Below are 115,343 nucleotides of genomic sequence, written 5' to 3'. Positions count from 1 at the left end.
TCGCCAACTTCCAGTCACTGGCCGTCGCGTCGATCCTGCACGTGCACGTGAACCACGGTGAGAGCGACAAGGTCAGCATGGTCTCGAACCAGGCCAAGGCCTACGACCGGGTGTTCGTCGCGGGTGAGGCCGCCGAGCGCCGGCACGCCGCCGCCCTGATCAACTTCGACTACTCGAAGCTGGTGCGCACCGGCCGTCCGCAGCTGGACCTGAAGTTCGAGCCGGTGCTGGCGCCGTCGGAGCGCAGGACCGTCATCTACGCCCCCACCTGGGAGGGCGAGAACGACTTCAACAACTACACCTCGGTCGACCTGTACGGCGTCGAGATCGTGCGGCAGCTGCTGGCCACCGACGGCGTGCGGGTGGTCTACCGGCCGCACCCCCGGGTCGCGAGCAGCACCACGCTAGAGGTCGTCGGCGGGCACCGCGAGATCCTGTCGATGATCGAGAAGGCGGCCGACGCCGACCTGGAGGCGGGTCACGCCACCGCGATGGAGGGCTCGATCCTGGCGCTGTTCCAGGAGTGCGACGCCATGGTCACCGACGTCTCCAGCGTCGGTCTGGACTTCCTCTATCTGCGCAACGACGCCCCGCTGTTCATCACCGACCGCCGTGACAACCCGGCCCAGCTGGCCGTGGACGCGCCGATCAGCGGTGCCTCGGACGTGATCGACAGCTCGAGCATCGCCGACTTCGGCACCGTGGTGGCCGCGCGCCTGGCGTTCGACTCGCGTATGGACGACCGCATCGCCAAGCGCCGCTTCTACTTCGGCGACATCGCCCCGGGCGAGAGCACCCAGCGCTTCCTCGACGCGGTCACCGAGGTGGCCGCCCGGCGCGACGAGATGGTCGCCCTCCTGCCGCACCGTCAGACCCACGCCTCGGCGGCCGCGGCGGCCACCGGGGACGCGGTCGGCGACGTCTCGCAGGAAGAGGTCGAGGCGAACTACGAGCAGCGCTCCGAGGAGATGGAGAGCCAGCTCGAGAACCAGGAGCACGAGGCCGCCGAGGCCGCCGAGTCGGCCCGCCTGGCCGACGAGGAGCTGGTGGACGCGGTGGTGGACGAGGGTGCCCCGACGCCGGTGGGGGACGCGGCCGGCAGCAGGTGAGGCGATGATCGATCCCATGACGGAACAGAGCACCCCGGCGCCGTCGCCCCCGGGCCCCTTCGGGCCCGGGCTGGCGATCGCCTCGCACCGCGGTTTCGGTAAGAACGTCGAGGGCTGGCCGGAGAACTCGCTCCCGGCCTACCGCGAGGCCCTACGGCACGAGGTGCCGTGGCTCGAGGTCGACGTGCGCCGGACCCGCGACGGTGGGCTCTTCGTGCACCACTGGCCCAGTGTCGGGGTGGACGACGGCCGTTTCGTCTCGGACCTGAGCAGCGACGACGCCCGTCAGGCCGGTCTGCTCGCGCTGGGCGATCTGCTCGAGGTGGTGCCGGACGGCGTCGGGGTGATCTTCGACGTGAAGACCGCGCTCGAGGACGCCCTGCTGAAGCCCTCGGAAGACACCACGGCGCTGCTGCTGCCGGTGCTCGACGCCCAGCGCGGCAAGCGCCCGGTGGTCGTGACCTCGTTCGACCCGGCGTCCCTGCTGTTCGTCGGCGAGGAACTGCCGGGGGTGCCCCGGGGGCTGATCACCTGGATCTCGTTCCCGATGCGCAAGGCCGTGCCGGCCGCCGCGCACCTGGGCGTGGAGGTGCTGTCGGTGCACTGGAAGTCGCTGGGCCCGAACGGCACCGACTCGGCACCGCACCACCGCCCGGCCGGCTACGCGATCGACATCGCGCACCGGGCCGGGGTGCAGGTGCTGGCCTGGTCACCGCCCATGGGACCGGCCGCGGAACTGGCCGCGGCCGGGGTCGACGCGCTGGTCGTCGACGACGTGGTGGGCGGGCTAGCCCTGGCTCGTGGCCTGGGTGCTCGCGGCCTGGGTGCTCGCGGCCTCGGGGGGAGTGCCGGCCGGGGCTGAGCCCGGCCCGGCCGGGGCGCCAGCTGCGACAGCAGACCCGGCGGCCTCGGCCTCGGTGCGCTCCACCTGGTCGGCCATGAACTTCACCTTGCGCATGTGCTTGGTCATGCTGCGGATCAGCAGCACGGTGGCCACCGCGATGAAGAACACGGCCAGGAAGCCGGCGAAACCCGGCGAGACGGTGTCCGCGTCGGGGGTGCGAATCGCGTCGGGCTGGGTCGAACTCGCCAGACCCGAGACCGCCATCACGGCCGAAGAAAACACCGTCGCCACATCAGTTCCCTAGCTCGTCAGACCTTCGCCCGATCGCGAATGCCGGCGAACAGGTCGTCCTCCGGCAGTTCCGTGTCGACCAGACTACGCGCCAGCTCGAAGTCGTCCGTCGGCCACACGTTCGCCTGCACGTCGTTCGGGATGGCGAAGAACCAGCCGTCCGGGTCGATCTGCGTCGCGTGCGCCCGCAGGGCGGTGTCGCGGCGGTCCATCCAGCCGACGATGTTGACCTGGGTGGTGATCTTGCGCTCCGGCGGGCTGTCGGGGCTCTCGCGGCGCTTCATCCAGTCCAGGAACGGCGACTCCTTGCCCATCGCGATCAGCGCCTCGTGGAACGCCATCATCCGGGCGGTGGAGAATCCCACGTCGTAGTAGAGCTTCAGCGGGGTCCAGGGCTCGCCGCTGTCCTCGTAGCGGGTCGGGTCACCGGCCGCCTCGAAGGCCTCGACCGACACCTTGTGGGTCATGATGTGGTCGGGGTGCGGGTAGCCACCCAGCTCGTTGTACGTGGTGATCACGTGCGGGCGGAACTCGCGCACCAGGCGCACCAGCGGGGCCGAGGCCACCTCCAGCGGCTGCAACGCGAAGCAGCCCCCGGGCAGCGGCGGCAGCGGGTCGCCCTCGGGCAGGCCCGAGTCGACGAAGCCGAGCCAGTGGTGCTTCACGCCGAGCGCGGCCGCGGCGGTCGCCATCTCCTTGCGGCGCAGCTCCGGCAGATCACGCTCCACCTCGGGGCTGCCCTGAAGCTGGGGGTTGAGCACGTCGCCGCGTTCGCCACCGGTACAACTGACCACCAGGACGTCGACGCCCTCGTCCACGTAGCGGGCGAGTGTCGCCGCTCCCTTGCTGGACTCGTCGTCGGGATGCGCGTGCACCGCCATGAGCCTGAGCTGCTCGGCCATGCCGGGTCCTCCTGATGGTGAGTGTTTGGTCGGTGCTCGGTCGATGTCGATCTGGATGCGGGCGCGCGTCGGTCACTCCCCCGCCGACACGGGCAACCCGATCGACGAGCACAATCATGTCGGACGCCGGGGCATTCCCGGACCACGCCCCGAACCGGCCCCGAACCGACCCCGACCGGCCCCGACCGCCCTGCCTGCCCCTGACCGCCTTGACCCAGGCTCATGACGAACCAGAGGAAGACCGTGACACCACCGGCCACCGAACCCTCCCCCGACGACGCCCTGGCGGAGCGGTACGGGCGACGCCGCACCCCCCGCCGGGGACTGGCGTTCGGGCTGCTGGCGGCCGCCGCCGCGCTCGCGGTCGCCTTCGTCTTCTGGGCCACGGTGCTCGACCGCGACCAGGTGACCTGGCAGGACCACAGCTTCGCGGTGAAGTCGGCCTCCGAGGTGGTGATCACGTTCGACGTGCAACTGCACCGCGGCGCCGACCGGGCCGTCTGCACCCTGCACGCCCTGAACGCGCTGAAGTCCGAGGTCGGCCTGCGGGACGTCGAGGTGCAGGGTGACGACGACAACCGGGTCCGGATGACCGTGACGGTTCCCACCAGCGAGGAGGCTACGGCCGGCGAGGTCGTCAGCTGCCTGGCCGGATGACGGCCCGCCCCGGGTCGTGGATCCGGGGCGATCTCTGGGGATTCAGACCCTGTTCACCGCGGTATTCCGTGAGACGGTACCGGTGACGGCGCAACGGACGAGGAACCGGTGGTCACCCTGCGCCGTCACACCGTGCACTGATCGTCCGGGCTTTCTTGTTAAACTCAAGTGTTTCGTCCCGGACGCCGTCGCCGCAGAATGTGCGACCTCAATGCGACCAGATTTGGAGATGCCCCGTGAGCGAGACCGGTGCTGTTGTCGCATGGCTGACACAAGACGCCTATGACCGGTTGAAGAATGAGCTCGAATATCTTTCGGGCGAGGGACGGGTCGACATCGCGAAGACGATCGAAGCCGCCCGGGCCGAGGGCGATCTGAAGGAGAACGGCGGCTACCACGCGGCCAAGGACCAGCAGGGCAAGATGGAGGCCCGCATCCGCCAGCTGCGTCAGCTCCTCGAGACCGCGCAGGTCGGCGAGGCCAAGGCCGGCAACGGCTCGGTGGCCTCCGGCAGCGTGGTCACGGTCGACCTGGCCGGTGAGGAGATGACCTTCCTGCTCGGCAGCCGCGAGGTCGCCGGCGACACCGACCTCGACGTGTACAGCGAGAAGAGCCCGCTGGGGGCCGCGATCGCGGGTCACAAGGTCGGTGACACCGTCTCGTACAAGGCACCGAACGGCCGCGATGTCTCGGTGAAGATTCTCGAGGCGAAGCCTTTCACCGGCTGACCTCGATCCCCGATTTCGCCAGGTACAACGGACGGCCGGTCTTTCCAGGACCGGCCGTCCGGCATTGGGGCAGCAAAAGTCCCGCCGGGAAAACCCGCGGGTAGCCGAACGCGTTTATCCCGACGTGCGGTTGTCGGTGGGCGCCTCGTCCTCGTCGGTGTCGTTCCAGGTCTCCCGGTCGGCTGCCTCGTTGTCCTCGTTGTCCTCGTCAGCGTTCCTGGACCCGTCCGCCAGGGGCCCGACCTCGTCCTCAGTCGGATGCTCGTGCGGCTCATCCGGATCACGGCCCGCCAGGTACTCACCGATCACGTTCACCACGGCCACGAACGGCACGGCGAAGAGCGCGCCGATGATGCCCGCCAGGAGCACCCCGGCCGCGATCGCGATGATCACGGCCAGCGGATGCACCCGCACTGCCCGTCCGAGCAGGAACGGCTGCAGCACGTGCGCTTCCAGCTGCTGCACGGCGATGACGATCAGCAGCATGATCACGGCCTTCACGAAGCCGACCGCGACCAGGGCCACGAGCACCGCCGCCGCTCCCGACACCAGGGCACCGACGATCGGCACGAAGGCGCCGATGAAGACCACCATGCCCAGGGGGATCGCCAGCGGCACACCCAGGACGGCCGCGCCGATCCCCACACCGGCACCGTCGACGATCGCCACGATCACCGTCGCACGCACATAGGCCGTGAGCGTGGCCCAGGCCCGCACGCCCGAACCCCGTACCCGGTGGCGGGTGCGGGCGGGGAAGAGCCCCACCACCCAGGCCCACATGCGGTCGCCGCCGGAGAGGAAGAAGTAGGTGGCGAACAGCACGATGAAGATGCCGGTGAACACGTGGCCCGCGGTGTTCGTGACCTCCAGCGCCCCCGACACGATGTCGCTGCCACCGTTGCCCCGGATGCTCTGCTGCAACGACTTCACGTACTGGTCGAGCTGGTCGCTGGTCAGGTTCAGCGGGCTGGAGGCGAGCTGGTCCTGGAGTTCGGTCAGGCCGTCGGCGGCGTCGTCGCGCAGGTCGTCGAAACCGCTGACCGCCTGCTGGCCGATCAGCGCCATCAGGCCGGAGACGAACACGATGGTCAGGAGCACCGTCAGCAGGGCCGCCGCCGCGTTGGGCAGCCCGGCCTTGTCGTCGTCGCGAGACAGCGCCCGGTGGACCGGCTTGAGCAGCGCCGACAGCATCAGGGCCAGCAGCAGCGGTACGAAGATCACCTGGTACTGCGAGAAGATGCGCCAGAGCAGGTAGACCGTGCCGGCGATGAGCAACACGCGCCACGCCCAGGCGGCACTCACCCGCAGGCCGTGCGGGAGTTCGTCCGGGCGCACCCGGGTCGGGTCGTCCTGCTCCATACTCACCCGTCCAATAGTGCCCGGTGTGGGCGATTCGGCACCGTGACTTACCACGGACCGTCGATCGACGGATGCGCTCTGTCGATCAGGGCAGCTGTTCTAGCCCCGCCGCGGCCAGCCGGCGCACCGCCCCGGGATCCGCCCGCCCTTGCAGCAACCCGGCCGCGAAGAGCGCGTACCGCGCGTCGACGGCCAGTCCCGCCTTCTCGGGGACGGCCCACCCACCGGCGTGGTCGGCAACGATCGGTTTGAGGACGCCCGTCAGCTCCCCTTCGCGTGCGTGCCGCAGCACTCCCCCGCTGCCCACCACGAGCCCCACGTCCCGCAGGGGCCGTGGATCCCCGCCCGGCCGCGACGCCCGGCCGTGACGACGCACCGCCACCAGAACCGCGAGCCGGGCCAGCATCACGTCCAGCTCATGGGCGGGAGCCAATTCACCGGCCACAATCAGGCCCGACGCGTAATCGCGCAGCCGCTGGGCCTCTTCGTCGTCGATCAGTACTTCGGCCAGCGCCGCCCGGACCACGCCGAGCGCCCCCGACCTCACCCCCAGATCGCCCTCGACGGTGCGTGCGGACAGCCAGTCACCCGCGGCGGCCGCTCCGGAACCCGCCTTGTCCGCCGGGAGCACCGAGTAGACGTCGGTCGTGGCCCCGCCGACGTCCACCAGCAGCAGACCACGTCCTTCCGCGAGCGCCTCGACCCCGGTGAGTACAGCGTCGGGGGTCGGGGACCGCACCAACTGGCGAAAGGATCGTCCATTAATTCGGGAGCCTTTACGCGACAACCCTTTCCCTCCGATCACATGATCGAGGAAGGCCTCCCGGATCGCCTCGCGGGCCGGGCCGGGATCGAAGGTGCCGATGCTGGGCAGCACATTGGCCGTGACGGTCACCGAACGCCCCCGGCGACGCAGTTCTCCGGCCGCTTCCTCGGCGGCGTCGCGGTTGCAGGCCAGCACCACAGGCACCGGAATCCGCGCGATACCGATGCGACGGGCGTTGTGGAGGACCACGTCCGCGTTGCCACCGTCCGTGCCGCCGGTGAGCACGATCAGGTCGGGACGGGCCTCTCGCAACTCCCGCACTCCGTCGGGTGTGAGTCTGCCCGAGCTCAGGTGCACGACCCGGCCCCCGGCCGAGAGCGCCACCCGCTGACCGGCTTCCGCAGTGACCAGGCGCTCGTGCCCGACCACGGCCAGCCGCAGTCCGCCTCCGGCGCTGGAACAGGCCAGCAGGTCCGCGGCCCGCACCTCGTCGGCGCTCAGCGATCCGGGAGAGGGCTCCGCGTGCGCTGGACGCTGCGGGCCCGCCACGCCATCCGGGCCCGCCACGCCATCCGGGCCCGCCACGCCTTTCGGGTCCGCCACGTCATCCGGAACGCTTTTCCCGGAAGCACTTTGCGAAATCCACCCGGCATCCGTACCGGCTTCCACCGCAGCGGCGAGCTCGTCACGGGCCGCGGTGATGCCCGTCATCACGTCGGGCAGGGTGGTCGGGTGCTGGGCCGTACCCAGCAACCGCCCGGCGTCGACATCGACCAGTACCGCCTTGGTGAACGTCGATCCGACGTCCACACAGACCACCAGTTCCAGCATCGGCCTCCTGCCCGGTGCGGTGTCCACCAGCGACCGGCGCGGGTGGACGACCACTCTCGTCCGTGATCATGCAGAGTCTCGCTGGGGAGATCTTGCCTGATCACGGACGGGAACGGGGTCGATCCCGGTCATCCCCGCGCCAGGCGTGAATGACCGGCGGAACCTGCCTCAGCCCAGCGCCTGCTCCAGGTCGGCCACCAGGTCGGCCGCGTCTTCCAGGCCGACCGAGACGCGGATCAGGTCGTCCGGCACCTCGAGCGCGGACCCGGCCACCGAGGCGTGGGTCATCTGGCCGGGGTGCTCGATCAGCGACTCGACGCCGCCGAGCGACTCGGCCAGGGTGAACACCCCGGTCTTGCGGCAGACCTCGAGGGCGGCCTCCTTGCCGCCGGCGACCTGGAACGACACCATCCCGCCGTAGCGACGCATCTGCTCGGTCGCGGCCTTGTGACCGGGGTGGTCGTCGAGCGAGGGGTAGAGCACGCGGGTGACCTTCGGGTGCTGGCGCAGCATCTCGACGATCTTCTCGGCGTTGTCGCAGTGCCGCTCCATGCGCACGGCGAGGGTCTTGAGACCCCGCTGCACCAGCCAGGCGTCGAACGGGCCGGCCACGGCACCCATCGAGTTCTGGTTGAAACCGATGCGCTCGGCGGCGTTGTCACCCAGACCCGCGATGCCCGCCATCCACGGGGCGGACGCCCGCTCGGACACGATCGCGGCGCCCCCCACGACGTCGGAGTGCCCTCCGCAGTACTTGGTGGTGGAGTGCACCACGATGTCGGCGCCGAGGCTGAGTGGCTGCTGCAGGTACGGCGTGGCGAAGGTGTTGTCGACGACCAGCAAGGCCCCCGCCTCGTGCGCGACATCCGCCAGGGCGGCGATGTCGGCGACGGACAGCAGCGGGTTGGTCGGCGTCTCGACCCAGACCAGGCGGGTCTTGCCGGGCTCGATGGCCGCGCGGACGGCGTCGACGTCGACCAGGGAGGCGGGCGTGTGCCGCACCCCCCAGGGCTCGGCGACCCGGGCCACCAGGCGGTAGGTGCCGCCGTAGGCGTCGTCGGGGATCACCAGGTGGTCGCCCGGGCGCAGCAGCGAGCGCAGCACCGCGTCTTCCGCGGCGAGGCCGGAGGCGAAGGCGAAACCACGGGCCGAACCGTCCGGCGCCTCGAGTGCGGCCAGACAGTCTTCGAGGGCCGTGCGGGTGGGGTTACCGGATCGAGAGTACTCATACCCCTGGCCCAGGCCCTGCCGCAGGCCTCCGACGCCGTCCTGGGCGTAGGTGGAGGTCTGGTAGATCGGGGTGACCACCGCACCGGTGGCCGGATCCGCCTCGGAGCCCACGTGGATGGCACGGGTCGAGAACCCTGCCTCTGACCAGCGGGGACTTCCGGACGTCGGGTTCGGCTCGTTCACGGCGACCAAGCTACTACCGCGCGCCGACAGTTCTGTCCCCGAGCACGCCCGGCGCCGGGAACGGATCGGGGCCAGACTTGGTTGAGGCATGAGGGTGCGGGACCGATCGTTCCGCCCGGAGCAAGCAGGAGGAGTTCGGCGATGATTTTCGGCAGCAGGCTGAAGAGCACGATGGTCGAGCGGGACAAGGCGCTGCCGGGCCGTGAGAGCCGCCCGTTCACCGTGCCTACCGCCCACGCTGTGCTCGGTACCCCGCTCGAGGGCCCGTGGCCCGAGGGCACGCAGGTGGTCTACCTGGCCATGGGCTGTTTCTGGGGTGCGGAGAAGACGTTCTGGCAGACGCCGGGCGTCGTCACCACCGCCGTCGGATACCAGGGTGGTTACACCAAGAACCCGACCTACGAAGAGACCTGCAGCAGCCAGACCGGCCACACCGAGGCCGTGCTGGTCGCCTTCGACCCGGCCAAGGTGAGCCTGACGGACCTGCTCAAGACGTTCTGGGAGTCGCACGACCCGACCCAGGGCTTCCGTCAGGGCAACGATCTGGGCACGCAGTACCGCTCGGCGTTCTACTGGACCTCCGACGAGCAGCGTGAGGCCTTCGAGTCGACCCGGGCCACGTACCAGGCCGCCCTCGACAAGGCCGGTTTCGGCGCCATCACCACCGAGGGCCGCTCGGCGCAGGACGCCGGCACCTTCTGGTACGCCGAGGACTACCACCAGCAGTACCTCTACAAGAACCCGAACGGGTACTGCCCCGACCACGGCACCGGTGTGGCCTGCCCGATCGGCGTGGGCGTGCTGTACGGCACCGGCGTCAAGGCTGACTGAGTGGCCGCTGAACAGTGGTTCGCCCTGTCCGGGGTGGTCATCGGTGGTGGCCTGTCGTTCGCGGTGAGCCAGTGGGTTGAACGGGGTCGACGCCAGCATGAACAGTCGACGAGGTGGATGGAGACGAAGTTCAACGCTTACGCCACCTATACGACCGACGTGAAACGCGTTGCGCGCTATGCCCGCTGGCTAGCCACGACCGGCCCCGACGTCGAGGGCAGGATCCGCAGCGTGGAACAGGCCCGCGAAGACCTTCAGGCGGCTGAACAGGACCGCTCCTCAAGTTTCGAGCGAGTGGTCCTAATCGGCTCGGACGACGTGATCCAGGCCGGCAACCGTCTCAACGCTGCGGTGTGGGAACTGGAGGGCCCTGCCAGGCTTGGCGAGACGCCCGAAGCGGACGTCTGGCGATCACGAACTAATGCCTGGCTGGAAAGCCTCTCTCGTTTTCATTCCGCCGCACGCGAAGACATTGCTGTACCTCGCGCCAAACGGCGGGCGAGAACCTCAACGAGTGTCATCCGGGCCGACAGTTCGGAGTGAACTGCATCTGTCGGTGTGCGGCATTAAGCAGTACCTGGTCGAAGTGAAAGCAGTCGCCACCGTTCGTGGACCAGAAGTTCAGTGACGAGCGCATCCAGGCCGAGATTCCGGCCTCTGACGCACAAGACGGCCGTCCCTCCCCCGACGGGCAGGGACGGCCTCTCTGTGTCCGGCCCGGCCCGTGGGCATAGATTCCCCGGATGTCCGCCGAACGCTTCATGCGCATCCGCAGCGCGGAGTTCCAGGCCATGTCCGAGCGGGTTCTGCAGGTCACCGCGCTCACCTCGCGCCTGAACGGGCTGCCCTTCGACGACGAGGCGGGCAAGGCCGAGCTCTTCGAGCAGATCCTGGGCCGGCCGCTGCCCGGCAGGGTGACGATCTACCCGCCCTTCTTCACCGACCACGGCCTGCGCCTGGATCTGGCCGAACGCGTGTTCATCAACCAGAACTGCACGTTCCTGGACTACGCCGGTATCCGCCTGGCCGAGCGGGTGATGGTGGGACCGAAGGTCACGTTCATCACCGGCGGGCATCCGGTCGATCCGGTTGAGCGGCGCGAGTGGCTGACCGGTGCCCCCATCGACGTGGCGGAGAACGTGTGGATCGGGGCCGGGGCCACGATCCTGCCCGGCGTCAGCATCGGCCGCGACGCCGTGATCGCCGCCGGGGCGATCGTGGCCGACGACGTTCCGGCGGCGAGCCTGGTGGCCGGGCCCAAGGCCACCGAACGCCGCCGGTGGTGAGGTCCTCACCCGGGTAGCCTCCGGGTCATGTTCGCCCTGCGCCCCGACTTCGCCCGGACCCTCGCCGACGCCCAGACCTCGACCCCTGACGAGTCCGCCGGCTGGCTCGACCACCCGCCCACGACGGCGGACCGGGTGAGCCACAGCATCCGGCTCCCCGGCACCCTCGCGGACTACGGTCAGGCTCTTCTCGACTGGGAGGTCCACCGCGGCGCGGGTCTTCGGGTCACCGCGAGCGGCCCCGCGGCAGTCGGTGCGACCGTTGTGCTCGGCTACCGCATCGGCCCGGTGTGGGCCCTCATCCCCTGCCGGGTGACCGTCGTCGAGCAGAGCGAGCAGGTCGTCTCCTTCACCTACGCCACACTGCCCGGCCACCCCGAATCAGGAGCCGAGCGCTTCGCCTTCGTCGCGGACGACGACGGGGTCCGGTTTGAGGTGAGTGCGGTGAGCCGGCCCGCGTTCTGGGGCAGCCGCCTGGTTCCGGCCGTCTCCCGGCGGGTGCAGCGTCAGGTCACCGACCAGTACATCGAAGCCGCACGCGGTCTCGCCCGCCCTTGACCTCAACCCGGTTTCAGCCCTTCAGCACCCAGCCGGTAGCCCGGCGACCAAAACCCGTAGGGGCCGCCCGGCGCACCGGACGGCCCCTACGACGGCGAACCAGGATCAGGTCGCGGAGATCCAGCCCAGGCTCAGCGCACCGAGCAGGGCCAGGCCCAGCACGATGCGGTACCAGACGAAGACGTAGACGCTGTGGCGCTCCACGAACTTGAGCAGCCAGGCGATGATCGCGTAGCCGACCACGAAGGCGATCAGCGTGGCGATCGCCATCTGGGCCGTGCTCACGCCGCTGTCCCCGGCGGTCACATCTTTCAGGCTGAACAGGCCGGAGGCGACGACGGCGGGGATCGCCAGCAGGAACGAGTAGCGCACGGCGACGGACCGCTTGAGGCCGATGGCCAGACCGGCCGTGATCGTGCCGCCGGAGCGGGAGACACCCGGGATCAGGGCCATGGCCTGGGCGAAGCCCAGGATGATGCCGTCCTTGATGGTCAGGCTCTCCTCGTCACGCACCTGCGGGCCGAACTCCTCGGCCAGGCCGAGCACGATGCCGAAGATCACCAGCATGCTGGAGACCAGCCAGAGGTTGCGCGCGGGCTCCTTGATCGCGTCCTCGAACAGGAGACCGAGCACGCCGATCGGGATGGTGCCGAGGATGACCAGCCAGGCCATGCGGTAGTCGAAGGTCTGCCGCACCTGCGCATCCACGAAACCGCGACACCAGGTGATGAACAGGTTCCAGAGGTCCTTGGCGAAGTAGATGACGACAGCCGCCTCGGTACCCAGCTGGGTGACGGCAGTGAAGGCCGCACCGGCGTCCTTGTCGAAGAACACCTCGGCGACGATCCGCAGATGCCCCGAGGACGAGATCGGGAGGAACTCGGTCAGCCCCTGCACCAGACCGAGAACGATGACCTCAAGCCAGCTCACGGCGGTCAAAACCCCTTCGTTGCGGCGCCCGGCGGCCCGGCTCCGAGCCGGCTGCCACGGTCTGCCTACGCGAGACCCCCGGCGGCGGCGCCAGAGGACGATGTTTGCGCACCGCGTGACCGTCGGGGAACTACTCTCCGAGGGGCGGTGGCCAGGTGACCCTACACGGCTTGATACGCCGTTAGGCAATCTCGCCAATTCCCTGAAAACGCCCGTGAGACGGCGGGCATCGTGCAACGAATGCGACCTCTGAAGGGTTCCGGGACAGCCGGTACCGAACTGCACACGTCCTCAGCGCTGCGCCTGGCAAGGGGAATCGCCTACCGGGCCGGGCAAAACGGATGGGCCGCCCAGGCTGCCCCGGACGGCCCTCCGCCGAATCCGTTGCTCGGCCGAACAACTCCGCCCGGCGGCGTTATCCGATCGGTGCCGGATCGTCATCCGGCCCATCGGGCTCCGGGGCGCTTTTACATGATCACGAACGAGGTGGGGCTCTACGGGGCCCGCTCCCCCAGGATGCGCTGCACGTCCGCCTCGAGCTTCTCGATGGAGACCCCGAGCTGCCCGAGCAGGCCCTTTCCGTCCTCGTACTCGGCGAGCGCCAGCAGGATGTGCTCGGTGCCGACGTACTGGTGCCCGAGCCTCAGAGCCGTGCGCAGGGTCAGCTCGAGCACCTTCTTCGCGGCCGCGTCGTAGGGGATGAGCGCCGGCACGTCGGCCGCCGGTTCCGGCAGAGTGGCAGTGGCGGCCTCGATCAGCTGCGCGCCCGTGACGCCCTGCGCATCCAGAGCCCTGAGCGCCAGCGTGTCCGGAACGGCGGCCAGTCCCAGCACCAGATGAGTGATCCCGATGTGATCACTACCGGCGTCCCGGGCCGCGGTCTGGGCCTGCACCACGGCGTCACGGGCGCGCGGGGTGAACCTCTTGAACCCGGCGCTCATGTCCAGGGGCTCGACGTCGGCCTTGACCACGAAACGTTTCTGGACGGCTTGTTTGCTCACGCCCATGCTCGTGCCGATCTCGGTCCACGACGCCCCCGAGCGCCGGGCCTGGTCGACGAAGTGCCCGATCAGGTGATCGGCCACCTCACCGAGGTAGTCGCCCACGACCACGGCGCCGGACAGCTGCTCCAGCGGTTGGGTGTGGACGTTCTTGATGGCCCGGATCAGATCGTCCAGGCGCACGCTGTCGGTGGTCGTACTGGAATCCGTCATGCGTCAACCATAGGTTGACGATTCCGAATGCGTCAACCCATGGTTGACGTGTGTCACGCCGCCCGGGTGAAGTTCGGCCGACCGTCGCGCTCCAGCAGTTCGTCGAGCTCGGCGTCGATCGGGTCGCGCCCGTCGAGGCCCAGAAAATGAGGGACGAGGTGGATGCCCGGAGCGGGCACGGCCACCCGGCGACGGGGGATGGAGAGAGGCGGCACCGGCGCCGTCCGATCCGGTCCAGGAGCGGGTTCCGGCACCACGGCGGACGGCACCACGGCGGAGGGCACCACGGCCCCCGCCCCCTGGGGCCCGACCACAACGTCCACCCGTGGGCGTTCGGTGGTGACCGGCGTCCTCAAACCGTCGTTCGCCGTGGACCGCGACTGGTGGATCGTGCCGATGTAGATGCCGGCCAGCAGCGCCAGGCCGCCACCGATCTGGCCGGGCCCCGCGGGGTCACCCAGGATCGTGATGGCGATGACGGTCGCGACCAGGGTCTCCAGGTTGAGGAAGACGCCGGCGATCTCGGGCGCCACCCCGGTCTGGCCGTAGGCGAAGAGGGTGAAGGGCATGACCGTGCCGACCACCGCGAGCGCGACCGCGGCGAGCAGGGCGCCACCGCCGAGCCCGTTCTGCCCGGGCACCGGGAGGTCCTCGGTGAACAGGGCGAACGGCAGCACCGCGATCGCCGAGGCGAAGAACTGCGCGGTGGTGACGGCCAGAACGTCCTGCCCGGACAGCAGGCGGGCCTGGAGGATGGTGAACACCGCGCCGATGGCCACCGAACCCATCACGATGGCGTCACCGCCGAGCGAGGCCCCGCCGCCACCCGCGCCGGCCACCACGACGATGCCGGTCAGGGACAGCGCGAAGCCTCCCCAGGCGACCGCGCCGAGCTTGGCCCCGTTGAAGAGCACCGCGAGTACGGCGACCAGGATCGGCACCGAGCCGAGCAGCAGGGCCGCATGGGTGACGCTGGTGCGGTCGAGGCCCAGGTTCTGCAGCAGCACGCACGCGCCGTACCCGAAAGCACCGTAGAGCCACAGCAACGGGCGCACCTGACGCAGGCGGGGCCGGGCGATCACGACGATCAGCAGGCCGGCCAGCGCGAACCGGAACACAGTGAGCCAGGCCGGCCCGAAGCCGGTGAACGCCGCCTTGCTCAACGGAACACTCGTGCCCCAGGAGAGACCCGCAAGGGTCAGGGCTGCCAGCGCCGAGGTACGGCGGTCTAGGCGACTGAGGAGGTGGCTGAGGCGAGGCGGGCGTACGGCGAACATGGTGGCTATTCTGCAAAGGCGAAGTATATAAATCGGACATCAGCCGTAGTTACCAACTATTGTTTGGCGATATGGCCATCGAACTTGATGAAATTGACGTCAAACTGCTGACTCAGCTCCAGCAGGACGCCGATCGGACGAATCTCGAGCTGGCCGAGCTGGCGGGCCTGTCTCCCGCGGCCACCCTGCACCGGGTGCGGCGGCTCAAGGAGAGCGGGGCGATCCGCATCGTCAGCGCCTCGGTCGACGCCGCCGCAGTCGGCTTCCCGCTCACCGTGTTCATGGCCGTGACCACCGGGAACGCCCGCGCGACGGAACGATTCGAGCGGGAGGTGCAGCTGTTGCCACAGGTGATCGCGGCCGAGACGGTGGCCGGCGAGATGGACTACTGGCTCACGGTGGTGGCGCGCGACGTGGAAGACCTGGAACACACGCTGACCCGGATCGCGACGCACGGCGGCGGGCGGGTGGTGACCTACCTGCGCCTGAAGCAGCTCAAGCCCCCCACACCCCTGCCCCTCCTGCCGAGCGCGGCGGCCCGGCAGAAACGCCGCAGTTAGCTCGTCGCGCGGTGGGCGCCGGGATAGGTACCGAAGTACCAGGTGTTGCCCTCCGGATCGCGGGCCGCGAAATCCTTTGATCCGTAGTCGGTGACGTGCAGCTCGGTGGAGATGGTGGCCCCGGCGCCCCAGGCGCGCTCGGCCAGCGCCTCGATCTGTCCCTCGGGAACCACGACGTAGCAGCTGAAACCGCCCGTGGTGACGGCCTTGCCGTCGTCGCGGGCCGACCCGAGCATCACCCCGCCGCCGGGAGGCCAGGCCAGTTCGGCATGATGGACCACGCCGTCCTGCTCGTGGCAGACGGTCTCCTCGAAGCCGAACGCACTCACCAGGAAGGCCATCAGCCCCCGGGCGTCGCGGGCCCGGAAGGTGGGCCAGACGCTGGGTGACGGAGTGGTGGTCATGGATCCCCCCGGATCTGCGTGCGGCTGTCGTGACGCGCACCACTTTGCCTCACGAGTGGCGCCCGCGGGTCGTACCGGCAAAAAGAAGTCGCGGGCCCCGTAGGGCCCGCGACAGAGTGGACGGAACAGCTGGGAACCTCACCCGGCCTCAGCCGACGTTCATCCCACGATCACCGTGCAGCGGGTGGATGAGCTCGGCCCGGTTCGGGTCGAGCGGACGGGAGTCGGCGCCCAGCCAGGGGGCGAGAGCGACGGTGGCGAGCAGCAGGAAAACAATCAAGAAGGCCATGGCATGCACTGTGCTCTTTTTTGGCCTTGCAACCCATAGCCAATTCATGAACACTGGCCACATGCCTCCCCCAAAGAAGCAGCCAATCCAGCAGCGTGGACGCGTCAGTGCACGAGAACTGATGCCAATGCTGACCGATTGGCGGTCTTCGGGCGAGGGCATTCCGGGCTATCGGGCCCTGGCCGACCGGCTGCGTCTTCTGGTACTCGACGGCCGGCTGCCGGTCGACACCGTGCTGCCGTCTGAGCGCACGCTGGCCGAGGCCCTGGAGACGAGCCGCACCACCACCACCTCGGCCTACCGTCTGCTGCGCGAGTCCGGCTTCGCCGAGGGCAGCCAGGGCGCCGGCACCTGGACCACGCTGCCCCGCAGCGAGGGCCGCAGCGAATCACCCATCTGGCCCGAGCACCTCAGCGGCGAGCCCGACCCCTCGGGCGCGCGCGGCGACTTCTCCTCGGCCGCGCTGGAGGCCCCGCCCGAGCTGTACCCGGCCTACCAGGCCGCGATCAGCGAACTTCCGCGCTTCCTGCCCGGCAACGGCTACGTCACCAGCGGCCTGCCGGTGCTGCGCGACCGCATCGCGCAGCGGTACACCGAGGCAGGCCTGCCCACCACGCCGGAGCAGATCCTGGTGACCAACGGCGCTCTGCAGGCCCTGCACCTGGTGCTCGGCCTGGTGATGGAGCGCGGCGACCGGGTGCTGGTCGAGCACCCCACCTATCCGGCGGCCGCCCAGGCGATCCGCACCCACGGCGGGCGCTGCGTGCCGCTGCCGGTCGAGGCCGGGTGGGACATCGGGCGGATGGCCACGCTGATCCGGCAGACCGGTGCCCACCTGGCCTACCTGATGCCCGACTTCCACAACCCGACCGGGCTCCTGATGGACGAGGCCCAGCGCCGGGAGCTGGGCGCGATGATCGCCGACACGGGGTGCCGCATCATCGTCGACGAGACCATGCGCGAGCTCGACCTGCGCACCGCCGTCCCGGCCGCCCGCGCGGGTGTGCCCACCCCCGAGAACCTGCCGATGCCCCGTCCCCTGGCCGCCTTCGGGCCCGCCGAGCACGTGATCACACTGGGCTCGGCCTCCAAGACGTTCTGGGGCGGTCTGCGGATCGGCTGGGTGCGCGCCTCCCAGCCGCTGATCCGGAGGCTCGGCCTGGCCCGCGGCAACGAGGATCTGAGCGGGCCCCTGCTGGAACAGCTGGCCACGGCCAACCTGCTGGAGCACCTGCCCACGATCCGGCACCAGCGCCAGCGCCTGGTCGCCGAGCGCGCCGTCGCCCTGCGCGACGCGCTGGCCATGAACCTGCCGGGCTGGAGCGTCCCGATGCCGCAGGGCGGGATCTCGCTGTGGTGCCACCTGCCCGAGCCGCGCAGCTCCCACGTCGCCGCCTCCGCCCGGGCCATGGGCGTCTGGCTCACGCCCGGGCCGAGATTCGGTCTGGACGGCGCCTTCGAGGCCCGCATCCGCCTGCCCTTCGCCCGGCCCACCCACGACCTGGTCGCGATGACCGAGGTACTGGCCCGGGCCTGGCACTCCCAGGGGCGCGCGCACTCGCTGGACGACGACCTGACCACGGTCTGACCACGGTCCGAGCTCGGTCTGGCCTCGGTCTCTTGCGGTGATCACGAAGGTCGTACGGCTGTCTGACGCCCACAGAAGTGGGAGCCGACAGGTCTGCGTTGTGTACACCTGGTATATCCGGTACCGGATGTACCAGGTGTACACAACGCGCCAGTCCCGTCATGCCCCGGAACCGGAACGAACTCCCGGACGTACCCGTGACGCACGCCGCCGGGCGAGATCCGTTCATGATCATCCCGTCAGACGAGTCCCATCCCTTCACAGGAGATTCCGTGACAACCTCTCTTCCCGGCTTCACCCCCGCCACCGACAACCGGCCCGACGACACCCCCTGGCCCGCGATGACCTGGCCGATCCCGGTGGAGCTGTCGATCGAGTCGCACGCGGTGCGACTGACCCGGTTCACGGCCGACGACGCGGGCGAGCTGTTCGCCGCCCTCGACCACGACGCGGTCTGGGCGCACGTGGCGGGGCGTTTCGAGACTCCGGCGGCGCTGGCCGCGGCCCTCGACGCCCGGGCGGGCCGGGGTGACGTGGCCTGGGTGGTACGGCTGGCCGAGCCGATCAACGGGCTGGAGGCCGGCACCGTGGTGGGCACCACTTCCTACCTCGACATCGTCCCGGGCTCGGCGCGGCTGGAGATCGGCTGGACCACCTACACCCCCGCGGTCTGGGGCAGCCGGGTCAACCCGAGCACCAAGCTGGGTCTGCTGCGCTACGCGTTCGAGGAGCTGGGGGTGGGGCGGGTGCAGCTGAAGACCGATGCCCGTAACCACCGTTCCCAGCGCGCGATCTCCCGGATGGGCGCGCAGTTCGAGGGCGTGTTGCGTCGCTACCAGCCGCGCTCCGACGGCACGATGCGTGACACCGTGATGTTCTCGGTGGTCGCCGAGGAGTGGCCCGCGGTGAGTTCCGGGCTGGAGAATCGTCTGAACTCGTAAAAGCCTCGTCGAGCCGAGTCCCCGGGAGACCAGCATGTGCCGGAACATCCGAACCCTGGCCAACTTCGAACCGCCCGCCACGAACGACGAGATCGCCGCGGCGGCGCTGCAGTACGTGCGTAAGGTGGCCGGCACCACGCAGCCGTCGAAGGCGAACGAGGACGCGTTCGCCCGGGCCGTCGAGGCCATCACCCGGGTCACCCACGAATTACTGGACGAGCTGGTCACCACGGCGCCACCGAAAGACCGGGAGGTCGAGGCGGCCCGGGCCAGGGCGCGCAGCGAGGCCCGGTTCGGCCCTCGCTGAGGAAACCCGCTGACCCGGCCGGGGACGCCGCACAACCCGACCCGACCGCGAAAGCTGTACGGCGTCCTCAATCAGTGATCGCCAACCCCTATTCCCGATCACGCTCCCGGCGTAAATGTGGATCCACCACCCCCACAGGGTGCCGGGCGACCGTTCACCGACGTACCTTCGTCGCGTGACGACCTCACCGGAGACCACGACCTCCTGGCCCGACCACCTGCCCACCACGCTGGGTACGCTGCGCGCCTCCGGGCATGTGCACCGCACCGTCAAGCAGGAGATCTCGGTCAACCTGCTCGAGCTCATGCGCACGGGCAAACCGCGATTCCCCGGTGTGGTCGGTTTCGACGACACCGTGCTGCCCGACCTGGAGCGCGCCCTGCTGGCCGGCCACGACCTGGTGCTGCTGGGCGAGCGGGGTCAGGGCAAGACCCGGCTGATCCGCACGATCGTCGGGCTGCTCGACGAGTGGACGCCGGTCATCGAGGGTGCGGAACTGAACGAGCACCCCTACGACCCGATCACCCCGGCCTCGATCCGCCGCGCCGCCGAGTGCGGCGACGACCTGCCGGTGGCCTGGGTCAACCGGGAGGCGCGCTACGCCGAGAAGCTGGCCACTCCCGACACCAGCGTCGGCGACCTGATCGGTGACGTCGACCCGATGAAGGTCGCGCAGGGCCGCACCCTGGGCGACCCCGAGACCATCCACTTCGGCCTGGTGCCCCGCATGCACCGCGGCATCATGGCCGTCAACGAGCTGCCCGACCTGGCCGAGCGCATCCAGGTGGCGCTGCTGAACGTGCTCGAGGAGCGCGACGTGCAGGTGCGGGGCTACGTGCTGCGCCTCGACCTCGACCTGCTGCTGCTCGCCAGCGCCAACCCGGAGGACTACACCAACCGCGGGCGCATCATCACCCCGCTGAAAGACCGCTTCGGCGCGGAGATCCGCACGCACTACCCGGTCGATCTCGACCTCGAGATGACCCTGGTGCGGCAGGAGGCCCAGCTGGCCGCCGTGCTGCCCGACCACCTGGTCGAGGTGCTGGCCCGGTTCACCCGCGCGGTGCGCGAGTCCACCGCGGTCGACCAGAGATCCGGTGTCTCCGCCCGGTTCTCGATCGCGGCGGCCGAGACGGTGGCCGCCTCCGCGCTGCGCCGGGCCACCCTGAACGGGGAGGAGACCCCGGCCGTGGCGCGGGTGGGAGACACCGACGCGATCACCGGAACCCTGCGCGGCAAGGTGGAGTTCGAGGCCGACGGCGAGGGGCGCGAGATGGAGCTCCTGGAGCACCTGCTGCGCCGCTCGGTCGCCGAGACCTGGCGCAACCGGCTCGCCGGGATCGACCTCACCGGCTTCGTCGCGGCGGTCGCCGAGGGCGCGGGCGTCAGCACCGGTGAGGCCGTCGCCTCCGCCGACCTGCTGGCCCAGCTCGGCACCGTTCCGGGCCTGTCCACCGTGCTGGAACGCCTGGGCTTCGACGACGTGCCGGGCCCGGCCGAGGCCGCCAGCGCCATCGAGTTCACCCTGGAGGGGCTGCATCTCACGCGGCGCCTGGCAAAGGACTTCCTCGCCGACGGCCGCACGGTGTACGGCGGCGACGGCGCGTGAATTGAGGACGAAGAGGCGGGCATCCGGGGGATGCCCGCCTCTTTCTGTCTGCCCGTTGGGGCGACCGCCGGGCCAGGTCCACCCCATTCCCCCGCATTTCGTCGTACCCCAGGTCTACAGTCACGATCGTCAGGTGGCGTGGGGCCACTTCGAACCGGGGTGGGGTCGAGACGATGATGAAGAAGTCCGGTACGGCAGTGCTGACGGGGCTCGCGCTGGCCCTGCTCACGGCGGGTCCGGCCCTGGCCGCCCCGCCCGGCCGGTACAGCTTCGACCTGACCGTGGCCGGGGTCCCGACGCGCACCATCTCCGGCGCGAAGCAGGCCGGGGCGCTCGACGTGCACTTCCCCGACGGCCGCACGCAGCGCCTGACCCAGAACAACCTGGGCTTCGGCCTGGGCTCCTACCAGCGCTTCGGTGAGGCGGTGTCGGTCCGCGACCTGAACGGCGACGGGCTCTCCGACCTGGTCGTGGGGGCGCCCGGCGTGGCCTCGAAAGGCCGCACCGGGCATGCCTATCTGCTGTTCCAGAGCGCGACCGGGTTCACCGCCGCGAACGCGAGGGAGCTCGACTCCAACGCCCTGCCGGGCGACCGGCTCGGTGCCGCGGTCGCGATCAGCGGGCGGGCGAGCAGCGCCACCGTGCTCGACGTCTGGGTCGGTGCCCCCGGTCGCGACGTCAACGGCGCGAAAGATGCCGGGGCGATCTACCGCTACTACCTCGACACGGCCACCGGCACGGCCTCGTTCAACGACGTGATCTCGCAGGACACCGCGGAGCTGAGCCAGCAGGCCGAGGCCGGCGACCAGTTCGGCGAGGTGCTGGCCGAGCAGTACAACGGCGTGGTGGCCGGGGTGCCGCACGAAGACGCCGGCTCGGCGAAAGATGCCGGCGAGGTGGTGTTCGTGCGCACCGACATCACGACCGACCTGCTCACCCCGGCCTCCACCTTCACCCAGAACACCGGCGGCGTGGGCGGTTCGGCGCGGGCCGGGAACCGGTTCGGTGCAGCGGTCTCACCGTTCGGTGTACTGGTCGGGGCACCCGGCGAAGACGTCGGCACGGCGAAAGACGCCGGCCGGGTCCAGGCCTTCGAGCCCGGTGGGGCCTCCGGCAGCAAGCCCGCCCCGTCGGCGTCGTTCACCCAGAACTCCCGGGGCATCATCGGCACGGCGAAGGCGGGCAACCAGTACGGCGCCTCCGTGGCCTACGGAATCTTCCGCTGCACGAGCACTTACCAGGCTGCGATCGGGGCGCCGGGCCTCGACGTGGGCACGGCGAAAGACGCCGGCGGGGTCTTCGTGCAGACGCTGCCCACCGTCTTCGGCGGCAACGGCTGTGCCTCGAAGCTCCTCACCCAGGGCCGGGGCCGGGCGCTCGGCGGCACCGCGCGGTCGGGCGATCACCTGGGCCGGTTCATCAGCACGCTGACCGGCAATCCGGCCGGGGGCAGCAAGCGGCTCGACAACCTGGCCGTCGGGGCCCCGGGCAAAGACGCCGCCCGGGCCGCGAACACCGGGGTGGCCGTGGTCTGGAACGGCAAGGGGAAGGGCGTGCTGAAAACCTTCGGGTATTCGGGTGGCAACGCGAAGAACCAGGCCTACGGCAGCGTGTTCGGAGCCCTCACGGTGGTGCCCCGGGTGCTGTCGTAGCTTCAGCTCGTCATCGGGGAATCAAGAGCCGGAATTCCGGAGTCCGTGAGTGCCAGCGGTGGGTGGGCCCGTTTTATTCCCGGAAAGCGGGTGATCAGCCCAGAGCGATCAGGGGTGACCATTGGGCCGGGGAAGCACGTACGGTCGTACCGTGACTTCTCGGCGACGTGACCCCCGTTACCGGTACGGGCCGTGGCGGGGTGGGCCCGACCCGCTGGCCGCACCCTACGACGTGCGCAAGGCCCTGGACGCGGTCGGCGACCGGGTACTGAACGGCGAGAACGTCCGCGAGGCCCTGCGCGACCTGCTGCGGCGCGGTCTGCCCGACGAGAACGGGCGCCGCACCGGGCTGGACGACCTGCGGGCGCGGGCCGAGCGCCGGCGCCGGGAGACCTCCCGGCGGGGGCGCCTCGACGGCGCCGTGACCCGCGCCCGGGCCCAGCTCGACCAGGCCCTGGCCGCGGAGAAGGAAGAGCTGTCGCTGCGCGACGGCGACGACGCGCGGTTCGCCGAGGCCCAGCTGGATGCTCTGCCCCGGTCGACGGCCGCTGCGGTGCAAGAGCTCTCGGAGTACCGCTGGGCATCCGAGGAGGCCGGGCAGATCTACCGGCAGATCCTCGACGGCCTGCGCACCGACGTGATCGACCAGCAGTTCAACGGCCTGCGCAACGCCCTGCAGGGGCTGGGGCCGGACGCCGACCCGCAGCAGCGGGCGGCGGCCATGGCCGCGATGAACGAGATGCTCGACGACCTGAACGGCCTGCTGGACAAGCACACTCGCGGCGAGGACACGCAGGAGGACTTCGAGCAGTTCATGGCCAAGCACGGCCAGATGTTCCCCGACGAACCGCAGAACGTCCAGGAGCTGATCGACTCGCTGGCGCGGCAGGCCGCGGCGGCCGAGCGCCTGATGAACGCGCTCAGCCCACAGCAGCGCGAAGAGCTCCAGGGCCTCATGCAGCAGGCGCTGGGCGACGCGGGCCTACAGGACAAGATGGGCCAACTGACCGACAGCCTGCGTGCGCTACGTCCCGGCGAGGGCTGGGGCGAGGGCCGCGGCGAGGGCCGGCGCATGCGGGGGCAGGGCGAGATGGGCTACGGCGAGGCGGCGGGCGCGCTGCAGGAGCTCGCCGACCTGGACGACCTGATCGACCAGCTGGGGCAGGACCACCCCGGCGCCACGCTGGACGACATCGACGTGGAGACCGTGGAACGCTCGCTCGGCGCCGGGGCGGCGGCCGACGTTCAGGCCCTCCAGGAGCTCGAGCGGGAGCTGGAACGACAGGGCTGGCTGACCCGGGCCGACGGCGCGCTCACGCTCTCGCCCAAGGCCCTGCGCCGCCTCGGGCAGACCGCGCTGCGTCAGGTGTTCGCGCACCTGGGCTCCGGCCGCCGGGGCGAGCACGACCTGCGCGACGCGGGGGCGGCCGGCGACGCCACCGGCGCCTCCCGGCGCTGGGAGTTCGGCGACGAGCAGCCCCTCGACGTGGTGCGCTCGCTGACCAACGCGGTGCACCGCAGCACCTCCCGGGGGTCGTCCGGGATCTCCCTGCAGGCCGAGGACTTCGAGGTGGTCGAGACCGAGCGCCGGGCCGGCGCGGCCGTGGCGCTGTGCGTGGACCTGTCCTACTCGATGATCTCCGAGGGCCGCTGGGGTCCGATGAAAGAGACCGCGCTGGCCCTGGCCCACCTGGTGGCCACCCGCTTCCCGCAAGACGCCCTGCAGATCGTCGGTTTCGGTCGTTACGCCGCGAAACTGACGGTGGAGCAGCTGGCCGGTATCGAGCCCGACTACGTACAGGGCACCAACCTCCAGCACGCCCTGTCCATCGCCGGCCGGCACCTGCGCCGTCATCCCGACGCCGAGCCGGTGGTGCTGGTGGTCACCGACGGCGAGCCGACGGCCCACCTCGAAGACGGCGTCGCCCACTTCGACTACCCGCCCACCCAGACCACCATCAACCTGACCGTGGCCGAGGTCGACGCCCTGACCCGCTACGGCGCGGCCATCAACATGTTCATGCTGGGCGAGAACCCCGGCCTGCGCCGCTTCGTCGACGCCATCGCCCGTCGCAACGGCGGCCGGGTCTTCAGCCCCGGCCTCGACAATCTGGGCGAGTACGTGGTCAGCGACTACCTGAAGGCCCGCAAGGGACGCCGGTAGGGCACCAAAAGGCTTCCCCTGGTTGCTCAAGGTCCGGTCCAGGCGTGCCGACGACTCACCGAAGTCCGCACACCATGACCCGACAGGGGATGCCCATGGCCGAGATCCTTGTCATCGACGACGACCCCGACATCCGCGACCTGCTCTTCACCGCCCTGAGCGGGGCCGGGCACGCCGTGCGGGTCGCCGCCGACGGATACGCCGGGATGGCGGCCGCGACCGGCCTGACGCCCGACCTGGTGGTGCTCGACTGGATGCTGCCCGAGCACAGCGGCCTGGAGATCTGCAAGGCCCTGCGCGCCGACCAGGCTCTCTCCGACGTAAGAGTTCTCATGCTCTCGGCCCGGGGCACGGAGTCGGACATCAAGTTCGGGCACGAGGCCGGGGCCGACAGCTACATCGTCAAGCCCTTCAGCCCCCGCGCCCTGGTCTGGCGGGTGGAGTCGATGCTCGCCCAGGAGCACCAGGTCGTCGACGCGACCCCCGAGGAGTAGGCGAGCACCCGCGTCCGCAAGCACCCCCCAAACCGTTCGTGATCATGCAAAGTGTTCCCGGAAGCCTAGAACTCTCGAGCGGAGAGTTCTAGAACGCCGGGGACATTTTGCATGATCACGGAGGGTTTTGCGGGCTACTGGCGGAGCAGGGCCGCCGGGCGCAGCGCGGGCAGACTGACCGTGAAGGTCGCGCCCTCGTCGGCCGCGCTCTTCACCCCGATCGTGCCCTGGTGCCCCTCGACAATCTGCCGCACCACCGCCAGCCCCAGACCGGTGCCCTGAATCGCCTGGAGCCGGGCCTGTTCGGTGCGGAAGAAGCGGGTGAAGAGCTGGTCCTGCTCTTCCACCGGGATCCCGATGCCGGTGTCGGACACGCTGATCTCCACGGTCGGACGGGCGGGGTCGGGTATCGAGGCCGTGACGGTCACCGTGCCGCCGGCCGAGGAGAACTTCACCGCATTCGAGATCAGGTTCAGCAGAACGCGTTCCAGCTGCGACCGGTTACCGAGCAGGCAGGGCAGGCCGGGGGCGACCTGCACCTCGAGCGCGACCCCCTGCGACTCCATCGCCGGCCCGAGCACGCCCTCGGCCTGGGCGACCAGCTCGGCCACGTCGACCTCCTCGTCCATCCGGGCGGCGATACCGGAGTCCACGCGCGACAGCGTCAGCAGATCCTCGACCAGGGTGAGCAGGCGGCGGGAGTTGCGGTCGATCACCTGGATCATGCGCCGGTGCACCTCGTCGGCGTCACCGGCCAGCAGCATCTCCGCGTAGCCGGTGATGCTGGTCAGCGGTGTGCGCAGCTCGTGGCTCACGGTGGCGACGAATTCGCCCTTCAGCCGGTCGAGTTCGCGCAGTTCCTCCTCGACCTGCTTCTGCCGGGAGATGTCGACGTAGATCGCGCCGATCGCGAACCGCCGCCCGGTCCCGTCGACCACCGGGTAGCGGACGACCAGGTAGGTGCGGTCCTCCCCGTCCACCGCCCAGGTCTCCTCGCCCTCCACCTTGTCGGCGCCGTCCAGGCAGGCCTGTTCCACGGAGGTCAGTTTGCGCCGGTCGTGGGAGATGGGGCGGCCGGTGCCCCCGGTGGGGCGGAGCCGATCGAACTCGGCGTTGGTGAGCAGAGTACGACCGGTCGCGTCGCGCACACAGATCGCCGCCGGAGCGTGATCAACCACCCCGCGCAGGATCTCGGCGGTCTCGCGGCGCTCCTGCTCGATCGTGCGGGCCTGGGTGGCCAGGCGGCGCCCGGCCAGGGCGTGCTCGATGGCCGGGGCCAGGCGCACCAGGCGATCCTTCAGCAGGTAGTCGGTGGCCCCCTGCCGCAGGGAATTGACGCAGGTGTCCTCGTCCATCACCCCGCTGACCACGATCAGGGGGATGTCGATCTGGAGTTCCTGCAACATGCGCAGGGCGTCCGGGGCCGTCATGGACGGCAGGGAATAGTCGCAGAGCACGATGTCCGGCTGCTCGCCGAGACCGGCGATGAACTCCTCCGGCGTCTCGGCACGCATCCAGGTCGGTTCGTATCCGGCTCGTTTCAGCTCGAGCAGGAGAAGCTCGGCGTCGTCGGGACGATCCTCGACGATCAGAAGCCGCAGGGGCGATGGCATGGGTGTCTCCCGTGATGTGTTACCGATACTGCGCTTTCGTGCTCAGTGACCGCCACCGACGAGCACGACCCTCCGATCGCGGGGTGGATGGTTGTAAACCAGCCAGTACCGGCCGATGTCGAGCACCGTCGCGAAATAGGGCTCGATCTCCACCGGCTTCACAATGTAGCTGTTGGCACCCAGGGCGTAGCAGATCTCCAGGTCGCCGTCCTCCGCCGATGACGTCATCATCACCACCGGCACCTCTGCGAGCACCGGGTTCGCGCGGATCTCCCGCAGCACGTCGATCCCGGACAACATCGGCATCTTGATGTCGCACAGCACCGCCCGGGGCAGGTCGTGCGGATCCCGCCCGGCCCAGGGACCTCGGCACAGCAGCAGGTCCAGCGCCTCGACGCCGTCCTTCGCCGCCTCCACCCGTCCCGGGAAACGCCCCTTGCGCAACGCGTGCAGCGCCAGCTCCCGGTCGTGCGGACTGTCTTCCACCAGCAGCAGCCAGCCGTTCACCGCAGCTCACCCCCCGGCGCGGGAAGGGTGAAGCCCATCGTCGCGCCCACGCCCGGCTTCCCCACGGCGGACAGCTGCCCCCCGTGCCGTTGCACGATGCGCTGCGAGAGGGCCAGGCCGATGCCGGTCCCGATGAACTCGTCGTTGTGGTGCAGCCGCTGGAACACCTGACCGAGCTTGGCCGCATACCGCATGTCGAACCCCGCGCCGTTGTCCTTCACCAGATACATCACGGTGTCCGGAATCGCCAGCGGATCCGGACCCCCGCTGGGCTTCTCGTCCTCCTCGGCAACCTCGGCCCGGACCTCGACCCGGGCCGCGTCCTTCTTCCCCGTGTACTTGATGGCGTTGTCCAGCAGGTTCACCCACACCTGCTGGATCAGCCGGCGGTCCCCGTACGCCGGCGGCAGCGGGGCCAGCACGAACTCGATCGTCCGGCCCTCCCGGGCCGGTTCCAGCGAGTTCCAGCACTCCTGGGCCAGCATCCCCATGTCGATCGGCTGCGACTGCATCTGCTGGCGCTGCATGCGCGAGAACGACAGCAGGGCGTCGATGAGACTGCCCATGTGCTCGGCATTGTCGGTGATCTTGGTGAGGTATTTCAGGGCCTCGGGCGACATCTGGTCGCCGTACTCCTCCGACATGATCCGGGCGAACCCGCTCATCGCCCGCAGCGGTGCCCGCAGGTCGTGGGAGACGCTGTAGGAGAATGCCTCCAGTTCAGAGTTGACCGCGGCCAGGTCGGCGTTCTTCTGCTCCAGCTGCACGGTGCGCTCGGCCACGCGCTCCTCCAGCAGTTCGGTCAGCTCCTGGCTGGCCTGCTGGGACGCCCGCTGCTCGGAGACGTCGTGGGTGACCTTGACGTACCCCTGGAGCCGGCCGTGCTCGTCGCGCATGGCCGAGATCGACGCGTGCGCCCAGAACACCGAGCCGTTCTGCCGTACCCGCTTGCCCTCGACGTGGATCTTCCCCATCACCGCGGTGTCGGCCAGGATCTGCGCCGGCACCCCGTGGGCCTGGTCGGCCGCGTCGAAGAACGAGGCGTAGGGCAGACCGATCGCCTCGTCGCTGCGGTACCCCTGCATCCGCTCGGCCGCGGCGCTCCAGCTGTGCACCCGGCCGCAGCTGTCGAGCATGATGATCGCGTAGTCCGAGGCACCCTCGAGCAGCCGGGCGAGCCGGTCCAGCTCGTTGCGGCTGCGCTCGGCGAACTGCCAGCTGTCGGTGATGTCGGTCCAGATCATCAGCGCGCCCGGAGTGCCGTCGTCCAGCTCGATCGGCTGGCCCGACAGCATCATCCGGCGGGGTTCGCCCTCCCGCAGCAGGCGCGCGCTCACGAGCTCCCGCGACAGCGTGGCGCCCTCCAGAACTCTGGCCAGGGGCGCCAGTTCAACCGTTTCGTCCACCAGAAGACGCCCGTCCGGCCCGTTGCGCACGGGGCGCACCTGCTGCGCGAACCGTTCGACCCGGTCGCCGACCGCGACCCCCAGGGCATCCAGCAGGGGGGTCGCGGCCGGGTTGGCGAGCCGCACCACCCGGCTGGAGTCCACGACCATCATCGAGGCCTCGGAGTCGCGCCACAGCAGATCGATCAGCGAGCGCCCACCGTTCCCGGGTGGAACGAAAGTCGTTGCGGCCGAAGAGCCCAGGGGCAGAACCGGGTCGTCCGCGATCCCGCCCCCGGCCGTCTTCTGGCTCATCAACCCAACGGTCTGATGCCCCGTGTCACCAGCCATCTCCGTGGGTCACCAGGCGTGTTCGGTGACCGAGGGGATGGGACGCCCGGTGATCGCCTCGTCCACCGCATCCAGCAGGGCGTGGGCGGCGAACGGCTTGGTCAGGTACGCGGCCCCGAGCTCGTGCCCCCGCAGGATGTCCCGTTCCCGCGCGGAGGCCGAGACGAAGATCGCCGGGATGTCCTCGTGCCCCCGGCGCAGCCGGGTGAGCAGGTCGAAGCCGTCCATCCCGGGCAGGCCGACGTCCAGGACGTAGGCGTCCGGCGCGCCGAACTGGTCCACGGAGTCGAGCGCCAGGTCGGCATCGGGCATCGCGATGACGCGGTGCCCGACCATGACCAGTCGCATGGAGATCAGGTCACGCACATCCGGGTCGTCCTCGACCACCAGCAGTCGGGCCACGGTGCCTCCTCGTTCGCGGGGATGTTCCGGGGAAGTCGCTTGCCCTGATCCATCGGCGCGAAGGGGGTACTTCCTTCAGTTCCAGGCCTGGTGACACTCGGATGCCCTATCCGGGTGAGCGCCCGGACGACACCGTGGCACGGCTCGCGGTTACGGTCACCACCTGCACAAACGCGTGTGGCGGCCCGCTCGGCGGGCCGCCACACAACTCCACCCGTTCGGCGGAACGACCTACTCAGCCGGCGTAGACGCCCAGCAGGTCCAGACGGGTGAGCACACCGGTCGGCTTGCCGTCAGCGACCACCATCACGGCATCGACCTGTTCCAGCGACTTCCTGACCACTTCGACGGGTTCTCCTGCTCCGACCAGGGGAAGCGGCGCGGACATGTGCTTCTCGACCGGGTCGGCGAGGTTGGCCCGGCCGGTGAACACGGCCTCGAGCAGATCCCGCTCGCTGACCGACCCGGCGACCTCGCCCGCCATCACCGGCGGCTCGGCCTTCACCACGGGCATCTGCGAGACGCTGTACTCACGCAGGATCTCGATGGCGTCGCGCACTGTCTCGGTGGGATGGGTGTGCACCAGGTCGGGCAGGTCACCGGCCTTGGCGCGGAGCACGTCGCCGACGGTCAGGCCGCCGTCCTGGCTGAGGAAGCCGTAGGAGGCCATCCACTGGTCGTTGAAGATCTTGCCGAGGTAACCGCGTCCACCATCGGGGAGCAGCACCACCATCACGTCGTCCTTCGTCAGCTTCTCGGCCGCGCGCAGCGCGGCCACCACGGCCATGCCGCAGGAGCCACCGACCAGCAGCCCCTCCTCCTTGGCCAGACGGCGGGTCATGGCGAACGAGTCGGCGTCGGAGACCGCGATGATCTCGTCGGGGATCGACGGGTCGTAGGCGCTGGGCCAGAAGTCCTCTCCCACACCTTCGACCAGGTAGGGACGCCCGGTGCCCCCGGAGTAGACGGATCCCTCGGGATCCGCACCGATCACCTTCACGCGTCCTTCGGACGCCTGCTTGAGGAACCGGCCGGTGCCGGTGATCGTGCCACCGGTGCCGACGCCGGCGACGAAGTGCGTCACCTTGCCCTCGGTGTCGTTCCAGATCTCCGGGCCGGTGGTGGCGAAGTGGCTCGCCGGTCCCTCCGGGTTGGCGTACTGGTTCGGTTTCCAGGCGCCCTCGATCTCCTTCACCAGCCGGTCGGAGACCGAGTAGTAGGAGTCCGGGTGGTCGGGTTCCACCGCGGTCGGGCAGACCACCACCTCGGCGCCGTAGGCGGCCAGCACGTCGCGCTTGTCCTTGCTGACCTTGTCGGGACAGACGAACACACACTTGTAGCCCCTGCGCTGGGCCACGAGCGCCAGGCCGACCCCGGTGTTTCCGGAGGTGGGCTCGACGATCGTGCCGCCCGGACGGAGTAGTCCGTCCCTCTCGGCGGCCTCGATCATCCTCAACGCGATGCGGTCCTTCACGGATCCGCCCGGGTTCAGGTACTCCACCTTGGCCAGCACGAGGGGTGCCACGTGCTCGGCGATCCGGCCCAGCCGGACCAGTGGGGTGTTGCCCATCAGCTCAACGATCGATTCTGCGTACTTCACGGGCCCATCCAACCCCACCCGGCCTCGGGCGGCGAGGCACTACGGGTTTTGTGATGCCTCTCCGGTCGCGGCCACCACGGACCCGTCACCCGTCCGGGGTGCACGGCGCCGCCGGAACGCCGCCCAGCGACCCCGGGGGCCACGCTCGGCGCCGGAGACCTCGATGCCGGACACCTCGGTACCGGCGGTGTCGACGGCCCGGACCGCGGCGTGCGCGATGTCGTCGATGCCCTCACCCCGGCGGTAGTCGGGCACCCGGTCCCGCTCGCCGGGCAGGTAGCCCAGGGCGGCCGCGACGCTCGGGAGGATCACGTCGGCCACCCGGGCGTAGCCGGTGGGCGAGGGGTGGAAGCGGTCGCTCGCGAACATGTCGACGCGGTGGTTGCGGAACTCACCGGCCAGCAGGTCGGCCAGCGACACCGTGGCCCCGCCCGCCTCGACCGTGGCGATGGTCTGCGCGGCCGCCAGCTGACGACTCAGCCGCTGCGCGATATAGCGCAAGGGACGCGGAATTTCCTGGATCGTGCCGAGATCGGGACAGGTGCCCACGACGACCTGGACCCCGGCGTCGCGCAGCCGGCGCACGGACGCCTCGAGGGCGCGCACCGCCACCTGCGGCTTCACCCGGTGGGTCACGTCGTTCGCGCCGACCATGATCACCACGACGTCGGGCCTGGCTCCCTCGCCCAGGGCACGTACGGTCTGTTCCTCCAGCTCCCAGGACTGACCGCCGACCCGCCCGAACATCCGCATCTCGACCGGGCGCCGGGCGATCTGCGCCAGTCCGGCCGAGATCACCGCGCCGGGCGTCTGGTGGCCGTGGTCGGCGCCCAGGCCCACGGAGGTCGAGTCACCGAGCATGACGAGCTGGACGGGTTCCCCGGGGAAGTCGCCGTAGCGCCCCTCACCACCGGGACCGGCACTGCCGAAGGGCTGGCCGATCACCTTGCGCGCGATCTGCACCTCGGTCAGCAGCAGCCCGTAGGCCGCCGCGCCCACCGCGCCGATGCCCCCTCCGCCGAAGGCCGCCGCGGCTGCGATCCTCCGTGCCCTGTCGGCTCGACTCACATACGCTCCCGTCGCCAGTGGGTAACCAGTACCCCATTCCGCAGTTGAACAGCGCAGGCATGTCCAGGCAACACCGTAACCACGGCCCGGGAACCAGTTCTGATCGCCACCCCACCTTCTTCGCCGGGACCCTCTTCGAGACACACCTCGCCCATGTATTGCAGCAAGCGGACTTTGGGTTTTGATTCCCGAAACAGGTCACGAATCGGCCTGGTCCGAACGAAATTCGGTCAGCGACTCACGTGACGAAGATCTAGTGACCAGGCCTAGACCAGGGCGTGGACGGCGACGATCGCCTCGACCGCGCGGACCCGGAAGAGATCGCTGCGATCGCCCCCGCGCAGCAGGTCGTTGCCCAGCACCAGAGCCTGGTCGGCCAGGGCGTGGGCCTTCAGCACGGGCAGCTCGCGCCGCGGCTCACCGTCGGCCTCGGCGGTCAGGTCGGCCATCCGCTGCAGCCCGGCGCGGACCTGCGCGACCAACTGCGCGGCCTCCACGCCCTGCCGGGCGGCCAGGCGCGGGCCGACCACCCGCAGCCGGTCGGCCAGGCGGTCGAGCCGCTGGGCGGCCTCGTCATGGGTAGGGCTCAGCACCTCAGGCATGGTAGACGGCCCTGACCGCAGCTCTCACTGCAGCTCTCACTGCAGCTCTCACTGCAGCTCTCACTGCAGCTCTCACTGCAGCTCTCACTGCAGCTCGAAGCCTCGCTGCCGCTCCCAGTCCGTCACCACCGCGCCGAACGCGGCGAGCTCGGCGTCGGCCGCGCGCAGGCACATGGCCACGACGTCCTCACCGAAGGCGTTGCGGGCGAGGTCGGATCCGGCGAAGGCCTGACGGGCGGCCGTCAGGGTGGCCGGCGGCCGGGCCAGGCCGGGGGCGCGGGGGTCACCGATCAGCGGCTGCTCCAGCGGCAGGCCGGCGCGGATGCCGTACAGGCCCCCGGCGAGCATGCCGGCCAGGGCCAGGTAGGGGTTCACATCGGCCCCGGGCACCCGGTTCTGCACCCGCAGGCTCTCGCCCCGGCCGGTCACCCGCAGCGCGCCCGCGGTGGTGTTCTCACCCCAGGTGATCGTGCTGTTCCCGGGCTGGAACCGCTTGTACGAGTTCACCGTCGGCGCGTAGAGCAGGGTGAAGTCGCGCAGGGTGGCCAGCACCCCGGCGACGAAGCTGCGCAGGACCGCGCTGCGCCCGTCGGAGAAGTCCTGGTTGGCGGAGTCGGCGAAGACGAACGCACCGTCGAGGCCGCGCAGGCTCATCGAGATCCGGGCCCCGTTACCGGGCCCCTCGTCGTAACGCGCCATGAAGGTCAGGGCCTTGTCGTGACGCCCGGCCAGCTCGGTGGCGGCGGTGCGGAACGCGACGTGGTTGTCGGCCGTGCGGATCAGGCCGTCGTGCCGGAAGGCGACGTCGTACTGCCCGGGTACGCCGGTGCCGTGCGACGTCTGCACCGTCAGCCCCGAGTTGTAGGCGGTCTGGCGCAGGTCGCGCAGCAGTTCCTCGTCCACATTGGTACCGCCCAGGGCGTTCCCGCCGGCGGCGCGGGGAAGGCCGGCCCAGTTCCGCCCGGCCGCCTCGCCGTAGCTCGTGCCGAACACCCCGAACTGCAGGGAGATCGCGCCGGTGGGCACCACCCCGAGGTCGGCGGCCTCCTTCACCTGGGCCGCGAGCACCTGCCGGGGAGCCGTGCGCACCGGCAGACCGTCGGCGCGGAACAGGTCGCCCTGCACCATGACCGACCCGGCCAGCCAGGGCGCGGGCCGCAACGTCGACGGGTCGGGCCGCAGCACCAGGGCGCCGGGCGACACCGCCAGGCCCGCCGACCCCAGGTTCAGGCCCTCGGCCAGGACCGATCCGGAGAAGTGCCGGGCGTGTACCCGCTCACCCTGCAGCCGTCCGGCCGGGTCGGTCCAGGTCACCACCACGGTGTCGACGTGCCCTGAGCTCACCAGACGCTCGAACTCGTCCAGCTCCAACGGTGCGGTCATCGCGGGAGTCCCTTCCCCGGGTCGTGGAACGACGATGAGCTCTCGTGATCATGGTGCCGTCAGGTAGCCACGCTCGGTCAGCAACGACCAGACCTGGTCGACCGCGTCCTGGACGGTGATGCCGGTGGTGTCGATGCGCAGCTCGGGGTCGACCGGGAGCTCGTAGGGCGAGGAGATGCCGGTGAAGTCCGGGATCTCGCCCCGCCGGGCCCTGGCGTACAGGCCCTTGCGGTCGCGGCGCTCGCACTCCTCGAGCGGGGTGGCGATGTGCACGAGCACGAAGTCACCGGCCTGCTGGACCTCGGCCCGCACCTGCTCCCGCACCGCCTCGAACGGCGCGATCGGCGCGCAGACCGCCAGGCCGCCGTGCCGGGTGATCTCGGCGGCGACGTAGCCGATGCGCCGGATGTTCAGCTCGCGGTCGGCCCGGCTGAAGGTGAGCCCGGCCGAGAGCATGCGGCGCACCTCGTCCCCGTCGAGCAGCGACACGGTGCGCGTGGTGTGGTCGAGCAGCCGCTCGGCGAGGGCCTTGGCCACCGTCGACTTGCCCGAGCCGGACAGGCCGGTGAAGAACAGGGTCAGGCCCCGGCGGTGAGGCGGGGGCACCGCGCGGGCGTACTCACGGGCAAAGGCCGGGTGCAGTTCGCCCTCTTGCGGTTCCGGGGTCAGGACCTCCGTGGCCCCGTAGCCCCGGGCGACCGCGGTGAGCAGCGCCGCGTCGTCGGTGTGCGTCAGCCGGGGCACCGCGACCGGCACGGCCGGATCGCCCGACCCGGCGGCCACGTCGCGCACGGCCCGCCAGAGACCGTCGGCCGGCAGCGGGAGTTTGCGGCCGGCCCCGGCCACGGCGATCCAGAGCAGGTGATGCCCGGCCTTCCGGGCCCGATCGCGCACCTCTTCCACCACCGCCGCGGTGAGCAGGCCGGTGACCGGCACGGCCAGGACCGCGGCGCCCTCCGGGACAGCGGCCCGCACCTGGGCGGGCGTCTGCCGGGCCGCCCGCGCCGGGCCGTGGGTGAACGGCTTGAGCGGCGTGAACTCCGGAAGGGACACGGTCTCGGTGCCCACCGGGCCGCCAGAACCCCTGCGCGTCAAGGTCGCCACCGGCGTCCCCTCGGCGTCCTCGAGCGTGACCGCCGCACCGGCGTCCAGGCGCTCCCCCAGGTCCGAGGGCACCTCCACGATGCCCGGCGCGACCGGCAGGGCACCGGTCAGCACGAGCTCGGCGATCTCCAGCAACGACTGCGGCGGGTGCCAGCTGAGGGCAGGGCTGTTGTCTTCGGGCACGGTCGTCAGCCTACGTCGTGGCGACCACGCAGACCCGGACAAAGATCGCCCCCGCCAGGAGGAGCCTGGCGGGGGCGATCTGCTTCGAAGCGCTGGTGATCAGTCGTCGCCGCGCAGGATCGCGAGAAGACGCAGGATCTCGACGTAGAGCCAGACCAGCGTCACCAGGAGACCGAAAGCGGCCGTCCAGGCGAACTCCTGGGGCAGTCCGTTGCGGATGCCCTGCTCGACGAAGTCGAAGTCGAGGATCAGGAAGAACGAGGCGAGCGCCACGCCGAAGGCGGCGATCAGCCAGCCCAGCGGGCTGTTGTACGCGTTGTTGCCGGTGATCACGCTGACCAGCAGGTTGATCACGGCGAACGCCATGTACCCGACGCCGGCGATCATCAGCACGCGGGTGAACTTGGGGGTGGCGCGCACGACATTGAACTTGTACAGCGCCAGCATCGAGACGAAGGCGCCCAGGGTGCCCAGCACGGCCTGCATGACGATGCCGTCGTAGACCGAGTTGAAGACCAGGCTGATGCCACCGACGAAGAGGCCCTCGGCCGCCGCGTAGACGAACATCAGGGCCGGGCGGATCTTCTTGCTGAACGAGATGACCAGGCTCAGCACGAGCCCCACGATCGCGCCGCCGAAGGTCACCGGCATCAGGATCGGGTCGTTCGGCTCGATCAGTGCGAACACGGCAGCGGCCGCCACGAGCAGCACGGCGAACAGCGATGCGGTGCGCACCACGACGTCGTCGATGGTCATGCGGTCGGTGTTACGCGACCTCGCCGCCGGGCTGTCGTACATCCCCTGCAGGTCATCGGCGGTCGGCGTGCGCGTGTCGAACGTCGCGTAACCCCCACGGGCAAATTGCTCACTGCGCCCGAAGACAGGGTTTCTGCTTTCCATCGGTCCTCCGACCGTTTGTTCGCGTCTCCTTCTGCCCGTAGTTCCCACGTCCGGGCCCGGTCGACCTTGTGCGACCGTTGTGAATCTAATGTTCGCCCGGCCGGGGAAGTTCCCGGCCCGAAGATCTTTGTGTGAAGTTTTACCCCACACCCGCCGCGGAGCCGCCGCCCCGCGCCGACCTGCCCGGATGTGCGGAAGATCAGGCCCGCAGGTGCCCGGATGATCACGGTGCGCCCTCCTGGTCCGACCTGTCAGTGACAACGGTGACACTTGATGCCCCAGTTACGCCTGTGATGGTTGTGTCAAGACCGGCCTGTCCCCGATACCCTTCTCGTCCAGGCGATTGCACCGCGGGATGTCGGGGTTCTGACCTCACGGTGAGCGATCCTCCCGGAGCGATCAAGGCAGGAGCCAGGTGCAGTCCTTCGTGCTGAGCGACAGCCAACGCGAGGAGAACGAACAGGCCGGGCACACCTGGGTCTCGTCGCCGGTCCTGTTCGGCGTCCTGGCCCTGCTCGCGCTGCTGGTGCCGGTCCAGGCGCTGGTGTCCGGCGTGGCCACCGGGATCCTCCACGTGATCGTCGGTGCCGGCGCGATCGCGACCGGGCTGGCGGGCGTCCTCAAATTCGCACCCACGCGCCGCCGCGGCTGGTACCTGCTACTCGCCGGAGCCGCGCTCTGGTTGCTCGGTGACCTGGTCGCGCTCTTCGACGGCGGCACGACGACGGGCAGCCTCCCGGCTCTCTCCGACCTGATCTCGCTGTGCGCCTACCCCCTGCTGGCCAGCGGCACGCTGGACTTCTCCCGGGCCCGGGGCGACAACCGCGACCACGGCGCCGTGATCGACGCGCTGGTGCTGACCACCAGCCTGGGCGTGGTGATCGGGGTCTTCCTGATCGCCCCGCTGGCCGAGAGCTCGTCGCTCCCCCTGGCCACCAAGGCGATCGGCACCGCGTACCTGCTCGGCGACCTGTTCCTGCTCGGCGTGCTGGCCCGGATGTACTCGGTGCCCAGCGCCCGCTCGCTCTCCTACCTCTCGCTGGCCGCGGGCATCGCGCTGATGCTGGCCTCCGACACCGGCTACCAGGTGTCGTCGCTGATCTTCTCCACCAGCCGCTCCAGCGGCCTGGTCGAGGCCGGCTGGCTGGTCGGCTACCTGCTGATCGGCGCGGCCGCCTGCGCCGCCTCGATGCGTGGACTGGCCGACCCGGAACCGGCCGAGCCCGGCAACACCCTCAGCCGCCGTCGCCAGGCCGCGCTGGTGCTGGCGCTGATCCTGCCCGGCATGGTGCTGCTGGCCGACGGCTTCGCCAGCCAGGCCCGGCACTGGCCGATCATCACCGCCGGCATGCTGCTGGTCTGCCTGCTCATGCTGGTTCGCATCCTCTGGCTGATCTCGACGGTGCAGGACCAGTCGGTGCGCCTGGAAGGACTGGTGCGCACCGACGGCCTGACCGGCGCCCCGAACCGGCGCACCTGGGACTACGAGGTGAACCGCGCCACCGAGATGGCCCGGGAGCACGGCACCTCGCTGTGCATCGCGATGATCGACCTGGACAAGTTCAAGCTGTTCAACGACTCCAAGGGTCACCAGGCCGGCGACATGCTGCTGCGTGACTCGGTGGCCGCGTGGACCGCCCAGCTACGCCCGCCGGCCCTGCTCGCACGCTACGGCGGTGAGGAGTTCGCCCTGCTGGCACCCGGTTTCACCCCCTTGCAGCTGGCCACCGTGCTGGAGCGGCTGCGCCAGGTGACGCCGCACGGCCAGACCTTCTCGGCCGGGGTGGCGCAGTGGGACCCGTCGACCGACCCGGGCCGCGCCGTGGCCGCCGCCGACGAGGCGCTGTACGCGGCCAAGCGAGCCGGTCGCGACCGGGTGGTGATCGCCGGTGACGAACCCCCGGCCGGGCCGCCGACCGGGCCGATCTCGTTCACCTCGATCACCGTCAAGGCCGACCCGATCAAGCCGTTCGACGAGTCCGGCCCGCCCGTGACCTCCCGCCGGGGCCGGCGCCGGGTGCACCGCATGCCGAGCTTCGAGATGGTCACCCAGCCGATCGTCGACCTGCGGGTGCACCAGGTCTGCGCGCACGAGGCGCTGGCCCGTTTCGACGCCCTGGGTACCTCCCTGCCGACCAGTGAGGTCTTCCGGCAGGCCTACCGCGAGGGGTTCGGCGACCTGCTGGAGCTGGCCGCGATCCAGGCCGCGCTCGACCTGCCCGGCCGGCCGCCGGGCCACGACCTGTACGTAAACGCCTCGGCCCGGGCACTGATGACTGCCCGGATGCGAACCGGCCTGCCCGACAACCTCTCCGGGATCACGATCGAGCTCAGCGAGGACCCGGGCGACATCGACATGAACGACCTGGTGCGCGTCATCAACGACCTGCGCGACCGGGGCGCCGGCATCGCCCTGGACGACGTCGGCGCCGGGGCCCAGGAGTTCGCCCGGCTGGCCATGCTCCAGCCCGACATGGTGAAGATCGACCGGACGCTCGTGGTGGGCTGCGCGGTCGACCCGGGACGCACCGCGGTGGTGCGGGGCCTGGTCGTCTACGCCGAGATGATGGGCTCGCTGATCTGCGCCGAGGGCGCGGAGACCGCCGCCGACCTGGACCATCTCGCCGCCCTCGGGGTGACGCACGCCCAGGGCAACCTGCTGGCCGAGCCCAAGAAGGGCTGGCAGACCCTGACTCCCCCGCCGGCCTTCGACTTCGCCCCCGACCCGCCGATCTCCTTCGCCCCGGCGACCAGCTTCGAACCCGGCACCACCTTCGGCCCGTCCAACACCTTCAGCCCGTCCAACACCTTCGGGTCGTCCACACCCTACGAACCGGCCTCCACCCTGGATCCGTCCGACCCCCTGGACCCCTCCACACCCTTGGAACCGGAGACCAGCTGGACCTTCCGGCCGCCCGGCTACGACGACCCGGACGCGACCAGCCCGATGGTGATCCGGAGAGATCCCGAGGAGTAGAGGCTCAACCCGGTCGTCCCCCGGCCGACTGACTCCTCGACGGCCGTTCACCGAACGGCTCCCACATCGATGGAGGACGTCTGGTGCAGGCGCGGCGCTCGTGCTGAGTCGCCTGGTGCCGTGGGATGTCGCGGCCGCCCGGCGCTGGGCGATGGTGCTGCTCCTGGGCAGCGGGGGCGCGCAGGCCTTCGAGTCCCTGGTCTTCGGCGATCCCTACCCCTTCGGGGCCCGGCTGCTGAACTGGGCGGTGACGGCCCTCGCCCTGGCGCTGGGCGTACTGCTCGCCCTCATCGGCCGCTCGCTGACCGGGCTCGCCTATCTCGGCGTCGCCCTGTTCGGCACGGCCGGCGTCGCCGCGGTGGCCATGGCGACGCAGGACGCCACCTCGGCCCCCGCCCTCTTCCTGTCCGTGCCGCTGCTGTTCGCCGTCCAGCAGCTCCGCCCGGCCGCGGCGTACCTGGTCATCGGCGCGACCGTCGCGGCCTACGGCGCGATCGTCGGCACGCAGCTCCCGGCCTCCCAGTTCCCGGACACGTTCGCCTACGGCTCACTCGCGTACGTGATGCTGGGCATCCTGCTCAGCCGCGGCGCGGCGAGCCAGCGCCGCCTGACCGCCCTGCTCGAGCAGCAGGCCAACGTCGACACCGTGACCGGTCTGGTCACCCGGCGGTTCATGGACGAGTCCACCCGCCGGGCCATCGCCGACACCGACCCGGACTCCGGCGTCGCGCTGATCGTGATCGACATCGACCACTTCAAGACCATCAACGACTCGCACGGCCATCCCATCGGTGACGAGGCCCTGCGCCACGTCGCCCACACGATCCGCGCCAACACCCGGGCCGACGCGGTGCTCGGCCGTCTCGGTGGGGACGAACTCGCCGTGCTGCTCCCCGGCTGCAGCCTCGAAAGTGCCTCCCGGCGGGCCGAGCAGATCGTCGCGGCCGTCGCCCAGACTCCCCTGGAACTCGCCGACGGCCGCACCGTTCCCCTGTCCATCAGCGCCGGCATCGCCCAGGTCCCCGACACCGCCGCCAGCCAGGCCACGCTCTACGCCGCCGCCGACTCCAGCCTGTACAACGCCAAGGAGAACGGCCGCGCCCGGGTCGGGCGGGCCGTCCCCATCTCCTAGCTCTTCACGAAGACCGGCATGGTGTCCAGACCGGTGGTGATCTGCGCGGTGCTGCCCCCCTTGTACTTCTTCCCGGTGAACCAGTCCTTCCAGGTACTGCCCGGCGGGAACCAGACGGTGGTGGTGGCGCTGGTGCCGGCGGTGGTCACCGGGGCGACGAGAAGATCCGGTCCGTAGAGGTACTCGGACCCGGCCGAGGCGTACGCCTCCTGCTCACCGGGGTAGGCCAGGTAGAGCGGACGGACGATCGGTGTACCGGTGCGGGTCGCCTCCTGCGCGGCCGCGTAGGTGTAGGGCTGAAGTTTCTTGCGCAGTTTCAGGAACTTCTCGGCCGAGGCCTGCGCGGCCGGTCCGTACTGCCACGGGAGCCGGTCGCTGTGGTTGGAGTGCAGCCGGTCGATCGGCTGGAAGGTACCGAGCTGCACCCAGCGGGCGTACAGGTCGTCGGGCAGCTTCGTGCTGCCCGGTTCCGAACCCGGCTCCTGCAGACCACCGGTGTGCCCGCCGATGTCGTGGCTGATCGCCGCCAGCCCGGTCGCCACCGACTCACCCGGCGTGTAACCGACCTGCGCCTGGAGGGTTTCCCAGGTCGAGAGGGTGTCACCGGTGAAGTGCAGCGTGGTGCGCTTGTCGGCCCACGGCCCGGTCGCCACCGACGCCGGGTTCGAGTAACCGCCCGCCGACAACGAACCGTAGGCCCGGCTGAACGCGAAACCGTTGCGCTCGGCGTACTGCTGGTTGATCCAGGCATCCGGCGTCACCCCGGGCAGCGACGAGCTGGAGGCGTCGCAGCACCAGTCGAGCCACCAGAAGTCCACGCCCTGCTTCTCGATGTCGTCGTGCAGGTCGAGATAGGCCGCCAGCTGGTCGGGGTCGCCCCAGTCGAAGCTGTAGCAGTCCGCGCCGCCGTTGCAGCCGGTGCGCTTGAGTCTGCCCTTCGCCCTCGCCTGGGCGGCGGCGAACTTCGGGTCACTGCCGAGAATGCTCGGGTGGATGTTCCAGGTGGTGTGCAGCCCCTGGGCGTGGAGCCAGTCGTTGAAGCCCTTCGGGTCGGGGAACCGGGTCTCGTCGATCGACCACCCGTTCCACCGGTCGGGCTTCTTGAAGTCGGTGTCCACCACGAGCACGTCGAGCGGGACCTTCTCCTTCTGGAAACGCTTGACGATGTCCTGGAACTCGCTCGCCGTGCGGTCGTAGTACTCCGCGTACCAGACGCCGTAGGCCCATTTCGGCAGCGTCAGGGTCGGCCCGGTCAGCCTCGACAGGTCACTCAGGCCGGTCGCATAGTCCCGCCCGTACCCGAACACGTAGCCGTCCTGGTAGCCACCGGTATGAGATGCGCGTTGCGTCACCTTTTTCGCGGCCGGGTTCCACAGGGCGGACGCGGTGTCGTCGAGCAGCGACCAGCCGTCCTGGTAAAGGATGCCCGGGGTGGACTTGGCGTCGCCGTTCACCCCGTCGAGCCCGCGCCGGTAGCCGCCCAGCGGGGCGTGGGGCATGAGAAGAGTTTCCCCGACCCGGGTCAGGGCCACCGTGTCGATGTTCACGTGGCAGCTGTCCGCCGCCGGGCAGCCCAGTTCCACCGTGTTGGTGCCGGCAGCGAGGGTGACCGGGGCAGTCACGGTGCGCCAGTGGTCCCAGCCGCTGGTCGCCTTCAGGTCGATGGTGGACGCGGTTGCGCCCCCGACCCGGACGGCGACAGTTCGCGTCTGCACCGGCTGAGAACCTGCCTTGGCGTTGGCGTACCGCAGCTGGAGCCGGTACTTCCCGGCCTTCGGTACCCCGGTCACGGTGATCGTGTCCGACGACTCGACCCGTTCCATCCCGGCAACGAAGCCCTTGCCGGAGTAGCCGTTGTGATCGTCCGCAATTTTTGCCCCACCGGCGAGCACCCCGGTGTCCGCCTCACAGACCGTGCCGAAGGCACAGGGCTCCGGAGCCGGGACCGAAGGTGACGGATAGGCCGCCCCGGTCTCGGTGACGGCCAGACTGTCCACGTTGACCTGGCCCGACTCGGCCGGTCCGCGCACAATCGTCACCTCGTGGCGCCCCGCCGACAGGGTCACCGGCACGTCCACCACGGCCCAGGTGTCCCAGGAACCGGTGGGCGCCAGGGTGAACTGCTGCCCGGCGTCCCCGTCCACCACCACCCGCAGCGTGCGGTCGGCCACCTGGCCGTCGCCACCCCGGTCGTTCGCGTACCGCACCGCCAGCCGGAAGGTTCCGCTGCCCGGGGCATTCACCGAGAAGCGCAGCGAACTGCCGGGGGCCTCGTAGCCGGCGGCGAAACCACCACCGGTGTAGCCACTGTGGTCGGTGGCCCGGGCCAGCCCGTCGAGGGAGAGCGCCTCGGCCTCGCAGAGAGAGCCGAAAGCACAGGCCACGGCCCCCTGCCCGGCCCAGGGCGCCCCCTGTACCGACTGCCGTCCGGCGGTCAGTTCCACCCGGAGGTTGTCGGCGGTGAAGGCCCCCGACCCGGTGCGATAACGCAAGGTCATCTCGCCGGTGTCGATGGTCAGCCAGCCGTTGCCCGTGCGGGTGGTGAAGCGGGGCGGCGTGAACTTCGAGCGGCCGACGACGTTGAAAGTGCCTGCGTCGACGAACTTCGCGTCCCCCGCGAACTCGGTGCGGATCAGCGTGGGCGACAGCACCTGGAACCGGGCCGGCCCGGAGGTCACCACGGACCGGTCGGGGGCGCGCTCAGCCGCTTGCGCAGCCTGAGCCGCTTGAGCTGATGGGACGGGCGCGAGCAGCACCACTGTCAGGCCGAGAGCCAGCAGCAGCCGTGATCTTCCTTGACCGGGCATCTCGTCATTCTGCATGAATCATCCCCATTCGGACAGGCCTCCGTCCGGCATCACGGATCTCGCCCGGTCACGATGATCCCGACCCGCCGACGCCGGTCCTCGGCTACCGTCGTACCGGCAAAAGATCCCGTAACCACCGAAAGGGAGCTACCCGTAGTGAGGGACACTGACCCGTGGAGTGCCGTGCGCACGTCGTACGACAGTACGGCCGGCCACTACTCGACGCTGGTTCTCGACGACCTGGACCGGCAGCCGGTCGAGCGCGGTCTGCTGTCGATCTTCGCCGAGCTGGCCTCCGGCGGCCGCGTCGCCGACGTGGGCTGCGGGCCGGGCCAGATCACCCATCACCTGCACAGGCTGGGGCTGGACGTGTTCGGCGTGGACCTCTCGCCGGGCATGATCGAGCAGGCCCGGAAGAACTTCCCCGAGCTGGATCTCGAGGTCGGCTCGATGGCCGAGCTCTCCGCGCCCGGCGGCAGCCTGTCGGGGGTCGTCGCCTGGCTCTCGACCATTCACTTCCCCGACGACCAGTTACCCGGTGTGCTGGAGGAATTCCACCGGGTCCTGGCCGTCGGCGCCCCGGTGCTGATGACCTTCCAGGTGGGTGACGGCCCGAAGCACTTCGAGCAGTTGTGGGGTGGCGAGGTCGATCTGACGGTTTACCGGCGGCGGCCCGAGGTGCTCGCGGACCAGTTGCGGTCCGCCGGTTTCCACGTGTTGATGTCCACCGTGTTCGAGCCGGTCGGCCGCCCCGGGGCCCAGGCGGGCTGCATGATAGGACTGCGGACGTGAACATCAGACCCGCCCGGTTCTCCTCGGACCTCGATGCGATCGTCGGCCTGAACCGCGAGTACCTGACCTGGGCCACCGGCCGCCTGCTGGAAGAGTTCCAGCAGGTCATGCCGGTTCCGGACGACGCCGAAGCGGCCGGGCAGCTGGGTAAGTTCAACGGTCCGGACGCTGCCCTCCTGGTGATCGAGCACGAGGACGAGCTGATCGGCATGGGCGGGTTGCGCACACTGACACCCGGTGTCGTGGAGGTGAAGCGGATGTACGTGCGGCCGGAGTACCAGGGGCAGCGGGTGGGCTCGGCCCTTTTCGACGCCCTGCTCGGGACCGCTGTCGACGACCTCGGTGCCACCACGCTCCGCCTGGACTCGTGCCGGTTCATGGCCGCGGCCCAGCGCCTCTACGAACGTCGTGGTTTCGTCGAGCGGAACCCCTACGAGGGCACCGAGATCCCCGGCGACCTGCAGAAGTACTGGCGATTCTACGAGCGGGCCGCAGCCGGCCGCTGATCCGGTTCAGGCGATGAAGGGGAGATGCTGCTGCTCGACCTGCCCGAGCAGCGGCACTCCCCGCACGAAACGTTCCACCTCGGAGACCGCGAATTCGCCGAGCCGGCTCACCTCGCGCCCTTCGGCACCGGCCAGATGGGGCGTGACGTAGACGTTCTCCAGGTCGAAGAGGGGATGACCGGCGGGCAGCGGCTCCGGTTCGGTCACGTCCAGCACCGCCGACATCCGGCCGGTGGCGCAGTGCCGCACCAGGGCCCCGGTGTCGATCAGGGAACCACGGGCGGTGTTGATCAGCAGAACGCCGTCGCGCATGAGTGAGAGACGGCGATCGTCGATCAGGCCCCGGGTCTGCGACAGGGCCGGCGCGTGGACGCTGACGATGTCGCTGCGCGCGCAGAGAGTATCGAGATCGACCAGTTCAGCCCCGAGACCGGCTGCCTCCGGGGAACTCACGTACGGGTCGGCGAGCAGCACGGTGACGTCGAGCCCACGCAGGCGCTCAAGCACGAGCCGCCCGATCCGGGAGGCGCCGATGACACCGACGGTCGAGGTGGACAGACCGGTGGCGGCGGGTACCGGCCGGGCGATGCTGCTGGCGTCCGCGGCGTACCGACGGCTTCGTGAGAACACCCGCTTGGCACCGAGAACCATGGTGGCAATGGTAAATTCGGCGACCGGGAGCGCGTTCGCCGCAGCCGCCGACGACACCACGACGCCGCGGTCGTAGACGACCGGGTCGATGTGCCCCTTCACCGTGCCGGCCGCATGCATCACGGCCCGCAGGCGCGGTGCGGCAACCAGCACGTCCCGGTCGATGCGGGGACACCCCCAGCCGCTGACGAGGATCTCCACGGTCGCCAGCCGGTCGAGCGCCGCGGGTGTTCCGAAATCGGTGATGACGTGTCCCGGGTCGATCGTCACGATCGAGGCGAGCCGGTCGAGAAGAGGTTCGGGAAAGGCTTGGCGGTGCGCTCGGGGCCCGAGCGCGAAGGCTGCCACCGGCCGGGAGACCATGGGCGGACCTCTCCTTCAGACGTTTTCTTTCCGGGTCCGCTCCGTGAGCGAAACCCTAACTCATGCGGATTCGGGAGAGCTTTCAGCGGCGAGAACCCTCCGGCGCTCCCGGGTCCGGCCCGTGACCGGAGAACCCTCAGGGCCGATTCACAGGCAACCCCGGGGCACCCCGGCGCGACTCCCTTCGTCAGCAACGAGTCGATCGAGGGGAACCTGAACCCAGATGAAGACCGGAAACCACAGGCTGCGGCGCATCGCGGTCGGCAGTGTGGTGGCGATCGCCGTCGCCGCGGGAGGCGCGACCGTCGCCGCCGTGGCCGCCAACCCGTCCACCACGACCGCCACCACCACGCCGGTCAAGGGCGACGTCGTCACCCTGATCAACAAGAACACCACGTACTGCGCCGACGTCCAGGGCAGCTCGACCGCCAAGGGCGCCTCGGTCGTCAGCGCGACCTGTGACTCCTCGGATGCGTTCCAGCAGTGGACGGTCGACACCAGCGGCACCGAGCTGGGTTTCGTCAACAAGGGCAGCGGCCTGTGCCTGGCGGTCACCGACTCGACCGCGGGCAGCAGCCTGGTGACCACGACCTGCGCCCGCACCGAGGCGCAGTTCTACGCGGTCAAGCCCTCCACCACGTACTTCCTGATCGACAACGACCAGTCCGAGCTCTGCCTGACCGACACCGGGTCCAAGACCCTGGCCCCGGGCAAGGCACTGAGCCAGCAGACCTGCTCGACCACGGCCAGCACCGACAACTGGAGCTTCGGCACGGTCTCGGGCAGCACCCCGGTCACGACCACGACCACCAGCGCCTCCTCCGGCAGCAGCACCGGCCTGAGCACCGGTGACATCTGGGTCTCGACCAGCGGCAGCGACTCCGCCGCCGGCACCAAGGCCGCCCCCTACGCGACGATCGCCAAGGCCCTCTCGAGCGTCAAGGCCGGGCAGACGATCGTGCTGCGCGGTGGCACCTACAAGCCCACCGCCACACTCAAGCCGGCCACCAGCGGCACCTCGTCCAAGCGCATCACCATCGGCTCGTACACCGGTGAGAACGCGGTCATCGACGGCTCCAAGATCTCCTCGGACTCCTGGACCTGGAACCAGACCGCCAGCTACATGACCGTGCAGGACCTCGAGGTGAAGAACGCGCTCAACCACCCGGTGGTGTGCACCTCCTGCGCCGGCGTGATCTACCAGCGCCTGCGCGTGCACGACAACCAGGAGACCGGCATCGCCCTGCGCGGTGACGGCACCACGAACAACCAGATCCTCGACAACGACCTGTACCTGAACCACGACGACGCGACCAAGGGCCAGAACGCCGACGGGATCGCGATCAAGTTCGGCACCGGTACCGGGAACGTGGTCAAGGGCAACCGGATGTACAACAACGCCGATGACGGCATCGACCTGTGGCACTTCCTGTCCCCGGTGACCATCCAGGACAACTGGGCCTACGGCAACGGCGTGAACCGCTGGAACGTCTCCGGCTGGGAGGGCAACGGCAACGGGTTCAAGCTCGGCGGTGACAACCTCTCCGCGAACCACATCGTGAAGAACAACGCCGCCTGGGACAACAACGCCAACGGCTTCACCGAGAACTCCAACACCGGCAGCCTGACCCTGACCCGCAACACCGCCTACGACAACGCCGCCGCGGGCTTCTACTTCAAGATCTCCACCTCGACGCTGACCGGCAACGTGTCGGTGGCCAACGCGACCACGGCCACGATCGGCACCGGCGTGAAGGTCTCCGGCAACTCCTGGCAGAGCGGTACCTGGAGCGCCTCCAGCTTCAAGTCCGTCAGCGCGACGACCGCCGTGGGTTCCCGCGACGCCGACGGCACGCTGCCCACGGTCACCTTCCTGGTGCCCTCCAGCTCCACCACCCAGGGCTCGACGATGACCGAGTCCTGATCAGTGGTCCGGTGGCCGCCCCGAACGGCGGCCACCGGGCCCGTCTCAGATACCGAGCAACTGACGGGTGACCAGCACGGCGTTGTCCATCGGCTGGAGATGGCGGTTGACCTTGGCCATCACGCTGGCCCCCAGCCACAGTTCGTACAGCGACTCGGCAGTCGCCCGGGCCTCCCCGCGGATCGACAGCGACCCGTCCTCGACACCGCCGGCGATGGCCTTCTCCACCCGGTCGATCACCTGGGTGGTGCCGGACTTCAGGGCCAGGCGCATCGGCTCGGACATGTCCGCCACCTCGGCCCCCAGCTTCACCGCCAGGCAGCGACCCTGACACTCGTCCAGACTCTGGGTGTCGCGCCAGTTGTCCCAGTAGGCCATGAGCCGGTCGGCCCAGGGGCGCTGAGTGTCGCCCAGGAGCTGGTCCATCTCGCGCAGGTAGTGCTCGAAGTAGTACTCCACCACGGCCTCACCGAACGCGTCCTTCGAGCTGAAGTAGTGGTAGAAGGAGCCTTTCGGCACTCCCACACTGGTGAGCAGCTCGTTGATCCCCACCCCGGCGTAGCCCTTGCCGGCGAAGATCTTCTCGGCGGAATCGAGCAGGGCGACGCGGGTGCCCTGGTCGGCACGCTTCGGTGGCATAGCGATTAGCCTACCTCCGGATTAGACCGGTCGTCTCATCCCGCCAGCGCCTTGATCAGCACGTCGGCCGCCTCGGCCGAGGAACCGGGGTTCTGGCCGGTGATGAGCAGGCCGTCCTGGAGCACGTACGACGCCCAGTCCTCACCCTTGGAGTAGACGCCGCCCTGCTCGACCAGCACGTCTTCCACCAGGAAGGGGACGACGTCGGTGAGGCCCACGCCCTCCTCCTCGGAGTTGGCGAAACCGGTGACCTTCTTGCCGGCCACGACCGGGGTGCCGTCCTCGTTCACGACGTGCCGCAGCACGCCGGGGGCGTGGCAGACCAGGGCGGTCGGCTTGCCCGAGCGCAGGAAGTCCTGGATCAGGGTGATCGAGTCCTGGTCCTCGGCCAGGTCCCAGAGCGGGCCGTGGCCGCCGGGGTAGAACACGGCGTCGAAGTCGGCCGCCTTCACGGTGGACAGCACCTGCGTGGAGGCCAGGGCCGCGGTCGCCTCGGGGTCGAGCTCGAAGCGGCGGGTCAGGTCGGTCTGGAACGACGGCTCGTTGCTCTTGGGGTCGAGCGGGGGCTGACCACCCAGGGGCGAGGCGAGCGTGATCTGCGCGCCGGCCTCCTTCAGGCCGTAGTACGGCGCAGCCAGCTCCTCCAGCCAGAAGCCGGTCTTCAGGCCGGTGTCGCCGAGCTGGTCGTGGGAAGTCAGAACGAGCAGAACCTTCATGGTGGACGTGCCTCACAAGTCTGGGTTTTCGGATGTGGGTCGGGCGGCTCGGCACCTCGGAAGGACCTTCGGACCGTGGTGGCGCTTCCGCCTGACCAGACAGTAGACGACCGGTCTACTCCTGTCCACTGTGGCGGCCTGACAACCACCTACCCGATCGCCCTCACCCCTCGGACCCAAACTCGTACGGCCGGTCCGGACGTCTGGAAGCGGCCCGCCTTCGGTGCACCGGCGGTGGCAGTGCCCCTGAACCGCATCGGTGATCGGCTCGGAGTCCACTCCAAGATCGCCTGGCCCGGGATCAGGAACCTGGGTGTCCCGATACGCGACAGCCACGGCCGAAACGACGACTACCCGGTGGCTTCGATGATTTCGACGGCCGTCATATCGCCGGCTTGCAGGTGTCGCCGGATGAGGTCCCAGTTCTTGCGGCGGGCGCTGGGCGAGGGCACATGCCCGCCCGACGGACTTCAGCCACGGCGAAGGTCGCAGGCAGCGACCCCAGACCTCAATGTGCGGGTCTGTGACGTGCCCCCGACGGGATTCGAACCCGTACTGAAGCGCTTTTAAGGCGCCTGCCTCTGCCGTTGGGCTACGAGGGCGTACGGACACAGGTTATTAGGTCCGCCGTCCTCGATGTGCAGGGACCGTCTCACCGAATCCCGGGCGGGCTTACGCTCAGGAACATGGGACATCTCGTGGACCGCCGCCCGGTCGTGCGTGTGCGTGGGGCCGGAGGGCCCGGGGCCACCGCGATCACCCGCCCCGACTCGCTCGCGGTGGAAGCGCCGTTGACCATCAAGGCCGGCGACACCACCATCGCCACCACCATGCGCACCCCCGGTCACGACCTGGAGCTGGCCCTGGGCTGGCTGGTGGCCGAGGGGGCGGCGCACGCGAGCGCCGACATCACTGAGCTGACCTCGTGCGACACCGACACCGTGCAGGTGCGTCTGGCCCCCGGGGTACCCGTACCGCAGGCCCGCCTGGGTGCCACGTCCAGCGCCTGTGGCGTGTGCGGCAGTGACTCGATCGCGGAGGTGCTCAACCGGCGTCCCCTGCTGTCGATGAAGGACGTCGTCGAGCCCCTGGTGGACGCCGGCACCTTGGTCTCGTTGCCCGGCAAGCTGCGCGAGGCGCAGCGCGCCTTCGACCGCACCGGCGGGCTGCACGCGGCCGGGCTCTTCACACCCGAGGGTGAGCTGCTCTGCGTGCGGGAGGACGTGGGCCGGCACAACGCCGTGGACAAGGTGGTGGGCTGGGCCCTGACGCACGGTCTGCTGCCGGCGTCGAACACCGTGCTGCAGGTCAGTGGGCGGGCCTCGTTCGAACTCACGCAGAAGGCGACGATGGCCGGGATCCCTCTGCTGTCAGCGGTTTCGGCGCCGTCCACACTGGCGGTGGACCTGGCCGAAGAGGCCGGGCTGACGCTGGCCGGGTTCGTGCGGGGTGACTCGATGAACCTCTACGCGCACCCGGAGCGGGTGCGCGTAGAGGCGGCCGTCAGCGTCTAGCGCTTGGACCAGGCCAGGCCCCAGGCCATCCCGTCGAGGATGTCGTGCTCGGAGGTGACCTGGTGGCCGATCCGGCCGGTGGCGCCCATCCGCTCGATGATGCGCCGCCAGACCAGGGCCCCGGCTCCGATCACGTCGACCCGGCCCGGGTGCATGAAGGGCAGCTGCGCCCGCTGGGCCCGCGGCATCTCGATCAGCTCGGTGCAGGCCTTCGCGACCTGGTCGAGGCTGAGTGTGGCGCCGTGGATGGCGCCCGGGTCGTAGGCGGACAGGCCCAGGGCGTGCGCGGTCACCGTGGTGATCGAGCCGGCCACCCCGACCAGGGTGCGGGCGTCTTCCAGGGCCACCTTCTCGGCGACCTGGGCCAGCGCGGCGTCGATGTCGGCGGTCGCGGCGGCCACCTCGGAGGCGGTGGGCGGATCGCTGCGCAGGTGCCGTTCGGTCAGCCGCACACAGCCGATGTTCACCGAGATCGCGCTGTCCACGGTCTTCTCCCCGAGGACGAACTCGGTCGAGCCGCCGCCCAGGTCGACCACCAGGAACGGCGCGTCGTGGCCGCCCGGCAGCCCACCGGTGGCACCGGTGAACGACAGCTCGGCCTCCTCGGCGCCGGGGATGACCTCCGGCTCCACCCCGAGCGCCTCGCGGACACCGTCGACGAAGATCTTGCGGTTGCGCGCGTCCCGGGTGGCCGAGGTGGCGACGAACCGGATCGAGTGCACCTCGTGCTGGTGGCACAGGCCGGCGTACCGGCGGGCGGCGTCCAGGGTGCGTTCCATCGCCTCCGGGGCGATCTCGCCGGTCTTGTCCACCCCCTGGCCCAGTCGCACGATCTCCATCCGGCGCTCGATGTCGACGAGCTCACCGCGGCTGCGGCTCACGTCGGCGATCAGGAGCCGGATCGAGTTGGTGCCGCAGTCGATCGCTGCAACGCGGGTCATTGTTCCTCCACCACTCCGCAGGGCCCTCTTTCCCACCAGCACGGCAGAGCGTCGAGAACCTCGTCCCCCAGCGGATTCACGCCCCGGCCGGCGGCGAGCGCGTGCGCGGCGTAGACGTGCAGGCACTTGACCCGGTCGGGCATGCCGCCGGCGCTGACGCCGGCGATCTCGGGCACCGGGGCGAGCTGGGCCCGCCGCTGGAGGTAGTCCTCGTGCGCCCGACGCTGGGCGTCTGCCAGTTCCGGATCCTCGGCGATCCGGGCTGTCATCTCCTTCATCAGACCGGAGGCCTCCAGGGTGCCGATCGCACCGGCGGCCTTCGGGCAGGTCAGGTAGTACATCGTGGGGAACGGCGTGCCGTCGTCCAGCCGCGGGAAGGTCTGCACCACGTCGGGCTGGCCGCAGGGGCAGCGGGCGCCGACGGCGACCACGTTCCGGGCGGGACGGCCGAGCTGACGGTGCACGGCTGCGAGATCTTCCGCGGTGGCCGGGGTCGGGCCCGGGTGCCGCTGGGCGTCGGCGCCGCTCACGGCACCTCGGTGGTGGCCTGGGCCTCGCCCTGCGACCCGGCGGTCTGGGCCGACAGCCACACGCTGGAGAACCAGGACCGGTTCCCCACGGGCACGTCGGTCTCGCCGGTCCTGCTCGGGCTGACACTGGGGCTGGGGGTGGGATCGGAGACCGCGTAACCGGTCTCCCCCGGCATCACGTAGTTGAGCCGGGAGCGGGCCTGGGCTCGCACGTAGTCGTCGTCCTTCCAGCGCTCCTTCTGCTTCTGCAGATCGGAGACGTCTTCCTGGGCCTGGCTGACCTCTGCCCGCACCGACTCGATCTCCGAGCGCTGCACCAGCCACTTCTGGAAATAGGGCAGGATCAAAAGTGCGAGCGCGGCCATCACGGCGCCGAGAACCCAGACGGGGCGCCCGGTTCCGAGGCCGAAGCCGCGTCCGCGGGAACCTCGGCCGGCCGATCCGGCGCGGGGCCGGGCCGATCCGGGCCGGGTGCTGGTGGGGCGCAGCCCGCCGGAGCGGGAGGCGGTCAGCCGGGGCGCGCGCTTCTTGGTCGGGGTGTGGGAGATCGGGGAGCCGGAGCGCTGCGCCCTTGCGGCGGCGGCCTGCTTCTTCTTCGCCGCGGCCGCGCGCTCGGCCGAGGTCACCGGTGAGGCGGGCCGCTTCACCGGGCGCTGAGCTCTCTGAGCCGCCGCCTTCTGAGCCGCCGCCTTCTGGGCCGCCGCCTTCTGAGCAGGGGTCTTCGGCGTCGCGGCGGTGGTCTTCCTGGCGGCGGCCTTCTGGGCCGCCGGGACACCGGGGCCGGCCGCCCGCACCCGGGGTGCGCGTGGTGCACCGGAGGGATCGGGGATCCCGCCGGAACCGGGCGCGGGCGGACGGCGTGGGCTCATCGGTGGGCGAACCGGGGGAACGCGCCGGCGCCGGCGTACACCGCGGCGTCGTCGAGCTCTTCCTCGATGCGGAGGAGCTGGTTGTACTTGGCCACCCGGTCCGAGCGGGCCGGGGCGCCGGTCTTGATCTGACCGCAGTCGACGGCGACGGCCAGGTCGGCGATCGTCGTGTCCTCGGTCTCGCCGGAGCGGTGGCTCATCATGCAGCGGTAACCGTTGCGGTGGGCCAGGGCGACGGCGTCGAACGTCTCCGTCAGGGTACCGATCTGGTTCACCTTGACCAGCAGCGCATTGGCGGCGCCGGTCTCGATGCCCTGCTGGAGGCGGGCCGGGTTGGTGACGAACAGGTCGTCGCCGACGATCTGCACCTTGGAGCCGACGGCGGCGGTGAGGGCCGTCCAGCCCTCCCAGTCGCTCTCGTCCAGCGGGTCCTCGATGGAGACCAGCGGGTAGTCGTTGACCAGGCTGGAGTAGAACTCGATCATCTCGGCCGAGGTGCGCTTGCCGCCCTCGAACGAGTAGACGCCCTCGCTGTGGAACTCGCTGGCGGCCACGTCGAGCGCCAGACCCAGGTCGGTGCCCAGCACGTAGCCGGCCTTGTCGACCGCGGTGGCGATGAGCTCCAGGGCCTCCTTGGTGCCGGCGACGCTCGGGGCGAAGCCACCCTCGTCGCCCAGACCGGTGCTCAGGCCCTGGGCCTTCAGCACGGACTTGAGCGAGTGGTAGACCTCGGCACCCATCCGCAGGGCCTCCTTGAAGGAGGGCGCGCCGAACGGGGCGATCATGAATTCCTGAACGTCCACGCCGCTGTCGGCGTGGGCGCCACCGTTGACGATGTTCATCATCGGCACCGGGAGGATGTGCGCGTTCGGGCCACCGAGGTAGCGGAACAGCGGCAGCTCGGCCGACTCGGCCGCGGCCTTGGCCACGGCCAGGGAGGCGCCGAGGATGGCGTTCGCACCCAGGGTGGCCTTGTTGTCGGTGCCGTCCAGGTCGAGCATCGCCTGGTCGATCATGCGCTGGTCGCTGGCCTCGAAGCCGAGGAGGGCGGGCTGGATCTGGTCGAGCACGGCGTTGACCGCGTTCTCGACGCCCTTGCCCAGGTAACGCTTCTTGTCGCCGTCACGGCGCTCGACCGCCTCGAAGGCGCCCGTGGAGGCGCCGGAGGGGACCGCCGCGCGGGCGATGGTGCCGTCGTCCAGAGCCACCTCGACCTCGACGGTGGGGTTACCCCGTGAATCGAGAATCTCTCGGGCTCCGACGGCCTCGATGCTTGCCATGCTTGCTGCTCCTGCTCGTCAGACCGGTTTCAGTGGAGTTTCTGTGGACCGTTACGTCTACGCAACTACGTAACCGAGCCTATCGTCAGGCCTGTGGCCCACCCCTCACCTGGGGGCAGGTGTCAGGGGGCCGAAGGTCCTGCTGATGCCCGAGTCCACACAAGTTCTCCTCAGTCGAGTCCCAGTAATGCCCGCAGGTGCCGGGGCGGTGGGGCCCCATGGGCCAGCAGCTCGTCGTGCACCTGCCGTTTCGACCACTCCGGGTTCTCCGCGTGGATCCGCCCGGCCAGGTCGCGGATCTCGCGGTGCCCCACGTAGTAGGTGGACAGCTGGGTGGAGGTGAGCAGCGCCCGCCGCCACTTGCCGGCCGCCTCCCCCTCCTCCTGGTGACCGCGGGCCGTCATCAGCAGCATCGCCTCGTCCTCGGTCATGCCGTGCGCGTGCACCCGCACGTCGAGGATCGCGTTGATCGCGCTGCGCAGGGCCATCTTCAGCGTCATCAGCCGCAGCCACATGTCGTCGTCGTTGTTGCCGGAGCCCAGGCCGAACGAGGCGATGAGCTCCTCGGCGTAGACCGCCCAGCCCTCGATGAACGTACCGCTGCGGATCGCACTGCGCACCGGCGTGGTGCCGCGGTACCGGTTGCCGTGCGCCAGTTGCAGCGCGTGCCCCGGAATTGCCTCGTGCACCGCGAGATTGCGCAGCATGTGACCGTTGTACTCGCGGTAGAAGGCGTCGGTGCGGGCCTGGTCCCACTCGGTCGGGGTGGGCGCCACGGCGAAGAACGTGGGCAGGGTGCCGTCGGCCGCCCCGGGCTCCAGCGGCCCGGGCGGGTCGCAGTAGGCCACGGCGATGCCGGCCCGTGACGGCGGCATCTCGATCACCTGGATCGGCGCCGGGGGCACGGTGACCAGATCGAGCTCGCGCACCCGGGCGGCGAGCAGGACCAGCGCCTGCTCACAGAGCGGACGAATGGACGAGGGGGTCACCGGGGCGCTCGCGGCCGCCTGGTCGAGCACCTCCCGCACGAGCGTCTCCGACATCGGCCGTCCGCTGATCCGGCAGGCCAGCTCGGCGATGTCCTCCTCGATCGCCTGGAGGTCGCTCTCGGCCCGGGTGAGCAGGGCGTCGGGGCCGGTCTCGGTGTCGAGGGTGTACCAGAGCCGGGCCGCGTAGTTGAGCTCGCCCAGGCGCGGATCACCGTCGCTCACCGGGAGCTGGGCCTCCAGCCAGCGGGCGTGATCGCGCAGGGCCTCCACCGCCGCGTCCCGCACCTCGCGGACCCCGGAGGCGAGGGACTCGTCTTGTGCCAGCAGGGGTTCCAGGTCTTGGGTCAGCAACGGCACGGTGCCCCGGGCCTGGCCGATGGCGGTCTGCACGGCGGGCCGGGGCATGTCGTGCAGCACGTCGCGCGCCTGGGCCAGCCGCTGCGGCACCTGGCCGAGCCGGGCCGCCAGCGCCCGCAGCCGGTCGGGCGCCGGGCCCTCGCGGCTGATCAGCGGATACAGCCCGTCGGCGGGCAGGTGCAGGAGCGGGTCGTTCTCGAAGCGGCGCAGCTCCGTCTGTTCCCACAGGGTGCCGCTCACCCGGGTCCGGAGGATTTCCAGGTCGACCCGGTCGCCCGGGGTGAGGGCGGTGTCGTCGACGTCGTCCAGCGCGGACATCGCGTCGACCAGCATCGAGGCCCGCCGGATCGTGGCCTCGACGGTGAGTTCGGTGGTCAGTTCGTCGTAGCGGTGGTCGCCCAGCTCGGTGGCCTCTTCGGGTGCGGCCTCGAGCAGGGCGTCCAGCACCTTCGTGGCGGCGTCACGGAATCTCGCGGTCACGATCGGGTCATCGTCCTGCTGCTCGCGCATGCACCCCATCGTGCCGCACGATCAGGCCAAGAACCCGCTCAGAGCGGGATTTACCAGCGGTTGCCGGTGATTCGCTCATAGACGTCGACGTAGAGCGCGCGGGTCTTCTCGACGATCTCGGCCGGGATCTCCGGGCCGGGGTAGGTCTTGTCCCAGCCGCTGGCCAGCGACCAGTCGCGGACGAACTGCTTGTCCCACGACTGCTGCGGGCCGCCCGGGGCCCAGCTGCCGGCCGGCCAGAACCGCGAGGAGTCGGGGGTCAGCACCTCGTCGCCGAGCACCAGCTCACCGGCGGCGTCGATCCCGAACTCCAGCTTGGTGTCGGCGATGATCACGCCGCTGCGGGCGGCGATCTGCGCACCCCGGGTGTAGACGGCCAGCGTCAGCTCACGCAGCCGGTCGCTGAGGTCGGCGCCCTGCTGGGCCACCACCTCGTCGAAGGTCATGAACTCGTCGTGACCCTCGGTGGCTTTCGTGGTCGGCGTGAACACCGGCTCGGGCAGCTTCGACGCCTCCACCAGACCCTCGGGCAGCGCGAGGCCGGAGATGGCTCCGTCGCGGCGGTACTCCTGCAGGCCGAGGCCGGCCAGGTAGCCGCGGGCGATGCACTCCACGGGCACCATGGTCAGCTTCTGGCAGCGCACGGCCCGCCCGGCCCACTCCGGCGGCACGTCGGTACCGGAGATGATGTGGTTCGGGACAACGTCTTTGATCTGCTCGAACCACCACAGCGAGAGCTGCGTGAGAATCGCGCCCTTGTCCGGGATCGGGGTCGGCAGGATGACGTCGTAGACCGACATCCGGTCGGAGGCGACCAGGATGATGTCGTCGCCGTCGGCGTAGACCTCACGCACCTTGCCGGAGTGGAGCAACTGCGGGCTCATCTAGAAACTGCCTTTCCTCATCGCGCAGAGGAAGCCCAACTTACTGTGACGGCGGGACCAGCCGGCCCAGTGCCGCCCGCAGCGTGGCCTCGGCATCCTGCCCGGACACCCGGGACAGCACCACCAGCCGCAACAACGCCGCCGCCAGCTCGTCCCCGTCGGCCGCCTTCTCCACGGCCTCGTCCAGGTCGGCCCCGGCCCGGGACAGCCGGCCGATCATCTTCTGCGCCCTGGCGAGCGCCGGCAACGTGGCCGGGATGCCCTCGAAGCCCTGGCGGCCGGCCTTCTCCGCCGCCTTCAGGGCCTCCCACGAGACCTCGACATCCTGTGCCGACTCGGCTTCCCCGTCACCGAACACGTGGGGGTGACGCCGGATCAGCTTGGCCACGATCCCGGCGGCCACCTCGTCGATGCCGAAGCCCGCCTCCTCCTCCGCCACCCGGGCGTGGAACACCACCTGCAGCAACAGGTCGCCGAGCTCTTCCTGCACGTGGGCGGGATCACCGGACTCGACCGCCTCGATCACCTCGTGCGCCTCTTCGAGCAGGTACGGCAGCAGTGAGGTGTGGGTCTGCTCGCCGTCCCAGGGGCAGCCCCCGGGCGAGCGCAGTGTGTCCATCACCGCGACCAGGTCCAGGAGCCGCGAGCCGGGCACGTCGTACGAGCCGGTCAGCACCTCCACCTCGGGCGGCGGCTGCGACCCGGGCACCACGGCGCGGCGGGACAGGTGCTCGGCCAGGGCGTCGGTCAGGCCGGGATCGCCGTCCTCGCTCCCCCACCACACCAGTTCCTGCCCGGCGCAGGCGTCTTCCACCAGCCGGCCGGCGCGTTCGGCCACCGGCACCGCGGAGACGTCTTCCGGTGTCACCCCGGCCGCGGCAAAAGCCTCCAGCCAGGCCGGATCCGGGTCGACCGCCAGCACCGCACCGGCCGAGCGCAGCCGGTCCCAGGCGGAGAAGCTCAGCAGTCCGGGCGCGGTGCGCGGGCTGGTCAGCAGGATGGTGACGCGCCCCGCGTCCGGCGGGGTCGGGTGTTCCGGACCCACTACGGCGCGGGCGTCTGCGTCGGAGCTTCAGTAGGAGCCTCGGTCGGAGCAGTGGCGTCAGGGCTCTCGGTCGGGGCCGTCGGCTCGGTCGGCGCGGTCGGGTCGGAGCCCTCGGTGGGTGCCGGGGCGGTCGCGGCCGGCGTCGCGGTGCTCTTCAGCCAGTTCGGCTGCGCCTGGGTGATGGTGAAGGTGGTGTAGTCGATGCCGCTGCCGTAGCGCGGGTTGATGTGCACGCCCGCCTTCTTCAGCTTCTGCTCGATGGTCGAGTAGGTCGCCGTGATCTCCGCGGTGCTGCGGTCGGTCTGCAGGGCGGTGTTGGACAGGTTCGCCTTCCACACCTCCAGCCCGGCCTCGCTCAGGTCGGCCTCCTTCACCGTGCCGGACGAGGCGAAGTCCAGCTTCGCGTCCTCGTCGGACACCCCGCGCCCCAGATCGGAGGCGGCCTGGCTCAGGTACGGCTCCAGGATCAGCAGATTCAGGATCTGGGCCTGGGTGATGCCGGCGTCCTGCCCGACCAGGGGCACGATGTCGCTGAACCCGTCCTGCACATCCCCGACGGCGATACGGCGTTCACCGATCACCGCGGCGGCACCCGCCTGACTGCCGGAGCAGCCGGAGAGGGTCACGGCAAGAACGGTGGCCGCTCCGGCCACAAGAGCGCCCACACGGCGCGACGTCGCGATCACGCACGAAATGCTATCGCCCGGGCACGACGCGTGGGCGACCAAGGCGACCCCAAACTCCTCCGTGATCATGCAAAACCTCCCCGGCGTTCTAGAACTCCTGACATCACAGTTCTAGAACTCCGGGGAGGTTTTGCATGATCACGAACAAAAGGATTGGGGACGCGCGGGGCCCACCCGCGTCCTCAATCAGCTATCTGCTCGCGGCCGACGCCGCCGCCTTCACCGACGCCATCAGTACCGACTCGATGAATTCCCGAGCCCAGGAGAGCACCGCGACGTCGCGCAGCGGCCGGCCGCCGATGCGCGCCGTGGTCGGGGCGGGCACCAGCACCGTTTTCGTGGCGGGCTTGTCCTGCGTGCCCGGGTAGAGACGGTGCAGGCGCATGCGGGCCGAGTCGGGCAGGTCGATCGGGCCGAAACGGATCGCCTTGCCCATCGTGGTGATCTCGGTGAGCCCGGCCTGCCGGGCCAGGATGCGCAGCCGGGCAACCTCGAGCAAGTTCGTCACCACGTCGGGGATCGGGCCGTAACGGTCGACCAGCTCGGCCTTCACCGCGTCCAGCGCCTCGTCCGAGGAGACCTCGGCCAGCTTGCGGTAGGCCTCCAGGCGCAGCCGCTCGTCGGGCAGGTAGGTGGTGGGCAGGTGCGCGTCCACCGGGAGATCGATCTTGACCTCCTGGTGCTCCTGCTCGTTGTCGCCGCGGTACTCCGCGACCGCCTCGCCGACCAGCCGGATGTACAGGTCGAAGCCGACGCCCGCGATGTGCCCGGACTGCTCGCCGCCGAGCAGGTTCCCCGCGCCGCGGATCTCCAGGTCTTTCATCGCCACGCGCATGCCGGCGCCCAGGTCGGTGTTCGCCGCGATCGTCTGGAGCCGGTCGAGAGCCGTTTCGGTGAGCGGCTTCTCGGGCGGGTAGAGGAAGTACGCGTAGGCCCGCTCGCGACCTCGGCCGACCCGGCCCCGCAGCTGGTGCAGCTGCGAGAGGCCCATCATGTCGGCCCGTTCCAGGATCAGCGTGTTGGCGTTCGAGATGTCCAGGCCGGTCTCGATGATGGTCGTGCAGACCAGCACGTCGAACCGCTTCTCCCAGAAGTCGACCATCACCTGCTCGAGGTCGTGCTCACCCATCTTGCCGTGGGCGGTGGCGATCCGGGCCTCGGGCACCAGCTCGTGCAGCCGCGCGGCGGTGCGGTCGATCGACTCCACCCGGTTGTGGATGAAGAAGACCTGACCCTCGCGCAGCAGTTCCCGCCGGATCGCCGCCGAGATCTGCCGCTCGTCGTAGCCACCCACGAACGTCAGCACCGGGTGCCGCTCTTCGGGAGGTGTGGCCAGCGTGGACATCTCGCGGATACCGGTGACCGCGAGCTCCAGGGTGCGCGGGATCGGGGTGGCACTCATGGCCAGCACGTCGACGTTGGTGCGCAGCTGCTTCAGGCGCTCCTTGTGCTCGACGCCGAAGCGCTGCTCCTCGTCGACCACCACGAGACCCAGGTCCTTGAACTGGATCTCACCGGTGAGCAGACGGTGGGTACCGATGACGACGTCGACCGAGCCGTCTTTGATCCCCTCCTTCACCGCCTTCGCCTCGGAGTCGGTGGAGAAGCGCGACAGGCCCTTCACCGTGACCGGGAAGTTGACGTACCGCTCGACGAACGTGTCCAGGTGCTGCTGCACCAGCAGTGTGGTCGGCACCAGCACGGCCACCTGCTTGCCGTCCTGCACCGCCTTGAACGCCGCCCGCACCGCGATCTCGGTCTTGCCGTAACCGACATCGCCACAGATCAGCCGGTCCATCGGGACCGTCTTCTCCATGTCCTTCTTGACCTCTTCGATGGTGACCAGCTGGTCGGGCGTCTCCACGTAGGCGAAGGCGTCTTCCAGCTCGCGCTGCCACGGCGTGTCCGGCCCGAAGGCGTGCCCACTGGTCGCCATGCGCGCCGAATAGAGCTGGATCAGCTCGCCGGCGATCTGCTTGACCGCCTTGCGGGCCCGGCCCTTGGTCTTGGCCCAGTCGGTGCCGCCGAGCTTGTTCAGCGTCGGCTGCTCGCCACCCACGTACCGGGTGACCTGGTCGAGCGCGTCGGTCGGCACGAACAGCCGGTCACCCGGCTGCCCCCGCTTGCCCGGTGCGTACTCGATCACCAGGTACTCCCGGGTGGCCCCTCCGACGGTGCGCTGCATCATCTCGACGAAGCGCCCCACACCGTGCTGCTCGTGCACCACGTTGTCACCCGGGGTGAGCTGCATCGGGTCGACCACGTTCTTGCGGCGCGCCGGCATCCGGCGCATGTCCTTGGTGGTCGAGCCGGGGACGGTGCCGCCGGTCAGGTCGGTCTCGGTGAGCACCGCGAACTTCAGCGCGGGGGCGATGAGCCCCTGCGGCAGGCGACCGGTGCCGACCGCCGCCACCGACGGCGCCGGGGGCTGCGAGAGGTCGTCCACGGTCACCGCGGCCAGGTCGGCCTCGGTCAGCATCTCCACCACGCGCCGGGCCAGGCCACTGCCCTCGGTGATCACCGCGACCCGCCAGCCGTCGTGCAGCCAGCCGCCGATGTCGGCGACGGTGCGCTCACGGTCACCGCGGTACGGCTCCGGGGCCACCACCTCGGGTACGAACACGACTGCACCCGCGTCGCCCTCGTCGTGCGCGGCCTGACCGGTCTCGTCCAGGCCGAACGGCGAGATGGTCCACCAGGGCAGGCCCTGCTTGAGGGCGTGCGCGCGCACGTCGGCCAGCGACCAGAACGAGCCCGTGCCCAGCACCGGCTCCAGGTCGACCGGCACGGCGCTGCCCGCGGCCGCGCTCAGCCAGCTCGCCTGGAGGAACTCCTCGCTGGTGGCGACCAGGTCGTGGGCCCGCGCGCGGATCCGCTCGGGGTCGGCCAGCACCACGTGGGTGTGGGCCGGCAGCACGTCGAGCACCGACTCCATCGCGTCGACGAGCACCGGGGTCAGCGACTCCATACCCTCGACCGCCAGCCCGGCCGCGACCTTGCCGAGCAGGTCGGCCACGCCGGGCAGGCGCTCGCCCAGCTCGGCCGCCCGCGCCCGGACGTCGTCGGTGAGCAGCAGCTCGCGGCACGGCGGCGCCCACAGGCCGGTCTCGGCAACGTGCAGACTGCGCTGGTCGGCGACCGCGAAGTAGCGGATCTCCTCCACGTCGTCGCCCCAGAACTCCACCCGCAGGGGGTGCTCCTCGGTGGGCGGGAAGACGTCGAGGATGCCACCGCGCACGGCGAACTCGCCACGGCGCTCGACCAGGTCGGTACGGGAGTACGCGGCGGCGGCCAGACGCTCGACCACCTCGGTCAGCTCGGCCTCCTGCCCCGCGTGCAGAGCGACCGGCTCGAGGTCACCCAGACCCCGCACGACGGGCTGGAGCACCGCGCGCACGGGGGCCACGACGACCTGCACCGGGCCGTGCTCGTCGGTCTCCGGGTGGGCGAGACGGCGCAGCACGGCGATGCGCCGGCCGACCGTGTCGCTGCGCGGGCTCAGGCGCTCGTGCGGGAGCGTCTCCCAGGCGCCGAACTCGGCGACGGCGTGCTCGGGCAGGAAGCAGCGCAGCGCGGCGGCGAGGTCCTCGGCCTCGCGGCCGGTGGCGGTCACCGCCAGGACGGGTCGCCCGGCTCCTCCCGGGGCGGGGCCGGCCAGCGCGGCGACCAGGGGTGCGCGCAGACCGGCCGGGCCGGTGAGGTCGAGCAGGGGCTCGCCGCCCTCGCGGGCGATCCGCAGAACGTCGCTCACGGCACGGTCGGCGGTGAGCAGGTCGAGGATTCCGGTGAGGCTCATGGCTCCGGGGGTTGGCACTAGGGGTTTTGCGAACAGCGTCGTCGCGGTCTGGGCGAACAGCACAACGCGCCGGGCTGCACGGGCAGTCCGGGGCGCTGTCAGCTTACGGCGAATTCTCCGGCGCCGCCGGAGCCGGGCGCCCGGGCCACCCCGGGTGATTTCCGCAGGCCGGGAGGCGGTCGACCGGCTGCTACCCGGATCTGACCGACAGTTGATGGGCAGTTGGGGGAGTTCGGCACAGCACTCTGATGGCCATCAGAAATTCTGGGCCCTGGCGCAAATCCGGCCGACTCATAAAATGATCCGGATCGGAAACGCACCCGGCACGGGGCCGGGCATTACGGCGGGTCGAATCCCCTCGCGGGAAAGAGACGCTGGGCATCTGTGGAGGGGGCACGTGCACGATCCCGCGTACGAGAGATCACTGAAGGTCGTCTACGATCGGATCGCACACAATTTCAGCCGCGCCGAACCGCGTAAGCGCGCCTGGAACTATCTTGTCGATCTGCCCAGAGCACATACCGCCGGTCTCCGGCGGGGCGAGACAGTCGGTCATTATTCCGGGGAAATTCGTGCCGACGGTGTGCAGAGATTGCTCACCTCGGCCCGCTGGGACGAGTTCTCCGTCCGGGAGGAACTGCGCGCCATTGCGATTCAGGCGGGCGGCCGTACCGGCGGCACCCTGTTCCTCACCGAGATCGCCTTCCCCAAAAAGGGCCGCAACGCGGTGGCGGTCGAACGTCAGTACAGTCACGACACCCAGCGCGTGGAGAACTGCCAGATCGGCCTGCTGCTCTTCTACCTGACCGCCGACCGGCAGGCATTCCTGATCGACTCCGAGCTGTATCTGCCGCCCTCCTGGGTGAGCGACCCACAACGCCGGGAGCAGGCCCAGATCCCGCCCGAAGTGGTTTACCGCAGCAAGTCCGCGATCGCGGCGGAGATGATTCGCCGGGCCTGGGAAAGTTCCATCCGCCCGGTCTGGGTGGCCTGCAATCTCGTGTGCACCGAGAAGAACATCCTTCATCGCCTCTTACGGCGTTACGGGGTTCAGCACCTGGTCGCGGGCAGTGCCGGCGAGATGCAGGCCGGTGGCGTCGGACGAGCCATCACCGACGAGTCGAGCCAGCCCAACGGCACCACTCCGATGCCACCGGGTCACGAGATGCTCCAGTTACGCAACACGGTGCTGCACCGTTTCTCCACCCGCAGCTCCGACCCCTCGCGCATCGAGATGTCGTACCTGATGCTCTCGGGCACCAGCCGCAACGCCCGGGCCCGGTCGTACTACACGGCCTACCTGCGCCCCCACGCCGGCCTGGCCGAAGTGGTACCCATCGTGCAGCTCATCGAGGGGGCTGCCGCGCACTGCCGGGCGGTCAAGCAGAAGACCGGGCTGGGGCACTACGAGGTGCGCAGCTGGCGGGGCTGGTACCGGCACGTCACGCTCGCCTCGGCGGCCCAGATGGCGCTCGAGCTGGCCCGGCACGACAACTCGGCCGACCTGCGCCCGCAGTACGTGGACCTGCGCGACGTGGCCTACGCGGCAGGAGGTAAGGGGCAGGCCGTCTGATTTCTTGCTTGAGGACGACGTTGAGCCCCGGTCTCCCGGGTCGGGGAAGGTTCGCATGATCACGGGGTTCTTCCTGGCCGTGATCATGCGAACCTTCCCCGACACCGACCCCAGCGGACGGTACCGAGCCTCGGGGAGGCTTGGCGACGTCCTCAATCTTGACTTCTCAGGCCACCAGAGGTGTGTGGGCGGCAGGCACCCGCTCGTCCTCACGCACCGGACCGGGCGGGGTGCCGTCACCGAAGGGACGGCCGCCGAGCTGCTCGCGGTGGTGCGGCGTGAGCCAGTTGTCCAGGGCCGGGCCGGCCGGGACGATCTTCGTCGGGTTGATGTCCTCGTGCACCACGTAGTAGTGCTTCTTGATCTGGTCGAAGTCGGTCGTGTCGCCGAAACCCGGGGTCTGGAACAGGTCTCGCGCGTAGCCCCAGAGGGCGGGAAACTCGGTCAGCTTCTGCCGGTTGCACTTGAAGTGCCCGTGGTAGACCGGGTCGAAGCGGGCCAGCGTGGTGAACAGCCGCACGTCGGCCTCGGTGATGGTGTCGCCGACCAGGTAGCGCCGGCTCGTCAGGCGCTCTTCCAGCCAGTCCATCGCATCGAACAACCGCTGGTAGGCCCGCTCGTACGACTTCTGGTCACCCGCGAAACCACAGCGGTAGACCCCGTTGTTGACATCCTTGAACACCCGTAGCGCGACCTCGTCGATCTCGGCCCGCAGGTGCTCGGGGTAGAGCTGGGGCGCACCCTCCCGGTGGAACTGCGTCCACTCGGTGGAGAGGTCGAGGGTGATCTGCGGGTAGTTGTTGGTGACCACCTGACCGGTCGGCACGTCGACGATCGCGGGAACCGTGATGCCGCGCGGATAGTCGGGGAACCGGGCGAAGTAGGCATCCTGGATGCGGGGGATGCCCAGCACCGGGTCGACGCCGCCCTCGTCGAGGTCGAAGGTCCAGCTGCGCGCGTCGTGGGTCGGACCGCAGACGCCCATCGAGATCGCGTCTTCCAGGCCCAGGAGCCGGCGCACGATGATGGCGCGGTTGGCCCACGGACACGCCCGCGCCACCACCAGGCGGTAGCGACCCGGTTCGACCGGATAGCCCTCGGCACCGTCCCGGGTGATCCGGGTGGTGATGTAGTTGGTGTCGCGCGTGAATTCCTGTCCGGAGGTCACGTAGGCGCCGGCCGTCGAGTTGGACGCGTTCGAGTCGTTGCTCACGCAACTATTCTGCATCAGAGCAGGCCGGAGCGCGAGCAGGCACTCCCACAGCCCTTCGTCCGTGATCGTGCAAAGGTTCCCCGGGGAACCTTTGCACGATCACGAACAGGATTCAGGACGCTGCGTAGTGCGCCGCGACCGCGGCGGCCGACAGGGCCGTCGGGTACACCGCCACCTCGTCGATGCGGCCGTTGAAGAACTGGCTGGTGGGCTGGTTCGGCCAGCTGTTCAGGTTGTCACCGCCGACGCGCCAGTACCCGTTGTACGACTGGTTCACCGTGGTGGTGTTCTGGCCCTGCAACTCGCCGTCGACGTACAGTCGCATCCCGTTCGCGCCCTGGGTCCCGACGACGTGATGCCAGCCGTCGTCGTTCAGCGGGGCGGTGCTGGTGAGCGTGGCGAAGCCGCCGGTGTACACGCCGAACGTGATCCGTCCGTCGTCGGTCATGTACAGGTGCTTGTCGTACTGGCTGCTGACGGCCGGGTTACCGCTGAAGTCGATCCCCCCGCGGTTGTTGCCGAAGCCGACGATCCGGCCACCCGACCCGGTGGTGGTGCGCACCCAGGCCTCGACGCTGAACGACGACGGGGCCGGCTGCGTCTTCTCACTCGAGACGTAACCCGTGCTGCCGTTGAAGGTGACCGCCGTGTCGCCGGCAACCGCCCCGGACTGACCCCGGGTGACTCCCCCGGCGAAGGTCCCACCGTCGAGCTGGTCGGAGTGATCGGCCGCCACCGGCCCGGCCGACTGCCCCAGACGCCAGTACAGGGACGGTGAATCGGCCTCGACCGCGGCCTGGTACGACGGACTGCTGTTCGCCACCGTGACCGCGGCCGACGTCGCCCGCGGGCTGACCCCGGTACCGTTGGCCTGAGCCACGTCCACCGCGTAGGTGTGACTGCTGCCGTTGGCCAGGCCGGCGTCTTCGAACGCGGCTACCGGCTGACGCCAGAACAGGGAGTGCACGTCCTGCGTCGCGATCGGTGTGGTGCCGTTGTCGCGGTACAGCCGCACCACCAGATCGGTGTCGTCCAGGTCGAGCGGGGACTGGACGAAGACCGAGATCCGGCCCCCTCCCCGGGCGACCGCGACGGGTGCAGCCGGGCGGGCCGGTAGGGCGACCGGGCTCGCGGCCGGCGAGAACCGGGTGAAGCCCTGCTGCGCAACATTGTTCACGGTGGTGAACTCGCCGCCGACGAAGACCTGGTTGCCGTCGGTGGCCAGCACCCGCGGGCCCAGACCGGCTCCGGTGCCGCCGTTCGTGTTCGGGTACCAGCTGCCCACCGCGCCGGTGTCGGTCGACCGGGAGAGCAGGTGCCGCGACAACCCGTTGGACCAGCCGCTCTCGGGGAAGGCATCGGGATCGAACGAGGCGTCACCCGTGCAGTCGTGCGAGTGGGACCCGGTGTAGAGCAGACCGTTCAGCACGGTGAGCCCCTGCGTCGCCCCCAGGCACCGGCTCACCCACTTCAGCGATCCGTCCGACTGGTTCGCCGCGAACGTCCCGTCGAAGCAGCCACCCCCGGAGCCTTCGGCCCCGAAGTAGGCCGAGTCCCCATCCACCGTGACCGCTTTGATCTGCACCGAGCAGGCGCTGCTGGCCGTGGGGATCACCGAGCCGGCCCCGAACGGCTCGAGCGTGCCGTCGGTGGCGTCCAGCGCACCGGCCCGGTCGTACGTCGCGTCGCCGTCCAGACTGTCGAAAGCCCCCGCCACGTAGAGCTTGTCCTCAGCGGCCGAGAGGTCGAGGCCGTAGACCACGCCGTCGGCCGAGGCGTTGAACGCCGTGACCGTCGCCCCGGTGGTGGTGTTGACCCGGGCCAGCCGCAGCCGGGAGACGTTGTTCACCCGGCCGAACCCGCCGCCCAGATAGACGGACGAGCTGCCCGCGGTGACGGCGTAGACCCGGTAGTCGGCGACCGGGGCCCAGCTGGTGAGGCTGCCGGTGGAGGTGCTGAACGCGGCCACCCGGCTGCGGCTCGCACCCCCGGCCGAGGTGAAGTCGCCCGCGACGTAGAGCGTGGCACCGTCCGGGCTGACGTCGAGCGAACGCACCAGGCCGTTCAGGTTCGCGTTGAACGAGGCCACCAGGGCGCCGGTCGTGGCGTTGAAGGCGGCCAGGTAGTTGCGGGTGGTCTCGTTCGCGCCGGAGGCCGCGCCGGGCGGCCGGACCCGGGTGAAGTCTCCTGCGACATAGACATTTCCGTTGGCGGCGGCAATGGCGCGCACCACCCCGTTGGTCTGCCAGCTCGGAGCGGCCGACCCGGGCGCGGAACCCTGTACCGCCTGCGCGGGGCCGGCCGGGACGAGAGCGACGGAGACCGCGGACAATAGCCCCACGGCGAACAATGACAGGCGTCTGAATCCGTTCATCGACGAACCCCCAGTTCACCCACGGCCGGCGTCTTCGCCCGGCCACATGCACGAAAGGTAGCTCCCGATGAACGAACTCGGACACGCTTTGAGGTTTTTGGTCAGACGGCGCTGAGCTGCCGGAACGTGCGCACGAGCAGCCGGAGGTCGAAGAGGACGTTGAGCAGCGCCAGGATCCCGTAGACGACGAGGAAGACCCTGGGCGCACCGAGCAGGAGGAAGGCGAGGCCGAGCGTGCCGTAGTCGACGGGCAGGAGCAGCAGGCCCCGCACCAGTGAGTCGCCGGTCTCCGCCGGGCGCCCGCCGGCCTGGGCCCGCAGCAACTGGTCACGCAGCATCGACCCGAAAGCCAAGGCCACGTAGGCGGTCAGGAACACGAGCGGGAGCAGGAGCACCCAGCCGGAGAGGTCCGGGACGAATCGGTAGGCACTGATCGCCACGGCCGAGTGCAAGAGACAGGACTTCACGGCGTCGACCACGTGGTCGAGCCATTCGCCGACCGGCGACCCGCCACCACGCAACCGGGCGAGCTGGCCGTCGGCGGAGTCGAACGCGAAACCGGCCAGCAGTGCGACGGAAACCAGTATCCCCAGCCACCAGGATGGTTCGACCAGCATCACCGCGATCACGCCCACCAGCGAGAGGGCCGCGCTGATCGCGGTCAGGCGGTTCGGAGTCCAGCCCCGCACGAACGACGCGGCCGCCAGGTAACCCCCCAGCCGCCGGTTCACGAATCGTAGGTAGGCGGGAGTCTGGGCCTTGGGCTTCTGGGCGAACCGCAGCCGCGAGACGGCCTCGGCGTAGGTGAGGACGGGAGCCGGAGGATCGGCGGAGACGACCATGGGAGCACTCCTGAGGCGAACGTGACACCGCTTGGTGTCACTGAAAAGCGGGTGAACAACGCCAAACACACAAAGGGCCTAGATCATGAACTAGTGGTTGACAGGGCACGAATCCTTGATCTTCCCTGGGGAGGGCCGCCCAGCAGGACGCGGAAGTCGCCATCGACCGAGGTGGCGCAACCTCAAGGTACGACAAAGTTAGGGAAAAGTACTCCAAACGGTCATTCAGGCGTTTACAGTCAATCCACAGCTCAGCGTCGGGTGCTCACCGCAGATCGCCAGGTCGTCGAAAAGGAGCAGTCGCCGCGTAGGGCGGTGCCGGACAACATCTTTGGGGATGAGATGACTCTGCGGGTCGGCTATGCGCCAGGTGTCTACGACATGTTTCACATCGGGCACCTCAACATCCTCCGGCACGCCGCGGCCCGCTGCGACCGCCTGATCGTCGGCGTGGTGTCCGACGAGATGGCTCTGCGGGCCAAGGGCCGGATGCCCGTCGTCCCGCTGATCGAGCGGCTCGAGATCGTCCGCAGCATCGCCTGCGTCGACGAGGCCGTGGCCGAGGTCAAGCCCGAAAAGCTCGACACCTGGAAGGATGTCAGATTCGACATCCTGTTCAAGGGAGATGACTGGAGAGGCACCCCGAAGGGCGACAAGCTCGAGCGGGACTTCGCCTCGGTGGGCGTGGAGATCGTCTACTTCCCTTACACGGTTCACACTTCCAGCAGCATGCTGCGGAAGGCCCTGGAAAAGTTGCTGAGCCCGGCCACGGCGTCCGCGTCGGCGGAGAGCTGATCGCGGGTGACCACCACGCACTCCTCATCCGGCAGTCAGACCGTGACGGTGGGCCAGGTGCTGCACGCCCTGCGCCGCCGGGTCGGCATCCTGATGCTGTGCACGGTGGCCGGCGGTCTGCTGGCCGCGGCCTGGTCCATCACCGCCTCGCCCAGCTACACGGCCGGTTCCGTGGTCAAGCTCGCCTCGCTCCCGGACAACCCGCTCACCACCAGCGCCGGGGCGGTGCGGGCGGTGAACCCCGCGACCGAGTCCGAGGTGGTGACCTCCAGCTCGGTCGCTGCCGGCGCCGCGGAGCTGATGACGAGTGACCTGTCGGCATCCGACCTGATCTCCCGGGTGAAAGTCACCAACCCGGCCGACAGCCAGGTGCTCCGCATCGCCTTCACCGCGACCTCGCCCGAGCGGGCCGCCCAGGGCGCCGACGCGTTCGCCCAGGCGTACCTGAACTACCGGGCCGACGCCATCAAGGCCCAGATCAACGCGCTGGACAAGGAACTCGGCCGGCAGATCGACGATCTGACGCAGCAGCAGGAAGAGGCCCAGGACCGGGCCATCACCAGCACGAACGAGGTCACCCGGGCCAATGCCAAGGCCCGCGTGAGCTCGCTGAGCAGCGTGCTGCAGCAGCTGCGGGGGCAGCGGGCCCAGCTCGGCGGCGCCTCCCGGCAGGCCGGTGAGCAGGTCGGCTCGGCCCAGCCCCCGTCCGGGGCCTCCGGTATCGGGCGACCCGTGCTGCTCGTCGCCGGCCTGGCCATCGGCCTGGTCGGTGGCCTGGTGCTGGCGCTGCTGCGTGACCGCACCGACCAGCGGGTGCGCGACCGCGAGCAGGTGGAGTCCGAGCTCGGTCCGGTCATCATCACCGAAATCACCACCCGGCGCGGAAAGACTTCCCCGGGGGCCGAGACCGAGGCGTTGCGCCGGCTCGGGGCGGTGGTGGCCGCTCCGCTCAACGCGGCCCGGATGAGCCCGGTGCTGGTCATGCCCGTGCGCAACAGTGTTTCCTCCGACCTGGTCTCGAAACTGGCCGAGGCCGTCGGCGCCCACACCCGCACCGTGCTGCTGTGCGCGGACGACGCCGTCGCCCTCAACCGGGGCGCGCTGGAGTTCTCACCGAACCGGCCGGGCCCGGTGCGGTCTTTCGGTGAGGAGGGCGCGGTCAAGGCCGGTACCGACCTCACCTCCCTGGCCGGCGACGCCGACGTGGTGCTGGTGGACGGCATCAACGTCACCGATCCGAGCACGGCGCTCATGCTCGCCCCGTCGTGCTCGGCCGTCCTGCTGGTGATCCGGCGCAAGGTCACGCGCCTGCCCGAGATCACTGCCATCGTGCGCGAACTGCGTCACGCCGGGGCTCAGGTGCACGGTGTGATCCTGTTGCCGTCCCGCCCGGCCCGCCGCGCCGGTCATCCGGCCGGTGCCCATGTGCGACCGGTGTCTTTGCGCGAATCCGGCCCGGTCGCGGAGCGTGGGTTCAGCATCGAGAACCCGGCCGGCTCTGTGGCGGGTCCATCGGCCAGGTCTTCGATCGGGCCTTCGGTCGTGTCTTCGGCTGGTCCACGGACCACGTCTTCGGCCGGGCCCTCGGCCGGGCCCTCGGCCGGGCCCTCGGTTGAGTCCCCGGTTGAGTCCCCGGTTGAGTCCCCGGTTGAGTCCCCGGTTGAGTCCGCGCCGGTTCCGGGCCGCACCGGCTGGCCGGCCCGCACCGTCTCGGCGCCACGTAACGGCACCGGGCGCTCCGGCGAACCCCACGGCGAGCACAGCACCGGTGTGCCCCCGGTGACCCGGCCGCAGCCGATCATCGGCGACGCGCCCGGTCCCGGTGACCCGAAGAAGCAACCGTCCCGCGGAGGTTCGTGATGCGCGTACTCATGGTCTGTTCCAGTGGTGGGCACCTCAGTCAGCTGCACGTGCTGGAAGACTGGTGGGGCCGGCACGACACCCACTGGGTCACGTTCGACACCGAGCACGCCCGGTCGCTGCTGGCCGGTCGTCCGACGACCTGGGCCCACCACCCCACCACCCGCAACATCCCCAACCTGGTGCGCAATTTCGGCGTGGCCGTGACGACCATGCTGCGTCAGCGCCCCGACGTGGTGGTGAGCACGGGTGCCGGTGTGGCCCTGCCGTTCTTCCTGATGGCCCGGCTCCTGCGAGTACCCACCGCGTACCTCGAGGTCTACGACCGCATCACCTCCCCCACACTCACCGGGCGGCTCTGCGCACCGTTGAGCAACGTCTTCATGGTGCAGTGGCCGGAGCAGACCGCGCTCTACCCGAGGGGAGTGGTGGTCGGCCGGGTGTTCTGACGCCCGGCCTGCCGACGGAACGGCGGACAACATCTCAGGAGTGAGCGATGAGCACGGATTCCAGCGCGCTGTCCGAGGCGACCGAGAAGAGTTACGGTGCCGACATCTTCGTGACGGTCGGCACCGACCACCACCCGTTCGACCGGCTCGTCGCCTGGGCCGACGCCTGGGCCCGGGACCACCCCCAGGCTCGGGTGATCGTTCAGTACGGCCACGGCACCGCCCCGGACACCGCTCAGGGCATGGTTTCTCTGCCCGCGGCCGGTATCCGGGCCCGCATGACCGCGGCCGACGTGGTGATCACCCAGGGCGGGCCGGGCGGCATCATCGACTGCCGGGCGACGGGACGGCTCCCGATCGTCGTGCCCCGGCGCCACGACCTCGGCGAGCACGTCGACGACCACCAGGTCGCCTTCGCCACGCACATGGCCGAGGTCGGGCGCATCGCCCTGGCCACCGACGAGGCGACGTTCCGGCAGCTGCTGGACCGGGCGCTCAGCGACCCCGACGCCTTCCGGGTCGAGCCCGAGAACTCCCCCACCGCGTCCACCGTGGCCGCGATCGACGCGGAGATCAACCGGATCGCCCGCCGCCGGCGGCGCTGAGCAGGCAGCCGGCGGCGCTGCGCAGGCGGCCGGCGGCGCTGCGCAGGCGGCCGGCAGCGCGCACTACCCCCGCCGGAACGGTATGGCCGCCCGCATCGGTGCCATGTCCAGCCGGTGGGTGTTCTTCACCACCAGCCACGCGAAAGCGAGAACCCCCACCAGGCAACCGGTCACGGCAGCCCAGGCACCGCCGTCGGTCAGGGTCCGGTAGACCAGTCCGGTCGGCAGAAAGGCCAGCGCCGACATCAGCATCGCCGGGTAGACCCGCCGCCAGGTGCGCTCCAGGCCCACGGCGTACCGCACCTCCAGCATCACCAGCAACGCATCGGCCACCCAGGTCACCGACCAGGCCACGGCCGCACCGTTCATCCCCCAGATCGGCACCAGCAGGAAGTTCATCGCCAGGTTGCCGGCCAGGGCCAGCACCCGGTTCGCCATCTGCAGTCCGCTGCGGCCACTCATCAGCAGGATGGTCTGGTTGTTGCCGGCCGACATCACCAGCAGCATGGCGACCGACAGCATCGTCAGAGCCGTCGCGCCGTCGTCGAACCCGGGCCCGAACACCGACAGCACGGCCGGTGAGTACAGCGCGAGCACCAGGTAGAGCGGCCACGACAGCAGCACGGTCCACTGGGTCACGACCGACGAGAGCCGCGCCGCCCCGGGTAGGTCGCCCAGGGCCAGCAGCCGGCTGATCTCCGGGGCCATCGCGACCCGCATGGCTCCCTCGGCCAGGGTGCCGGTGAGGATGAATCGGCTCGCCGCCGCGTAGATCCCGGCGTCGCGCGGGGTGGCCAGGGCGGCGACCACGAGCACGTCCGACCAGACGATCGCCGCCTCCAGCGCCGCCGTGACCGCCCGGGGGCCGCTGAACCGCCAGAACTCGGAGGCCACCTCCCGCACCGGACGTGACGGGGCGGCGTCGGGATGCGCCCGTTCGATCGCCAGCGTGCGGCGGGCCACCAGCACCACCGCGATCGCCAGACCCACCACGAACGGCAGGTTCCAGGTCAGGATGGCCGCGCTCAGTCCCAGCCCGGCGACCAGCGCGATCCCGGCCAGGACCGGCCGCAGGCCGGGCACGACGACGTTCTGCACGGCCGCGTAGCCGAGGATGTTGCCGGCTCCCCGCAGCCCCGCGGCCAGCACCATCCCGGGCCCGGCCACGATCACGAAGGGCGCGCTGAACCGGAACAGGGTGTCCAGGTCGTCGCCCGCCCCGATCAGGTCGGCCAGCCACGGCGCCAGCAGGTACAGCGCCACCGCCATGAGTATCCCGGCGGCCAGCGACGGCACCGCGCCCACCCACAGCGTGGTGCAGATGTCGCGGGGCTGTTGCAGGGCCCGGTGCCGGGCCACGGCCCAGACCAGCCCGGTGTCGGCGCCGAGCTTGCCGATGGTCGTGATGACGGTGAGAACGGCCACCACGACAAAGAACTCACCCGACGCGGACGGGCCGAAGCCGCGCCCGATCACCACGTTGAGCAGGAGACCGGTCACCGCGGCGATGCCGGAGCCGGCCAGGGCGATGGCGCCGTTGCGGGCCGCGCCGCGCAGATCGGCGCCCGGGCGCGAGGTATCGGTTGTCATGCCATGACCTCCGGGGGCCGGATCCGGCGCAGCACCAGGGCCGCCACGAGCATCATCACGCTGAGCTGGGGACCGTCGTAGCCGTAGTAGACGATAGTCAGCAGGGCCACCACCAGGCTGACGTGCAGCCAGAGGTCACCGCTGTGCTGCCATCGCGCGGAGACCACGGCCAGCCAGGCGAACCAGCCGACGAAGAGGAAGAGACCGACGAACCCGAAGCTGAACATGACGTTCCAGATCTGGCCCTGGGTACCGACGGAGATGTCGAGCGTGGCGGAGGGACGGGGCGCGCCGTTGCCGATGAGCGGCGAGGCGAGCGTGCCGTTGAACGCCTCCGCGTAGATGGTGCTGCGGCTCTCGTTCGTCGCGCTGTACTCCAGGCGCTGCGACAGGCTGGAGAGCAGCCCCACGGCATTCGCCGCCACGGCCACCACCACCCCACCGGCCAGCACCCCACCCAGGGGCACCAGGCGTCCGTGGAAGGCGAACCGGACCACCGCGTACAGCAGCCCCACCACCACCGCGATGTACAGACCGCGGTTCAGCGTGGCGAAGGCGGGCACGATGCCCAGCGCGAGCACCAGGATCGTGGCCAGGCGCACCCGGCGCCCGGCCAGGGAGACCAGCGCGAGCATGCACGGCACCAGCAGCGCCACGTTGCAGCCCCAGCCGTTGGTGTAGGCGAAAGGCGCACTGGGACGGGTGAAGGGCTGTGGCGCACCCCAGGGTTGCTGCACCTCGGCGAACCGCGGCCGCACCAGTGCCCCCACGTATTCGTTGCTCGCGATCGAGCCCGGCAGCACCAGGGAGGTCGGGGTGGTGAGCCGGACCTCGGGCAGCAACACCCCGAGCCAGCCGCCGAGCACCACGAAGGCGAAGAAGGCCAGCAGCACGGTCAGGGCCCGCCGGTCACTGAACCGCCGCACACCCAGGTTGTAGACATAGACGAACACCATGGTGGCGCCCAGGTAGTTCGTCATCCGGACGCCGTAACCCACCACCCGGAAGATATTGTCCAGCGCCAGGACCGCCACCCCGGCCCAGATCACGAAGAAGATCCAGAACGCGGAACCGACCGGCAGTGAGACGTTTCCGCGGGCCCAGAGCAGCACCAGCATCGGTACCGCACAGATCACCGGTGCGAACGAGGCCAGGCCCAGCACCCACAGCAGCGGGAACCCGGCGAAGAGCAGCACCACGGGCCAGGCCGGAAGCTCCACCTGGCGGGTGACCGGCCTGGTCAGGGTCTCAGACACCCCGGCCGAACCGGCGGCCGAGACCGATGACCTGGTCCGGGGTGACCAGGTGGGACGTCACCAGCAGCGAGGCCAGGGCCTGGCGGTTGGTGGGATGGTTGCGCAGGGCCCGGGCCGCCAGCCCGAGGGCCTTGCGGCGTTTGCCCAGCGCCGCGTTGGCGAACGCCAGCTGGCCCTGCACCCGGCCGAGACCGCGCCGCTCCCCGGCGAATTCGGGGAAGCGCCGCAGCAGCCAGGTGAGCGCCTGGTCGATCATCTCCCAGCGACTGGTGAAGAACGAGCCGTTGTGCCAGTTCACGCGCACCAGGGGGTCGCGCACACAGACCACCGGACCGGTCTTCGCCGCCCGCAGCAGCCAGTCGTAGTCCTCGGCGTACCCGCCCGGGATCTCCTCCTCGACCAGACCGAATCCGTCGACCACCGCGGACCGCCGGGCCAGGTAGGTCGAGGGGTGCACCTCCATCCGGCGGTCGCGCAGGAAGTCGCGGAAGGTGAGCACCTCGTCCTGTGCCTGACGCGGTATGTCACGACCCGAGAAATGGATGACGATGCCGGTGGCCACGAGGCTGGCCTGAGGGTAACGGTCGAGCAGGTCGAGCTGGGCCGTCAACTTGCCCGGCAGCCACTCGTCGTCGTCGTCACAGGCGGCCACGATGGTGTGGGACGCCCTGAGGTAGCCGGTGTTACGGGTGCCCGCCAGGCCCGGGGTGCGCTCGTTGCGCAGCACCCGCAGGGTGCGACCCGGCCCGGTCGGAACCTCGGGCAGGTGGGTCTGCTCCTGGTCGAACACCACGATGCACTCGATCGGCCCGTCGAACTCCTGCGCCAGCACGGCCCGTACGGCCCGGGCCAGGAGCTCCGGCCGGTCTTTGGTCGGGATGATCACGCTGACGCCCGTCACTTCGACCGGAACCAACTCTACAGCAACACTTTCAGCCAAACTCACGACACCTGCCCCCTAGTGCTCAGACCCCGTGGCATCGTCGCGAGACGGGTCGACCGATCAGACAGTGCTACTCACCGTGCATCCCCGGATCATGTTAGGTGACCTTTGTGGCCCTGTACCCGATACTGTGAATTAAGTTAGATTTTGCCCGAATGTGTACAAGTCACCCCCGGAGACCTCCGTGACGCTGGCCGACTGGCTCCAGACCTCCCGCCGCGATCTGCGTGCGAACGGCGGCTACCCGAAGAGCCAGCTGGTGCTGCTCCTCTTCCGCACCGCGCAGTACGTGCGCACCGGCCCGCGCCCCGTCCGGGTCACGTATCCCCTGGTCGGCACCGTGTACAAGGTCTTCTCCGAGTGGTTCCTGGGCATCGAGCTGCCGGCCAGCACCCGGGTGGGCCCGGGCCTGCGGCTGCGGCACGGCGTCGGCACGGTGGTGAACCCGGCCGCGTCGATCGGGGCCGATGTGATGCTGCGGCACGGTGTCACGATCGGCAACCGACGCGAGGCCACCGACTGCCCGGTGCTCGAGGACGGCGTGGAGGTGGGCGCCGGTGCCGTGCTGATCGGGGCGATCCGGATCGGTGCCCGCAGCCAGATCGCAGCGGGCACGGTGGTGCTCAAAGACGTTCCGCCGGAGTCGGTCGTGCACCCGGCCACCGAGGTGGTCATCCGGCCCCGCAAGTTCAACTGACAGAGTCAGGTTCGCTGATACACCCGCACGTAGTCAATGTCGTAGGTGGCCGGAAACCGGGTGTCGGCCGTGGGATCTCCGGGCCAGCTACCCCCGACCGCCAGATTAACCCGCAGGTAGAAGGGCTTGTCGAAGGTCGAGGCCAGCCAGCCGGTGGTGTCTTCGGTGCGCTCGTAGACCGGCAGATCGTCGATGTACCAGACGATCCGGTCGGGTGACCAGTCGACGGTATAGGTGTGCATGCCCTCACCGGGTTCCTGCCCGGCCGGGAAACTGTGCTCCTGGCCCTGCTTCTCGTGCGTGCCCACATAGTCGTACCAGATGGTCTGGTGCGCCTTGTCGAACTGTGACTCACCCGGACCGCTGCCGACGGCCTCCAGTACGTCGATCTCGCCGGTGCCACCCTCGGTCGGCCGGGCCCCCAGAACGCCGGCCACATACCCTTCGAGACGCCCTTCTGCACGGGAAGTTCGGCCCGGATCTCGAACCGGGCGTAGGTCCACTCGTGCAACCCCTTCGTGGACAGGTGGGCGGAGCTGTAGTCCCTCCCCCGCGGGAAGCGCTCGTCCCGGCCCTTGCCGCACTCCAGCGGATCGTCCTCACGAAGAGCCGTGAGCCGCAGCCGGCCGTCGGCCACCGAGACGTTCTCCGGCCGGTTCATCAGGCAGGAGACCTGACCACCGCCGTCGCCGTAGGTGGACTCGTGCTCGACCACCCAGTTCGCCGGGTCGACCGTGCCGCCCTCGAACTCGTCCGCCCAGACCAGGCCCCAGCCGTCGCGCGAAAGCCGCCCCGAATCGTCTTCCATCGTGCTCTTGGTCTCGCTGCGGAGAAGAACGACCGCCAGCCCGATGACCACCACCAGGGAAACCACCGCCAGCACACGTTTCACAGGAACAGGGTAACCGTGAAAGAACGCGCAAAGTGGGCGGAACCGGCAATGATACCGATCCCGCCCACCCGGTGCCGACGAAGGTCAGCGCTGGTACACGCGCACGTAGTCGACCACGTAGTCGGCGGGGAAAACGGTGCTGGCGTCCGGCGTACCGGGCCAGTTGCCACCCACGGCCAGGTTCAGCCGGATGTAGAACGGCTTGTTGAACGCCTGGTCGATCCACGAGGTGTTCGTCTTGTTCCGCGTGACGGTGAGCTTGCCGTCCACGTAGAAACGGATCTCACCGGGCTCCCACTCCACCGCGTAGGTGTGGTAGCCGTCTCCGAGATGCCCACTGGTCAGGGCATACTCGTAACCGACCTGGGGATGCGTGCCGACGTAGTCGTAGTGCAGCGTCTGGTAGACCTTGTTGCTGGTCGTACCGCCGTTGCCGCTACCGATGGCCTCGAGGATGTCGAGCTCACCGGTGCCGCCGTCGGTCGGGCGAAGCCAGAACGCAGGCCACAGACCCTTCGACTTCCCCGGGGTGAGAGGCAGTTTCGCCCGCATCTCGAACCGGCCGTACTTCCACTCCTTGAGCCCCTTGGTGCTGATGTGTGCAGAGCTGTAAGACCGGCCGTTCGGGAAGCGGGTGTCGCTGTTCCCGCACTTCAGCGGTGTGCTCTCGCGCCGCGCGCTCAGCGTGAGCGTACCGCCCGACACCTTGAGGTTTTCCGGACGATCCATCAGGCAGGGTAGTTCCTTGTTGCCCTCGCCGTAGGTGGAGTAGTCCTCGGCCTTCCAGGCCGCGGCGTCGAGGCTGCTGCCGTTGAACTCGTCGGCCCAGACCTTGCGCCACCCGGCCGGCACCGCCGGCACGGTCGTCGTGGTGGACGTCGTGGGCGGCTTGGTGGTCGTGGTCGAACTAGCCGGCGGCTTCGTGGTGCTCGGCGGCTTCGTAGCGGTGACCGGCGGTTTCGTGACCGGGACGGTGGTCGCCGGCGGCTTGGTGGGCGCCGGCGGAACGGTCACGACCGGACCGCCCGAGGTGCTGTCGTCGAGTGCGATGTCGTCCACTACGATGCCCACGTTGGCCGGGACCTGGTTGCCCACCACGTTCAGGTCGAGGCTCGACCCGTCGGCGACGGCCCGGTACTTCGTGATGACGGGGTGCCAGGCGGTGTCGGTGAGCCAGAGCGTCGACCTCTGCTGCCCCCGTAACGTGCGCCCGTCGTACTCCATGATGCGCAACGCCACGGACACCCCGGGCCGGGTCGCCCGCACCCAGGCGCGGGCCTCGTACCAGGCGCCCTTGTCGGTCGACTCGACGCTGTTGACCTTGTCATTCAGCGCGATCGTGCGCCGGCCCGGGCCGGGGTGCGAGATCTGCGCCCCCTGGCCGTTACGCCCCTTGACCAGCTCCAGGCGGGCCCCGGAACTGGCGAACCAGCCGGACAGCCCGGAATCGAAGGTGGAGTTGGCCACGACGTTCCCGGTGCCGGAGGCCGAGGTGGTGGCCACGACGGCCAGAGCCACCGCCACCGCACCGGCCGCCGCCACCGCGACCAGGGGTTTGCGACGCAACCCCCTCCTCCGCCGGGGCGCGTCGCCGCTGACGCCCCCCGATTGCCTGCTCCTTCCCGCCGGAGGCCGGGCCTCCGTCGAAGAACGTTGAACCATTGTTCGAATCTCCCGTGTGTCGCCGTTCGAATGTCGGCTGAACCCGGCCGGCTGATTTCCCCGTGCCGACCGGGACGGCTTTTCTTACCGAGAATGAATGTGCAGCCGCAAGGCATTCAGCGACGTCCGGGAAACGTTCGGACGGATTTTGGGTCGACTTAGCAGTTTTTTGCCCGGATCACTCGGGAAAGCCGGTCAGTTTCAGGTCGTCCAGTACGACGCTCTTGGACCCGGAATTGGCGGACGAGCGGTTCAGGGAGACGAAAACCTGCCCGTCAAGAGTGACATCAGAATCTGTCACCGTCGAATTCCAGGTATTCGGTTCCGGGCTCTGGTCGGACCAGATACGGAACCGGATCGTCGATCCCTGCGCCTGTATCCGGAGCCATTGTTTGCCGGTGCCGACGGTCTGGGCATTGGCGGCCGAGGCGAGCGTCGTGGAGACCCCGTTGACCGACTTGAGAACGTACACGGTGCCCGTGGTCGGAGACAGTTGCAGACCATAACCATTCTTCGGCCGGTACGAATTCTGCCAGCCGCCCGAGCCTCTCAGGAAGACGGAGAGGAACGAGCCGGCCGTGGCCTGCTGCCAGGTGAACGACGTCAGCAGTTCGGTGTCCCCGGCCGCGGCCGGGCCGGACAGCTGGGCCCGCACGTAGGCCCCGGAGACGTCGTCGAAGGAGAGCACCCCGGCGTCGTCGGCGACGGTGGCGCTGCCGTTGCTGCCGGAGGTGGCCCAGTCGGCCGGCCAGTCGGTGGCACCGCTGAAGTCGTTCTCGTACAGCACGTCCCCGGTGGCCGGGCCGGGCGGTTCCTCAACCACGCTGACCGGGGTGGAGGCGGAACGGTTACCCGTGGCGTCGATGGCCCGCACCCAGTAGCGGGCCGTTCCCGCGCCGTCCGGATCGGTCCAGGTGGTCCCCGTGACCGTCGCGACCACCCGGTCGTCGCGCAGCACCTCGTACCCCGAGGGCGATCCGCCGGACGCCGACCAGGTGAGCTGCACCCCGGAGGGGGTGAGACCGTTCGTCAGCCCGGTCGGCACCTCGGGGGCCGTGGTGTCGCGGGCGCAGAGCTTGCCGAACCCGCCGAGCCACTGCTGGGTGGTGCCGGTGTACGAACCGGCGGTGAAGTCGCCGCCGAACCACAGACATCCGTCCGGGCCGTTCTTCAGGGCCCAGGGCCCCATGTCGTTCCGGGCCGACAGGCTGGAGACGTAGAACTGCGGGATGAACGCCCCGGTCTGCTCGTCCCAGGCTCCGATGAACCGGATGCTGTTGACGTCGGTGGCGGCCGTGATCGGGTTGCTGTAGTTGGTGGTGCCGGAGTAGGAGAAGTTCAGGCAGTGGCAGGCGCCGTAGATCACGCCGTCCTTCTCGGCCAGAGCCTGGAAGTCACCGCCGTTACGGGTGATGTTGCCGCTGATGAAGCTGTACGCGTCGCGGTCGTACTTGCTCAGGATGTGCTGCGAGCCGCCCTGCCAGACGTCCTGGCCGACCTCGAGGATCGTCTGCTGGTAGGTGCTGGTGCCGGAGCCCGCGGCCACCACCGACGGCGAGAGCCCGGGCACGCTGGCGGCACCGGCCTCGGTCGAGACCACGCCCTGCATCGGCGACGAGGTGAAGTTGACGTTGTTGAAATTGCCCACCAGATAGACCCGGTCGCCCTGCCCGGAGGCGTCCAGCTCGAACACCGTGCCGTCCACGTGCGGCTTCCAGGCGCCGTCGGGGGTGCCGTCGGTCAGGTTGGTACGGGCCATGCTGCGCAGCGTCAGCGGCGAGTCCATGGTCGTGCCGCCCGCCACCCGGTTGAACCGGCCGCCCAGGTAGAGCCAGCCCCCCTGCACGTCGATGGACCGCACGTTCGGGGTGTCCGCGCCCTCGTAGGCGGCATAGGCCCGCCAGCCGGCCACGGGGGCCCCGGTGTCCGGGTCGAGCGCGGCCACGCCTTCGGTCTGCGCGACCCCGTTGACGTTCGTGAACTCGCCGCCCACGAACAGTTTCGTCCCGTCGGGACTGGCCGCGAGCGACCAGGCGGTGGCATCCAGGGTAGGCCGGAAGTTCTCCCGCCACTCCCCCGTATCCACGTCGAAGGCCGCCAGGTAGGACTGCTCGATCTGCTCACCGGTCGACCCGTGCTTCACGTACCGGAATTTGCCCGCCACGTAGGCGGTGTCACCGATGAAGGCGAAGTCCTCCACCTCGGTGACCTCCCCGGCGGCGCCTCCGGTGGCGAGACCGGTCACGCCCCAAGGGGTGTCGTCCGAGGTGCGGTTCGCCAGCAGAGGACGCACGGTGCTGGCGTCGGTTCCCGGGTCACCGATCGCGGTGTACGCCGGGGAAGTGATCCGGGGCCGGAGGAACACCTGGGTGAACGGCAGGGCCGCCCGCTCACTGGCGTACATCCACAGATAGCTCGTGGAGTTGTTCACCCCGCTGATGTTCGAGCCGTAGGAGAAGCCGGAGCGGTAGTTGTGTGTCTGGAGCGAGGTCGTGGTCAGGCGCAGGTAGTTCTGGTCGGTGCCCCAGCTCTGGCTGTTGGCCGCGGTGTAGCTGGTGGTGCCGACCCGGATCGAGTTCAGCAGCACCCCACCGCCGACAGCCCAGGTCCAGTCGGCCCGGTTCCTGGCCAGCAGGCGCATCTCCTGCCAGGTCGTGCCGGTGGTGTTGGTGGCGCGGCGCACCCGCACGCCGTCGGTGAGGGCGTCCACCCGGGTGCCGCCCAGCAGGCCCTGCACGGTGTCACCGGGCAGCGTGGCCACGGCGAAGGCTCCCGTGCCGGTGGGAACGTTGCGGAGGTTGGCGACGCTGCCCTGACCGTTCGGCAGCCACTGCCAGCCGTCGCGGCCCCGGCCGATCAGGACCCAGCCGCCGCCGTCGGTGGTCTGGTCGCAGTAGAACTGCTGCGGCGCAATCAGTTCGGGGGTCTGGAGCCAGTAGATGCCGTCGGCGGACGCCGGGTCGTTCTGCTTGATCTCCCAGCAGGAGGCGGCCGCCCGGCCGGAGCTCGTACCGTCCCGGGGCACGACGACGGCGTGTGCCGGAGAGGCGGCGACGAAGGCCAGGGCGGTGGCCGCGACCCCTGCGATGACCAGACTGCTGATGGTGCGTCTGAACCCCATGCTCTGCCCCCGTAGCCGTGATACCGGCGGATGGAAGTGGCTCCGCGGAGTCAGAGTAAGAGGACAAAGTGGGGCGTGTGGTGCAAACCGTCGAATTTAACTTCAGGGTGCATTAACCCCACGTTTCACCCCTGACCACCTGGGCCCGGACGCACGAGAGGCGCCCCCGCCGGTTGCGGGGACGCCTCTCGGGGGGTGCTGCGTCAGTCGGCCGAGGTGATCATCCCGGCGCCGACCGTGCGGTTGGTGTTCTCGTCGATCAGGATGAACCCGCCGGTCTCCCGGTTCCGGGCGTACTCGTCGCACAGCAGCGGCTGCGTGGTGCGCAGGCGGATCCGGCCGATGTCGTTCAGGTTCAGCTCGGTCGCGGCCGGGTCGCGGTGCAGGGTGTTGACGTCGAGGCGGTATTCGAGGTCCTTCACCACGGCCCGGGCGCTGCGGGAGGTGTGCTTGATGGCCAGCTTCCGGCCCGGCCGCAGCGCGTCGTCGGCCATCCAGCAGATCATCGCGTCGATGTTCTGCGCGACCTTGGGCGCGTTCTGCGGGCGGCAGATCATGTCGCCCCGCGAGATGTCGATCTCGTCGTTGAGCCGCACCGTGACGGCCATCGGCGGGAACGCCTCGGCCACCGGACCGTCGGCGGTCTCCACCGCGGCGATAGTGCTGGTGAAACCGGAGGGCAGCACCATGATCTCGTCACCGGCCTTGAGCGTGCCGCTGGCCACCGTGCCCGCGTAGCCCCGGTAGTCGGGGTACTGGCTCGACTGCGGGCGGATCACGTACTGCACCGGGAACCGCACGTCGATCAGGTTGCGGTCACTGGACACGTGCACGTGCTCCAGGTGGTGCAGCAGCGAAGGCCCTTCGTACCAGGGCATGTTCGCCGAGCGAGTGACGATGTTGTCGCCCTTGAGCGCCGACAGCGGGATCACCGTGAGGTCGGAGACGTTGAGCTTGTCCGCGAAACGGGTGAACTCGTCGCTGATCTCGTCGTAGACCTCCTGCGAGTAGTCCACGAGGTCCATCTTGTTCACGGCGAGCACCAGGTGCGGCACCCGCAGCAGGGTGGCGAGGAACGCGTGCCGGCGACTCTGCTCGACCAGGCCCTTGCGCGCGTCCACCAGAATGATGGCCAGGTCGGCGGTGGAGGCACCGGTGACCATGTTCCGGGTGTACTGGATGTGCCCCGGGGTGTCGGCGATGATGAACTTCCGCCGCGGAGTGGCGAAGTACCGGTAGGCCACGTCGATCGTGATGCCCTGCTCCCGCTCGGCCCGCAGGCCGTCGGTGAGCAGCGCCAGGTTCACGTAGTCGTCACCCTTGGCCGTGCTGGCCGCCTCGACCGCGCTGAGCTGGTCCTCGAAGATCGACTTGGAGTCGAACAGCAGCCGCCCGATCAGGGTGCTCTTGCCGTCGTCCACCGATCCGGCGGTGGCGAACCGCAGCATGTCCATTGTCGGCGGCATCAGAAGTACCCCTCACGCTTGCGGTCTTCCATGGCGGCCTCGCTGAACTTGTCGTCGCCGCGAGTGGCGCCGCGCTCGGTGATCCGGGTGGACGCGACCTCGTCGATGATCGCCTCGAGCGTGTCCGCGTCGCTGCGGACGGCGGCGGTCAGGCTGGCGTCGCCGACGGTGCGGTAGCGGACGGTCTCGGTGAAGACCTCCTCACCGGCCTTCGGCCGGCACACCTCGTGCACGCCGTAGAGCATGCCGCCCCGGTCGAACACCTCACGCCGGTGGGCGAAGTAGATCGACGGCAGGGCGATCTGCTCGTGCTTGACATACTGCCAGATGTCCAGCTCGGTCCAGTTGGACAGCGGGAAGACCCGGATGTTCTCGCCCATCTGGATCCGGCCGTTGTAGGTGTTCCAGAGCTCGGGACGCTGGTTCTTGGGGTCCCACTGGCCGAACTCGTCGCGGAACGAGAACACCCGCTCCTTGGCCCGGGCCTTGTCCTCGTCGCGCCGGGCGCCACCGAAAGCCGCGGTGAAGCGGTACTTCTCGAGAGCGTCCAGCAGCACCGGGGTCTGGATGCGGTTACGGGTGCCGTCCGGCGGCTCGCTGACCAGGCCGCGGTCGAGGGCCTCGGGCACGCTGGCCACGATCAGCTGCACGCCGAGCTCGGACACCCGGCGGTCCCGGAAGTCCAGGACCTCCTGGAAGTTGTGGCCGGTGTCGACGTGCATCACCGGGAACGGGATGCGGGCCGGGAAGAACGCCTTTTCCGCCAGGCGGAGCATGACGATCGAGTCCTTGCCTCCACTGAACAGCAGGACGGGGCGCTCGAGCTCGGCCACCACCTCCCGGATGATGTGGATGGACTCGGCTTCCAGCGTCTGTAGCTGAGTGAGCCGGTACTCCGACGCGCTCATCGGGCGATCACCTCAGGAATGTGGCGGGCAACAGTGGCCAGGATTTTCTCAGCGAACTCTGTGCGGCACACAAGGAGGTCGGGGAGCTGCGGGTCGGCCCGGTTGTAGACCAGGGGCGAACCGTCGATCCGGCTGGTGTGCAGGCCCGCGGCCCGGGCCACGGCCACCGGCGCGGCGCTGTCCCACTCGAACTGCCCACCGGCGTGCAGATAGGCGTCGGCCTCACCGGTCCACACGCTGGAACACTTCACCCCGGCCGAACCCATCGGCACCAGTTCCGCGCCGAGCTCCTGCGCCACCTCGGTGACAAAGGCCGGCGGACGGGAACGGCTCACGGCCAGACGGATCGGGCCCTCGGGCCGCGGCGGCAGCACCGGCGGCTCGTCGGTGCCGTAGACGACGTCGCGGGCGGGCAGGGCGATGGCGCCGGAGGCCAGCTCGCCCTTCTCCCAGAACGCCACGTGCACGGCCCAGTCGGTGCGCGGCCGCTCGGAGAACTCCCGGGTGCCGTCCAGCGGGTCGATGATCCAGACCCGTTCCGCGCTCAGGCGGGCGGCCGAGTCGGCGGCCTCCTCGCTGAGCACCGCGTCGCCGGGCCGGTGTTCCGCCAGCAGCGCGGCGAGTACCGCCTGGGCGCGCGCGTCACCGGCGTCTTTCAGCGCCTTGCCCTCTGCCGTACCGGTTCGCTCCTCAAGCAGGGCGAGGCCGGCCGCATGAGCCAGATGGCGGGCAAGACGCGCGTCGTCCCCCCTGGGCTCGATCGTCATCGCAGTTCCCTTCGCAGCACAGCTGAGCGGGCATTCTCTCAGTAAGCGCCAGCTCCACGAACCACTGCGCGCACGGTTCGCCACAAGATCGTGACGTCCAGGGCGATCGACCAGTTGTCGGTGTACCGCAGGTCGAGACGGAGCGACTCCTCCCAGTTCAGGTCGCTCCGGCCGCTGACCTGCCAGAGACCGGTGAGCCCGGGCTTCACCTTCAGCCGCCGCGTCGCGTCGTCGCTGTACGCGGCCACCTCCTCGGGCAGCGGCGGACGCGGCCCGACCAGGGACATGTCTCCCCGCACCACGTTGAGCAGCTGCGGCAGCTCGTCCAGGGAGAGCCGGCGCAGCAGGCCGCCGACCCGGGTGACCCGCGGGTCCTTGCGCAGTTTGAACAGCACGCCGTTGCCCTCGCTGAGGGTCAGCAACGCGGCCCGGCGCTGGTCGGCGTCCACCACCATCGAGCGGAACTTGAGCATCATGAACTCGCGACCGCCGGCTCCGACCCGGGTCTGCCGGTAGAGCACCGGACCGGGACCGGTGACCTTGATCGCCACCGCGATCAGCATCAGCAGCGGCAGGGCTGCCAGAGTGAGCACCAGGGCGCCCACCCGGTCGAAGACCACCTTGCCCATCATCCGGCCGCCGTTGGCCGAGGGACGTTCCAGGTGCAGAAGCGACAGGCCGGCGATCGGCCGGATGGACAGCCTCGGGCCGGCCACCTCGATGATGCCCGGCGAGACGATCAGCTCGACCCCGCGCTCTTCCAGGGCCCAGGACAGCCGCCGCAGCGCCTGGCCCGACAGGTCCGGGTGGGACACGACCGCGACCACGTGGGCGCCGGTGGCCTCCACCGCGTCGAGCACCCGGTCCGGATCGCCGACCACCGGGACGTCGTTCACGTGCGAGACCTCGACCCCGACGAACGGCACACAGGCGCCGACCGGGACCAGGCCGTGCTGCGGCTCGTTGTCCAGCTTCTCGATGACCGACACGACCACGTCGGCGCGGCCGACCACGAGGACCCGCTGCAACGCCAGGCCGCGGTCGCGCAGCCGGTAGATCCAGCCCCGCAGCTGACGCCGGAAGGCCAGCGTCAGCAGCAGGGTCACCGGGATGGCGAGGAACACGTAGCCCCGGGCGACCTCGCTGCGCAGCGCGTAGGAGACCACGGCGATCAGGCAGAACATCATCAGCCCGGCCTGATTGATGCGGCGGTACTCCTCCGGGCCGGTGCCCAGGAACCGGCGCTCGTAACCCCGCTGCGCGGTGATGATGCCGAGCCAGAGGAACGGCAGCAGCAGGGTGAAGGCGATGTAGGCCGGGGCGGGCTCACCGAACCGCACCACCGACGCCGCCACGCCCCCCAGGAGGGAGGCCAGGCCGTCCGAGGCCACCGCCATCCGCTGGTAGCGACGCATCGTCGCTCCGGGCTCGGCGCTGCCCGCGCCGATGTGCCGGCCGGTCTTGTGCACCTGCTGCCGGGGAACACTGCCGGTACCGGGCGGACCACTGGGGCGAGCTACCACATCGTCCAGCTGCGTCAGCTGATCGACGGTGCCTCCGGGCTCCATGACTGCCATCCACGTCCCCCTAGACTTAACAATCGCTTGATACAAAACCGACGCAGGCGAATGTTGAACCACGAGATCAGCGGCGATCTGTCCGGCTTAAGTGAATATAGTGCGGTTGGTTCCCTTTCATCTGGCAGTTGCTCACAGTTCACCCATGAAAGACGCCCTGTACAACATCAACTCCGCAGTTAAGGCTCAGCGCTACCGACTGCCACTCTTCGTGTTGTAAATACCCTGGATCTGGGCAAAGTCCGCCCGGGCGAGCTCCTCGACCGCGTCGGCGGCATCACCGATCATGAGGAGCAGCTCTTCACGCTGAGCAGCGGGGACATCGCGCAGGACGTAGTCGGCGGGGTCCATCCGGCCGGGCGGACGATCGATGCCGAGGCGTACGCGGCCGTAGCCTTTACTTCCCGTTGACTTACTGATCGACCGCAGGCCGTTGTGCCCGCCCTCGCCGCCGCCCCACTTCAGCCGCACCTCGCTGAAGGGGATGTCGAGCTCGTCGTGTACCACCAGGAGCCGGGTCACCGGCAGCTTGAAGAACTGCAGCAGTCCCGCCACCGGGCCGCCCGACTCGTTCATGTACGTGCTCGGTTTGGCCACGATCATCCGGGCTCCCGGCCGGCCGCCCGTGGGCGCCCAGCGCCCGTCGTGGACCTGGGCCCGCGATCGATGGGTGGCGAAACGGCCTCCCATCCGGGCGACCAGCTCGTCGGCCACCCGGTGCCCGACGTTGTGCCGGTTCCGGGCGTACTTGTCCCCCGGGTTCCCGAGTCCGACGACCAGCCAGGGCAGGTCGCTGATCTCGGTGGTGGGGTCGGGGGTGGTTTCGGCAGGCATCACGGCTCCGGTTACGTGGGTAGCTGGGTCAGACCGATGTGGACGCGCGGAAGAATTCAGGGGTTTCAGAGTGCACAGCAAGGGCCCGGACGGGCTTCCGGTCCGCTCACCGCTCTCCGAGCATGACCTCGGGTCCGGTCACGGCAGCTCCTTGCCCGGGGGCAGACACGACACAGGGCCGGCACCCAGAATGGGTGCCGGCCCTGTGGCCGCTACTGACGAGACCGCGTGCCGAGGATCAGGCCTCGGCGGCAGCCGCCTCGACTGCCTCGGCCTCGGCCGCTTCCGCCTCGGTGCCGACCGCGAGGGTGGCGTCCGAGATGATGACGGCGATGGCCTCGGGGTCACCGATGAGGGCCGAACCCTCGGGCAGCGTGATCTGGCCGGCGTGAATCTGGGTACCGACCTCGGCATCCTCGATGCTGAACTCGACACCGTCGGGGATCGAGGTGGCTTCGGCCTCGACACTCAGCGAGGTGAGCTCGACCTGCGCGCGACCTCCCGGCGCCGGCTCACCGGTGAAGTGGAGGGGAACGTCGACGGTGACCTTCTCGCCCCGGCGGACGATGATCAGGTCGACGTGCTCGATGGTGTTCTTCAGCGGGTGACGCTGAACATCCTTCGGGAGCGCCAGCTGGCTGTCGCCCTCGATGTCGATGGTGAGCAGAGCGTTGGCATTGCCTTTGAGCGCCAGCATCGTCGCGTGCCCGGGCAGGGCGACGTGAACCGGGTCGGTACCGTGCCCGTAGAGCACGGCCGGCACCTGGTGGTCGCGGCGCAGCCGACGCGCAGCGCCCTTGCCGAAGTCGTTACGCGGCGTAGCGCTGAGCTTTACCTCGGACACAACAGATCTCCTCAATCACGGGCGCGACCGAGGTCGCGCACAGAATCAGACTGCCTAAAACGATATGAGTGGCGGCACACCCGGCGGAGTCACAGGCGCGCCATGCACGTAGTGATGTCCGCGTCGATCACGGTTGCGCTTGATGTTGGCTGCAACCCTCGCCGAGGTAACCGGACCACTGTACATGACCGGCCGGGGCCCAGATTCGCCCGTACACCTGACCCCACCTCCTCTTTCTTGACGATCTTGCAATCCGCCGGCCCCGGAATCCGGGCGAAGCCCCACCAATGCTCTCTACAACCCTCCGTGATCAGGCGAAGTATCACCGGAGTTCCCGGACTGTCGCGCTGAGAGTTCCAGAACGCCGGGGGCGCTTTGCCTGATCACGAACACGGGGTTGCGGTACGGGCGCGCACCATGACGGGGCCGAGCCCGGTGGGTTACTCGGCGGTGGGGGTTTCGAGGTCGGGGGTCAGGGCGGCTTCGGCGGCCCGGGCCGAGGGGGTGCCGGCCCGGCGGCGGGCGACCCAGCCCTCGCTGTTGTGCTGGCGGCCGCGGGCCACCGCGAGGGCGCCGGGAGGTACGTCTTCGGTGATGGACGAGCCGGCGGCGGTGTAGGCGCCGTCTCCGACCGTCACCGGGGCGACAAGGGTGGTGTCGCTGCCGATGCGGACGTGGGCGCCGACGGTGGTGTGGTGCTTCTTCACGCCGTCGTAGTTGGCGAAGATCGTCGCGGCGCCGATGTTGGCGCCCTCACCGATCGTGGCGTCGCCGGCGTAGGTCAGGTGGGGCACCTTGGCACCCGCGCCGATCGTGGTGTTCTTGGTCTCGACGAAGGCGCCGATCTTGCCGTCCGGGCCGAGCACGGTGCCCGGGCGCAGGTAGCTGAACGGGCCGACCCCGGCGCCGGCCTCGATCCTCGCGCCGGTGCCGTGCGTACGGACGACGGACGCACCTTCGCCGACCGAGCAGTTGGAGAGCGTGGTGTCGGGACCGACGGTGGCTCCGGTCGCGACCGTGGTGCCGGCGTGCAGCTGGGTGCCGGGCAGCAGGGTGACGTCGGCGGCCAGGTGCACGTCGACGTCCACCCAGGTGGTGACCGGGTCGACCACGGTGACGCCGCCGCGCATGTGACCGATCAGCAGGCGGCGGTTCAGCTCGGCGCCGAGGGTGGCGAGCTGGACGCGGTCGTTGACGCCCTCGACCTGCCAGAGGTCGTGGGTGGCGACGGCGCGCACCCGGAGGCCGTCGGCGTGGGCGATGCCCAGCACGTCGGTCAGGTACATCTCGTTCTGATCGTTGTCCGAGCCGATCCGGCCGAGCGCGTCGGCCAGCACCTTGGCGTCGAAGGCGTAGATGCCGGAGTTGATCTCCCGGATCGCGGCCTGCCCGGGCGTGGCGTCGCGCTGCTCGACGATGCCGGTGACCGCACCGGAGGCGTCACGCAGCACCCGGCCGTAACCGGTCGGGTCGCCGACCTCGGCGGTCAGCACGGTCACGGCGGCCTGCTCGGCCCGGTGGGCCTCGACCAGGGCGGCCAGCGTCTCGCCGGAGAGCAGGGGCACGTCGGCGTAGGTGACGACGACCACGCCGTCGACCCCGCTCAGCGCGCGCAGCCCGGCGGCGACGGCACTGCCGGTGCCGGGCACCTCGTCCTGGTCGGCGATCACAGCGGCCGGGGCGATCTGCGCCACGTGCCCGGCGACCTGCTCGCGCTGGTGCCGCACCACGACCACGAGATGCTCCGGCTGCAGGCTCCAGGCCGCGGCCAGCGCGTGCCCGACGAGCGAGCGCCCGCCGATGCGGTGCAGCACCTTGGGAGTACGCGAGCGCATCCGCTTGCCCTCACCGGCGGCCAGGACCACGACCGCTGCCGGCTGCTGTGTACTCACGGACGAACACCCTCCAGAACGCGAATGCCAGAAGCTCCCCCCACCTGATTCGAACAGGTACCTCAAGGCTCCAAAGGCCTGTGTGCTGCCGTTACACCAGGGGGGAAGGTCGCTCGCCGGGCTCGGCGCCCACGAGGACCGGGGGCCAGTCTGCCAACTCCGGGGCTCCTTCGTCGCATCGGTGCCCCTCGCGCCCCCGGAATTGCCCGAATCGTTGTCTGGAGGACCGGGGGCCGAACACTCCGGAACTTCCTTCCATACCCTCTGCCCAGGCCCCGGATTCCCGGGTTACGCTTTCGTAGGTTACGGACCGTAGGTTGCCCGTCGCAGGTCAGTGCGGTCCCGATCAGGATTAGCCAGGATCGGTCAGCAGGATCGACGGCCAGCAGGGTTTGGGCCGGCACAGTCCGGCAGACACGGCCCCCGGGCGAGCAGCGTCCGGCCCGTGATCTGGCGGCACGACCCAGAAGAGGGGAATCCCCGTGAGTTCACCGGCAGCCGCAGCGCCCGTCCCCCCGGCGCCCACGAGTGGGACGCCCACCGGGACGACGTCCCCAGACACCTCGTCCCCAGACACCTCGTCCCCAGACACCAAGCCCCCAGGCGCCTCGTCCTCAAAGACAACGCCGCCAGTCACCTCGTCCTCAAGCACCACCCAGGTGACCACCCGCACCAGCCGGCCGGCTCAGGCCCCCCGGGGCGAACCGCATGTCGACCCCAACCCGAAGCGCCGGGGCGAGCAGACCGCACTGTTCCTGTTCATCGCGGTGCCGTTCGTGGCGCTGGTCGCGGCGATCCCGATGGCCTGGGGGCGCCTGCTGAACTGGCACGACCTGGTGATCGCCCTGGTCCTCTACCTGATCTCCGGGCTGGGCATCACGGTCGGCTTCCACCGGTTCTTCACCCACGGCTCGTTCCGCGCCAACCGCCCGCTGACCATCGCGCTGGCCGTGGCCGGCTCCCTGGCGGTCGAGGGCCCGGTACTGCGCTGGGTCTCCGACCACCGGCGGCACCACGCCTTCAGCGACCGCGAGGGCGACCCGCACTCCCCCTGGCGTTACGGCGAGACCGTGCCCGCCCTGATGAAGGGCCTCTGGTACGCCCACATGGGCTGGCTGTTCGACCCGGAGAACACCAACCCCAAGCGTTACGCCCCCGACCTGCTGCGCGATCGCGGCGTGATGCTCGTGTCCCGGGCGTTCGGCCCGCTGGTGATCCTCTCGCTGGGCCTGCCCGCGCTGCTCGGGTTCGCCATCACCGGCACCGGGCAGGGAGCGGCCACGGCCTTCTTCTGGGGATCGCTGGTGCGGGTGGGACTACTGCACCACGTCACCTGGTCGATCAACTCGATCTGTCACGCCCTGGGAGAGCGCCCCTTCAAGAGCCGCGACCGCTCGGGCAACGTCTGGTGGCTGGCCCTGCTGTCGTTCGGGGAGTCCTGGCACAACCTGCACCACGCCGACCCGACCTGCGCCCGGCACGGTGTGCTGCGGGGCCAGATCGACTCCAGTGCCCGGGTGATCTGGTTCTTCGAGAAGTTCGGCTGGGCGACCCAGGTGCGCTGGCCGGACACCACGCGCCTAGCGTCGCGGCGCGCGTAGCAGAGCCGGGGTGGTTCGGGCCCGGCCGGGCGACTTCCACACCGATCGCGCGAGTTGGGCATGATAGCCCGGTGAGTACAGGCCACCATTCCCCGACGCCCGACCGTCCGCGCGCGTCCCGGGCCGGTGGCCGCGCCCGGATGACCGGGGCCCAGCGGCGTGAGCAACTGCTGGCCATCGGGAGGCGGCTGTTCGCCGAGAAGGGCTTCGAGGGCACCAGCGTCGAGGAGATCGCCGCCACCGCGGGGGTCTCCAAACCGGTGGTGTACGAGCACTTCGGCGGCAAGGACGGGCTCTACGCGGCCGTGGTGGAGCTGGAGACCCGCAAGTTGCTCGAGGCGATGACCGAGGCCCTCACCCAGCCGAACCCACCCCGGCAGGTCCTCGAGATCGCCGCGATGACCCTGCTCACCTACATCGAGACCGAGACCGACGGTTTCCGCATCCTGGTGCGGGACTCGCCGATCACCAAGCAGGAGGGCGGCTTCGCCAGCCTGCTGAGCGACGTGGCCGGTCATGTCGAGTACATCCTGGGCGAGCAGTTCGCGTCCCGCGGCTTCGATCCGGAGATGGCGCCGCTGTACGCCCAGATGCTGGTCGGCATGATCGCCATGACCGGGCAGTTCTGGCTCGACCACCGCACGCCGGAGAAGGCCGTGGTGGCGGCCCATGTCGTGAACCTGGCCTGGAACGGCCTGACCGCGCTGGAGACCAAGCCCCGGCTGCGCGCCCGCCGGTCCACGAAGCCGGAGGTCGAAAAGCCCCGTGGATGAGGTCGACCGGATTGTCGCCGCCTGGAACCGCGAGCGACCCGATCTGGATGTCACCCCGCTGGAGGTGCTTTCGCGGGTCAGCCGGTTGTCACGCCTGCTGGACAAGGCCCGTTCGGCCGCCTTCGCCCGGCACGATCTCGAAACCTGGGAGTTCGACGTGCTTTCGGCGTTGCGGCGGGACGGCGATCCGTACCGTCTCTCCCCCGGCCAGCTCGTCGCCCTGACCATGGTCACCAGCGGCACGATGACCAACCGCATCGACCGGCTGGCGAGCCGGGGCCTGGTGCGCCGGCTGCCCGACCCGGCCGACGGCCGCGGGGTGATGGTGCAGCTGGAGGGCAGCGGCCGGGCCGTCACCGACGCCGCGCTGGCCGACCTGCTCGAGGTCGAGCGCTCGGTCCTCGTGGTGCTCACGAACAGTGACCACGATCAGCTGGCGCACCTGCTGCGCGATCTTCTGACGGCCTTCGACCCGAGCTGAGACCGCGCGCCGGAGGAGTCCACCGACCGGGGCAGAAGAGACTTACGGCCCTGTTACCGAGCCCCGTTCCCACCTAGCAACCCTTCAATAAAACGGACATTTGGTACCCGTTCGGGCGCCCGAGTGCTTCCGTTTAGCCCAAGATGGTGCCCGTTTTAGCTCAACCCCTTGTGGAGAACCTGTGCCTGAGGTTTACATCACAGACACATGCACCGGGCCGGTTCGGCCACGGACGGGCGGAGGCGGGCAATGGAGCTCTATGCCTATGAACGACGGCGATGGCTGGTCGATCAGGCACGGCAAGCGGGACGGATCGATGTTGCGGAGGTGGCACGCGAGCTGACAGTGGCCAAGGAGACGGTCAGGCGTGATCTGACGGCTCTGGAGGCCGAAGGACTGTTGCGGCGCGTGCACGGCGGGGCGATCCCGGTGGAACGCCTCGGGTTCGAGGGCACCCTGGCCCTGCGCAACACCTCCCGCACCGACGAGAAGGGCCGCATCGCCGACCACGCCATCGGCCTGGTCGGCACCGCCGAATCCATTTACCTCGACGAAGGTTCCACCACCCAGGCAGTCGCCGAGCGCCTGACCCCGCGACGACCCCTCACGGTGGTCACCAACTCGCTGCCGATCGCTCTGGTCATGGCTCCGCGCGACCAGGTCTCGGTGGTGCTCATCGGGGGCCGGGTCCGCGGGAAAACCCTCGGGACCATCGACCACTGGGCGCTTCGCATGCTCGAGGACTTCGTCTTCGACCTGAGTGTCCTGGGCACGAACGGGCTCACTCTGGAACGGGGTGCGACCTGCCCCGATGCCGCCGTGGCGGCGATCAAGGCCCGGGCCGTGAGTGCCAGCCGGCGCACCCTTCTGGTCACCGATTCGTCGAAATTGGGGTCCGACTCGTCCTACCGCTTTGCACAGGCGAGGGATTTCTCGACTATCGTCACCGACCGCTCGGCCAATGAGGGTCAGATCCGGCGACTGCGTGCAATCGGCGTGGAAGCGGTGATGGTGTGACACCTCACGGCCGCCCCGCAGGCAAGGATCCGACAACCGAAAGACGCACGATCAGCAACGGCCCGACTGCACCTAGTTCTGACAACCTTGTCATCACCATAAGTAGTTAATACGTAACTTCTCGCCTCAGAATGGTCCCGCACAGTCAAGGAGGATTCGTGACCCGGACGAAGAACAACTGGAGGATCGGTGTGACGGCAGGGGCCGTCGCCACCGTTCTCATCACCACCGCGTGCTCAGGCGCCGGTGGTGGCGGTGGAGCCGGCAGTGACGGGAAGGGCGGATCCATCAATGTCCTGATGGTCGCCAACCCGCAGATGACCGACATCCAGGATCTGACCGCCGACACCTTCACCAAGGAGACGGGCATCAAGGTGAACTTCACCGTGCTGCCCGAGAACGAGCTGCGTGACAAGGTCACGCAGGACGTCGCCAGCAAGGCCGGGCAGTACGACCTGGCCACCGTCGGCGCCTACGAGACGCAGTTGTGGCAGAAGAACGACTGGCTGCACGAACTCAGCTCGTACGCCGACGCGGACACCGAGTACGACTCGGCCGACCTGCTCAAGCCGGTTGCCGAGAGCCTCACCGGTGAGGACGGAAAGCTTTACGCCCTGCCGTTCTACGGCGAATCCTCCTTCCTGATGTACCGCAAGGACATCTTCAAGGAGAAGAACCTGAAGATGCCGGCCAAGCCCACCTGGAACGAGGTGGCCGACCTGGCGGCGAAGCTGGACGGCGCCGAGCCCGGCATGAAGGGCATCTGCCTGCGCGGTCTTCCGGGCTGGGGCGAGATGTTCGCACCGCTGACCACCGTGGTGAACACTTTCGGTGGCACCTGGTTCGACAAGGACTGGAACGCGAAGGTGAACTCCCCGGAGTTCACCGAGGCGGTCAACTTCTACACCAAGCTGATCAAGGAGCACGGTGAGGCGGGCGCGGCCCAGGCCGGGTTCACCGAGTGCCTGAACGCCCTGAGCCAGGGCAAGGTCGCCATGTGGTACGACGCCACCTCGGCGGCGGGTTCGCTGGAGGACGAGGCGAGCAGCAAGGTCGTGGGCAAGATCGGTTACGCCTACGCCCCGGTCAACAAGACCGAGTACAGCGGCTGGCTCTGGTCGTGGAACTGGGCCATGCCCAAGACCACCAAGCACGCCGACGACGCCGCCAAGTTCGCCCTGTGGGCCACCAGCAAGAAGTACGAGCAGACCGTCGGCGAGAAGCTGGGCTGGGCCCGGGTCCCCAACGGCAAGCGCGCCAGCACCTACGAGATCCCCGAGTACAAGGAAGCTTCCGGTGATTTCGGGCAGCTGACCCTGGAGTCGATCGAGCACGCCGACCCGACCAACCCGGGTGTGCAGCCCCGACCGACCGTCGGTATCCAGTACGTCACCATCCCCGAGTTCGCCGACCTGGGCACCAAGGTGTCGCAGTCGATCAGCGGGGTGCTGGCCGGCAAGGGATCGGTGAAGGACGCGCTGGACGACGGCCAGAAGCAGGCCGAGGAAATCGCTCAGGAATACAAGTAGAACCGACGTCTCAACCCTGAGGAGTGGCAATGGCTACCGTTGCCGAAACACATCAGGAAGAGAACGCCGCCCCACCGGTTCGCCGGCCCACCGGGATCTCCCGCAGATCCCGGTGGGTCCGGCGGGCCCCGCTGCTGCCGGCGCTCATCTTCACCATCGTCATCACCCAGGTGCCGTTCCTCATCACCATGGGTATCTCATCGCTGCGGTGGAACCCGCAGAAGCCCGGTGACAAGAGCTTCCTGGGCCTCGGCGACTACACCTCGTTCGTCGGATTCGACAACTACAAGACCGTTTTCACCGACGAACGACTGCGCAGTGCCGTCATCAACACGATCACCCTGACCGTGGGCACGGTGGGCATCAGCCTCCTGCTCGGCCTGGGTCTGGCCGTACTGCTCGACCGGAAGTTCCCGGGCCGCGGTCTGGCCCGGACCCTGCTGATCGCACCGTTCCTGATCATGCCCGTGGCGTCGGCCCTGTTGTGGAAGCACGCTCTCTACAACCCGACCTACGGCCTGTTCAACGGCACGATCAACGCCGTCTGGAAGCTGTTCGGCGCCGACCACGGCCCGACCATCGACTTCGTGTCCAGCTATCCGATGCCCTCGGTCATCGCGGCGCTGGTCTGGCAGTGGACGCCGTTCATGATGCTGATCCTGCTGGCCGGGCTGCAGGCCCAGCCGACGGACATCCTGGAGGCGGCCAGGGTCGACGGCGCCAATGGCGTCAAGATCTTCCGCTACATCACGCTGCCGCACATGCGGCAGTACATCGAACTGTCGACGCTGCTCGGCGCCATCTACATCGTGCAGCAGTTCGACGCGGTCTTCTCGATCACGCAGGGCGGCCCGGGCAGCGCGACCACCAACCTGCCCTACGAGATCTACCTGACCACGTTCTCGAAGCTCGAGTACGGCGAGGCCTCCGCGGCCGGCGTCGTCACCGTGATCGGCACGATCGTCGTGGCCACCTTCGCTCTGCGGGTCGTGAGCTCGCTCTTCCGGGAGGAGCACAGCTGATGAGCGCCCAGACGACCGAAACACCCAAGTCCGGAACCATCTTGAACCGGCGCAAGAAGAAGTCGGCCCAGGGCGAGGGTGACCTCGCCGAGACCGGTGGCTTCGTCTGGACGACGACGGCCTGGGTCCTCACCCTGATCTTCTTCGCCCCCGTGGCCTGGATGTTCCTCACCTCGTTCCACAGCGAGGCGGACGCCGCGACCAACCCGCCGACCCTGCTCGCCGGGTTCACGCTCGACAACTACTCCGCGCTGTTCGACCGCGGGGTCGGGCCGTTCCTGATCAACTCGGCCACCGCCAGCATCGTCTCCACGCTGCTGGTGCTGGCGCTGGCTATCCCGGCGGCCTACGCGCTGTCGATCAAGCCGGTGGAGAAGTGGACGGATGTGATGTTCTTCTTCCTCTCCACCAAGTTCCTGCCCTCGATCGCGGCGCTGCTGCCGATCTACCTGCTGGTCCAGAAAATCGGTGGCCTGGACAACATCTGGATCCTGGTCGTCCTCTACACCGCGATGAACCTGCCGATCGCGATCTGGATGCTGCAGTCGTTCCTGGCCGAGGTGCCCAAGGAGATCATGGAGGCCGCCGAGGTCGACGGCGCCGGCACGCTCCGGGTGATCTGGAGCGTGATCGTCCCGATCATCACCCCGGGCATCGCGGCCACCAGCCTGATCTGCTTCATCTTTAGCTGGAACGAGTTCCTGCTGGCGAAGAGCCTGACCGCGGTCGCGGCCTCGACGTCGCCGGTGTTCCTCGTCGGCTTCATCACCAGCGAGGGCCTGTTCCTCGCGAAGCTCTGCGCGGCAGCCACTCTGGTATCGCTGCCGGTGCTCATCGCCGGTTTCGCGGCGCAGGACAAGCTGGTGCGCGGCCTGTCCCTGGGCGCCGTCAAGTAGTCCCCCGTGATCATGCAATCCCCCTCCGGGAAGTGGGGGCACCTCCCGGCCGAAGGCTGGGGGATTGCATGATCACGACCAGGTCTCAGCCGGCCAGTTCGGCCGCTTCCAGCCAGGCCTCTTCGAGCGCGTCCTTCTCCGCCGTCACCTCACGCAGTTCCGCGTCGAGCTTGCTGATCGCGGCGTGGTCGGTGGCCTTCTCCGCCATCTGCGCGTGCAGCTTCTCTTCCCGCGAGGCGAGTTTCGAGATCTGCCGTTCGATCCGGGCCATCTCCTTACGGGCGGCCCGGGTGTCGGCGGCGGTCGCCACCGGGGTGGTTTCCTCCGAGATGGTGGACGTCGGTGAGCTCACCCCGGTCTGTTCCTGCTGGGCCCGCAGTTTCAGGTATTCCTCGACCCCGCCGGGCAGATCGCGGATCTGACCGTCGCCGAGCAGAGCCACCTGCTTGTCGCAGATGCGCTCCAGCAGGTACCGGTCGTGGGAGACCACGATCAGGGTGCCGGGCCACTCGTCGAGCGTGTCCTCGATGGCGGCCAGGGTGTCGGTGTCCAGGTCGTTCGTCGGCTCGTCGAGCAGCAGCACGTTCGGCTCGCTCATCAGCAGGCGCAGCAGCTGCAGACGCCGCCGCTCACCACCCGACAGGTCGCTGACCCGGGTCCAGATCTTGTCCTTGGTGAATCCCAGGCGCTCGAGCAGCTGGCCCGCGGTGACGTCTTTCCCACCGATCCGGACCGTGCCCTTGACCTTCTCGACGGCCTCCTGCACCTTCTGGTCGGCGACCGCGTCGAGCTCGCGCACGTCCTGGCTGAGAATGACCGCCTGGACCGTCTTTCCGCGCTTCACCCGGCCGGCGGTGGGCACCGGGGCACCCGGGCCGCCCAGCATCATCTTCATCAGGGTGGTCTTGCCCGAGCCGTTGACCCCGACCACACCGATCCGGTCGCCCGGACCGATCCGCCAGGTGACGTGCTCCAGCAGGGTTTTCGCCTCGTCGCCGGATCCGACCGTGACCGTGACGTCTTCCAGGTCGACGACGTCCTTGCCCAGGCGGGCGGTGGCCATCTTCGCCAGGTTCATCTGGTCGCGCGGCGGCGGTTCGTCGGCGATCAGTGACTCGGCCGCGTCGATCCGGAACTGCGGCTTACTGGTCCGGGCCGGCGGGCCGCGGCGCAGCCAGGCCAGCTCTTTCCGCAGCGTGTTCTGGCGACGCTCCTCGGTCACGGCCGCCACCCGGGCGCGCTCGGCGCGGGTCAGCACGTAGGCCGCGTAACCGCCCTCGTAGCTGTCCACGACCCCGTCGTGGACCTCCCAGATGCTGCCGCAGACCGCGTCGAGGAACCACCGGTCGTGGGTGACGACCAGCAGGCCGCCCCGCCCGGCGGGCCAGCGCTGGTTCAGGTGCTGCGCCAGCCAGGCCACGCCCTCGACGTCGAGGTGGTTGGTGGGCTCGTCGAGCATGACCAGGTCGTCGTCGCTGATCAGCAGCGCGGCCAGGCCGACCCGGCGGCGCTGGCCACCGGAGAGCCGGCCGAACTGCGCGTCGAGACCACCGACGAAGGGAGCCTCGAGACCACCGAGCAGACCGCCCAGCACGTCGCGGACCTTGGCGTCGCCGGCCCACTCGTGCGGGGCCATGTCACCCATGACCGCCTGTCGCACGGTCATTTCCGGGTCGAGGCGGTCTTCCTGCCAGAGCGCGCCGAGGCGCACCTCGCGACCCGTGGTGACCCGGCCGCCGTCCGGTTCCTGCAGACGGGCGAGCACCCGGAGCAGGGTGGACTTGCCCTCGCCGTTGCGGCCGACCACACCGATCCGGTCACCGTCGTCGAGACCGAGACTTACCGCGTCCAAAAGCGTTCTGGAGCCGTGCACGACTGTGACGGACTCCGCGTTGAGAAGGTGAGCCACTGGGCTTAACCACGCACCGATTCGACGAGACGGGCACCGGGCACCGGACCGTGTGCGCGTCGCACATCGGCCGCCGCTCCGGACGCGGTCAGGGCGACCGCGAGATCGAGGGCGTGACTGGAGTCGCGGGCCAGGAACACCGTGGTCGGGCCGGAGCCGGACACGATGCCACCGAGCGCGCCGACCTTGCGGCCGATCTCCAGCGCGCGTTCCAGCTGGGGGGCCATCGCCAGCGCGGCGGGCTCCAGCTCGTTGTGCAGGCGGGCGCCCAGGGCCGCGGCGTCACCGGCGCGCAACGCGGCCATCAGGGCGTCGTCGATCTCGGGCCCGGGCGTGGGCTGCGGGGCCTCACCGGCCTCGCGCATCCGGTCGATCTGCCCGTAGACACCGGGCGTGGACAGGCCGCCCTCGGCCAGCGCGATCACCCAGGTGTACTCACCGCGGGCCAGCACCGGGGTGAGCAGCTCGCCCCGGCCGCTGCCGATCGCGGTGCCACCGAGCAGCGAAAAGGGGACGTCCGACCCGAGTTGCGCGGCCAGGTGCAGCAGTTGCTCGCGGTCGAGCCCGGCGTGCCAGAGCGCGTCGCAGGCCACCAGGGCGGCTGCGGCGTCGGCCGAGCCACCGGCCATGCCGCCCGCCACCGGGATGCCCTTGCGCAGCTCGAACGCCACGTCGGCCGATTCCAGGCCGATGTGCGCGGCCAGCAGCTTCGCGGCCTTCACGGCCAGGTTCGAGTCGTCGGTGGGCACCTCGTCGGCCTGGATGCCGTCGACCGTGATCGAGACCCCCGAGCCGGGCTCGGTGGCCCGCGCGGTCAGGTCGTCGAACAGCGCCACGGCGTGGAACACCGTGGCGAGCTCGTGAAAGCCGTCGTCCCGGACCGGGCCCACCCGCAACTCAAGATTGATCTTGGCGGGCGCGCGCGCGATCACCGTTCTTGTCGCCGCCATGCGACCACTCTATGCAATCCGGGGCACCCCTTCCGAACGAGGCACCCACATCCCGGGCGAGACCCCCAAGATCCACTCCGTGATCATGCAGAACCTCCCCAGCGTTCTAGAACTGTGGCGCGGAGAGTTCTAGAACTCCGGGGAGGTTCTGCATGATCACGAACGAGGTGATTTTTCACCCCGCCAGGTGGCTCCAGCGGTTGTCGAGCTCCGCCCACGTGCCCTGCGCCACCGCCCGGCCGTCGATCATCACGACCACCCGGTCGGCGCGTTCCAGGGCCGCCCGCTTCGAGGTCGAGCCCACCACCGTCACGCCGTGCTCGCGCAGGGCCTGCCAGAGGTCGAGCTCGGTGCCGACGTCGAGGGCCGAGGACACGTCGTCGGCCACCAGCAGTTCGGTGCGCGGGGCCAGCGCCCGGGCCAGGGCCAGGCGCTGCAGCTGACCACCGGACAGGCGGGAGCCCTTGTGCCCGATCATCAGCCCGAGCCCGGAACCGGACTCCGCCAGGTCACGCTCGAGCTGGGCGGCGGCCACGGCGGTGTGCAGGTCGACGTCGTGCCCGAGCGCGATGTTGTCGGCGATCGTGCCCGACAGCACCCGCGGCACCTGGCCGACGTAGCCCACCTGGTTGGGGCGCAGGAACCGCTCCGGCTCGGTGACCTCGGTGCCGTTCCAGGCCAGCGACCCCCAGTGGTGCACGATCCCGGCCAGGGCCCGCAGCAGTGACGACTTGCCCGCACCGACCGGCCCGACCACCAGCACCAGCTCACCGCGCCGCACCGTGAGGTCCACGTCGCGGGCGCCGAGCATGCCGTCTTCGTGCACGGCGGTGAAACCGGTCAGGGTCAGCTCGCGCAGCGGCTCGCGGCCGGGCAGCACCGGCGCCGGGGCGGTACCGGCCGCCACGTCCACCTCGGGCAGCTCGGCCGAGTAGTTGCCCTCGCCGATCATCGCGTGGGTGCGCCGGGTCCAGACCCGGGCCGAGGGCAGCTGCGACACGAACGAGGCCGTGGTCCAGGCGAACCACCGCGCCGAGCCCAGCGTGGAGACCGCGATCAGCACGGCCGCCGGGCTGAGACCGCCGTTCAGGTACAGCGCCCAGGCCCCGATCGGCAGCAGGCCGGCGGTCAGCGCCGGGGTGGAGCGCGACCAGACCTGGATCATGATCTCTTCGCGCTGCCGCTCGCTGCGCACCCGGTCGAGCCCGGCCAGGTGGGACAGCACGGGCTGGGTGGCGCCGCTCAGCTTGACCGTGCGGGCCGCCGACAGCGACGAGACCAGCGCGGTGGCGAACGAGGCCCGGGCCGCGACCGTGCGGGCCGCCGCCTTCTCCAGCTTCGGGCCGAACCCGGTGGCCACGATCCCCGACAGCACCATCGTGGCCGCGAAGAACAGGGCGGGCACGATCGAGCCGGAGATCGCCGTCATGGTGACCATGACGACCACGGCGGTGACGTTGTCCACCACGTTGTCGGCCAGCTGCACGACCCTCTCGGTGTCGCCGGACTGCGCGATCACCGCGGCCGGGGTGTGGTTGCTGACCCGCCGGTCACCGGTCTGGCCGTGCGTGAGCCGCAAATTGATGCGCAGCGTCTGGCGCACCCACCACTCCGGGAACCAGCGGTCGGTGAACCACGGCAGCGGGGCGGTGAGCAGCAGCGCGGTGACGATGCCGGCGGACGGCCAGAACAGGCTGCCCGATCCGTCCACCAGATCGGCCCACAGCCACGGCAGTACCGAGCCGTCCAGCCCGAGCAGGATCAGCACCATGAAGACGGCGACCGCGGCGACGCCGTACCGGGCGTCGTTGCGCACCAGCTGGAAGATCTCGCGCACGGTGGAACCACCGGTGGCCTCGACGACCTGGGGCGGTTCGGCCCGGGCCGGCGACTGTGACGTGACCGGCGCCGGCGGGACCGGGGCGACCACGACGTCCTCAAGCAACTCCCCCTCGACCGACCGCTGCTGCGGGAGGTGAGCGCTGACACCGGCCGGCACCGGCGAGCGCAGCTTGCTGCTCTCGACCAGACGGGCGAACCGCTGCGACCGGGCCAGCGGACCGGCCTCGAGCACGCGGCCGCTGTCGAGCACCACCACCTCGTCGCAGTCGGCCACCGACGACAGCCGGTGCGCGATCACGATGCCGATACGCCCCTCCAGCAAGCGGGCCGAGGCCAGCTGCACCTGGTGCTCGGTGACCGGGTCCATCCGGGCGGTGGCCTCGTCGAGGATCACCAGGTGCGGGTCGCGCACCAGGATCCGGCCGAACGCGACCAGCTGCTCCTGCCCCGCCGAGAGCACGTATCCACCCTCACCGAGCCGGGTGCCCAGGCCGTCGGGCAGCCCCTCCACCCAGGCGCCGAGCCCGAGTTCGTCCATCACCCGCCCGGCCGAGCCGATCAGTTCCGGGTCGAACAGGGCGATGTTCTCGGCCAGGGACCCGGCCAGGATCTCGGTGCGCTGTGGCACCACCGCCACCCAGCGGCGCAACAGTTCCAGGTCGACCCGGTTCAGGTCGGCACCGCCCAGATCGACGGTGCCGTCGGGCACGTCGACCGAGCGGGTGAGCACCTTGGCCAGCGTGGACTTGCCCGAGCCGGTGCGCCCGATCAGCGCGTACGAGCGGCCGGGCACGAAGGTCAGCGAGACGTCGTGCAGCACGGCACCCCGGTCCGACTCCCCCGGGTAGGCGAAAGTCAGGTTCCGGATGTTCAGTTCGCCCTCGGCCGGAGCCTCGCCCCCGGTCGGCTCGACCGTCGAGGCCGACAGCATCTGCACCCGGCCCCAGGCCCCGAGCCCCTGCTGCAGGTGCGGCACCATCCGGCTGATGTGGTCGACCGTCGCCCCGAAAGCCAGTGCCAGGAGCCAGGTCGAGGTCAGCCGGGCGGCGTCGAGATGCCCCGCCTGCAGGGCCCAGATGCCGCCCACCACGACCACGGCGATCGAGGAGCGGACAATGGTGGACGCGACGACTGACAGTTTCGCGCTCAGTCGCCACACGACCCGTCCCCGGCTCAGGACCTGGCTCGACCGGTCGGCGAAAAGCCGCACCACGTAGGGCCGGGCCAGGGTGGTGCGGACGTCGTCCTGACCGTGGATCGACTCTTCCATCACCGCGGCCAGATCCGACCAGGCCTCTTCCTCGCTCATCCGGGCCGGGTTGATGCGGCGGATCGGGCGGGACAGGCCCTTCACCGTGAGAGCGACCACCAGCAGCATGCCGACCCCGGCCGGCCACCAGACGAACAACGCGGTGACGATGGAAACCGTTGCCACCGCGAGCTGTTGGAAGATGCGCAGGCCGCTGTTCCGGATCTCGCTGCCGACCTGGTAGATGTCCTGGTCGATGCGGTCGAGCAGCTCACCGACCGGGGTGCCCTCCAGGGCCTGCAACGGCTGGGAGAAAGCGACCGTGCACAGACGGCGGCGCAGGTCGGCCGACCAGTCGGCGGTCAGCCGGGCCGCGACGATGTTCACGGCCAGATCGCCCAGCACGTAGAGCGAGAGGCCGGCGGCCATCAGGACGAACAAGGACCAGGAGCGTTCGAGCAGCACCGGTCCGGCCAGCGCCGCGGCGGCGGCCTGGCCCGCGCCCCCGCACAGCACGAGCACCATCACCAGGGCGCATTGTCGTGGCGAGGTCTGCCAGAGGTCTCGGAGCAGGCGCATGGCAGAAAAATCCTTCGGGAGGCTGGGGGCGGCCTCCCCACATTGCCGTCAGATGCGCTCTGAACTCAATGTATTTTCCTGGCAGCCGACCGGCCGCCGGGTGATTTCAGTTACGGGCAGCCCGTTCGGGTGCACCGTCGGGGCGCAACTGACGCGGGAGCGAGGGGATTCGCTGCGCCAGGTCGATGCTGATCGCGCTCATCGAGGCCACCGTGATGGTCGGTGTTCCCGTGCTCCCGTTGTCCGTCATGCGGGTGAACCTACGACCCCGGAACGGGCCTCGCCTCCCGGCGACACGGACATCCCGGCGGACGGGCGCGAAAATCCGCCGTACAGACCGCCCGGGCCACCGGAACGGCCGAGTGTCACCCCTTCGGGCGGGCAGCCGCCAGCGCGGAGAACTCCTGCACGGTGAGCCGCTCACCCCGGATCTTCGGGTCGATCCCGGCCTGATCCAGAGCCGCCTGCGCGGCGTCGGCCGATCCGGCCCAGCCGGCCAGGGCCGCGCGCAGGGTCTTGCGGCGCTGGGCGAAGGCGGCGTCGACGCAGGCGAACACCTCTTCGCGGGTGGCGCTCGTGTCCGGGTGGGGGCGGGCCGTGAACTGCACCAGACCCGACTCCACGTTCGGCACCGGCCAGAACACCTGCCGCGGCACCGCGCCGGCCCGGCGCACGTCGGCGTACCAGGCGGCCTTCACCGAGGGCACACCGTAGGTCTTGTCACCGGGACGGGCCGCGAGCCGGTCGGCGACCTCGGCCTGCACCATCACCAGGCCGCTGGTCAGGGTGGACACCCGCTCCAGCAGGGTCAGCAGCACCGGCACGGCCACGTTGTAGGGCAGGTTCGCGACCACGGCGGTGGGCGTGCGGCCCCCGACCTCCAGCTGCTGCGCCTGCACCAGCAGCGCGTCGGAGAGCACGACGCTGAACCGCTCCGCCGCCTCCGGGGCCCGGGTGGCGATCGTGGCCGGCAGCTCGGCCGCCAGCTTGGGGTCGATCTCCACCGCGACGACGTGGGCACCCGTCTCCAGCAGCGCCAGCGTCAGCGAGCCGAGCCCGGGCCCGATCTCGGTGACCAGGTCACCCTCACCCACCCCGGCGAGCCGGGCGATGCGGCGCACGGTGTTGGCGTCGACCACGAAGTTCTGCCCGAGCTGCTTGGTCGGGCGGACGTCGAGCCGTCCGGCCAGCTGACGGATGTCGGCGGGGCCGAGCAGGGACGTGGACGACGTGGACACAACGGCCGACCTTACCCCCACTACCTCCGTGATCATGCACACAGGGCTGCTGAGGGACGCGGCACACGGCGAAGGGGCCCGCCCACCTCGGGTGGACCGGCCCCTTCGTCGTTCTGTTATAGGTTCTTGCCGCAGACCGGCCACTGGCCGGCCCCGGACTGCTTGTAGAGCAGCTTCGCCCGGTAGGTCTGCTCCGAGGAGCTGGCGTCCGCGGGGTTGCCCGAGCCACCCATCGCGGCCCAGGTGCTGGTGCTGAACTGGTAGAGCCCGTAGTAACCGGCCGGGTTCACGGCCTTGGGGTTGCCGCCGGACTCGCACTCGGCCAGCGCGGCCCAGTTCAGCGAGTCGACGCCGCCACCGACGCTGCCGCCGGAGGAGCTGCCGCCGGACGAGCTACCGCCCGAGGAGCTGGACGACTCGGCGGGCTTGGCCTTGGTGCCGACCTGCACCACCTCGGTCACCGGCTTGCGGGTGACGCTGGTGTCGACGAGCTTGCGCTTGGTGATCTTCCCGTCGGTGCGGGTGATCTGCCAGACGGCCTTCTGCACGCCGTCCTTGCCCGCGGTGACGACCTTGGACTCGCCCTTGTAGAGCTTGCTCGTCGAGGTCTTCTTCGTCTTGTGGTCGATCGCCGAGGTCTTGGTGACCTTCTTCTGGGTCACCCGGGCGATCTTCACCGTCAGGCCGTCGCGCAGCGGGGTGCTGGGGACCTGGCTCAGCTTGTCCAGGTCGCCGACCTTCACCTTCTCGTCGGTGAGGAACTCGGAGACCGTCGCGGCGGTGGTGGTGATCTTGTCCTTGTCGCCGTCGGCCACGAGGGTGACCGACTTCGGCGTGCTGAGCGACATCGTCATCCCGGCCCGGTCGATGCGGGACGAGCGCGAGGCGGAGAGCTCGGCGCCGTCACTGCGCACCCCGAGGGCCAGCAGCGCCTTGTCCACCGAGAGCTCGGTGGTCCAGAAGGTGCGCTCGGTGCCGTCGACCGTGAGGTTCAGGGGCCTGGCGTAACGGACGACCACGGTGTCGCCCTCACCGATCGAGGTGTCGGCGGCGGGGGCGACCAGGTCACGATCGCCGACGGAGATGTGCTCGTCGGCGAGGAAGTCCGAGACGCTGGAGGCGAAGGAGTGGACTTCGGTCGTCCGACCGTCCACGGAGAGGGTGATCGTCTTGTTCGCCTGGGAATACCAGACGCTGCCGCCGACGGCTACGGCGAGAACTGCTGCCTGCGCGACGAAGCGCGCGGGTCTGCTGTGGACGAGCGAGCGCACGATGCTCCAAGCCTCGTTCTTCCCGGGTACGGCACGGCGGAAATCATCGCCGACGGTGACCGTCTGCGCCCTCGGACCACCCTTGCGAGGGCCTCAGGATTCCGCCGGGAGGGAACCGCTCCCGGCTGTCGACCGCATACCGTAATCGAACCGAGACCGAATCCCAAGCCGAACCGCGGCCCGCGGCCCCGGGAACGGATCCGGTCAGACCCGATCAACGCAGGTCAGGAAGGCTGCCACGGTCCGGGCGGATACCCGAGAATTGCTGTACTTCAACCGTTTCGATACCCCCCAAAAATGTGACACCGCGAAGTGTCGGAAACTTGGCCGTAGGACGGCGCGAGTGGGGTAACGGGGCAGTGCGGGAGGGGTGTGACAACGTGTCATCGGAGGCCTTGACCAGGCCCCCGATCACGACGCGTCACCCCGCTACCAGGGGCCGTACACCGCCTCGCTGGTCGCCGACAGTGCCGCACACACCTCGTCCAGGCCGAGCCCGAGCTCCGCCGCCATCGCCCGCACCGTCAGCGGCACCAGGTAACTCGCGTTGGTGCGGCCCCGGTACGGCATCGGGGTCAGGTAGGGCGCGTCGGTCTCGACCATCACCCGCTCCAGCGGCACCACGGCGAGCGCCTCCCTCAGGGGGGCGGCGTTCTTGAAGGTCACGGTGCCGGCGAACGACAGGTACCAGCCGCGATCAGCGGCCAGCCGGGCCATCTCGGCGTCACCGGAATAGCAGTGGAACACCGTCTTCTCCGGTGCCCCCTCGGAGTCGAGCACCCGGATCACGTCGTCGTGGGCGTCGCGGTCGTGGATCTGCAGCGCCTTGCCCAGCCGCTTGGCCAGGTCGATGTGCCGGCGGAAGGAATCTTCCTGGGCAGCCTTCCCGACGTCGTCGGTGACCCAGTAATGGTCGAGGCCGGTCTCGCCGATCACCCGCACACGAGGGTGCGCCGCGAGCTTCTCGATCTCTTCGAACGCCTGGTCGAGTTCTTGTGCCGCAGCATGTTTCGTTGCCTCGGTGGGGTGCAGTGCCACTCCCCCGAGCAGCTCCGGGAACCGGTCCACGGCCTGCACCGTCCAGCGGGCGGCCGGAAGGTCGCAGCCGATCTGCACCATTCGCGAGACATTGACCGAGACTGCCTGCGCGATCAGCGTTTCCACGACCTCGTCGGCGGTCAGGGAACCGGCCTGGGTGCCCGGCACGTGATCGAGGTGGGTGTGGTTGTCCACCACGGGCAGCGGGAGCGCCTCCGGCCGCGGTACGGGTCCGTCGTCCTTCTTCTTACTCATCAAACCCACCACAGAGGACGCCGGTGGCCACCGGCGTCCTCTGTTCGCTCCTTACTTGTCTTTGTCGGCGAGGCGGGCGAGCTCTTCTTCCACGACCGACTCGTCGAGCTTGCGGAAGATCGGGGAGGGCGCCGGGACCGGGGTGCCCGGCACGATCGGCGCCGACTCCCAGGCCGCCACCGTCTCGCCGAGCGTGTAGTTACCCATCAGCACCGGATAGCCCGGGCCACCGTCCAGATCCTCGACCTCGCGGATCTGCGGCAGCGGGGAGACCGTGCCGGTGCCGCCGAAGGCCTCGAACACCCGTTGCGAGCTGTGCGGCAGGAACGGGGACAGCAGCACCCGGCAGTCGCTGATCGCCTGCGCGGCCACGTGCAGCACCGTCTTCATGCGCTCGAAGTCGGTCTTCTTCAGCTTCCAGGGCTCGGTGTCGGAGAGGTACTTGTTGACCTCGCCCACCACGCGCATCGCCTCGGCCAGGGCGGCCTTCTGCTTGTGCGAGGCGAGCAGCTCGCCGACCGCGCCGAACCCGGCCTTCGTGGTCTCGAGGACCGCCAGGTCGATCGCCTGCAGTTCCCCGGCCTCGGGGATCTCGCCCAGGTTCTTGTTGATGAGCGACGCCGTGCGGTTGACCAGGTTGCCCCAGCCCGCGACCAGCTCGTCGTTGGTGCGGCGGACGAACTCGGCCCAGGTGAAGTCGGTGTCCTGGTTCTCCGGGCCGGCCGCGCAGATGAAGTAGCGCAGCGCGTCGGGCTGGTAGCGGCTCAGGATGTCGCGCACGTAGATGACCACGCCGCGGCTGGAGGAGAACTGCTTGCCCTCCATCGTCAGGAACTCGCTGCTGACGACCTCGGTGGGCAGGTTCAGCTCACCGTACGGGCCCACCTCGCCGCCCTTGGCGCCCCTGCCCGCGTAGGCCAGCAGCTCGGCCGGCCAGATCTGCGAGTGGAAGGTGATGTTGTCCTTCCCCATGAAGTAGTTGGAGACGGCTTCGGGGTCGTTCCACCACTTGCGCCACTGCTCCGGGTCGTCGGTGCGGCGGGCCCACTCGATCGAGGCCGAGAGGTAGCCGACCACCGCGTCGAACCAGACGTACAGACGTTTGTGCGAGTTCTCTTCCCACCCGGGGAGCGGAACCGGGATGCCCCAGTCGATGTCGCGCGTCATCGCGCGCGGCTTCAGGTCGTCCAGCAGGTTCAGCGAGAACTTGAGGACGTTGGGACGCCAGTCGGTGCGCGTGCGGAGCCACTCGCCGAGGGCGTCGGCGAGCGCGGGCAGGTCGAGGAAGAAGTGCGTCGTCTCGACGAACTTCGGGGTCTCGCCGTTGACCTTGCTCTTCGGGTTGATCAGGTCGGCCGGGTCGAGCTGGTTGCCGCAGTTGTCGCACTGGTCGCCGCGGGCGTTCTCGTAGCCACAGATCGGGCAGGTGCCCTCGATGTAGCGGTCGGGCAGGGTACGGCCGGTGGACGGGGAGACCGCCCCGGTCGTGGTCTGCTCGATCATGTAGCCGTTGGCGTGGTCGGTACGGAACAGTTCCTGGGCCACGGTGTAGTGGTTGACCGTGGTGGTGCGGGTGAACAGGTCGTAGGACAGGCCGAGGGCGTGCAGGTCTTCGACGATCATGCGGTTGTAGCGGTCGGCCAGCTCGCGCGGCGACACGCCCTCCTGCTCGGCCTGCACCAGGATCGGCGTGCCGTGCTCGTCGGTGCCGCTCACCATGAGCACGTCGTGACCGGCCATTCGCATGTAGCGGCTGTAGACGTCGGAGGGCACGCCGAAGCCGGCGACATGGCCGATGTGACGAGGGCCGTTGGCATAAGGCCAAGCGACCGCGGTGAGGATCCTGGTCATACCCCGAATCTTTCCACGTCCCGGGAGTGGGATTACCCAAGCCCCGGCAACCCCCGCTTGATCTGCCGCACCGCCTGCCCGATCCGGTGCTCGTTCTCGATCAGGGCGAACCGCACGCGCCCGTCGCCGTCCGGGCCGAACCCGATGCCCGGCGACACCGCCACGTCGCAGTCCCGCACCAGGCGGGTGGCGAAGGCGATCGAGCCCTCGGACCGGAACTGCGCGGGGATCGGTGCCCAGAGGAACATCGTGCCCTTCGGCCGCTCGACCTCCCAGCCGATCCGGTTCAGGCCGTCGCACAGGGCGTTGCGCCGGGCCTCGTAGATCGCGTTCACCTCGGACGGGTACTCCGACGCCTCGTTCAGGGTCACCGTGGCGGCGATCTGCACCGGCTGGAACGAGCCGTAGTCCAGGTAGCTCTTGAGCTTGGCCAGGGCGGCGACCACCTCGGCGTTCCCCAGCAGGAAGGCCATCCGCCAGCCGGCCATGGAGAACGACTTGGTCATCGAGTACAGCTCGACGGCGCAGTCCAGAGCGCCCTCGCACTCCAGGATCGAGGGTGGCCGCACCCCGTCGAACCAGACGTCGGCGTAGGCGAAGTCGTGCACCAGCACCACGTCCCGGGCCCGGGCCCAGTCGACCAGGCGCTGCAGGTCGTCCTTCGCGACGGTGGTCGTGGTCGGGTTGTGCGGGAAGCACAGCACCACCACGCGGGGCTTGGGCCAGCCGTACTCCCAGGCGTCCATCACCGCGTCCACGTAGTCCGCGCCGCTCGAGCCGATGGTCACCTGCCGGGCGTCGGCCCCGGCGAAGTACGGGCCCCAGATGTGGATGGGGTAGGACGGGGAGGGCACCAGCGCCGCGTCACCGGCCTGCAACAACACCCACATCAGGTGGCTGAAGCCCTCTTTCGCACCGATGGTGGCGATCACGTTCTTCACCGGGTCGAGCTTCACGCCGTACTGCGCGGCGTAGCGGTCGGCGATCGCCTCGCGCAGCTTCGGGATACCCCGGCTGGAGGAGTACCGGTGGTTGCGCGAGTTGTGCGCCGCCTCGGCCAGCTTCTCCACGGCAATCGGTGGACTGGGGATGTCCGGATTACCGAAACCGAGATCGACAATGTCCTTCCCGTCCCGCCGGGCCTGGAGTTTCAGCCCGTCGATGATGGTGAAGACGTAGGGCGGTAACCCCGGGATTCTCCTGAATTCCACCGCGGAAACGCTAGTGAGGTGCGCCCGGAAATCCCGATAGCCAATCGCCTGATTCTCGTGCGGGACCCCGGGGACGGGGCAGACTGGGCACCATGCCCACCCGGTTGACAGACATCGTGATCGACACCCCGGACCCCTCGTCCCTGGCCCGCTGGTGGAGCGAGGCCCTCGGCTGGCGCGTCACCAACGAGAGCGACGACGAGTCCAACGTCGAGCCGCCGGAGGGCGAGCCCGGCGTCGAGCTGACGTTCGTGCCGGTGAAAGACCCGAAGGTGGGCTGGAACCGCCTGCACCTCGACCTGGCCAGCCGCGACGCCGGGCATCAGGCGCAGATCGTGGCCCGGCTGGAGTCGCTGGGCGCCCGGCGCATCGAGCTGGAGGTCGAGCGGCCCTGGGTGGTGCTCGCCGACCCGCAGGGCAACGAGTTCTGCGTGCTGGAGCACCGCGACGAGTACGACGGGCGGGGCCCGGTCGCGGCCATCGTGCTGAAGGTGCCCGACATCGCGACAGCGGGCCCGTTCTGGCTGGCGGCGGCGGGCGGGACGCTCGAGATCAAGGACGACGTGGTGGCCACGATCGAGCTGACCACGCCCGGCCCGCTGCTGGAGCTGATCCGGGAGAACGAGCCGAAGACCGTGAAGAACCGGTGGCACATCGACGTTCGGCCCTACGCCGCCGACGACCAGGCGGCCGAGGTCAGCCGGCTGATCAGCCAGGGCGCCCGGCGCGAAGACGTGGGCCAGTCGGCCGATGTCACCTGGACCGTGCTCACCGGGCCGGACGGGAACGAGATCTGCGTGCTGTGGCCCCGGGGGTAGAAACCCCTGGCATCCACCGGAAGGGCACGGCATTCTGGGAAGAATGCTCCCGCATCTCGAAACTGAACGCCTGCTCCTGCGCCAGTGGAAGGACTCCGACCGCGACCCCTGGGCCGCGATGAACGCCGACGAAGAGGTGCTGCGCTTCTTCCCGTCCACCAAGACCCGCGAGGAGTCCGACCTCGCCGTCGACCGATTCGTCCATCATCTCGACGCCCACCGGTGGGGCCTGTGGGCCACCGAACTGAAGAAGACCGGCGAGTTCATGGGTTTCATCGGCCTCTGGCCGATGCCCGTCGGATTCCCCGCAGCCGACCTGACCGAGATCGGCTGGCGTCTCGACAAGCGCTTCTGGGGAAAGGGTTACGCGCCCGAGGGAGCCCGTGCGGTGCTGCACCACGCGTTCACCGTGCTGGGGAAACCCGAGCTGGTGTCGATGACCACGGTGACCAACGAGCCGTCGCGCCGGGTGATGGCGAAGATCGGCATGACCTATTCGCCCGCCGACGACTTCGTCAACCCCACCTACGAGCCAGGCCACCGGCAGGGCCCACACGTGCTGCACCGGATCACGGCCGAGCAGTACTTCGCTCAAACAACCGTGCAGTGAACAAAATGGAGGACGAGTCGGTCAGGTGACCGATTCGTCCCTCAATTTCGGGCTCTCACCGCTGCGTCGTACAACCCCCGCTTGTTCACACCCGACTGGGCCGAGACCGCGGCGACGGCCTCCTTGAGCCGCTCCCCCGCGTCCACCCGTTGCTGGACCCGGGCGACCAGGGCGGCCACGTCGTCCGTTGCCGTGGGATCGGACAGATCGACCGGCACCCGCTCGGGAGCCCCGCCGACCACGATGCTGATCTCCCCGAGAACCTCGGACGCCGAGGCCCATTCGACGAGTTCGGCCAGCGAGCCGCGCTTCACCTCCTCGTAGGTCTTGGTCAGCTCCCGGCAGACCGCGGCCTGCCGCTCTCCCCCGAAGGCCTCGGCCATGGAGGCCAGCGTGTCGGCCGTACGCCGCGGCGACTCGAAGAAGATCATCGTGCGGGGCTCCGCGCTCAGACCCCGGAAGGCCGTGGACCGTTTGCCGTTCGTCCGGGGTGGGAACCCCTCGAAGCAGAACCGGTCGGTGGGCAGCCCGGACAGTGCGAGTGCGGTGAGAGCGGCGGAGGGACCGGGCAGCGCGGTCACCGGGAACCCGGCCTCCACCACGGCCTGCACCGCCTTCAGCCCCGGGTCGGACACCCCCGGCATGCCGGCGTCACTCACCACGAGCACCGTGCCGCCACCGGCGACCACCTCGAGCAGGGCGGTGGACCGGTAGTCCTCGTTGTGCTCGTGATTACTGATCACCCGGCCCTGCGGCGCGATCCCCAGAGCGGCAGCCAGCCGGCGGAACCGGCGGGTGTCCTCGGCCGCGATCAGGTCGGCGGTCTCGATCAGGCGGCTCAGACGCACCGAGGCGTCTTCCGGGTCACCGATCGGGGTGGCCGCCAGAACCAGGCGACCCCGCCCGTCAGCTACCGAGCCGCTCACGTCAGGTCCCAGACCAGGACGCCGTCCTCGGCCACCGGTTCCCGGTCGATCAGCGCGGTCACGGTGCGCCGCAACGCGTCTTGCGACGGGTCGGGGCCGAGCACGATCTTGTCGGCCCCCCACGCCTGGATGTCGGCCTGGGCCTGCGCCCGGTTCGCCGGGGTGATCACCGGCACGTCACCCGTGTACTGCACCTCGGTGAGCAGCTGCGCGGTGGCGGGGTCGGCGGCCCCGCCGACGTAGGCCTGGCCGTCCTGCGCCGGGCCGAGGTAGTAGCCGCCGGGCATCTTGAACGAGTAGCCGGAGGCCGACTGCCAGCGCATCGCCGTGGGCAGGGTCGCGACGGGGTAGGGCAGCACGACCACGACCGTATCGCTGGGGAACTGCTTGGCCTGCGTGGTGAAGTACTTCGGGATGGCGGGCGCGTCGACCACCGGCACGGTCGAGGGCAGCAGCGGCACCAGGCAGGCGAGCGACACCCCGATGGCACCGGCGGCCCGGGCGGTGACGGCCTTGCGGCTCGACGTGCGCCCGGACGGGATGGGCGGCTGCAGCAGCCGGTGCCGGGAACCGCTGCGCAGCCCCTGCACCGCCAGGGCCAGCATCGCCCCGGCGAACACCGCGACCAGCAGGCCGAAGCGGGTCGCCAGCGACGACTCCAGCACGGGCAGGCTCTGCACCAGCGCGTACGGGCCCTTGTGCTCGGTCCAGACCCCGTCGATCCAGAGCCGGCCGCCGAGCGAGAGCGCGGCCGAGACCAGCAGACCGACCGCGACGCAGCGCACGGCCAGCATGCGCCAGCCGAGCACCATCGTGATCAGGCAGACGACGATCAGGGGCCAGCCCAGGTAGGCCAGGTGCTCCTCGATACCGCCCGCGAAGTGCTTGGCCCGGTCCAGGTTCGCCGCGCTGTGCACCAGCACGCCCGAGGTCGGGGTGAAGAAGGCGGTCACGTCGGCGCCGAAGTAGTCCTTGGTGAAAGGGCTGCCGTGGTTCGCGTGCGGACCGAAGAACTGGAGGTAGAGCGGGTAGGCGGCGATCGGCAGGAACACCGCGAACGCGGTTGCGAGGGTGCGGGCCAGGCGCAGCGCCCCGGTCCGGACCTGGCGCGGACGGCACACGGCGGCGGTGACCATGATCAGCACGGCGCCGACGGCGGCCTGGAACAGCACCTCCTCACCGATGAACACCTGGGCCAGCGTGACCAGCCCCAGCCAGAGGCCGATGCGCAGAGGGCTGTGCTGTTCGAAACCACTGGTGCGGCGCTGGTCGGTGCGCCAGGCCTCCACGCTCAGCGCCAGCAGGATCGGCAGGCCGGGCGCGAACGCCATGGTGATGTGCCCGGTCAGCGAGTTCACGACCGCCGGGGAGATGGCGAAGCAGACGGCGCCGATCGCAGCCGCCCCGCTGGACACCCCCGGCACCTTGCGCAGCGCCCAGTAACCGGCGGCGAAACACAGCGGCACGGCGAGCAGGTTCAGCAGGTTCAGCGTGAAGAGCGAACTGAACAGCAGGCTGAACGGCGAGAGCAGCAGCGCCGGCAGGATCAGGGTGGTGTTGTTCATCGCGCCGACGCCGTCGGGCCAGTTCATGTCGCTGGTCAGGAACGGGTTCTCGACGTTGCCGATGGCGTGCGGCGTGTGCCCGAGCCACCACGAGTAGTGCATCGCGTCGGGGATGTTGCCGTCGATCACCCGGCCCGCGGGGTCACCCCACAGCCCGGCTGTCGCGGCCAGGCCGAAGCCCAGCGCGGCCAGGGCGATCAGTACCAGCGCCGGGCCGGACGGGTCTTCCCGTCGCGGCCGGGGCAACCAGACTCGCTGATCGACCGGTTCGGTCTCCGGCGACGCGCTCACTCGTGCCCGTCCTCCCAGTTCATCCGCCTGCACTGGTCAGCTGGGCGGCCGGTCGCCCAGTCTGGCAGGTGATGCCCCATCCGCCCCACCCCGGTGGCCGACAGGTCCTCAGCTCTGGTCCGCGCACGGTTGCCGGGCCGGGCACCAAAGGTGGAGGCCCTACGATGACGCGCGTGACCAGCCCAGCCGTGGCCACCCGCGCCGCGGTGCGCGAGGTTCAGCCCCCCTCGCCGATCCAGCCGTACCCCCGT

97 protein-coding genes and 2 tRNA genes (1 of these 99 running past the window's edge) are annotated in these 115,343 nt (G+C 69.7%); 37 read left to right on the top strand and 62 right to left on the bottom strand.

The genetic code is table 11. The annotated features are described in order from the left end of the window. Positions 1-1,109, top strand: partial view of a CDP-glycerol glycerophosphotransferase family protein gene (locus LR393_RS19370; RefSeq protein WP_231485378.1) — the 3' portion only. The gene continues 388 nt to the left of window position 1, outside the view; the window shows 1,109 of its 1,497 coding nt (coding positions 389-1,497); its start codon lies off the left edge, out of view; it ends in the stop codon at positions 1,107-1,109. Positions 1,110-1,125: 16 nt separating this feature from the next. Continuing rightward, positions 1,126-1,971, top strand: coding sequence for a glycerophosphodiester phosphodiesterase (locus LR393_RS19365; RefSeq protein WP_231485377.1), 846 nt, complete (start codon positions 1,126-1,128; stop codon positions 1,969-1,971). Here LR393_RS19365 and LR393_RS19360 read toward each other — a convergent pair. Together LR393_RS19360 and mca are read right to left on the bottom strand one after the other, a co-directional pair. Then, a complete protein-coding gene (locus LR393_RS19360) occupies positions 1,897-2,235 on the bottom strand; it encodes a hypothetical protein (RefSeq protein WP_231485376.1) in 339 nt (112 codons plus the stop codon). The genes LR393_RS19365 and LR393_RS19360 overlap by 75 nt on opposite strands. 26 nt (positions 2,236-2,261) lie before the next feature. Then, positions 2,262-3,146 carry a mycothiol conjugate amidase Mca gene (gene mca / locus LR393_RS19355; protein WP_231485375.1) on the bottom strand — a complete coding sequence of 295 codons (885 nt, stop codon included), beginning with the start codon at positions 3,144-3,146 and terminating at the stop codon, positions 2,262-2,264. A gap of 222 nt (positions 3,147-3,368) precedes the next feature. Between mca and LR393_RS19350 the strand changes: the two genes are divergently transcribed. Both LR393_RS19350 and greA read left to right on the top strand, forming a co-directional pair. Beyond that, complete coding sequence (locus LR393_RS19350) at positions 3,369-3,803, top strand: DUF4307 domain-containing protein (protein WP_231485374.1); 435 nt, start codon at positions 3,369-3,371, stop codon at positions 3,801-3,803. Between the two features lie 236 nt (positions 3,804-4,039). Continuing rightward, positions 4,040-4,531, top strand: coding sequence for a transcription elongation factor GreA (gene greA / locus LR393_RS19345; RefSeq protein WP_231485373.1), 492 nt, complete (start codon positions 4,040-4,042; stop codon positions 4,529-4,531). A gap of 114 nt (positions 4,532-4,645) precedes the next feature. Here greA and LR393_RS19340 read toward each other — a convergent pair whose 3' ends face one another. The 3 genes from LR393_RS19340 to LR393_RS19330 all read right to left on the bottom strand — a co-directional run bounded on the left by LR393_RS19340 (position 4,646) and on the right by LR393_RS19330 (position 8,900). Continuing rightward, positions 4,646-5,890, bottom strand: a complete 1,245-nt coding sequence (locus LR393_RS19340) for an AI-2E family transporter (RefSeq protein WP_231485493.1) — start codon at positions 5,888-5,890, stop codon at positions 4,646-4,648. 85 nt (positions 5,891-5,975) lie between these two features. Continuing rightward, positions 5,976-7,487: a glutamate mutase L gene (locus LR393_RS19335; RefSeq protein WP_231485372.1), complete on the bottom strand. Its 1,512-nt coding sequence runs from the start codon at positions 7,485-7,487 to the stop codon at positions 5,976-5,978. Between the two features lie 168 nt (positions 7,488-7,655). Further along, positions 7,656-8,900, bottom strand: coding sequence for a cystathionine gamma-synthase (locus LR393_RS19330; protein ID WP_231485371.1), 1,245 nt, complete (start codon positions 8,898-8,900; stop codon positions 7,656-7,658). 141 nt (positions 8,901-9,041) lie between these two features. Here LR393_RS19330 and msrA point away from each other — a divergent pair, with 141 nt between their 5' ends. The 4 genes from msrA to LR393_RS19310 all read left to right on the top strand — a co-directional run bounded on the left by msrA (position 9,042) and on the right by LR393_RS19310 (position 11,575). Continuing rightward, positions 9,042-9,731 (top strand): peptide-methionine (S)-S-oxide reductase MsrA, encoded by a 690-nt coding sequence (gene msrA, locus LR393_RS19325; protein ID WP_231485370.1) that lies wholly within the window; start codon positions 9,042-9,044, stop codon positions 9,729-9,731. Beyond that, positions 9,732-10,274 carry a hypothetical protein gene (locus LR393_RS19320; protein WP_231485369.1) on the top strand — a complete coding sequence of 181 codons (543 nt, stop codon included), beginning with the start codon at positions 9,732-9,734 and terminating at the stop codon, positions 10,272-10,274. 200 nt (positions 10,275-10,474) lie between these two features. Beyond that, entirely contained in the window at positions 10,475-11,017 is a 543-nt protein-coding gene (locus LR393_RS19315) for a DapH/DapD/GlmU-related protein (RefSeq protein WP_231485368.1), read from the top strand. A 27-nt stretch (positions 11,018-11,044) separates the two neighbouring features. Continuing rightward, positions 11,045-11,575 carry a DUF1990 family protein gene (locus LR393_RS19310; RefSeq protein WP_231485367.1) on the top strand — a complete coding sequence of 177 codons (531 nt, stop codon included), beginning with the start codon at positions 11,045-11,047 and terminating at the stop codon, positions 11,573-11,575. A 105-nt stretch (positions 11,576-11,680) separates the two neighbouring features. On the opposite strand, the gene LR393_RS19305 is transcribed toward LR393_RS19310, so the two are convergent. From LR393_RS19305 to LR393_RS19295, 3 genes are all read right to left on the bottom strand, one after another. Continuing rightward, complete coding sequence (locus LR393_RS19305; RefSeq protein ID WP_231485366.1) at positions 11,681-12,505, bottom strand: undecaprenyl-diphosphate phosphatase; 825 nt, start codon at positions 12,503-12,505, stop codon at positions 11,681-11,683. 494 nt (positions 12,506-12,999) lie between these two features. Further along, the gene (locus LR393_RS19300) at positions 13,000-13,719 is read right to left on the bottom strand and encodes a Clp protease N-terminal domain-containing protein (RefSeq protein WP_231485365.1); all 720 of its coding nucleotides are present in this window, start codon (positions 13,717-13,719) and stop codon (positions 13,000-13,002) included. A 53-nt stretch (positions 13,720-13,772) separates the two neighbouring features. After that, the gene (locus LR393_RS19295; protein WP_231485364.1) at positions 13,773-14,996 is read right to left on the bottom strand and encodes a DMT family transporter; all 1,224 of its coding nucleotides are present in this window, start codon (positions 14,994-14,996) and stop codon (positions 13,773-13,775) included. A 71-nt stretch (positions 14,997-15,067) separates the two neighbouring features. Here LR393_RS19295 and LR393_RS19290 point away from each other — a divergent pair, with 71 nt between their 5' ends. Continuing rightward, the gene (locus LR393_RS19290) at positions 15,068-15,556 is read left to right on the top strand and encodes an Lrp/AsnC family transcriptional regulator (protein ID WP_231485363.1); all 489 of its coding nucleotides are present in this window, start codon (positions 15,068-15,070) and stop codon (positions 15,554-15,556) included. Here LR393_RS19290 and LR393_RS19285 read toward each other — a convergent pair. Continuing rightward, a complete protein-coding gene (locus LR393_RS19285; RefSeq protein WP_231485362.1) occupies positions 15,553-15,960 on the bottom strand; it encodes a VOC family protein in 408 nt (135 codons plus the stop codon). The genes LR393_RS19290 and LR393_RS19285 overlap by 4 nt on opposite strands. A 148-nt stretch (positions 15,961-16,108) precedes the next feature. After that, entirely contained in the window at positions 16,109-16,249 is a 141-nt protein-coding gene (locus LR393_RS19280; protein ID WP_231485361.1) for a hypothetical protein, read from the bottom strand. On the opposite strand from LR393_RS19280, the gene yczR reads away from it, so the two are divergent. The 7 genes from yczR to LR393_RS19245 all read left to right on the top strand — a co-directional run bounded on the left by yczR (position 16,248) and on the right by LR393_RS19245 (position 25,004). Then, the gene (gene yczR, locus LR393_RS19275; protein ID WP_456238321.1) at positions 16,248-17,837 is read left to right on the top strand and encodes a MocR-like transcription factor YczR; all 1,590 of its coding nucleotides are present in this window, start codon (positions 16,248-16,250) and stop codon (positions 17,835-17,837) included. The genes LR393_RS19280 and yczR overlap by 2 nt on opposite strands. 272 nt (positions 17,838-18,109) lie before the next feature. Further along, positions 18,110-18,778, top strand: coding sequence for a GNAT family N-acetyltransferase (locus LR393_RS19270; RefSeq protein WP_231485359.1), 669 nt, complete (start codon positions 18,110-18,112; stop codon positions 18,776-18,778). A gap of 34 nt (positions 18,779-18,812) precedes the next feature. After that, positions 18,813-19,085, top strand: a complete 273-nt coding sequence (locus tag LR393_RS19265) for a DUF2277 domain-containing protein (protein WP_231485358.1) — start codon at positions 18,813-18,815, stop codon at positions 19,083-19,085. A 115-nt stretch (positions 19,086-19,200) separates the two neighbouring features. Further along, the gene (locus tag LR393_RS19260) at positions 19,201-20,694 is read left to right on the top strand and encodes a magnesium chelatase (protein ID WP_407937334.1); all 1,494 of its coding nucleotides are present in this window, start codon (positions 19,201-19,203) and stop codon (positions 20,692-20,694) included. A gap of 173 nt (positions 20,695-20,867) precedes the next feature. Then, positions 20,868-22,346, top strand: coding sequence for an integrin alpha (locus tag LR393_RS19255; RefSeq protein WP_231485356.1), 1,479 nt, complete (start codon positions 20,868-20,870; stop codon positions 22,344-22,346). 151 nt (positions 22,347-22,497) lie between these two features. Further along, entirely contained in the window at positions 22,498-24,510 is a 2,013-nt protein-coding gene (locus LR393_RS19250; RefSeq protein WP_231485355.1) for a vWA domain-containing protein, read from the top strand. A 95-nt stretch (positions 24,511-24,605) separates the two neighbouring features. Continuing rightward, on the top strand, positions 24,606-25,004 hold the full coding sequence (locus LR393_RS19245; protein ID WP_231485354.1) for a response regulator transcription factor: 399 nt from the start codon (positions 24,606-24,608) through the stop codon (positions 25,002-25,004). A 134-nt stretch (positions 25,005-25,138) separates the two neighbouring features. On the opposite strand, the gene LR393_RS19240 is transcribed toward LR393_RS19245, so the two are convergent. From LR393_RS19240 to LR393_RS19195, 10 genes are all read right to left on the bottom strand, one after another. Beyond that, a complete protein-coding gene (locus LR393_RS19240) occupies positions 25,139-26,617 on the bottom strand; it encodes a hybrid sensor histidine kinase/response regulator (protein WP_231485353.1) in 1,479 nt (492 codons plus the stop codon). A gap of 42 nt (positions 26,618-26,659) precedes the next feature. Continuing rightward, positions 26,660-27,124: a response regulator gene (locus tag LR393_RS19235; protein ID WP_231485352.1), complete on the bottom strand. Its 465-nt coding sequence runs from the start codon at positions 27,122-27,124 to the stop codon at positions 26,660-26,662. Beyond that, positions 27,121-28,824, bottom strand: coding sequence for a sensor histidine kinase (locus LR393_RS19230; protein WP_231485351.1), 1,704 nt, complete (start codon positions 28,822-28,824; stop codon positions 27,121-27,123). The genes LR393_RS19235 and LR393_RS19230 overlap by 4 nt, the downstream gene beginning before the upstream one ends. A gap of 45 nt (positions 28,825-28,869) precedes the next feature. Continuing rightward, complete coding sequence (locus LR393_RS19225) at positions 28,870-29,262, bottom strand: response regulator transcription factor (protein WP_231485350.1); 393 nt, start codon at positions 29,260-29,262, stop codon at positions 28,870-28,872. 235 nt (positions 29,263-29,497) lie between these two features. Beyond that, positions 29,498-30,862 carry a cystathionine beta-synthase gene (locus tag LR393_RS19220; RefSeq protein ID WP_231485349.1) on the bottom strand — a complete coding sequence of 455 codons (1,365 nt, stop codon included), beginning with the start codon at positions 30,860-30,862 and terminating at the stop codon, positions 29,498-29,500. Positions 30,863-30,901: 39 nt separating this feature from the next. Further along, positions 30,902-31,930, bottom strand: a complete 1,029-nt coding sequence (locus LR393_RS19215) for an SGNH/GDSL hydrolase family protein (protein ID WP_231485348.1) — start codon at positions 31,928-31,930, stop codon at positions 30,902-30,904. A 266-nt stretch (positions 31,931-32,196) separates the two neighbouring features. Further along, positions 32,197-32,523, bottom strand: coding sequence for a hypothetical protein (locus tag LR393_RS19210; RefSeq protein WP_231485347.1), 327 nt, complete (start codon positions 32,521-32,523; stop codon positions 32,197-32,199). A gap of 93 nt (positions 32,524-32,616) precedes the next feature. After that, positions 32,617-33,915 carry a glutamine synthetase family protein gene (locus LR393_RS19205; RefSeq protein WP_231485346.1) on the bottom strand — a complete coding sequence of 433 codons (1,299 nt, stop codon included), beginning with the start codon at positions 33,913-33,915 and terminating at the stop codon, positions 32,617-32,619. Positions 33,916-33,963: 48 nt separating this feature from the next. Further along, positions 33,964-35,202, bottom strand: a complete 1,239-nt coding sequence (cysC, locus tag LR393_RS19200; RefSeq protein WP_231485345.1) for an adenylyl-sulfate kinase — start codon at positions 35,200-35,202, stop codon at positions 33,964-33,966. A 99-nt stretch (positions 35,203-35,301) separates the two neighbouring features. Beyond that, positions 35,302-36,102 carry a Bax inhibitor-1/YccA family protein gene (locus LR393_RS19195; protein WP_231485344.1) on the bottom strand — a complete coding sequence of 267 codons (801 nt, stop codon included), beginning with the start codon at positions 36,100-36,102 and terminating at the stop codon, positions 35,302-35,304. Positions 36,103-36,517: 415 nt separating this feature from the next. On the opposite strand from LR393_RS19195, the gene LR393_RS36520 reads away from it, so the two are divergent. Next, the gene (locus LR393_RS36520) at positions 36,518-39,079 is read left to right on the top strand and encodes a bifunctional diguanylate cyclase/phosphodiesterase (protein ID WP_231485343.1); all 2,562 of its coding nucleotides are present in this window, start codon (positions 36,518-36,520) and stop codon (positions 39,077-39,079) included. A 100-nt stretch (positions 39,080-39,179) separates the two neighbouring features. After that, complete coding sequence (locus LR393_RS19185) at positions 39,180-40,211, top strand: GGDEF domain-containing protein (RefSeq protein ID WP_231485342.1); 1,032 nt, start codon at positions 39,180-39,182, stop codon at positions 40,209-40,211. Here the strand turns inward: LR393_RS19185 and LR393_RS19180 are convergent. After that, the gene (locus tag LR393_RS19180; protein WP_231485341.1) at positions 40,208-43,033 is read right to left on the bottom strand and encodes a TIM-barrel domain-containing protein; all 2,826 of its coding nucleotides are present in this window, start codon (positions 43,031-43,033) and stop codon (positions 40,208-40,210) included. The genes LR393_RS19185 and LR393_RS19180 overlap by 4 nt on opposite strands. Positions 43,034-43,174: 141 nt before the next feature. On the opposite strand from LR393_RS19180, the gene LR393_RS19175 reads away from it, so the two are divergent. Both LR393_RS19175 and LR393_RS19170 read left to right on the top strand, forming a co-directional pair. After that, entirely contained in the window at positions 43,175-43,810 is a 636-nt protein-coding gene (locus LR393_RS19175) for a class I SAM-dependent DNA methyltransferase (protein ID WP_231485340.1), read from the top strand. Beyond that, positions 43,807-44,316, top strand: coding sequence for a GNAT family N-acetyltransferase (locus LR393_RS19170; RefSeq protein WP_231485339.1), 510 nt, complete (start codon positions 43,807-43,809; stop codon positions 44,314-44,316). The genes LR393_RS19175 and LR393_RS19170 overlap by 4 nt, the downstream gene beginning before the upstream one ends. Before the next feature lie 6 nt (positions 44,317-44,322). Here LR393_RS19170 and LR393_RS19165 read toward each other — a convergent pair whose 3' ends face one another. Continuing rightward, positions 44,323-45,330 (bottom strand): hydroxyacid dehydrogenase, encoded by a 1,008-nt coding sequence (locus LR393_RS19165; RefSeq protein ID WP_231485338.1) that lies wholly within the window; start codon positions 45,328-45,330, stop codon positions 44,323-44,325. 223 nt (positions 45,331-45,553) lie between these two features. Between LR393_RS19165 and LR393_RS19160 the strand changes: the two genes are divergently transcribed. Next, positions 45,554-47,254, top strand: a complete 1,701-nt coding sequence (locus LR393_RS19160; RefSeq protein WP_231485337.1) for an RICIN domain-containing protein — start codon at positions 45,554-45,556, stop codon at positions 47,252-47,254. 45 nt (positions 47,255-47,299) lie between these two features. Here the strand turns inward: LR393_RS19160 and LR393_RS19155 are convergent, their stop codons facing one another. From LR393_RS19155 to LR393_RS19145, 3 genes are all read right to left on the bottom strand, one after another. Next, a complete protein-coding gene (locus LR393_RS19155) occupies positions 47,300-47,893 on the bottom strand; it encodes a TetR/AcrR family transcriptional regulator (protein ID WP_231485336.1) in 594 nt (197 codons plus the stop codon). Between the two features lie 35 nt (positions 47,894-47,928). Continuing rightward, complete coding sequence (locus LR393_RS19150; protein WP_231485335.1) at positions 47,929-48,609, bottom strand: type 1 glutamine amidotransferase domain-containing protein; 681 nt, start codon at positions 48,607-48,609, stop codon at positions 47,929-47,931. Positions 48,610-49,138: 529 nt separating this feature from the next. Beyond that, positions 49,139-49,211, bottom strand: a tRNA-Leu gene (locus tag LR393_RS19145). 84 nt (positions 49,212-49,295) lie between these two features. On the opposite strand from LR393_RS19145, the gene fdhD reads away from it, so the two are divergent. Further along, entirely contained in the window at positions 49,296-50,123 is an 828-nt protein-coding gene (fdhD, locus tag LR393_RS19140; protein WP_231485334.1) for a formate dehydrogenase accessory sulfurtransferase FdhD, read from the top strand. Here fdhD and LR393_RS19135 read toward each other — a convergent pair. From LR393_RS19135 to mfd, 9 genes are all read right to left on the bottom strand, one after another. Continuing rightward, on the bottom strand, positions 50,120-51,064 hold the full coding sequence (locus LR393_RS19135) for a Ppx/GppA phosphatase family protein (RefSeq protein WP_231485333.1): 945 nt from the start codon (positions 51,062-51,064) through the stop codon (positions 50,120-50,122). The genes fdhD and LR393_RS19135 overlap by 4 nt on opposite strands. Continuing rightward, complete coding sequence (locus LR393_RS19130; protein ID WP_231485332.1) at positions 51,061-51,594, bottom strand: DUF501 domain-containing protein; 534 nt, start codon at positions 51,592-51,594, stop codon at positions 51,061-51,063. The genes LR393_RS19135 and LR393_RS19130 overlap by 4 nt, the downstream gene beginning before the upstream one ends. Further along, entirely contained in the window at positions 51,591-52,463 is an 873-nt protein-coding gene (locus tag LR393_RS19125) for an FtsB family cell division protein (RefSeq protein WP_231485331.1), read from the bottom strand. The genes LR393_RS19130 and LR393_RS19125 overlap by 4 nt, the downstream gene beginning before the upstream one ends. Next, positions 52,460-53,743, bottom strand: a complete 1,284-nt coding sequence (gene eno / locus LR393_RS19120; protein ID WP_231485330.1) for a phosphopyruvate hydratase — start codon at positions 53,741-53,743, stop codon at positions 52,460-52,462. The genes LR393_RS19125 and eno overlap by 4 nt, the downstream gene beginning before the upstream one ends. A 170-nt stretch (positions 53,744-53,913) precedes the next feature. Continuing rightward, a complete protein-coding gene (locus tag LR393_RS19115) occupies positions 53,914-55,599 on the bottom strand; it encodes a DUF885 domain-containing protein (RefSeq protein ID WP_231485329.1) in 1,686 nt (561 codons plus the stop codon). A gap of 50 nt (positions 55,600-55,649) precedes the next feature. Next, positions 55,650-56,483 carry a phosphoribosylaminoimidazolesuccinocarboxamide synthase gene (locus LR393_RS19110; protein WP_231485328.1) on the bottom strand — a complete coding sequence of 278 codons (834 nt, stop codon included), beginning with the start codon at positions 56,481-56,483 and terminating at the stop codon, positions 55,650-55,652. Between the two features lie 40 nt (positions 56,484-56,523). Beyond that, entirely contained in the window at positions 56,524-57,528 is a 1,005-nt protein-coding gene (gene mazG, locus LR393_RS36515; protein ID WP_231485327.1) for a nucleoside triphosphate pyrophosphohydrolase, read from the bottom strand. Continuing rightward, complete coding sequence (locus LR393_RS19100) at positions 57,528-58,214, bottom strand: SurA N-terminal domain-containing protein (protein WP_231485326.1); 687 nt, start codon at positions 58,212-58,214, stop codon at positions 57,528-57,530. The genes mazG and LR393_RS19100 overlap by 1 nt, the downstream gene beginning before the upstream one ends. Before the next feature lie 190 nt (positions 58,215-58,404). Then, entirely contained in the window at positions 58,405-62,010 is a 3,606-nt protein-coding gene (gene mfd, locus LR393_RS19095; protein ID WP_231485325.1) for a transcription-repair coupling factor, read from the bottom strand. Between the two features lie 397 nt (positions 62,011-62,407). Here mfd and LR393_RS19090 point away from each other — a divergent pair, with 397 nt between their 5' ends. Beyond that, positions 62,408-63,583: an IS701 family transposase gene (locus LR393_RS19090; RefSeq protein WP_425559992.1), complete on the top strand. Its 1,176-nt coding sequence runs from the start codon at positions 62,408-62,410 to the stop codon at positions 63,581-63,583. Between the two features lie 166 nt (positions 63,584-63,749). Here LR393_RS19090 and LR393_RS19085 read toward each other — a convergent pair whose 3' ends face one another. The 3 genes from LR393_RS19085 to LR393_RS19075 all read right to left on the bottom strand — a co-directional run bounded on the left by LR393_RS19085 (position 63,750) and on the right by LR393_RS19075 (position 68,012). Beyond that, positions 63,750-64,796, bottom strand: coding sequence for a glutathione S-transferase family protein (locus tag LR393_RS19085; RefSeq protein WP_231485323.1), 1,047 nt, complete (start codon positions 64,794-64,796; stop codon positions 63,750-63,752). A 112-nt stretch (positions 64,797-64,908) separates the two neighbouring features. Next, positions 64,909-67,170 carry a LamG domain-containing protein gene (locus tag LR393_RS19080; protein WP_231485322.1) on the bottom strand — a complete coding sequence of 754 codons (2,262 nt, stop codon included), beginning with the start codon at positions 67,168-67,170 and terminating at the stop codon, positions 64,909-64,911. A 101-nt stretch (positions 67,171-67,271) separates the two neighbouring features. Continuing rightward, on the bottom strand, positions 67,272-68,012 hold the full coding sequence (locus tag LR393_RS19075) for a CDP-alcohol phosphatidyltransferase family protein (RefSeq protein WP_231485321.1): 741 nt from the start codon (positions 68,010-68,012) through the stop codon (positions 67,272-67,274). 342 nt (positions 68,013-68,354) lie between these two features. Here LR393_RS19075 and LR393_RS19070 point away from each other — a divergent pair, with 342 nt between their 5' ends. From LR393_RS19070 to LR393_RS19055, 4 genes are read left to right on the top strand one after another with little or no spacing between them, the layout of a single operon-like run. Continuing rightward, a complete protein-coding gene (locus tag LR393_RS19070) occupies positions 68,355-68,807 on the top strand; it encodes an adenylyltransferase/cytidyltransferase family protein (RefSeq protein WP_231485320.1) in 453 nt (150 codons plus the stop codon). Between the two features lie 6 nt (positions 68,808-68,813). Then, the gene (locus LR393_RS19065; RefSeq protein WP_231485319.1) at positions 68,814-70,667 is read left to right on the top strand and encodes a Wzz/FepE/Etk N-terminal domain-containing protein; all 1,854 of its coding nucleotides are present in this window, start codon (positions 68,814-68,816) and stop codon (positions 70,665-70,667) included. Then, positions 70,667-71,116, top strand: a complete 450-nt coding sequence (gene pssD / locus LR393_RS19060) for a PssD/Cps14F family polysaccharide biosynthesis glycosyltransferase (protein WP_231485318.1) — start codon at positions 70,667-70,669, stop codon at positions 71,114-71,116. The genes LR393_RS19065 and pssD overlap by 1 nt, the downstream gene beginning before the upstream one ends. Before the next feature lie 47 nt (positions 71,117-71,163). After that, positions 71,164-71,721 (top strand): glycosyltransferase, encoded by a 558-nt coding sequence (locus tag LR393_RS19055; protein ID WP_231485317.1) that lies wholly within the window; start codon positions 71,164-71,166, stop codon positions 71,719-71,721. Between the two features lie 63 nt (positions 71,722-71,784). Here LR393_RS19055 and LR393_RS19050 read toward each other — a convergent pair whose 3' ends face one another. From LR393_RS19050 to LR393_RS19040, 3 genes are read right to left on the bottom strand one after another with little or no spacing between them, the layout of a single operon-like run. Then, complete coding sequence (locus LR393_RS19050) at positions 71,785-73,311, bottom strand: oligosaccharide flippase family protein (protein ID WP_231485316.1); 1,527 nt, start codon at positions 73,309-73,311, stop codon at positions 71,785-71,787. Beyond that, complete coding sequence (locus LR393_RS19045) at positions 73,308-74,567, bottom strand: hypothetical protein (protein ID WP_231485315.1); 1,260 nt, start codon at positions 74,565-74,567, stop codon at positions 73,308-73,310. Before LR393_RS19045 ends, LR393_RS19050 begins: the two co-directional genes overlap by 4 nt. Beyond that, positions 74,560-75,453, bottom strand: coding sequence for a glycosyltransferase family 2 protein (locus tag LR393_RS19040; RefSeq protein ID WP_231485314.1), 894 nt, complete (start codon positions 75,451-75,453; stop codon positions 74,560-74,562). Before LR393_RS19040 ends, LR393_RS19045 begins: the two co-directional genes overlap by 8 nt. A 241-nt stretch (positions 75,454-75,694) precedes the next feature. Between LR393_RS19040 and LR393_RS19035 the strand changes: the two genes are divergently transcribed. Then, positions 75,695-76,207, top strand: coding sequence for a serine acetyltransferase (locus LR393_RS19035; protein WP_231485313.1), 513 nt, complete (start codon positions 75,695-75,697; stop codon positions 76,205-76,207). Between the two features lie 5 nt (positions 76,208-76,212). Here LR393_RS19035 and LR393_RS19030 read toward each other — a convergent pair whose 3' ends face one another. The 11 genes from LR393_RS19030 to LR393_RS18980 all read right to left on the bottom strand — a co-directional run bounded on the left by LR393_RS19030 (position 76,213) and on the right by LR393_RS18980 (position 90,276). Then, positions 76,213-76,644: a glycoside hydrolase family 16 protein gene (locus LR393_RS19030; protein ID WP_231485312.1), complete on the bottom strand. Its 432-nt coding sequence runs from the start codon at positions 76,642-76,644 to the stop codon at positions 76,213-76,215. Between the two features lie 539 nt (positions 76,645-77,183). Continuing rightward, positions 77,184-78,665: a glycoside hydrolase family 16 protein gene (locus LR393_RS19025; protein WP_231485311.1), complete on the bottom strand. Its 1,482-nt coding sequence runs from the start codon at positions 78,663-78,665 to the stop codon at positions 77,184-77,186. 274 nt (positions 78,666-78,939) lie between these two features. Further along, the gene (locus LR393_RS19020) at positions 78,940-81,882 is read right to left on the bottom strand and encodes a fibrinogen-like YCDxxxxGGGW domain-containing protein (protein ID WP_231485310.1); all 2,943 of its coding nucleotides are present in this window, start codon (positions 81,880-81,882) and stop codon (positions 78,940-78,942) included. Positions 81,883-82,085: 203 nt separating this feature from the next. Next, entirely contained in the window at positions 82,086-83,348 is a 1,263-nt protein-coding gene (cysN, locus tag LR393_RS19015; RefSeq protein ID WP_231485309.1) for a sulfate adenylyltransferase subunit CysN, read from the bottom strand. Then, positions 83,348-84,256: a sulfate adenylyltransferase subunit CysD gene (gene cysD / locus LR393_RS19010; protein WP_231485308.1), complete on the bottom strand. Its 909-nt coding sequence runs from the start codon at positions 84,254-84,256 to the stop codon at positions 83,348-83,350. The genes cysN and cysD overlap by 1 nt, the downstream gene beginning before the upstream one ends. Continuing rightward, a complete protein-coding gene (locus LR393_RS19005) occupies positions 84,253-85,023 on the bottom strand; it encodes a 3'(2'),5'-bisphosphate nucleotidase CysQ (RefSeq protein WP_231485307.1) in 771 nt (256 codons plus the stop codon). Before LR393_RS19005 ends, cysD begins: the two co-directional genes overlap by 4 nt. Before the next feature lie 38 nt (positions 85,024-85,061). Continuing rightward, positions 85,062-86,600 carry a sugar transferase gene (locus LR393_RS19000; RefSeq protein ID WP_231485306.1) on the bottom strand — a complete coding sequence of 513 codons (1,539 nt, stop codon included), beginning with the start codon at positions 86,598-86,600 and terminating at the stop codon, positions 85,062-85,064. A 192-nt stretch (positions 86,601-86,792) separates the two neighbouring features. Then, positions 86,793-87,434, bottom strand: a complete 642-nt coding sequence (gene pth, locus LR393_RS18995) for an aminoacyl-tRNA hydrolase (RefSeq protein ID WP_231485305.1) — start codon at positions 87,432-87,434, stop codon at positions 86,793-86,795. 238 nt (positions 87,435-87,672) lie between these two features. Further along, positions 87,673-88,278: a 50S ribosomal protein L25/general stress protein Ctc gene (locus LR393_RS18990; RefSeq protein ID WP_231485304.1), complete on the bottom strand. Its 606-nt coding sequence runs from the start codon at positions 88,276-88,278 to the stop codon at positions 87,673-87,675. Positions 88,279-88,718: 440 nt separating this feature from the next. After that, positions 88,719-90,170 (bottom strand): bifunctional UDP-N-acetylglucosamine diphosphorylase/glucosamine-1-phosphate N-acetyltransferase GlmU, encoded by a 1,452-nt coding sequence (gene glmU, locus LR393_RS18985; RefSeq protein WP_231485303.1) that lies wholly within the window; start codon positions 90,168-90,170, stop codon positions 88,719-88,721. A gap of 34 nt (positions 90,171-90,204) precedes the next feature. After that, a tRNA-Gln gene (locus tag LR393_RS18980) sits at positions 90,205-90,276 on the bottom strand. Positions 90,277-90,829: 553 nt separating this feature from the next. Here LR393_RS18980 and LR393_RS18975 point away from each other — a divergent pair. The 7 genes from LR393_RS18975 (at position 90,830) to LR393_RS18945 (ending at position 97,489) form a co-directional block, all read left to right on the top strand. Continuing rightward, entirely contained in the window at positions 90,830-91,771 is a 942-nt protein-coding gene (locus LR393_RS18975; protein ID WP_231485302.1) for an acyl-CoA desaturase, read from the top strand. 140 nt (positions 91,772-91,911) lie between these two features. Beyond that, the gene (locus LR393_RS18970) at positions 91,912-92,544 is read left to right on the top strand and encodes a TetR/AcrR family transcriptional regulator (protein ID WP_269327528.1); all 633 of its coding nucleotides are present in this window, start codon (positions 91,912-91,914) and stop codon (positions 92,542-92,544) included. Then, positions 92,537-93,025 carry a MarR family winged helix-turn-helix transcriptional regulator gene (locus LR393_RS18965; protein ID WP_231485300.1) on the top strand — a complete coding sequence of 163 codons (489 nt, stop codon included), beginning with the start codon at positions 92,537-92,539 and terminating at the stop codon, positions 93,023-93,025. Before LR393_RS18970 ends, LR393_RS18965 begins: the two co-directional genes overlap by 8 nt. Before the next feature lie 207 nt (positions 93,026-93,232). Then, positions 93,233-94,042, top strand: coding sequence for a DeoR/GlpR family DNA-binding transcription regulator (locus LR393_RS18960; RefSeq protein ID WP_331282962.1), 810 nt, complete (start codon positions 93,233-93,235; stop codon positions 94,040-94,042). Positions 94,043-94,173: 131 nt separating this feature from the next. Continuing rightward, positions 94,174-95,571 (top strand): ABC transporter substrate-binding protein, encoded by a 1,398-nt coding sequence (locus LR393_RS18955; RefSeq protein WP_407937333.1) that lies wholly within the window; start codon positions 94,174-94,176, stop codon positions 95,569-95,571. 29 nt (positions 95,572-95,600) lie between these two features. Continuing rightward, positions 95,601-96,593: a carbohydrate ABC transporter permease gene (locus LR393_RS18950; RefSeq protein WP_231485297.1), complete on the top strand. Its 993-nt coding sequence runs from the start codon at positions 95,601-95,603 to the stop codon at positions 96,591-96,593. Further along, the gene (locus LR393_RS18945) at positions 96,593-97,489 is read left to right on the top strand and encodes a carbohydrate ABC transporter permease (protein ID WP_231485296.1); all 897 of its coding nucleotides are present in this window, start codon (positions 96,593-96,595) and stop codon (positions 97,487-97,489) included. Before LR393_RS18950 ends, LR393_RS18945 begins: the two co-directional genes overlap by 1 nt. Before the next feature lie 85 nt (positions 97,490-97,574). On the opposite strand, the gene LR393_RS18940 is transcribed toward LR393_RS18945, so the two are convergent. The 9 genes from LR393_RS18940 to LR393_RS18900 all read right to left on the bottom strand — a co-directional run bounded on the left by LR393_RS18940 (position 97,575) and on the right by LR393_RS18900 (position 110,882). Beyond that, on the bottom strand, positions 97,575-99,398 hold the full coding sequence (locus LR393_RS18940) for an ABC-F family ATP-binding cassette domain-containing protein (protein WP_231485295.1): 1,824 nt from the start codon (positions 99,396-99,398) through the stop codon (positions 97,575-97,577). Positions 99,399-99,403: 5 nt separating this feature from the next. Further along, positions 99,404-100,348 (bottom strand): 4-(cytidine 5'-diphospho)-2-C-methyl-D-erythritol kinase, encoded by a 945-nt coding sequence (locus tag LR393_RS18935; protein ID WP_231485294.1) that lies wholly within the window; start codon positions 100,346-100,348, stop codon positions 99,404-99,406. A gap of 175 nt (positions 100,349-100,523) precedes the next feature. Beyond that, on the bottom strand, positions 100,524-104,018 hold the full coding sequence (locus LR393_RS18930) for an ATP-binding cassette domain-containing protein (protein WP_231485293.1): 3,495 nt from the start codon (positions 104,016-104,018) through the stop codon (positions 100,524-100,526). A 106-nt stretch (positions 104,019-104,124) separates the two neighbouring features. Beyond that, positions 104,125-104,268, bottom strand: a complete 144-nt coding sequence (locus tag LR393_RS18925; protein ID WP_231485292.1) for a hypothetical protein — start codon at positions 104,266-104,268, stop codon at positions 104,125-104,127. Between the two features lie 115 nt (positions 104,269-104,383). Continuing rightward, positions 104,384-105,292 (bottom strand): 16S rRNA (adenine(1518)-N(6)/adenine(1519)-N(6))-dimethyltransferase RsmA, encoded by a 909-nt coding sequence (gene rsmA / locus LR393_RS18920; protein ID WP_345718537.1) that lies wholly within the window; start codon positions 105,290-105,292, stop codon positions 104,384-104,386. Between the two features lie 80 nt (positions 105,293-105,372). Next, positions 105,373-106,527: a resuscitation-promoting factor gene (locus LR393_RS36510; RefSeq protein WP_231485290.1), complete on the bottom strand. Its 1,155-nt coding sequence runs from the start codon at positions 106,525-106,527 to the stop codon at positions 105,373-105,375. A 429-nt stretch (positions 106,528-106,956) separates the two neighbouring features. Then, positions 106,957-107,820 (bottom strand): TatD family hydrolase, encoded by an 864-nt coding sequence (locus tag LR393_RS18910; protein WP_231485289.1) that lies wholly within the window; start codon positions 107,818-107,820, stop codon positions 106,957-106,959. Between the two features lie 51 nt (positions 107,821-107,871). Next, a complete protein-coding gene (gene metG / locus LR393_RS18905) occupies positions 107,872-109,671 on the bottom strand; it encodes a methionine--tRNA ligase (protein ID WP_231485288.1) in 1,800 nt (599 codons plus the stop codon). 32 nt (positions 109,672-109,703) lie between these two features. After that, the gene (locus LR393_RS18900) at positions 109,704-110,882 is read right to left on the bottom strand and encodes an aminotransferase class I/II-fold pyridoxal phosphate-dependent enzyme (RefSeq protein WP_231485287.1); all 1,179 of its coding nucleotides are present in this window, start codon (positions 110,880-110,882) and stop codon (positions 109,704-109,706) included. A gap of 92 nt (positions 110,883-110,974) precedes the next feature. Here LR393_RS18900 and LR393_RS18895 point away from each other — a divergent pair, with 92 nt between their 5' ends. Next, a complete protein-coding gene (locus LR393_RS18895; protein ID WP_231485286.1) occupies positions 110,975-111,700 on the top strand; it encodes a VOC family protein in 726 nt (241 codons plus the stop codon). 43 nt (positions 111,701-111,743) lie between these two features. After that, positions 111,744-112,310, top strand: a complete 567-nt coding sequence (locus LR393_RS18890) for a GNAT family N-acetyltransferase (RefSeq protein ID WP_231485285.1) — start codon at positions 111,744-111,746, stop codon at positions 112,308-112,310. A gap of 41 nt (positions 112,311-112,351) precedes the next feature. Here the strand turns inward: LR393_RS18890 and rsmI are convergent, their stop codons facing one another. Together rsmI and LR393_RS18880 are read right to left on the bottom strand one after the other, a co-directional pair. Next, entirely contained in the window at positions 112,352-113,236 is an 885-nt protein-coding gene (gene rsmI / locus LR393_RS18885) for a 16S rRNA (cytidine(1402)-2'-O)-methyltransferase (RefSeq protein WP_231485284.1), read from the bottom strand. Continuing rightward, positions 113,233-115,092, bottom strand: coding sequence for a hypothetical protein (locus LR393_RS18880; protein WP_231485283.1), 1,860 nt, complete (start codon positions 115,090-115,092; stop codon positions 113,233-113,235). Before LR393_RS18880 ends, rsmI begins: the two co-directional genes overlap by 4 nt. Between the last annotated feature and the right edge of the window lie 251 nt (positions 115,093-115,343).

It is taken from the genome of Kineosporia mesophila (genome assembly GCF_021129235.1).
GTDB lineage: Bacteria > Actinomycetota > Actinomycetes > Actinomycetales > Kineosporiaceae > Kineosporia > Kineosporia mesophila.
Note: the sequence above shows the minus strand (reverse complement) of the source record. Positions and strands in the feature narration are given on the sequence as shown.

Excerpts from the sequence above, each read along its gene's own strand:
- LR393_RS19365 (WP_231485377.1), top strand. The coding sequence starts at position 1,126 with ATGACGGAACAGAGCACCCCGGCGCCGTCGCCCCCGGGCCCCTTCGGG.
- mca (WP_231485375.1), bottom strand. The coding sequence starts at position 3,146 with ATGGCCGAGCAGCTCAGGCTCATGGCGGTGCACGCGCATCCCGACGAC.
- LR393_RS19350 (WP_231485374.1), top strand. The coding sequence starts at position 3,369 with ATGACGAACCAGAGGAAGACCGTGACACCACCGGCCACCGAACCCTCC.
- LR393_RS19340 (WP_231485493.1), bottom strand. The coding sequence starts at position 5,890 with ATGGAGCAGGACGACCCGACCCGGGTGCGCCCGGACGAACTCCCGCAC.
- LR393_RS19335 (WP_231485372.1), bottom strand. The coding sequence starts at position 7,487 with ATGCTGGAACTGGTGGTCTGTGTGGACGTCGGATCGACGTTCACCAAG.
- msrA (WP_231485370.1), top strand. The coding sequence starts at position 9,042 with ATGATTTTCGGCAGCAGGCTGAAGAGCACGATGGTCGAGCGGGACAAG.
- LR393_RS19315 (WP_231485368.1), top strand. The coding sequence starts at position 10,475 with ATGTCCGCCGAACGCTTCATGCGCATCCGCAGCGCGGAGTTCCAGGCC.
- LR393_RS19310 (WP_231485367.1), top strand. The coding sequence starts at position 11,045 with ATGTTCGCCCTGCGCCCCGACTTCGCCCGGACCCTCGCCGACGCCCAG.
- LR393_RS19300 (WP_231485365.1), bottom strand. The coding sequence starts at position 13,719 with ATGACGGATTCCAGTACGACCACCGACAGCGTGCGCCTGGACGATCTG.
- LR393_RS19295 (WP_231485364.1), bottom strand. The coding sequence starts at position 14,996 with ATGTTCGCCGTACGCCCGCCTCGCCTCAGCCACCTCCTCAGTCGCCTA.
- LR393_RS19290 (WP_231485363.1), top strand. The coding sequence starts at position 15,068 with ATGGCCATCGAACTTGATGAAATTGACGTCAAACTGCTGACTCAGCTC.
- LR393_RS19285 (WP_231485362.1), bottom strand. The coding sequence starts at position 15,960 with ATGACCACCACTCCGTCACCCAGCGTCTGGCCCACCTTCCGGGCCCGC.
- yczR (WP_456238321.1), top strand. The coding sequence starts at position 16,248 with ATGGCATGCACTGTGCTCTTTTTTGGCCTTGCAACCCATAGCCAATTC.
- LR393_RS19280 (WP_231485361.1), bottom strand. The coding sequence starts at position 16,249 with ATGGCCTTCTTGATTGTTTTCCTGCTGCTCGCCACCGTCGCTCTCGCC.
- LR393_RS19265 (WP_231485358.1), top strand. The coding sequence starts at position 18,813 with ATGTGCCGGAACATCCGAACCCTGGCCAACTTCGAACCGCCCGCCACG.
- LR393_RS19260 (WP_407937334.1), top strand. The coding sequence starts at position 19,201 with ATGTGGATCCACCACCCCCACAGGGTGCCGGGCGACCGTTCACCGACG.
- LR393_RS19255 (WP_231485356.1), top strand. The coding sequence starts at position 20,868 with ATGATGAAGAAGTCCGGTACGGCAGTGCTGACGGGGCTCGCGCTGGCC.
- LR393_RS19245 (WP_231485354.1), top strand. The coding sequence starts at position 24,606 with ATGGCCGAGATCCTTGTCATCGACGACGACCCCGACATCCGCGACCTG.
- LR393_RS19240 (WP_231485353.1), bottom strand. The coding sequence starts at position 26,617 with ATGCCATCGCCCCTGCGGCTTCTGATCGTCGAGGATCGTCCCGACGAC.
- LR393_RS19230 (WP_231485351.1), bottom strand. The coding sequence starts at position 28,824 with ATGAGCCAGAAGACGGCCGGGGGCGGGATCGCGGACGACCCGGTTCTG.
- LR393_RS19205 (WP_231485346.1), bottom strand. The coding sequence starts at position 33,915 with ATGACCGCACCGTTGGAGCTGGACGAGTTCGAGCGTCTGGTGAGCTCA.
- LR393_RS19195 (WP_231485344.1), bottom strand. The coding sequence starts at position 36,102 with ATGGAAAGCAGAAACCCTGTCTTCGGGCGCAGTGAGCAATTTGCCCGT.
- LR393_RS19180 (WP_231485341.1), bottom strand. The coding sequence starts at position 43,033 with ATGCAGAATGACGAGATGCCCGGTCAAGGAAGATCACGGCTGCTGCTG.
- LR393_RS19165 (WP_231485338.1), bottom strand. The coding sequence starts at position 45,330 with ATGGTCTCCCGGCCGGTGGCAGCCTTCGCGCTCGGGCCCCGAGCGCAC.
- LR393_RS19160 (WP_231485337.1), top strand. The coding sequence starts at position 45,554 with ATGAAGACCGGAAACCACAGGCTGCGGCGCATCGCGGTCGGCAGTGTG.
- LR393_RS19155 (WP_231485336.1), bottom strand. The coding sequence starts at position 47,893 with ATGCCACCGAAGCGTGCCGACCAGGGCACCCGCGTCGCCCTGCTCGAT.
- LR393_RS19150 (WP_231485335.1), bottom strand. The coding sequence starts at position 48,609 with ATGAAGGTTCTGCTCGTTCTGACTTCCCACGACCAGCTCGGCGACACC.
- fdhD (WP_231485334.1), top strand. The coding sequence starts at position 49,296 with ATGGGACATCTCGTGGACCGCCGCCCGGTCGTGCGTGTGCGTGGGGCC.
- LR393_RS19135 (WP_231485333.1), bottom strand. The coding sequence starts at position 51,064 with ATGACCCGCGTTGCAGCGATCGACTGCGGCACCAACTCGATCCGGCTC.
- LR393_RS19125 (WP_231485331.1), bottom strand. The coding sequence starts at position 52,463 with ATGAGCCCACGCCGTCCGCCCGCGCCCGGTTCCGGCGGGATCCCCGAT.
- eno (WP_231485330.1), bottom strand. The coding sequence starts at position 53,743 with ATGGCAAGCATCGAGGCCGTCGGAGCCCGAGAGATTCTCGATTCACGG.
- LR393_RS19115 (WP_231485329.1), bottom strand. The coding sequence starts at position 55,599 with ATGCGCGAGCAGCAGGACGATGACCCGATCGTGACCGCGAGATTCCGT.
- LR393_RS19110 (WP_231485328.1), bottom strand. The coding sequence starts at position 56,483 with ATGAGCCCGCAGTTGCTCCACTCCGGCAAGGTGCGTGAGGTCTACGCC.
- mfd (WP_231485325.1), bottom strand. The coding sequence starts at position 62,010 with ATGAGCCTCACCGGAATCCTCGACCTGCTCACCGCCGACCGTGCCGTG.
- LR393_RS19080 (WP_231485322.1), bottom strand. The coding sequence starts at position 67,170 with ATGAACGGATTCAGACGCCTGTCATTGTTCGCCGTGGGGCTATTGTCC.
- LR393_RS19075 (WP_231485321.1), bottom strand. The coding sequence starts at position 68,012 with ATGGTCGTCTCCGCCGATCCTCCGGCTCCCGTCCTCACCTACGCCGAG.
- LR393_RS19070 (WP_231485320.1), top strand. The coding sequence starts at position 68,355 with ATGACTCTGCGGGTCGGCTATGCGCCAGGTGTCTACGACATGTTTCAC.
- pssD (WP_231485318.1), top strand. The coding sequence starts at position 70,667 with ATGCGCGTACTCATGGTCTGTTCCAGTGGTGGGCACCTCAGTCAGCTG.
- LR393_RS19055 (WP_231485317.1), top strand. The coding sequence starts at position 71,164 with ATGAGCACGGATTCCAGCGCGCTGTCCGAGGCGACCGAGAAGAGTTAC.
- LR393_RS19050 (WP_231485316.1), bottom strand. The coding sequence starts at position 73,311 with ATGACAACCGATACCTCGCGCCCGGGCGCCGATCTGCGCGGCGCGGCC.
- LR393_RS19020 (WP_231485310.1), bottom strand. The coding sequence starts at position 81,882 with ATGGGGTTCAGACGCACCATCAGCAGTCTGGTCATCGCAGGGGTCGCG.
- cysN (WP_231485309.1), bottom strand. The coding sequence starts at position 83,348 with ATGCCGCCGACAATGGACATGCTGCGGTTCGCCACCGCCGGATCGGTG.
- cysD (WP_231485308.1), bottom strand. The coding sequence starts at position 84,256 with ATGAGCGCGTCGGAGTACCGGCTCACTCAGCTACAGACGCTGGAAGCC.
- LR393_RS19005 (WP_231485307.1), bottom strand. The coding sequence starts at position 85,023 with ATGACGATCGAGCCCAGGGGGGACGACGCGCGTCTTGCCCGCCATCTG.
- LR393_RS19000 (WP_231485306.1), bottom strand. The coding sequence starts at position 86,600 with ATGGCAGTCATGGAGCCCGGAGGCACCGTCGATCAGCTGACGCAGCTG.
- pth (WP_231485305.1), bottom strand. The coding sequence starts at position 87,434 with ATGCCTGCCGAAACCACCCCCGACCCCACCACCGAGATCAGCGACCTG.
- LR393_RS18970 (WP_269327528.1), top strand. The coding sequence starts at position 91,912 with ATGACCGGGGCCCAGCGGCGTGAGCAACTGCTGGCCATCGGGAGGCGG.
- LR393_RS18960 (WP_331282962.1), top strand. The coding sequence starts at position 93,233 with ATGCACCGGGCCGGTTCGGCCACGGACGGGCGGAGGCGGGCAATGGAG.
- LR393_RS18955 (WP_407937333.1), top strand. The coding sequence starts at position 94,174 with ATGGTCCCGCACAGTCAAGGAGGATTCGTGACCCGGACGAAGAACAAC.
- LR393_RS18950 (WP_231485297.1), top strand. The coding sequence starts at position 95,601 with ATGGCTACCGTTGCCGAAACACATCAGGAAGAGAACGCCGCCCCACCG.
- LR393_RS18945 (WP_231485296.1), top strand. The coding sequence starts at position 96,593 with ATGAGCGCCCAGACGACCGAAACACCCAAGTCCGGAACCATCTTGAAC.
- LR393_RS18935 (WP_231485294.1), bottom strand. The coding sequence starts at position 100,348 with ATGGCGGCGACAAGAACGGTGATCGCGCGCGCGCCCGCCAAGATCAAT.
- LR393_RS18930 (WP_231485293.1), bottom strand. The coding sequence starts at position 104,018 with ATGCGCCTGCTCCGAGACCTCTGGCAGACCTCGCCACGACAATGCGCC.
- LR393_RS18925 (WP_231485292.1), bottom strand. The coding sequence starts at position 104,268 with ATGACGGACAACGGGAGCACGGGAACACCGACCATCACGGTGGCCTCG.
- rsmA (WP_345718537.1), bottom strand. The coding sequence starts at position 105,292 with ATGATCACGGAGGTAGTGGGGGTAAGGTCGGCCGTTGTGTCCACGTCG.
- LR393_RS18910 (WP_231485289.1), bottom strand. The coding sequence starts at position 107,820 with ATGAGTAAGAAGAAGGACGACGGACCCGTACCGCGGCCGGAGGCGCTC.
- metG (WP_231485288.1), bottom strand. The coding sequence starts at position 109,671 with ATGACCAGGATCCTCACCGCGGTCGCTTGGCCTTATGCCAACGGCCCT.
- LR393_RS18895 (WP_231485286.1), top strand. The coding sequence starts at position 110,975 with ATGCCCACCCGGTTGACAGACATCGTGATCGACACCCCGGACCCCTCG.
- LR393_RS18890 (WP_231485285.1), top strand. The coding sequence starts at position 111,744 with ATGCTCCCGCATCTCGAAACTGAACGCCTGCTCCTGCGCCAGTGGAAG.